Source organism: Enterobacter chengduensis (genome assembly GCF_001984825.2).
Taxonomy (GTDB): Bacteria; Pseudomonadota; Gammaproteobacteria; order Enterobacterales; family Enterobacteriaceae; genus Enterobacter; species Enterobacter chengduensis.
Window position 1 is genome coordinate 1,993,543 of the sequence record NZ_CP043318.1, and the last position, 112,275, is coordinate 2,105,817.

Below are 112,275 nucleotides of genomic sequence, written 5' to 3' on the forward strand. Positions count from 1 at the left end.
GACGCGTTTTCTGCGCAGGAGCGTCATTCGTTTCGCGAGGCTGTACAGCGCTTACCGGCTTCAGGGCTGATGTACGATCAATGCTCATAGTGTTGTCCTCATCGAGGGTTCGCGGCGTTTGCGCCTGACATCATCATTAATGGAATATTTATCGGCACGCGCCGCGAAATCTTTAAAAAGATTATAGGTTAATCAGAATATTCCCATCAGAATCGACGGTTCCGCTCACCACCTGGCCTGAGGACATTCTGACGCGGGCGTTTTGCGCCACCGCGGCATTGTTTAACGCTTTCCCTTCACTGTTGATGCTAAAGCCCTCTCCGTTGGCCACCACCATCACCTGTTGACCCGCTTTTACCCGCCAGGCCTGGCGCAGCATCGAGAGCTGTATCGGCTGGCCGGGTGCGACATCGCGCAGGCTCACGGCGTCCTGGGCCTGGTTCATTTCCAGCATGGTGCGGGGCGGGAGCTGATCCAGACGGCCACGCTTCAGCATCACGCTGTTCGGCTGCAGCACGCTGCCGCGCGCAATGGGCACGGCGGCAACAACATAATTGCCCGTCGCCTGAACGGCAACCTGTAAATAGCGTTTTTCACCGGCGCAGCGTGCCAGCACGTTCACATTCCCCCACAGCCGGGTGGTCCCCGTCACGCTGAATGACGGCTGGTCGCAGGTCGGGTAGAGATTCGGCGGCGTGCGCACGGTAACGTTAACCTCATCGCTAAAGCCCGCCAGCTTTTCCGCAAAGAAAGCCGTTAACCGATCCTGCAAGCCTTCAGCCCGCACCAGCGGGCTAAACAGCAAGAAAGTTGCCATCAGGCCACGTTTTAACGTTTGCATCGCAAGTTCCACCGTTTCCAGAGTTGAATGAATTCTACCTGCAGCGGTTTTGCATCAACGGAATAAATAGCGACGCATTTTGCGCTTATTCCGTCGATAGGGGAGACCGGGTGAGATTTAAGCTGTGAACTGAAATTTTGCCATCAGCGGAGGAGACATGCTCGATAAACTCGACGCCGCGTTACGTTTTCAGCAGGAAGCGCTCAATTTACGCGCCCAGCGGCAGGAGATTTTAGCCGCCAACATCGCTAACGCCGATACCCCGGGGTTTCAGGCGCGCGATATTGATTTTTCCAGTGAACTCAAAAAGGTGATGGAGCGTGGACGTGCCGAAGGAACGGGTGTTGCACTTGCCATCACATCCTCTCGCCATATTCCTGCTCAGGCGATGACCGCGCCAGCGACCGATTTACTTTACCGCATTCCCGATCAGCCCTCACTCGACGGTAACACCGTGGATATGGACCGGGAGCGTACGCAGTTTGCCGATAACAGCCTGAAATACCAGACGGGCCTGACCGTACTCGGCGGACAAATCAAAGGCATGATGAACGTCCTGCAGGGGGGGAACTGATAGATGGCCTTGTTGAATATTTTTGATATTGCCGGTTCGGCGTTAACCGCCCAGTCCAAACGTCTGAACGTGGCGGCCAGTAACCTGGCGAACGCCGACAGCGTAACCGGACCCGACGGTCAGCCCTATCGTGCCAAACAGGTTGTCTTTCAGGTCGACGCTGCGCCAGGCGTGGCGACGGGCGGCGTGAAGGTCTCTGATGTGGTTGAGAGCCAGGCGCCGGACAGGCTGGTGTATGAGCCGGGTAACCCGCTCGCGGATGCCAGCGGATACGTGAAAATGCCGAACGTAGATGTGGTGGGGGAGATGGTGAACTCCATGTCGGCATCCCGCAGCTACCAGGCCAACGTCGAAGTGCTTAATACCGTGAAGAGCATGATGCTCAAAACACTCACTCTCGGCCAGTAAAGGAGACACGCATGTCCATTGCCGTCAATGTGAACGATCCCACGAACACGGGTGTTAACAACACAAAGAGTTCGACAGGGTCTAACTCCCTGACCGGGAGTAATGCCGCCGATCTGCAGGGCAGCTTTCTGACGCTGCTAGTGGCGCAGCTGAAGAATCAGGATCCAACCAACCCAATGCAGAACAACGAACTGACCACGCAGCTTGCGCAGATCAGTACCGTCAGCGGCATTGAGAAGCTCAACACCACCCTCGGTTCCGTCTCCGGCCAGATCGACAGCGCCCAGTCTCTGCAGGCAGCCAGCCTGATTGGCCACGGGGTGATGATCCCGGGCACCACGATTCTGGCGGGTACCAGCACCACCGAAGGCAACACCACAACGACCACCACGCCGTTTGGCGTTGAACTGCAGCAGGCCGCTGACAAAGTGACCGCGACGATCACCGACTCGACCGGCGCCGTGGTTCGCACCATCGACATCGGCGAGCTGAAGGCGGGCGTTCATACCTTTACCTGGGATGGCAGCCTGACCGACGGCACGAAAGCACCAAACGGTTCCTACAAGGTGGCCATCAGCGCCAGCAATGGGACAACCCAGCTGGTGGCGCAGCCGCTGCAGTTCGCGCTGGTTCAGGGCGTAATCAAAGGAAGCGACGGCAACAAACTGGATTTGGGAACCTCGGGTTCCACCACGCTCGACGAAGTTCGGCAGATTATCTAAGCCTTAACACTTATCAGGAGTAAGTCATGGCCTTTTCTCAAGCGGTCAGCGGCCTGAATGCTGCGGCCACCAACCTGGACGTCATTGGCAACAACATCGCCAACTCCGCGACCTATGGTTTTAAATCCGGTTCTGCTTCCTTTGCAGACATGTTTGCCGGTTCCAAAGTGGGCCTGGGCGTGAAGGTTGCGGGCATCACTCAGGACTTTACCGACGGCACCACCACCAACACCGGGCGCGGCCTGGACGTTGCCATCAGCCAGAACGGTTTCTTCCGTATGGTCGATGCAAACGGCTCGGTGTTTTACAGCCGTAACGGCCAGTTCAAGCTGGACGAAAACCGTAACCTGGTAAACATGCAGGGGATGCAATTAACCGGTTATCCGGTGGCCGGGACGCCGTCAACGGTTCAGACCGGTGCGAACCCGCAGGCGATCAATATCCCGACCACGCTGATGGCGGCGAAGTCCACCACCACGGCATCCCAGCAGATTAACCTCAACTCCACCGATACCGCACCGACCACCGCCTTTGATCCGGCTAACCCGGATACCTACAACAAAAAAGGCACCGTCACCGTCTTTGACAGCCAGGGTAATGCGCACAACATGAACCTGTTTTACGTCAAGGATGCGACCCCGGCCAACTCCTGGAAAGTCTATGCCCAGGACGGCAGCGTGGCAGGCAGCACTGCGGCACTGGCCACCACGCTGACCTTTGATAATAACGGTACGTTGACCGGCGGTGGAAACATCAACATCACTACCGGGACCATCCCGGGTGCGACGCCAGCAACCTTCGCCATGAGTTTTGCTAACTCCATGCAGCAGAACACCGGTGCGAACAATATCGTGGCGACCAGCCAGAACGGCTTCAAGCCGGGCGACCTGGTGAGCTATCAGATTAACGATGACGGCACCGTAGTCGGGAACTATTCCAACGAACAGACTCAGGTGCTGGGTCAGATCGTGCTGGCAAACTTCGCCAACAACGAAGGCCTGAAGTCGGAAGGCGATAACGTCTGGTCGGCTACCCAGTCCTCCGGCGTGGCGCTGCTGGGCACGGCGGGAAGCGGCAACTTCGGTACGCTGACCAACGGCGCGCTGGAAGCCTCGAACGTGGATCTGAGTAAAGAACTGGTGAACATGATTGTCGCGCAGCGTAACTATCAGTCGAACGCGCAGACCATCAAAACCCAGGACCAGATCCTCAACACGCTGGTTAACCTGCGTTAAGCGGCTAACGGGAAAGCGCAATGGATCACGCTATATATACCGCGATGGGCGCGGCAAGTCAGACGCTCAACCAGCAGGCCGTTACCGCCAGCAACCTGGCAAACGCCTCGACGCCGGGCTTTCGCGCTCAGCTTAATGCGCTGCGCGCGGTGCCGGTGGAAGGGCTTTCCCTGCCGACCCGTACGCTGGTGACGGCATCGACCCCAGGCGCAGATATGACGCCTGGGCAGATGGACTACACCTCACGCCCGCTGGACGTTGCCCTGCAGCAGGACGGCTGGCTGGCGGTGCAAACGGCGGACGGTAGCGAAGGCTATACCCGTAACGGGAATATTCAGGTGAGCGCGACGGGCCAGCTGACGATTCAGGGGCATCCGGTAATGGGGGAAGCGGGTCCGCTGACCGTGCCGGAAGGCTCTGAGCTGACCATCGCCGCGGACGGCACTATCTCGGCGCTGAACCCGGGCGATCCGGCCAATACCGTTGCGCCAGTTGGCCGTCTGAAGCTGGTTAAAGCGGAAGCCAAAGACGTGCAGCGTGGCGACGACGGCATGTTCCGCCTGACCCAGGCGGCTCAGGCGACGCGGGGCGCCACGTTACAGCCCGACCCGAGCATCCGCGTGATGTCCGGCGTTCTCGAAGGCAGTAACGTCAAGCCGGTCGAAGCCATGACCGACATGATCGCCAGCGCCCGCCGTTTTGAAATGCAGATGAAGATCATCAGCAGCGTGGATGAAAACGCGGGCAAGGCTAACCAACTTCTGGCTATGAGTTAACAGGACTCCTTATGATCAGTTCTTTATGGATCGCGAAAACTGGCCTGGACGCCCAGCAAACCAATATGGACGTGATTGCCAACAACCTGGCAAACGTGAGCACCAATGGTTTCAAGCGTCAGCGTGCCGTTTTCGAAGATTTGCTTTATCAAACCATCCGCCAGCCGGGCGCACAGTCTTCTGAACAGACGACGCTGCCTTCCGGCCTGCAGATCGGTACCGGCGTTCGCCCGGTGGCGACCGAGCGTCTGCACAGCCAGGGCAACCTGTCTCAGACCAACAACAGCAAAGACGTGGCAATCAAAGGCCAGGGTTTCTTCCAGGTGCAGCTGCCTGACGGAACCTCTGCCTATACCCGCGACGGCTCGTTCCAGGTCGATCAGAACGGCCAGCTGGTCACCGCGGGCGGTTTCCAGGTGCAGCCTGCGATCACCATCCCGGCGAACGCCCTGAGCATCACCATCGGACGTGACGGCGTGGTGAGCGTAACCCAGCAGGGGCAGGCCGCGCCGGTTCAGGTTGGACAGCTTAACCTGACGACCTTCATGAACGATACCGGTCTGGAAAGCATTGGTGAGAACCTCTATACCGAAACGCAATCCTCCGGTACGCCAAATGAGAGCACCCCGGGCCTGAACGGCGCGGGCCTGCTGTACCAGGGCTATGTAGAAACCTCCAACGTGAACGTGGCGGAAGAGCTGGTGAATATGATCCAGGTCCAGCGCGCGTATGAAATTAACAGTAAAGCAGTGTCGACGACCGACCAGATGCTGCAGAAGCTGACGCAACTCTAAGGTGCAGTCCGGTGCGGTAAACGCCGCGCCGGCTCCCTGTTTTCGAAGATGAAGGCAATGCAAAAAAACGCGGCGTTTCGTTATCCGATACTGACTGTTCTGGCCGTCACCCTCAGCGGGTGTGCTTTGATTCCGTCTAAACCATTGGTCCAGGGTGCGACGACTGCCCAACCCGTTCCTGGCCCCGCGCCAGTGGTAAACGGCTCCATTTTCCAGACCGCGCAGCCGATTAATTACGGCTATCAGCCGCTGTTTGAAGATCGCCGCCCGCGTAATGTCGGCGATACATTGACCATTGTGCTGCAGGAAAACGTCAGCGCGAGCAAGAGCTCGTCGGCGAACGCCAGCCGCGATGGCAAAACGAATTTTGGCTTCGATACCGTCCCGCGCTACCTGCAGGGACTGTTCGGCAACGCGCGAGCAGATGTCGATGCCTCTGGCGGCAATACCTTTAACGGTAAAGGCGGTGCGAACGCCAGCAACACCTTCAGCGGCACGCTGACGGTGACGGTTGACCAGGTGCTGGTTAACGGCAACCTGCACGTTGTGGGTGAAAAACAGATCGCCATTAACCAGGGCACTGAGTTCATTCGCTTCTCGGGCGTGGTTAACCCTCGCACCATCAGCGGCACCAACACCGTTCCGTCCACCCAGGTGGCGGATGCGCGCATTGAGTACGTCGGTAACGGCTATATCAATGAAGCGCAAAATATGGGTTGGCTGCAGCGCTTCTTCCTTAACTTATCGCCGATGTAAGCGAGGTGACCCATGTTTAAATCGATCTTCGCCGTGGCGCTCGCGCTGGTGGCAACGTTTGCCCAGGCTGACCGTATTCGCGATCTCACCAGCGTTCAGGGCGTGCGCGAAAACTCCCTGATTGGCTACGGCCTGGTGGTAGGGCTGGACGGTACGGGTGACCAGACAACCCAGACGCCATTCACCACCCAAAGCCTGAACAACATGCTTTCCCAGCTCGGCATTACCGTGCCGGCGGGAACCAACATGCAGCTGAAAAACGTGGCGGCGGTCATGGTTACCGCGTCCTACCCGGCGTTTGCGCGTCAGGGGCAGACCATTGACGTGGTGGTCTCTTCAATGGGTAACGCCAAAAGCCTGCGCGGCGGTACGCTGCTGATGACCCCGCTGAAGGGCGTCGACAGCCAGGTCTATGCCCTGGCGCAGGGGAATATTCTGGTCGGCGGTGCGGGGGCATCCGCAGGCGGAAGCAGCGTGCAGGTGAACCAGCTCAACGGTGGACGAATTACCAACGGAGCGATCATTGAGCGCGAACTGCCGACCCAGTTTGGTACGGGCAATACCATCAATCTCCAGCTGAATAATGAAGACTTCACGATGGCGCAGCAGATTGCCGATACCATCAACCGCAGCCGCGGCTACGGTAATGCGACGGCACTTGATGCGCGCACCGTGCAGATCCGCACCTCAACCGGCAGCAGCAATCAGGTGCGCATGCTGGCGGATATCCAGAATATGGAAGTGAACGTTCCGGTTCAGGATGCGAAGGTGATCATCAACTCCCGTACCGGCTCGGTGGTAATGAATCGGGAAGTGTCGCTCGACAGCTGCGCCGTGGCGCAGGGGAACCTCTCCGTGACGGTAAACCGCTCCGCGAACGTGAGCCAGCCGAATACCCCATTTGGTGGGGGGCAGACGGTGGTAACCCCACAAACGCAGATCGATCTGCGCCAGAGCGGCGGGTCACTGCAGAGCGTGCGCTCCAGCGCCAACCTGAACAGCGTGGTGCGTGCCCTGAACGCCCTGGGAGCAACGCCGATGGATCTGATGTCCATCCTGCAATCGATGCAAAGCGCGGGCTGCCTGCGCGCCAAACTGGAAATCATCTAATGCTGACCGATAGCAAACTGTTGACCAGTGCAGCCTGGGACGCCCAGTCGCTCAACGAACTGAAAACCAAAGCAGGAAAAGACCCGGCGGCGAATATCCGCCCGGTCGCCCGCCAGGTGGAAGGGATGTTTGTACAGATGATGCTGAAGAGCATGCGCGAAACCCTGCCGAAAGACGGGATGTTCAGCAGCGATTCAACGCGTCTCTACACCAGCATGTATGACCAGCAGATTGCGCAGCAGATGACCGCCGGTAAAGGCCTCGGTCTGGCTGACATGATTGTCAAACAGACCGAAGCGGCGCAGGGCATTCAGCCTCAGGAGCAGCCGCAGCAGGTGCCGATGAAGTTCGACCTGGAAACGGTGACCAGTTATCAGAACCAGGCCCTGACGCAGCTGGTGCGTAAAGCCATGCCAAAAGCCACGGGCAGCGGCGATGAGCCGCTCTCGGGTGACAGCAAAGACTTCCTGGCGCAGCTTTCTCTGCCTGCGCGCCTTGCCAGCGAACAGAGCGGCGTGCCCCATCACCTGATTCTGGCCCAGGCCGCGCTAGAGTCAGGCTGGGGGCAGCGCCAGATCCGCAAGGAAAACGGTGACCCGAGCTTCAACATCTTCGGCGTGAAGGCTACCTCCAGCTGGAAGGGGCCGACAACGGAGATCACCACCACCGAATACGAGAACGGCGCGGCGGTGAAGGTGAAAGCCAAATTCCGCGTCTACAGCTCGTATCTGGAAGCCTTGTCCGATTATGTTGGCCTGCTGAGCCGAAATCCGCGCTATACCGCCGTGACGCAGGCGGCGACGGCGGAGCAGGGCGCTCAGGCGCTGCAAAACGCGGGCTACGCAACTGACCCGAACTATGCCCGCAAGCTCACCAGCATGATCCAGCAGCTGAAATCGATGGGCGAGAAGGTCAGCAAAGCCTATAGCACAGATATTGAAAATCTGTTCTGAAAGTTCTCAAGTCCCGGTGGAGGTTGCCGATAACCTTCATCAGGACTCGTGTCTGAACGTATAAAAGGAACCCCCATGTCCAGTTTGATTAACAGCGCCATGAGTGGCCTCAGTGCTGCGCAGTCGGCACTCAATACCGTCAGTAATAATATTTCAAGCTATAACGTGGCAGGTTACACCCGCCAGACCACGGTGCTGGGCGCTTCTAACAGCACGCTGACCCGCGGTGGCTGGGTGGGTAACGGGGTGTATGTCTCCGGTGTCCAGCGTGAGTATGACGCCTTCATTACCAACCAGCTGCGCGCCGCGCAGACGCAGAGCAGCGGCCTGACGACGCGCTATCAGCAGATGTCAAAAATTGACGACGTGCTCTCCGATACCACCAACTCGCTCTCCACCACCCTGCAGGACTTCTTCAAAAGCCTGCAAACCCTGGTGAGCAACGCTGAAGATCCGGCTGCACGCCAGACGGTGCTGGGTAAAGCGGACGGCCTGGTCAATCAGTTCAAAACCAACGATCAGTATCTGCGTGACCAGGATTCGCAGGTGAATACCGCGATTTCTTCCAGCGTCGATCAGATCAATAACTATGCGAAGCAGATTGCCAATCTGAACGATCAGATTTCCCGTCTGACCGGCGTCGGTGCGGGCGCATCGCCGAACGATCTGCTCGATCAGCGCGATCAGCTTGTTACCGAGCTGAACAAAATCGTGGGTGTGGAAGTCTCCGTTCAGGATAGCGGTACGTACAACATCTCTTTCGGCAACGGTTACAGCCTGGTGCAGGGCAGCAAAGCTAACCAGCTGGCGGCCGTGAAGTCCAGCGCGGATCCGTCCCGTACCACTATCGCCTATGTTGATGACGTGGCGGGAAGTGTCGAGATCCCTGAGAAGATGGTCACTACCGGCTCGTTAGGTGGGTTAATGACGTTCCGCTCTGAAGATCTGGATAAGGCCCGTAATACCCTGAACCAGATGGCGCTGGCCTTTGCTGACGCGATGAACACGCAGCATGAAGCCGGCTTTGATGCGAACGGCGACGCGGGCGGTAAACTGTTCGACTTTGGTTCGCCGGCGGTGCTTTCCAACAGCAAGAACGGCGGTTCTGCCGTTGTCACGGCTTCCGTGGCGGACAGCAAACAGGTTCAGGCAACGGACTATAAGCTGCAGTTTAACGGTACCGACTGGACCATCACCCGTTCCTCGGACAAGACCAGCTTTACGATGAGCCCGGATGCCAGCGGCAATCTGTCGTTTGATGGCCTCAGCGTCAACGTAAGCGGTTCGGCAAACGCCAAAGACAGCTTTATCGTGAAGCCGGTTTCCGATGTCATCATGAACATGGATTTGGCGATCAGCGACGAGTCTAAACTGGCCATGGCCTCTGTGCAGAACGACGGCGAAAGTGATAACCGTAACGGCCAAAAACTGCTTGATCTGCAAAACGCGAAAGTAGTGGGTGGGAATAAAACCTTCAATGATGCGTATGCCTCGCTGGTCAGTACCGTCGGAAGCACAACCGCCTCATTGAAAGTAAGCAGTGAAACCAAAGCCAACGTGGAAACGCAGTTAACCAAGCAACAGCAGTCCATCTCAGGGGTAAACCTTGACGAAGAGTATGGCAATTTGCAGCGTTATCAGCAGTATTACCTTGCGAACGCGCAGGTGTTACAAACTGCTAGCACGCTCTTCGACGCAATTATCAATATTCGCTAAGGTTGAGGTGAACAATGCGTATTAGCACCCAGATGATGTACGACCAGAATATGCGGGGGATCACCGATTCCCAGAGCAAATGGCTGAGTTACGGTGAGCAGATGACTACCGGTAAGCGCGTCAATCGTCCGTCGGACGATCCTATCGCCGCGTCGCAGGCCATTGTTCTGTCTCAGGCTCAGGCGCAGAATAGTCAATTCGATCTTGCTCGCACCTTTGCCACGCAGAAAGTATCGCTTGAGGAGAGTGTCCTTTCACAGGTTACGACGGCCATTCAGAGCGCTCAGGAAAAAGTCGTCTATGCGAGGAATGGGACATTAAGTGACAGCGATCGGGCATCTCTGGCGACGGACCTGCAAGGCATCCGGGATCAGCTGATGAACCTCGCCAACAGCACTGACGGTAATGGACGATATATCTTCGCAGGCTATAAGACGGAGAATGCCCCTTTTGACCAAACCAGCGGCAATTATATCGGTGGTTCTACTCCGGTTAATCAACAGGTGGATTCTGCGCGAAATATGCAGATCAGCCACACTGGCACAGAGGTTTTCGCCACGTTTACCAGCAATGCAACGCCGGAGCCGGGTGGTGGAACACCGGAAAAGAATTTGTTCAAGATACTGGATAACGCTATCACCTCGTTGAATACGCCCGTCGGAGACGATCAAGCAAAGGTCGATCAGGAGAATGCTGCTATTGATGCTGCGAACCGGGGGTTGCGTAACTCGCTTGATAATGTATTAACCGTACGGGCAGACTTGGGTACGAAGCTGAACGAGCTGGATAAACTGAACACGTTGAGTAGCGACCGGTCACTCTCTCAGACCAAACAAATGAGCGACCTTGTGGACGTTGACTGGAATGCGGCAATTTCCTCTTACACCATGCAGCAGGCGGCCTTGCAGGCGTCTTATAAAGCGTTTAGCGATATGCAGGGCATGTCTCTGTTCCAGCTGAACAAATAACATCTTGACCTCTTAGAGCATGTCTTGAAACTGGGCATGTTTTACTGCCCAATCCGTCTGGATTGGGCATTTTTTTATGCAACGTCTGCTGATGCGGAAGCGACACGGGCGCTTTCAATCAGACGGATTGCCAGCGCAATGGCACCGCAGACGGTCGCCAGCGCGACCACACCCGTCCAGCCCGCCAGCGAGTAGATATGGCTGCCCAACGCGGAACCCAGCGCCATTCCGATAAAGACCACCGTAAAGAGCAGGGCGTTGAGACGTCCACGCGCCTGCGGTTCAAGGCTGTACACCAGGTTCTGGTGGGCGACCAGGCTGGACTGCAGGCCCAGGTCGAACCCGACGGCGGAGAGGGCGATCAGCATCAGCTGTCCATGAACGCTCAGCGCGGGCATCAGGAACATCAGGGCGAAAGAGACGGTTACCAGGACTGCACCAAGCTGCGTGACTTTTCCTGCGCCCAGCCTGTCTGCTAACCCGCCTGCCAGCGGCGCGGCTAGCGCACCGGCGGCACCGGCAATCCCAAAACCTCCCGCGACGGCACTGCCAAGGTGATAGCGTTCCAGCAGCATGACCGCAAGCGTTGACCAGAAGGCGCTAAAGGCAATCGACAGGAAACCCTGGGCCAGCGCCGCGCGGCGCAGCGCCGGATAACGACGCCACAGATGTTCCATGGAGCGCATCAGCGCGGGGTAGCTCAGCGTGGAGTGAATCGCAAAACGGGGAAGTACGAACCACATCACCACGCCGATGAACGCAATGCTTGCCGCCGCCAGTTGGTACATGACGCGCCAGCCAAACGCTTCGCCCACCACGCCGCTCACGGTTCTTGATAATAAGATCCCCATCAGCAGACCGGTCATTACCGTGCCCACGGTTTTGCCCTGTTTACCTTCCGGCGCAAGAATGGCCGCCGCAGGGACGATATCCTGTGCCATGGTGGCGGCCATGCCGATGAGCAGGCTTGCCAGCAGCAGAGAGTGGATCTGTCCGGTCAGGCTACAGCCAAGAAGGAACAGCGCCAGCGCCGCGCTCTTTATCAGAATTAACGTTCTGCGGTCGTGGCGATCGCCAAGCGGCAGCAGGAACAGGATGCCCAGGGCATATCCCGCCTGGGTGAGCGTTGGGACCATGCCCATGCCTTCGATACTCAGGTGAAGGTCTGCGCCCATCAGCGGCAGCAGAGGCTGGGCATAATAGATAGATGCCACGCTGAAGCCAGCCCCGATTGCCAGCATGAAGATGACCCAGCGGCTCACGGCATGGGCGGCGGTTGTTGTGTTCATAAGATGTTCCTCATTCGTCGTGTGAGGCTATTTTTTATCAGGACGCCTTGCGACGGTAGCGGGCCCGGTGGTAAAACGCTTATACGTTGAGCGTATAGATGAAAATGCGATGAAAAGAGTTGAGCGTATAGACAGGGTTGAGTTAATGCGGACGTTTGTCCGTATTGTCGAGGCCGGTTCCCTCTCTGCGGCGGCACGGCAGCTGGCCACAACCCAGGCAACGGTAAGCAGACGGTTGCAGTCGCTGGAGACCATGCTGGGCGTGCGCCTGATGTTGCGCACCACCCACACGACGCGGCTGACGGATGACGGCGAGCGCTGCTATCAGCACGCCCGTCGGGTGATTGACAGCTGGCTGGCGCTGGAAGATGAGGTGGGGCAGACGGAGGATGAGCCTGTAGGCGTGCTGCGGGTGCGGGCACCCCACGCGTTTGGTCAGGATCAGCTGCTGAAACCCGTAACCGAATTTTTGCAACGCTATCCGCAGCTTTCGATTGAGTGGATGCTCAACGATCGGTCGGCGGATTTCCTGGGGGATAACCTCGACTGCGCCATTCGGGTGGGCATGGAAGTCGATCCGGCAACCGTGTCCGTGCTGCTGGCCGAAGTGCCGCGCTCGGTGGTGGCGTCTCCGGCACTGCTGGCCCGCTTCCCGGCGGTGAATACGCCGGAAGATTTGCAACAGCTTCCCTGGATTGCGATCAGCTCATTCTACCAGCGCCACGTAGAGCTTTTTCACGATGCAACTCCTGACGCCGCGCGAGTGGCGATTACCCCACGCCTCAGCACCGACAGCCTGTATGTTGCACGCAATACGGCGCTCACCGGCCTTGGCGTGGCGGTAGTCTCCAGCTGGACGGTACAGGAGGATATTCGGGAAGGGCGGCTGGTACATTTGCTGCCGGAGTGGCAGCCGGCGGCGCTACCGGTGCACCTGGTGTATCCCTGGTCACGCTATTATCCGGCACGCTTGCGGCGTTTTCTTGAGCTGATGCGGCAGGTCATGCCGGAGGTCACCGGGATGAGAACGCCCGTGCAGCAGCCATAAAAAAAGCCGACCCGAAGGTCGGCTTTTTACTTTCAGCGTCGTTATTCGACGGACTGCGGACGGGTTGCCGGTGCAGTTGCCTGATGCGTTGCACTGTGGCCGCCTGCAGCGCCTTTACCGTCGAAGGTGAAGGCCGGGCGCACCCAGTCGCTGTGACGCGGGGCTTCAGGCACGTAATCCGGCGCCGGAGCGCGCGTCATTGGCGCTGTCGCCACGTGGGCAGCGGCCGGTGCAGAAACAACCGGTTCAGGCTTCACTTCTGGCGCTTTCGGTTCTTCAACAACCGGTTCAACCTCAATCTCAACGTCCTGAGCGACTTCTTCAGGTACCGCTTCGACGACGGTTTCAGCGGCCTCTTCCACTGCGGCAACAGGTTCAGCCTCTGCAGCAATTTCTTCAGCTACCGCGACATCTTCTTCAGCGATAAGCTGCGGAGCGGCTTCAACCGGCGCGGCAATCACTTCCGGATGAGCGGTTTCGACATCCACCGGCTGCGGTGCTTCAGCTTCAACAACCTGAGGTTCAACCACGGTTGCCGCTTCTGCCACCACTTCTTCAACCGCGGCGACAGGGGCAATCACCTCTTCGGCTACAGGCTGTTCATCTACAACCTGCTCCGGGCGCGCTACCGGGTAGCGGATCCAGACTTTACCGGAGGCCATCTCTGGCGAAGCACAGGCGATGGTCAGCGGCATTGGAGACTGAGTCGGGTAACGCTCGTCACGATAGCGACGACGGCGCTGGCCGCTGACGCGCAGATGACGTGGGGAACGGCGTGAACGGCGCGGCATGCCGGCGTTATCACGGTTTTCACCGTTGTCATCCTGCTCTGCGCTGTTTTCAACGACCGCAGGCAGGTCAACTTTCGCCACCTGCGTACCGGTTGTGCTCTCGCTGGATTCAACCGCGACAAGGGTTGACTCTTCGGCTGCTTCTGAGGCGAAGCGAACTTTCTGAGCAAGCTGGCGCTGCTTGCGGCGCGGCATAACCTGAGTACGTTCTTCCTGCTCGCCGTCCTGCTGTTCAACAGGCTCTTCGCGGTTCAGGTTTTTGACTTCCTGCTGTGCCTGACGCTTCTCGTCGTTACGGCGACGGTTGCGTTCACGGCGCGGCTGCTGGTCGTCACGCTGTTTGCTCTTCTCAGACTCATCGCCCGCCTGCTGGCGAATTTCACGATCTTCAACATTCTGCTGCTGTTTCTCGCGACGGTTGCGACGGTTGTCTTCGCGCTGCTCGCGGCCTTCGCCATTCTCAGAGCGATTGTCACGGTTGTCACGACGGTCATTGCGCTCATTACGGTCGCTGCGGTCGTTACGATCGCGGCGGTTGTTCTGACGCTTACGACGGTCCTGCTGACGCTCTGGCTTGGCCGCTTTTGGCTCTTCTTTCGGCTGCTCTGGCTGAACCTCTTCTTCGCCAGCAAACATCTTCTTCAGCGCGCCAAAGAAGCGGCTCAGCAGACCCGGCTGTTCTGTCGGCTGGGCTTTTGCCACTGCGGCTTCTGGTTTTTGTGCCGCAGGCTTGGCCGCAGGTTTTTCCAGTGCCGCTTCCGGCGGTGCTTCAGGCATGATGAAGGTCGCTAACGCAGGCTGCTCTGGCAGTTTGCGCTCGGCTGGCTCTTCATCGGAAGGCAGGGCCATCTCTTCTTCATGCAGCTTCGGCAGCAGGTAGCTGAGCGTGGACGTCTCTTCGCCTTTACGGACGCGCAGCACGTGATAGTGCGGGGTTTCCATCTGATCGTTTGGCACGATGATGCAGCGAACGCCGCCCTGACGTGCCTCAATGGCGCTGACCGCTGCACGTTTTTCGTTCAGCAGGTAGGAGGCAATCGGCACAGGAACAATCGCGTGAACCTCTTTGGTATTCTCCTTCAGCGCTTCTTCTTCAATCAGACGCAGGATGGAGAGAGACAGAGATTCGTTATCGCGCACGGTACCGGTGCCGGAACAGCGCGGACAAACGTGATGGCTGGACTCACCCAGCGACGGGCTCAGACGCTGACGGGACATTTCCAGCAGGCCAAAGCGGGAGATATGGCTAATCTGGATACGCGCGCGATCCTGACGCACCGCTTCACGCAGGCGGTTTTCAACCGCACGCTGGTGGCGAACAGGGGTCATGTCGATGAAGTCGATAACAATCAGACCACCCAGATCGCGCAGGCGGAGCTGGCGGGCGATTTCATCAGCGGCTTCGAGGTTGGTATTGAAGGCCGTCTCTTCGATGTCACCGCCGCGTGTGGCGCGAGCGGAGTTGATGTCGATAGCGGTCAGTGCTTCAGTGGAGTCGATAACGATAGAGCCGCCGGAAGGCAGGCGCACTTCACGCTGGAAGGCGGACTCAATCTGGGATTCGATCTGGTAGTGGCTGAACAGCGGGATTTCACCGGTGTACAGTTTAATTTTGCTGGTGAAATCCGGACGACCCAGCGCGGCAATGTGCTGGCGAGCCAGCTCAAGCACTTTCGGGTTGTCGATCAGAATCTCGCCGATGTCCTGACGCAGGTAGTCACGGAAGGCACGCACGATCACGTTGCTTTCCTGGTGGATCAGGAACGGAGCAGGGCGGCTTTCTGCAGCTTTCTGGATAGCTTCCCAGTGCTTCAGACGGAAGCTCAGGTCCCACTGCAGCGCTTCGGCTGATTTGCCAACGCCTGCGGTACGCACGATAAGCCCCATGCCGTCCGGCAGCTCAAGGCTTGCCAGCGCTTCCTTCAGCTCGGTACGGTCATCCCCTTCGATACGGCGAGATATGCCACCCGCACGCGGGTTGTTAGGCATCAGCACCAGATAGCTCCCTGCCAGGCTGATAAAGGTAGTCAGTGCGGCACCTTTGTTGCCACGCTCTTCTTTATCAATCTGAACGATAACTTCCTGACCTTCGCGCAGCACATCTTTGATGTTTGGGCGGCCATGGGCGTTGTAGTTTGCAGGGAAATATTCGCGGGAGATTTCTTTCAGAGGGAGGAAACCATGACGCTCAGCACCGTAATCGACAAATGCAGCTTCAAGGCTTGGTTCAATGCGGGTGATTTTACCTTTGTAAATGTTCGCTTTTTTCTGTTCGTGTCCAGGACTTTCGATATCCAGATCGTACAGGCGCTGCCCATCCACAAGGGCGACACGCAACTCTTCTTGCTGAGTTGCGTTGATTAACATTCTTTTCATCGTAACTTACTCGTTATTCTTACATTGACGACAAAGCTGCGGGCAAGGTGACGCTTTCCGGGGTATGAACCGATGGCCTCGTGTCTGTTCACGTCGCCAACCTCACGGTTGTCGCTCGCTTAAGAGGCGCAGAGTGTCGGTTGCCTGTATTTCATACGGAAACACAGCGCAATTATCAGGGGAATTGCCTGGGTAGAACTCTCCAGAGAACAATCCTTATACCGGGAAGTACTGCAACCCGCAGCCCGCTAACTGCCTGAAAGATCAATACGTCTTACGCCATTGCTGCGTGGATGATCGGTCAGGCAAAATTGGTCATTCCGTCGACATCCTTACGTAACCAGGATTTAACACGGAAAACGGCTTCATTATTCCACTGCTCGCCGGGTTATAGCAAGATGACTTTTACCAATTATCACCCGGTTACTCACAGTTTCTTCACTTCAAGGTGGTGATTGGTTTAATAACCACCAAATCGATTGCGCAAAACGGAAGAGTGCCCGGATAAAAGTAAATATAAGCATAGAAAAATGAGTGGCGCTAATGGCTGACGATATTTAGAATCGCCAACCATGAAAACAGAGACTCCAGCCGTAAAAATGGTTGCTATCGCCGAAGATGACGCGGGGCAACGTATCGACAACTTTTTGCGTACCCAACTGAAAGGGGTACCGAAGAGCATGATTTACCGCATCCTGCGTAAGGGCGAGGTGCGGGTTAACAAAAAACGCGTGAAGCCCGAGTACAAACTCGAGGCGGGCGATGAAGTGCGTATTCCGCCGGTGCGCGTTGCGGAGCGTGAAGAAGAGACCGTTTCGCCGAAGCTACAGAAAGTCGCCGCCCTGAGCGATGTCATCCTCTATGAGGATGACCACATTCTGGTGCTGAATAAACCGTCAGGAACGGCTGTTCATGGCGGTAGCGGTCTGAGCTTCGGCGTGATTGAAGGGCTGCGAGCCCTGCGCCCGGAAGCGCGTTTCCTCGAACTGGTTCACCGTCTCGATCGCGATACCTCCGGCGTGCTGCTGGTGGCGAAAAAGCGTTCCGCGCTGCGCTCTCTGCATGAACAGCTGCGCGAGAAAGGCATGCAGAAAGACTACCTGGCGCTGGTGCGCGGCCAGTGGCAGTCTCATGTAAAAGTGGTACAGGCGCCGCTGCTGAAGAACATTCTGCAAAGCGGTGAGCGTATCGTCCGGGTGAGCCAGGAAGGGAAACCGTCTGAGACGCGTTTCAAAGTTGAAGAACGCTACGAGTTTGCCACGCTGGTGCGCTGCAGCCCGGTGACCGGCCGTACCCACCAGATCCGCGTGCATACGCAGTTTGCAGGGCACCCCATCGCCTTTGATGACCGCTATGGCGACCGCGAGTTTGATAAGCAGCTGGCGGGAACGGGCCTGTCGCGTCTGTTCCTGCATGCGGCAGCGCTGAAGTTTACCCATCCTAATACGGGCGAAGTCATCCGTATTGAAGCGCCGCTGGATGAGCAACTGAAACGCTGTCTGAAGGTTTTGCGCGGCTGATTTTGCCCGGCGGCGCTGCGCTTGCATGGGCCTACGGTTTTGTAGGCCGGGTAAGCGCAGCGCCACCCGGCGAAGGTCACACCGTCAGCGGATTACACTCTTCTCTGCGCAACATCTGGCAGAGTGCAATCAGCGGTAACCCCACCAGCGTATTCGGATCGCGACCGTCCAGCTTGTCGAACAGCGCAATTCCCAATCCTTCACTTTTAAAGCTCCCCGCGCAGTTCAGCGGCCGCTCCCGGCGCACGTAATCCATAATCTCTTGCTCGCTGAGGTGGCGGAAGTGTACGTCGAACGGCTCACATTCGGTTTGCAGATGGCCTGAGGCGGAGTTATAGAGGGCAAGGCCGGTATAAAAGGTCACGATAGTGCCTCGCGCACGCATCAGCTGCTGGCAGGCGTTCTCCTCCGTATGGGGCTTGCCGGTGATTTCGCCGTCCAGCACGCAAACCTGATCGGAGCCTATAATCAAATGTGAAGGATAGCGTGTGGCCAGCGACTGCGCTTTCTCCTTTGCAAGACGCGTCACCAGATGACGCGGTGATTCACCCGGCTGTGGCGTCTCATCCACCTCTGGCGCGGCGCATTCAAACGGGATCCCAAGCTTTTCCAGCAGCATTCGGCGGTAGGGAGACGTGGAAGCAAGGACGAGATTTGGCATATTTTTATCACCAGATATAGCGTATCGATGCCAGCCATTTTAAACTACAGGCCGCAATGTGTGCGAATAATTGGCAAAAGGCAGCTCTGGTTGCCTTTTTCTTTGACTCTATGACGTTACAAAGTTAATATGCGCGCCCTATGCAAAAGGTAAAATTACCCCTGACTCTTGATCCGGTTCGTACGGCTCAAAAACGCCTCGATTACGAAGGTATCTATACTTCCGATCAGGCCGAGCGTATTGCCGAATCCGTAGTCAGTGTGGACAGTGATGTAGAATGCTCCATGTCGTTCGCTATCGACAACCAGCGTCTCGCCGTTTTAACCGGTGATGCAAAGGTGACGGTAACGCTCGAGTGTCAGCGTTGCGGGAAACCGTTTGTACAGCATGTTCACACAACGTATTGTTTTAGTCCGGTTCGTTCTGACGAACAGGCTGAAGCACTCCCGGAAGCGTATGAGCCGATTGAGGTTAACGAATTCGGTGAAATCGATCTTCTGGCTCTGGTTGAAGATGAAATCATCCTCACCTTGCCAGTGGTTCCGGTGCATGATTCTGAACACTGTGAAGTGTCCGAGGCGGACATGGTCTTTGGGGAACTGCCTGATGAAGCGCAAAAACCAAACCCATTTGCCGTATTAGCCAGCTTAAAGCGTAAGTAATTGAGGAGTAAGGTCCATGGCCGTACAACAGAATAAACCAACCCGTTCCAAACGTGGCATGCGTCGTTCCCATGACGCGCTGACTGCAGTTACCAGCCTGTCTGTAGACAAGACTTCTGGTGAGAAACACCTGCGTCACCACATCACCGCTGACGGTTTCTACCGCGGCCGCAAGGTTATCACTAAGTAATCACGCGCAAGCGTGATTAGGCTTAGTGAGGATTTCCCCGTGCAAGCGGGGAATTTACCGAACCAGGCTGCGACGATACCTTGACACGTCTAACCCTGGCGTTAGATGTCATGGGGGGAGATTTTGGCCCTTCCGTGACAGTGCCTGCAGCATTGCAGGCACTGAATTCTAATTCGCAACTCACACTTCTTTTAGTCGGCAATCCCGACACAATCACGCCATTACTCGCAAAAGCTGACTTTGAACAACGTTCACGTCTGCAGATTATTCCTGCGCAGTCAGTTATTGCCAGTGATGCCCGACCCTCGCAGGCGATTCGCAATAGTCGTGGCAGCTCGATGCGGATAGCGCTGGAGCTGGTGAAAGAAGGGCGAGCTCAGGCTTGCGTCAGCGCAGGGAATACCGGCGCGCTGATGGGGCTGTCGAAATTGCTGCTCAAACCGATTGACGGTATTGAGCGCCCGGCGCTGGTGACGGTGTTACCGCATCAGCAGAAGGGCAAGACGGTAGTGCTCGATTTGGGCGCTAACGTCGACTGTGATAGTACTATGCTGGCCCAGTTTGCCGTGATGGGATCGGTGCTGGCAGAAGAGGTGGTCGGGATCAACACTCCCCGTGTTGCGTTACTGAACATTGGTGAAGAAGAGACCAAAGGCCTGGACAGCATTCGCGAAGCGGCTGAATTGCTCAAACAGGTTCCCTCCATCAACTATATTGGTTATCTCGAAGCCAATGAGTTGTTGACGGGGAAAACGGATGTTCTGGTGTGCGATGGCTTCACCGGAAACGTCACGTTGAAGACCATGGAAGGGGTCGTGCGCATGTTTCTTTCTCTGCTGAAATCTCAGGGAGAAGGCAAAAAAAGCGCCTGGTGGCTAATTTTATTGAAGCGTTGGTTACAAAAAAGCCTGACGCGGCGATTCAGTCACCTCAACCCCGACCAGTATAATGGCGCCTGTCTGTTAGGATTGCGCGGCATCGTGATTAAGAGTCATGGCGCCGCCAATCAGCGAGCATTTGCTGTCGCGATTGAACAGGCAGTGCAGGCGGTGCAGCGACAAGTCCCTCAGCGGATTGCCGCTCGCCTGGAATCTGTATTAGCTAAAAGTGACTGAGCGTACATGTATACGAAGATTTTAGGTACCGGCAGCTACCTGCCAAAACAAGTGCGTACCAACGCCGATCTGGAAAAAATGGTAGATACGTCTGACGAGTGGATTGTCACGCGCACAGGTATCCGTGAACGTCGTATTGCCGCGCCAGACGAAACCGTGTCGACCATGGGTTACGAAGCCGCACAGCGTGCTATCGAAATGGCGGGTATTGATAAAGAACAGATTGGCCTGATCGTGGTTGCCACGACGTCTGCCACGCATGCTTTCCCAAGCGCAGCGTGCCAGGTGCAAAACATGCTCGGCATTAAAGGCTGCCCGGCGTTTGACGTCGCTGCCGCGTGTGCAGGCTTCACCTATGCGCTGAGCGTTGCCGATCAGTACGTGAAATCCGGTGCCGTTAAATATGCGCTGGTGATCGGTGCTGACGTGCTGGCGCGCACCTGCGATCCTACCGATCGTGGAACGATCATTATTTTTGGTGATGGTGCGGGCGCGGTGCTGCTGGGGCAGTCCGAAGAGCCGGGTATCATCTCTACGCATCTGCATGCTGATGGCAGCTATGGCGAACTGTTGACTCTGCCTAACGCCGATCGCGTGAATCCGGACAACTCAATCTACCTGACCATGGCAGGGAACGAGGTGTTCAAGGTGGCAGTGACTGAGCTTGCGCACATCGTTGATGAAACGCTGGAAGCGAATAACCTTGAGCGCTCCGCGCTTGACTGGCTGGTTCCGCATCAGGCGAACCTGCGCATCATCAGCGCGACCGCGAAAAAGCTGGGCATGTCGATGGATAACGTTGTGGTGACGCTGGATCGTCACGGCAACACCTCTGCGGCGTCGGTACCGTGCGCATTTGATGAAGCGGTACGCGATGGACGAATCAAACGGGGCCAGCTGGTCTTGCTTGAAGCCTTCGGTGGCGGGTTCACCTGGGGTTCCGCGCTGGTTCGTTTCTAGTATAAGGAATAAAAAATGACGCAATTTGCTTTTGTGTTCCCGGGCCAGGGCTCTCAGACCGTTGGGATGTTGTCTGAAATGGCAGCTCACTATCCGGTCATTGAAGAGACTTTCCGTGAAGCTTCTGATGCACTGGGTTATGATTTATGGGCGCTGACCCAGCAGGGTCCGGCCGAAGAACTGAACAAAACCTGGCAGACGCAGCCCGCGCTGCTGACCGCCTCCGTTGCGCTGTGGCGCGTCTGGCAGCAGCAGGGCGGTAAAGCGCCAGCCCTGCTCGCCGGTCATAGCTTGGGTGAATACTCTGCCCTGGTCTGTGCCGGTGTGATCGCGTTCGCTGACGCGGTACGCCTGGTGGAACTGCGCGGTAAATTTATGCAGGAAGCGGTGCCGGAAGGCACGGGCGGCATGTCTGCCATTATCGGTCTGGATGATGCGTCCATTGCAAAAGCGTGTGAAGAGTCTGCTGAAGGTCAGGTTGTCTCTCCGGTAAACTTCAACTCGCCGGGCCAGGTGGTTATTGCCGGTCATAAAGAGGCGGTTGAACGTGCGGGTGCGGCCTGTAAAGCAGCCGGTGCTAAACGTGCGCTGCCGCTGCCGGTCAGCGTACCGTCCCACTGTGCACTGATGAAGCCTGCTGCCGAGAAGCTGGCGGTTGAGCTGGAAAAAATGACGTTTAACGCACCGACGATTTCCGTTGTGAACAACGTCGATGTGAAATGCGAAACCGCGCCGGAAGCGATCCGCGATGCGCTGGTTCGCCAGCTCTACAGCCCGGTACAGTGGACCAAAACCGTTGAGTTTATGGCCGCGGAAGGCGTTGAGCATCTGTATGAAGTCGGCCCAGGTAAAGTCCTCACCGGTCTGACAAAACGTATTGTTGACACCCTGACAGCCTCGGCGATTAACGAGCCGGAAGCCATGTCAGCGGCACTCTCGCAATAAAAGAGGAATACCATGAGTTTTGAAGGAAAAATCGCCCTGGTCACTGGCGCAAGCCGCGGTATCGGGCGTGCAATTGCTGAAACACTGGTAGCGCGCGGCGCGAAGGTGATTGGTACAGCAACCAGCGAGAATGGCGCACAGGCCATCAGCGAGTATCTGGGTGCAAACGGTAAAGGTCTGGTACTGAATGTGACTGAACCTGCATCTATCGAATCTGTTCTGGAAAATATTCGCGCAGAGTTTGGCGAAGTGGACATTCTGGTAAACAATGCCGGGATCACTCGCGATAACCTGTTAATGCGAATGAAAGACGACGAGTGGAACGATATCATCGAAACCAACCTGTCATCTGTATTCCGTCTGTCAAAAGCGGTAATGCGCGCTATGATGAAAAAGCGTCATGGTCGTATTATCACTGTCGGTTCTGTGGTTGGTACCATGGGAAATGCTGGTCAGGCCAACTACGCTGCGGCGAAAGCGGGTTTGATCGGTTTCAGTAAGTCGCTGGCGCGTGAAGTTGCGTCCCGCGGTATTACGGTAAACGTTGTTGCTCCGGGCTTTATTGAAACGGACATGACGCGTGCGCTGACGGATGATCAGCGTGCGGGTACGCTGGCGGCAGTTCCGGCGGGTCGTCTTGGCGACCCTAAAGAAATCGCCAGTGCGGTTGCATTTTTAGCCTCTGACGAAGCGGGTTACATCACTGGTGAGACCCTCCACGTCAACGGCGGGATGTACATGGTTTAATCACGATGAAAAATATTTGCGTTATTAGGGCGAATGGCCTCAAAATAACGTAAAATCGTGGTAAGAACTGCCGGGATTTAGTTGCAAATTTTTCAACATTTTATACACTACGAAAACCATCGCGAAAGCGAGTTTTGATAGGAAATTTAAGAGTATGAGCACTATCGAAGAACGCGTTAAGAAAATTATCGGCGAACAGCTGGGCGTTAAGCAGGAAGAAGTTGTGAACTCCGCTTCCTTCGTTGAAGACCTGGGCGCAGATTCTCTTGACACCGTTGAGCTGGTAATGGCTCTGGAAGAAGAGTTTGATACTGAGATTCCGGACGAAGAAGCTGAGAAGATCACCACCGTTCAGGCTGCCATTGATTACATCAACGGTCACCAGGCGTAAGTGAACATCTCCAGGCGGTCATTCGACCGCCTGAGTTTTATCTTTTTTAGTCCCACGAATCTCTTTTTTTATCCCTCCCTGGAGGACAAACGTGTCTAAGCGTCGTGTAGTTGTGACCGGACTTGGCATGTTGTCTCCTGTCGGCAATACCGTAGAGTCCACCTGGAAAGCTCTCCTTGCCGGTCAGAGCGGCATCAGCCTAATCGACCATTTCGATACTAGCGCCTATGCAACGAAATTTGCTGGCTTAGTAAAGGATTTTAACTGTGAAGAGATCATCTCGCGCAAAGAACAGCGCAAGATGGATGCCTTCATTCAATATGGAATTGTCGCTGGCGTTCAGGCCATGCAGGATTCTGGCCTTGAGATTACGGAAGAGAACGCAACCCGTATCGGCGCCGCTATCGGCTCCGGGATTGGCGGTCTTGGCCTGATCGAGGAAAACCATACATCTCTGATGAATGGCGGCCCGCGTAAGATCAGCCCGTTCTTCGTTCCGTCCACGATTGTTAACATGGTGGCGGGTCACCTGACCATTATGTTCGGCCTGCGTGGGCCAAGCATTTCTATCGCGACCGCCTGTACGTCTGGCGTACATAACATCGGCCAGGCCGCGCGCATTATCGCGTACGGCGATGCAGATGCTATGGTTGCGGGCGGTGCTGAAAAAGCCAGTACCCCACTGGGCGTCGGCGGTTTTGGTGCGGCGCGTGCGCTGTCTACCCGCAATGATAACCCGCAGGCGGCCAGCCGTCCGTGGGATAAAGACCGTGACGGCTTCGTGCTGGGCGACGGGGCGGGCATGATCGTACTGGAAGAGTACGAACACGCGAAAAAACGCGGTGCGAAAATTTATGCTGAAGTCGTTGGCTTTGGTATGAGCAGCGATGCGTATCACATGACGTCTCCTCCGGAGAATGGTGCGGGTGCCGCGCTGGCAATGGAAAACGCGATTCGTGATGCGGGTATTACCCCAGCACAAATTGGCTACGTGAACGCACACGGCACCTCTACGCCTGCAGGCGATAAGGCTGAAGCTCAGGCGGTTAAGTCTATCTTCGGCGAATCTGCCAGCCGCGTTCTGGTGAGCTCGACGAAGTCCATGACCGGTCACCTGTTGGGTGCGGCGGGTGCGGTAGAGTCAATCTACTCTATCCTTGCGCTGCGCGATCAGGCTGTTCCGCCAACCATCAACCTGGATAACCCGGATGAAGGTTGCGATCTGGACTTCGTGCCTCACGAGGCGCGTCAGGTTAGCGGTATGGAGTACACCCTGTGTAACTCCTTCGGCTTCGGCGGCACCAACGGTTCTCTGATCTTCAAAAAGATCTGATCCTGACGTCCCGATAGCATTTAAAAAGGTCCGCTTGCCGGGCCTTTTTTATTAAGCCTAATCTTCTTGTCGGCTGCATGACATCCTGCCAGACTAAACGCCCACGCATAAGGAGCCACCATGTTTTTAATCAATGGCCTTGAGCAGGACACGCTGCCTGCCAGCGACAGGGCGATACAGTTCGGTGATGGTTGCTTTACGACGGCGCGCATTCTGGACGGCGAGGTCTGCCTGCTTGAGGCGCACATTCGACGCCTGCAGCATGGCTGTGAAAAGCTAATGATCCCCTTTACGCTTTGGGACGCACTGCGCCAGGAAATGTGCCAGCTCGCATCCGGGAAGCCCAGCGGCGTACTCAAGGTTATCATCAGCCGCGGCAGCGGTGGCCGGGGTTACAGCGCCGCATCGTGTCTTAGCCCCACGCGTATCCTCTCCGTATCTGCTTATCCTTCACATTACTCGCGCTGGCGAGAAGACGGCGTCACGCTGACGCTGAGCCCGATACGGCTGGGACGAAATCCGATGCTGGCCGGGCTTAAGCATCTCAATCGCCTTGAGCAGGTGCTTATTCGTACTCATCTTGAACAGACGGACGCCGATGAGGCGCTGGTTCTTGACAGCGAAGGGCTCATTACGGAATGCTGTGCGGCTAATTTATTCTGGCGACAGGGGGGAGAGGTGTTTACGCCGTCGCTGGAACAGGCTGGCGTAAATGGGTTGATGCGTCAGTTTTGTCTGGCTCAGCTGGCACGCTCTGGTTTTCGCGTTGTCGAAGTTAGCGCAGGAGAAGCCGCCCTACAGACCGCAGATGAAGTCATCATCTGCAATGCGCTGATGCCTGTTGTACCGGTCCGTGCGTATGGCCAACAACGCTGGTCTTCGCGCGAGCTGTTTCAGTTTTTAGCCCCGATATGTGAGCAAACCAGATAGTCATGAAAAAAATGTTGCGCTTTGTCCTTATCCTCATCGTTGTGCTGGGCGTCGCTGGCGGAGCAGGCGTATGGAAAGTTCGCCAGCTGGCGGACAGCAAGATCCTGATTAAAGACGAAACGATCTTCACCCTGAAAGCGGGAACCGGCCGTCAGGCGCTTGGGGAACAGCTTTATGGCGACAGGATTATTAATCGTCCACGGGTATTCCAGTGGCTATTGCGCGTTGAACCGGAGCTGTCACATTTCAAGGCCGGGACCTATCGCTTTACGCCGGGAATGACCGTCAGAGAGATGCTTCAGCTGCTGGAAAGCGGCAAAGAGGCCCAGTTCCCCCTGCGGTTTGTGGAAGGGATGCGCCTGAGCGATTACCTCAAACAGCTGCGCGATGCGCCGTATATCAAGCATACGCTAAAAGACGATAGCTATCAGACGGTGGCTGAAGCGCTGAAGCTTGAGCATCCGGAATGGGTTGAAGGCTGGTTCTGGCCTGACACCTGGATGTACACGGCCGGCACGACCGATGTGGCGATCCTGAAGCGGGCGCACAAAAAAATGGTCGCCGCCGTGGATGCCGCCTGGGAAGGCCGAATGGAAGGATTGCCTTACAGCGATCGGAACCAGTTCGTGACCATGGCTTCGATCATCGAGAAAGAGACGGCCGTGGCTGCCGAGCGCGATCGCGTGGCGTCAGTATTTATCAACCGTCTGCGCATCGGCATGCGCCTGCAAACCGATCCTACCGTTATTTACGGCATGGGCGAGAGCTACAGCGGAAAGATTTCGAGGAAAGATCTCGAGACGCCAACGGCGTATAATACCTACGTCATTAACGGCCTGCCGCCAGGCCCGATTGCCACGCCGAGCGAAGCGTCACTCAAAGCCGCCGCGCATCCGGCGAAAACACCGTATCTCTATTTTGTGGCTGATGGAAAAGGGGGGCATACCTTTAACACCAACCTTGCCAGCCACAATCGCTCTGTTCAGGATTATCTGAAGGCACTTAAGGAAAAAAATGCGCAGTAAATATATCGTCATTGAGGGACTCGAAGGGGCGGGTAAAACCACCGCCCGCAACGTGGTGGTGGATACGCTCAACGCGCTTGGCGTGGCGGACATGGTATTTACCCGCGAGCCGGGCGGCACGCAGCTGGCTGAAAAGCTGCGCAGCCTGGTGCTGGATATTAAATCCGTCGGCGACGAGATTATCACTGACAAAGCCGAAGTGCTGATGTTTTACGCGGCACGCGTTCAGCTGGTTGAGACGGTGATCAAGCCTGCCCTGGCCGACGGCAAGTGGGTGATCGGCGATCGTCACGATCTGTCCACTCAGGCGTATCAGGGCGGAGGTCGCGGTATTGACCAGACCATGCTGGCAACGCTGCGCAATGCCGTATTAGGTGATTTTCGCCCCGACCTGACGCTCTATCTGGATGTGACTCCGGAAGTGGGTCTCAAACGCGCCCGCGCGCGCGGCGAGCTCGACCGCATTGAGCAAGAGTCGTTTGATTTCTTTAACCGCACCCGCGCGCGCTATCTTGAGCTGGCCGCGCAGGACAGCTCCATTCGTACCATCGATGCAACGCAATCCCTGGCCGACGTCACGCGTGACATTCAGCAAACCGTGACGCAGTGGGTGCAGGAGCAGCAGGCATGAAATGGTATCCATGGTTGCGCCCGCACTTTGAACAGCTGATCGGCAGCTATCAGGCGGGACGGGGGCATCATGCGTTACTGATTCAGGCCCTGCCGGGAATGGGCGACGATGCGCTGATTTACGCCATCACCCGTTTTCTAATGTGTCAGCAGCCGGAAGGGCACAAGAGCTGTGGCAAATGCCGCGGCTGCCAGCTAATGCAGGCGGGCACGCATCCTGACTACTACACGCTCGAGCCTGAGAAGGGTAAAAGCGCGCTCGGTATTGATGCCGTGCGTGAAGTCAGTGAAAAACTGTATGAACACGCGCGGCTGGGCGGCGCTAAAGTGGTCTGGCTTAAAGACGCTACGCTGCTCACCGAGGCGGCGGCTAACGCCCTGCTTAAAACGCTGGAAGAGCCGCCGGTAAAAACGTGGTTCTTCCTCTCATGCCGCGATCCGGGACGATTACTGGCGACGTTGCGCAGTCGTTGTCGTCTTCATCACCTGGCGGTGCCTCAAGAATCGTGGGCGCTGAGCTGGCTTGCGCGAGAGGTGACAACGTCACCAGAAAGCGCGCTGTCCGCGTTACGCCTGAGCAGCGGTGCGCCCGCGGCGGCGCTGGCACTGCTACAAGCTGACGTCTGGTCAGAGCGTGAGGCGCTTTGTCGGGCCGTTGAAGCAGCGCTGGATAACCATGACTGGCTCAGTTTACTGCCTGCGCTTAACAGCGATCGGGTGGTGGAGCGTCTGCACTGGCTGGCCTCCCTGCTGTTGGATGCGCTTAAAACCCAGCAGGGGGCTACGCTTCTGACCAACCCGGACGCGTGGCCGCTGGTGAATACGCTGGCGAACCGCCTCTCAGGGGCGATTCTGCGCGCGATGCTTCATGAAGTTTGCCACAGTCGTGAACAGCTTTTAACCGTGACGGGTCTTAATCGCGAGCTTTTACTGACCGACCAGTTACTGCGTATTGAACACTACCTGCAACCCGGCGTTACGCCGCCGGTTTCCCATCTCTGAGAGAGACATTATGTTTTTAGTCGACTCACACTGCCATCTTGATGGCCTGGATTATCAATCTCTGCATAAAAACTTGGATGACGTGCTGGAAAAAGCCGCCGCCCGCGATGTGAAATTCTGCCTTGCGGTGGCGACGACGCTGCCGGGTTATCGCACGATGCGCGAGCTGGTGGGCGTGCGCGATAACGTGGTGTTCTCCTGCGGCGTGCACCCGTTAAATCAGGACGAGGCGTACGACGTTGAGGATCTGCGCCGACTGGCAGCGGAAGAGGGCGTGGTGGCAATGGGCGAGACCGGGCTGGACTATTTTTACACGCCGGAAACCAAACCGCGCCAGCAGGAGTCTTTCCGCAACCATATTCGCATTGGCCGCGAGCTGAACAAGCCGGTTATCGTCCACACTCGCGATGCGCGTGCGGATACCCTGGCGATCCTCCGGGAAGAAAACGTGACGGATTGCGGTGGCGTACTACACTGTTTCACAGAAGACAGAGAAACGGCGGGTAAGCTGCTTGATTTGGGCTTTTATATCTCGTTTTCGGGGATCGTGACGTTCCGTAACGCTGAGCAGCTGCGTGATGCTGCACGTTATGTTCCACTCGATCGCATCCTGGTGGAGACAGATTCTCCGTATCTGGCGCCGGTTCCGCATCGCGGTAAAGAGAATCAGCCCGCGATGACGCGAGACGTGGCGGAGTACATGGCCGTACTGAAGGGCGTCAGCATCGAAGAGCTGGCCCGCGTCACGACGGAAAACTTCTCCACGCTGTTCCATATTGACCCCGCCCGCCTGCAATCTGTCTGATACACCTGTTTTTTTTAGGCTCGTAATTAATAAACAAAGCGAGTAAAGTTCACCGCCTCATTTGGGGCGGTGAGGGTGTGTTTAGACACATCCAGACATGCTTTTTGTAAATAATTGCAAGTTTTTCGACCGCCTTAAGCTGAAACGTGATAGCCGTCAAACAAACTCAGAGGGAATTATTTTACTCTGTGTAATAAATAAAGGGCGCTTAGATGTCCTGTCCACGGCACGGTACTCCCCCCGGGCCAATGCGTGAAAGCGTAAAAAAGCACAAATACTCAGGAGCACTCTCAATTATGTTTAAGAATGCATTTGCTAACCTGCAAAAGGTCGGTAAATCGCTGATGCTGCCAGTATCCGTACTGCCTATCGCAGGTATCCTGCTGGGTGTCGGTTCTGCAAACTTCAGCTGGCTGCCAGCCGTAGTGTCCCACGTGATGGCCGAAGCAGGCGGTTCTGTCTTTGCTAACATGCCACTGATCTTCGCGATCGGTGTGGCTCTGGGCTTCACCAATAACGACGGCGTATCTGCGCTGGCTGCAGTGGTAGCTTACGGCATCATGGTGAAAACCATGGCTGTGGTTGCGCCGCTGGTTCTGCATTTACCGGCAGAAGAGATTGCCGCGAAACACCTGGCAGACACCGGTGTTCTGGGCGGTATCATCTCCGGTGCGATTGCAGCGTACATGTTCAACCGCTTCTATCGCATCAAGCTGCCTGAGTATCTGGGCTTCTTCGCGGGCAAGCGTTTCGTTCCGATCATCTCTGGTCTGGCAGCGATTTTCACTGGCGTGATCCTGTCCTTCATCTGGCCACCAATCGGTTCCGCTATCCAGACCTTCTCTCAGTGGGCTGCTTACCAGAACCCGGTTGTGGCGTTTGGTATCTACGGCTTCATCGAGCGTTGCCTGGTGCCATTCGGTCTGCACCATATCTGGAACGTTCCATTCCAGATGCAGATTGGTGAATTCACCAACGCGGCAGGCCAGGTATTCCACGGCGATATCCCACGTTACATGGCGGGCGACCCAACTGCAGGTAAACTGTCCGGTGGCTTCCTGTTCAAAATGTACGGTCTGCCGGCTGCTGCGATTGCAATCTGGCACTCTGCTAAACCAGAGAACCGTGCAAAAGTGGGCGGTATCATGATCTCCGCAGCGTTGACCTCGTTCCTGACCGGTATCACCGAGCCGATCGAGTTCTCCTTCATGTTCGTTGCGCCGATCCTGTACGTTATCCACGCGATTCTGGCGGGTCTGGCGTTCCCAATCTGTATCCTGCTGGGTATGCGTGACGGTACGTCCTTCTCTCACGGCCTGATCGACTTTATCGTTCTGTCTGGTAACAGCAGCAAACTGTGGCTGTTCCCAATCGTCGGTGCGTGCTATGCCGTTGTTTACTACACCATCTTCCGCGTGCTGATCAAAGCACTGGACCTGAAAACCCCAGGCCGTGAAGATGCAACAGAAGACAGCAAAGCAGGTGCGACCAGCGAAATGGCGCCAGCACTGGTTGCCGCGTTCGGTGGTAAAGAGAACATCACTAACCTGGACGCGTGTATCACTCGTCTGCGTGTGAGCGTTGCCGACGTAGCCAAAGTAGACCAGCCGGGTCTGAAAAAACTGGGCGCAGCGGGCGTGGTTGTTGCAGGTTCTGGTGTTCAGGCAATCTTCGGTACCAAATCCGATAACCTGAAAACCGAAATGGATGAGTACATCCGCAACAGCTAAGCTGTGACCTGGGGAGACTAAGGCAGCCGAATGGCTGCCTTTTTTATTAGTGCGGTTTGTTGTGCCGGGTGGCGGCTACGCCTTACCCGGCCTACGTGATGAGTAGGCCCGGTAAGCGTAGCGCCACCTGGCTTCTGTCACTCAAAAATCGTAACTCGCGCTCACTGAGACGTTCAGCGGCGCGCCATATACCACATAAGAGCCGACGTAATCGTAGTACTCTTTGTCGAACAGGTTGTTGACGTTCGCCTGAACGGCAAAATCTTTGGTAACCTGATAGCGGCTGAACAGGTTAACCAGCCCGTAGCTGCCTTGCTCTGCGCGGGATTGTCCCGCCGGGCCGCCATCCACATCCGTCCACACTTTGTTCTGCCAGTTTACGCCACCACCCACGGTCAGCGCGGGCAGCATCGGCAGTTGATAACGGGTGAACAGCTTCATGGTGGTGCGCGGCTGATCGGAACTTACCGCGTTGCCGTTCTTATCTTCAGCAATGTAGCGGGTCGCGCCGAAGGTCAGCTGCCAGTTATCGGTTAACGCGCCGTTCAGCTCGAACTCAATTCCTTTACTCACCACGCCGTCCAGCGATTCATAAATAGATTCGCCGCTCGGCATGTAGGTATAGGTATTGCTCGCCACGTTATCCTGTTCAATGCGGAATATGGCCAGCGAGGTGGTCAGGCGGGTATTGAACCAGTCTGCCTTCACACCGGCTTCGTAGCTTTTTCCCGTGGTGGGGTCGAGATAGCGTCCGCTGGCTTCACGCTTGTCCTGGGGCTGGAAGATGGAGGTGTAGCTGACGTAGGTCGACCAGTCTTCATTAATGTCGTAGACCAGGCCCGCGTAAGGCGTCACGTCATCTTTGGTGCTTTCCAGACGGGTGTCCGGGGAGCCAGCCGGATTATAGCGAATGTTATAATTGGTATAGCGCGCGCCGAGGATCAGATGCAGCGGATCGGCCAGCGAGAAGCGGGCGGAGGTATACGCTGAGGACTGGCGGATGTCGTCCTGGCTGTAGAGCTTCCACGGCGTCCACTGCGGGTCGGCAATGTTACCGTTCCAGTTCTTAAAGTTACCCACGTCAACCATGCCGTACAGCGCATCCGGCATCGTATTGTCATAATGGTTGCGCTGGCGGCTAAAGCTGCCGCCGAACATCATTTCGTGCAGGCGGCCAAAGAGATCGAAATCGCCGCGCAGGAAAGCGTCAACGGCATCCTGTTTACGTTCGCCACGGTTCCAGCCGCCGTATCCCACCATGCCCGCGCCGGTCTCTTTATCCGGATAGCCGGACATATACATCAGCTTGCTGTCAAAGTTGGTCTCCGCGTGCATGCCGTTTACGTGCGCTTCCCAGCCGTTGTCGAAACGCTGGGTCAGGTTAGCGAAGATGCGGGTGCTGTCCTTGTCCGAATAGGCCCAGTCAGGTGCGACGGTCTGGCTACGATCGTAATGGGTTTTGCTCCCGTCGCTGTACCAGGTCGGCAGTCCACCCCAGGTCGGACTGTCGGTGTTGCTTTCCTGATACTCATATCCCACAGAGAGGGTCGTGCTGTCGGTGACGTCCGCATCCATCACGCCGTAGAGGAATTTCTTCCGGTAGTGATAGTTATCCACGAAGCTGTCGTTATCCTGATACCCGGTAATCAGGCGGCCCCGCACCTTACCGGACTCCACCAGCGGCGCCTGGAGATCCAGCACGTAGCGCTGCTTGTCCCAGCTGCCGTAGCTGGCCGAGACATTCCCTTTGAATTCATTGCTGTCCGCATGCTTACGCACCATGTTGACGTACGCCGCCGGGTTGCCCGTGCCGGACATCAGGCCGGTTGCGCCGCGCACCACTTCGATACGGTCGTAAATCGCGGTATCGGCAGCGGTATCACCAAAGTTCCACACCTCGCTGATGGAGGTGGGAAGGTCGTCATAGGCGTAGTTACTGACGAAAAATCCGCGCGAGTAAAATACGGTTCGGTCGCTGTCCTGGACCTGCGCCGTTACGCCCGTGGTATTGGTTAACACCTGACCGATGGACTGCAGGTTCTGATCGGCCATGCGCTGCTGGCTAATCACGCTGACGGACTGCGGAATATCGCGGGGAACCAGCAGCAGTTTGGTGCCGGTGGTGGTGGTTTTTACGCTGTAATCTTGCTCCTGGCTTGCGGAAGGATCCTGCGTGTTGTCAAAACCGCCGTCTACGACAACAGTATCTTCGGTTGTTGAATCAGCGAAAGCGGCGGCTGGCATCAATGCCATAGCAATGCAGGCTGCCAGCAACGAAGGCGTTGCGACAGGCTGATGTTGCCCATCCCTGGTGTGATTAATAAAAGACATGATCAAACCCTTATGAACGGTGAAGGGGGTATGCGTCAGTCCCGCGGTGACGGGCTGGCGTCGTTTTCTATGTTAAAAATGCGCATGAAAATGCAAATGCGAAATATACGCATTGCTATTAATGCTGTAAACAGATGTGTCGACCCGATCTGAAATAATGTTTCAGCCCGTTTAGCTCCGCGAGCGGTCACTCTTCAGTCAGCTGATGGCTATTCAGGAAAGAAATCGAGGGAGGAGGTTGAAAGGACAGGAGAAACTCGCTCATACTCTTGAATTGTGTCACACGCTCATTCAGAGAGTGTGTTTACAGCGGACGCATTGCGCCAGATTAAACAAAAAAGGAAAAGGTCATGGCTGAAGAAACGATTTTCAGTAAAATTATCCGCCGCGAAATTCCGTCGGATATCGTCTATCAGGATGAACTGGTAACGGCTTTCCGGGACATTTCACCTCAGGCCCCGACGCACATCCTTATCATTCCCAATATTCTGATTCCGACTGTAAACGACGTAAAAACCGAGCACGAAGTGGCGTTAGGACGTATGCTGACGGTGGCCGCGAAAATTGCTGAGCAGGAAGGGATTGCAGAAGACGGTTACCGTCTCATCATGAACTGCAACCGTCATGGCGGCCAGGAAGTTTATCATATTCACATGCATCTGCTGGGTGGACGTCCTCTGGGGCCGATGCTGGCACATAAAGGTCTTTGATATGCGTAAAGGGCGTATTGCAGCGCTGCTAATGGCGATGATGATTGTGGGATGCAGCTCGCGTCCGGCGATCCCCGTGAATGATGAACAGACGCTGGTCATGGAATCCTCCGTGCTTGCCGCGGGCATCACGGCGCAACAGCCCGCGTTGACCATCAGTGAAATTAACTCGTCTGCCTCCTCTACGCTCTTTAATGAAAGACACGAACCCGTGACGGTCCACTACCGTTTTTTCTGGTATGACGTAAGAGGTCTCGAAATGCATCCGCTGGAGGCGCCGCGCAGCGTCACCATTCCGGCCCGATCGTCGGTAACGCTCTATGGCAGCGCCAACTATCTGGGTGCGCATAAGGTGAGACTTTATCTTTATCTCTGAGGGGTGAACCTTGATTAAAAACTTGAGCCGCTATGCGCTCGTGACAGCTTTTGCTCTGTTTCTGGCAGGGTGTGTGACCCGAACTGAACAGCCTGCGCCTGTGGAAGAGGCGAAGCCGGGTACGGAACAGCCGACGCAACCCGCGCAGCCGCAGCCAACCGTGCCGTCCGTACCGTCCATTCCGGCACAGCCTGGCCCGATTGAGCACCCGGACCAGACGTCACAGCCCGCACCGCGCGTGCGCCATTATGACTGGAACGGCGCAATGCAGCCGATGGTCGGTAAAATGCTGCAGGCACAGGGCGTGACGGCGGGCAGCGTGCTGCTGGTCGATAGCGTGAACAACCGTACCAACGGTTCGCTGAACGCGGGTGAAGCGACAGAAACGCTGCGCAACGCGCTGGCTAACAACGGCAAATTTACGCTGGTTTCGGCTCAGCAGCTCGCGGTAGCCAAACAGCAGCTGGGCCTGTCGCCGCAGGATAGCCTGGGTACGCGCAGCAAGGCGATCGGCATCGCCCGTAACGTTGGCGCCCAGTATGTGCTTTACTCTAACGCCACCGGTAACGTGAATACACCAGCCCTGCAGATGCAGCTGATGCTGGTTCAGACAGGCGAAATTATCTGGTCAGGTAAAGGTGCGGTTACGCAACAATGACAGCACGCGTGACGAGATTCTGACGCGCTATTTTCCTCAGTACCGTCTTATCGCGCCGCAGGCCCACTCCGGGCTTGGCGGCGCGAGCTGCATTATCGCGCAGGGCGAGCGTCGCCTGGTCTTGCGGCAACATCACGATCCCGACGCGCCAGCCTCCCACTTCCGCCGTCAGTTTCGCGCCCTCAAACGTCTTCCGTCAGATCTCGTGCCTGCCCCGCGTTTTTTCAATCAGGGCTGGATGGCCGTCGACTATCTGGACGGCGACGTTAAAAGCGCGCTGCCGGACACGTCAGAGCTTGCGGCGATGCTGTATCATCTGCACCGGCAGCCGCGTCTGGGATGGCGAATCACGTTATCTCCGCTGCTTGAACGCTACTGGCAGCAGGCTTCGCCTGACAGACGCACGCCAGCGTGGCTGGCTCATCTCAGGCGGTTGCGTAAAACCGGCGAGCCGCAGCCGATTCGGCTCGCGCCGCTGCATATGGATGTTCATGCCGGAAATATTGTCCATACGTCCGCGGGCATCAGGCTTATCGACTGGGAGTATGCCGGAGATGGCGATGTGGCGCTGGAGCTGGCGGCCGTCTGGTCGGAGAGTGACGCCGCGCGGCAGACGCTTATCAGGAATTACGCCGAGGTGGCACACATTAACGTCGACGCGCTGAGGCGTCAGGTCAAACGCTGGCGACCCTGGGTCGTCATGTTAATGGCGGGCTGGTTTGAAATGCGCTATCGGCAGTCCAGAGACAAACAATTTATTGCGCTGGCAGACGATGCCTGGCGTCAGTTACAAACGAAAGGATAAGAGAGGTGGATGTGGGTCCAGTCATGTTGGATGTAGAAGGGTTTGAGCTGGATGCGGAGGAGCGTGAAATTCTGGCGCATCCGCTGGTGGGTGGCCTGATCCTGTTTACCCGCAACTATCACGATCCGGCGCAGCTGCGCGAGCTGGTGCGTCAGATCCGCACCGCGTCGCGCAATCATCTGGTGGTCGCCGTCGATCAGGAAGGCGGGCGCGTGCAGCGTTTTCGCGACGGTTTTACCCGCCTGCCCGCAGCCCAGTCTTTTGCCGCGCTGCTCGGAACGGAGGAGGGGGGCACGCTGGCACAGGAGGCCGGCTGGCTGATGGCCAGCGAAATGATTGCCATGGATATCGACATCAGCTTCGCCCCGGTGCTGGATGTAGGGCATATCAGCGCTGCCATCGGCGAGCGCTCATACCATGACGATCCGCGTATTGCGCTCGCCATGGCGACCCGGTTCATTGACGGCATGCACGATGCCGGGATGAAAACCACCGGGAAACACTTCCCGGGGCACGGAGCGGTGACGGCGGATTCCCATAAAGAGACCCCGCGCGATCCGCGCCCGGAAGCGGAAATTCGCGCCAAGGATATGTCTGTGTTCAGGTCGCTTATCACCGACAACAGGCTGGATGCCATTATGCCCGCGCACGTGATTTACAGCGACGTTGACCCGCGCCCAGCCAGCGGCTCTCCGCACTGGCTGAAAACCGTTCTGCGTCAGGAGCTGGGCTTCAATGGGGTGATCTTCTCTGACGATTTATCGATGGAAGGCGCCGCGATCATGGGCAGCTACGCTGAACGCGGTCAGGCGTCGCTGGATGCGGGTTGCGATATGATCCTGGTCTGCAATAATCGTAAAGGGGCCGCTAGCGTGCTGGATAACCTGTCACCGATCAATGCAGAGCGTGTTACGCAATTGTATCATAAAGGTTCATTTAGCCGTCAGGAGCTGATGGATTCGGCGCGCTGGAAGACGGTCAACGCCCGGCTTGAAGACCTGAATGAGCGCTGGCAGGCCCATAAAGCCAGCCTGTAAACCCTCCCGGAAGGCGTAGCGTGGTGAGAAGACGATGATCATCTATTTACACGGTTTTGACTCAAACAGTCCTGGTAATCATGAGAAGGTGCTGCAGCTGCAGTTTATCGATCCGGATGTACGGTTGATCAGCTACAGCACGCGCCATCCGAAGCATGATATGCAGCATCTGCTCAAAGAGGTGGACAAGATGCTGCAGCTCAACGTCGACGATCGCCCGCTGATTTGCGGCGTGGGGCTGGGCGGCTACTGGGCGGAGCGGATTGGCTTCCTGTGCGACATTCGCCAGGTGGTATTCAACCCCAACCTTTTCCCGAACGAAAACATGGAAGGCAAAATCGACCGCCCGGAAGAGTATGTCGATATTGCGACCAAGTGCGTCAGCAATTTTCGTGAGAAAAACCGTGACCGCTGCCTGGCGATCCTGTCGCGTAATGATGAGGCGCTCAACAGCCATCGGTCAGCAGAACTGCTGCATCATTACTATGAGATCGTCTGGGACGAAGAACAGACCCACAAGTTCAAAAACATCTCCCCGCACCTGCAGCGTATCAAAGCGTTTAAAACGCTGGGATAACCCCATGCCCACAGGCGTCTAAGCCCGGCCGCGAAAGCGTGCCGGGCTTTCTTTTTGTCCAGAATTGTCTACTTTTAAGCCATCAAAACTTGATGCATATCAATTTTGGTATGACCAATGCGCCTGACGTGGTATTCTCAATGCACCTGAATGGTTTCAGTGCTGTAACCTGTTGTTAATTAAGGGTTATTTTTATAACTTTTAATTAACAATTGGTTAATAATTTGAGGGGGTCACGTTGACTACGCCATTGAAAAAGATAGTGATTGTAGGCGGTGGTGCTGGCGGGCTGGAGCTGGCTACGCAGCTGGGTAAGAAGCTGGGTCGCGGTAAAAAAGCCAAAATCACGCTGGTGGATCGTAACCACAGCCACCTGTGGAAACCGCTGCTGCACGAAGTGGCGACCGGCTCTCTGGATGAGGGCGTGGACGCGCTCAGCTATCTGGCGCACGCGCGTAACCATCATTTCCAGTTCCAGCTGGGCTCGGTGGTGGACATCAACCGTGAAAGCAAAACCATTACCCTGGCAGAGCTGCGCGATGAAAAAGGGGAGCTGCTGGTTCCAGAGCGTAAGCTGGCGTATGACACGCTGGTCATGGCGCTGGGCAGTACCTCCAACGATTTCAACACGCCGGGCGTAAAAGAGCACTGTATCTTCCTCGATAACCCGCACCAGGCGCGTCGTTTCCATCAGGAAATGCTGAACCTGTTCCTGAAGTACACCAGCAATATGGGTGCAAACGGTAAGGTGAATATCGCTATTGTCGGCGGCGGGGCAACGGGCGTTGAGCTGTCTGCGGAGCTGCACAATGCGGTGAAGCAGCTGCACAGCTACGGTTACAAAGGGTTAACGAATGACGCGCTGAACGTCACGCTGGTTGAAGCAGGTGAACGCATTCTGCCCGCGCTGCCTCCGCGTATTTCCGGCGCGGCGCACAACGAACTCACCAAGCTGGGCGTGCGGGTGCTGACGCAAACCATGGTGACCAGCGCCGACGAAGGCGGCCTGCACACCAAAGACGGCGAGTACATCAAAGCGGATCTGATGGTCTGGGCGGCGGGCATCAAAGCTCCTGACTTTATGAAAGATATCGGCGGCCTGGAAACCAACCGCATTAATCAGCTGGTGACGGAGCCTACGCTGCAAACCACGCGCGATCCTGAGATCTTTGCCATCGGCGACTGCGCCTCCTGCGCCCGTCCTGAGGGGGGATTCGTGCCGCCGCGCGCGCAGGCCGCTCACCAGATGGCAAGCCTGGTGCTGCACAACATTCTGGCGCAGTACAAAGGCAAGCCGATGAAAGCCTATGTCTATAAAGACCACGGTTCACTGGTGTCACTGTCCAACTTCTCCACCGTCGGCAGCCTGATGGGCAACCTGATGCGCGGCTCGATGATGGTAGAAGGGCGCATTGCCCGCTTCGTGTATATCTCCCTGTACCGTATGCACCAGATTGCGCTGCACGGCTACTTCAAAACCGGTCTGATGATGCTGGTGGGCAGAATCAACCGCGTGATCCGCCCGCGTCTGAAGCTGCACTAATCTTTCACTCCCTCCGGGCCCTCCGGAGGGAGTTATTAGCATTTCATGCTGTAGATCACAGATTGAGTGCTTAAGAGTTCTCCTAAATAGAATATATCTCCTCTTAACGCCCGTATTTTGATCCTTTATCTGATTGGCGCAGCGTTGCTTCCATAGCAAAATTGTTACCAATAGCAACAAAGGAGGAAGTCCCGTGAATAAATCAATGTTGGCGGGTATAGGGATTGGCGTCGCGGCCGCGTTAGGTGTGGCTGCCGTTGCCAGTCTCAACGTATTAGATCGCGGCCCGCAGTATGCTCAGGTGGTTTCTGCAACACCGATTAAAGAAACCGTAAAAACCCCTCGCCAGGAGTGCCGTAACGTCTCCGTGACGCATCGTCGTCCGGTGCAGGACGAAAACCGCATCGCCGGTTCTGTTCTGGGGGCGGTAGCGGGTGGCGTAATTGGTCACCAGTTTGGCGGCGGTCGGGGTAAGGATGTCGCGACCGTGGTCGGCGCGCTGGGCGGTGGCTATGCCGGTAACCAGGTGCAGGGCGCGATGCAGGATAACGATACCTACACCACGACTCAGCAACGCTGTAAAACCGTCTATGACAAGTCGGAAAAAATGCTGGGCTATGACGTAACGTACAAAATTGGCGATCAGCAGGGCAAAATCCGCATGGATAAAGACCCGGGCACGCAAATTCCACTGGATGGAAACGGCCAGCTGGTTCTGAATAACAAAGTGTAAAAAAGATGTTCTCTGAATTTAGCTCCTCATGCGCTCAGGCTGAGGAGCTTTTTTTGCTTCAGATTTTCAGTAGCTCAGGCCACAGCCGAAGCGTGGTTTCACTGATATTCTGCAGTTTTTCCAGCGTGGCCCCTTCGCGGGCGCTGATGGACATACCCTGCAAAATGCAGCTCAGGTATTGCCCCAGACGCTGAGGATTGCACTGGGCTGGAATTTCACCGCGCTGCTGGCGCTGAGCCAGAAATGCGCAGAGCGTCTCCTCCTGCATGGCATGACGCGATTTCACCGTTTTGGCAATCTCTTTTGACGATGCCGCCAGGGTGGCAGAGGTGTTAATCATAAAGCAGCCCGCAGGCGTATCTTTACTGGTGAAGCAGGTGGCGACGGCGGTGAAATAGTCCCGTAGCGCCTGTTCCACGCTTTTCTCTTCACAAAAAAGCTGGGCTTCGTGTTTCGCCGCAAAGCGGGAAATGTACCTGTCCAGCACCGCCCTGAACAGCCCCTCTTTATTGGTGAATTCCGCATACAGCGTTGGCGCTTTGGCTCCGGTCGCTTCGACCAGATCGGAAAGCGAGGTCGCTTCATACCCGTATTGCCAGAAGAGCGTCATGGCCTTATCAAGCGCGGCATCCCTGTCAAACACTTTTGGTCGGCCACGGCTTTTCTTCGCACAACTCGTGACGTCGGTTGTCATTTGCCGTTGGTCCTCTGTTGGTTTGGTGAATGATCATTATAAAAATAAACGCAACCCACGACCAGTGCAGATTGCTTAAAAATAAATTAATCATATCTGTATGAAAAATAACATATTTAAAATTTAATTAATGCTCGTTATAAAATTATATTGACGCGTGACATAGATCACATTTATGATTTACCTATCGATCGTTAACTAAATGATTAACGACCTCCAAATTCATCTGCTATAGGTAAACATCATGAAAAACGTAAAAACTCTTATCGCTGCCGCTGTTCTGAGCTCACTCTCTTTCGCAAGCTTTGCTGCTGTACAGGTTCAATCCTCCCCTGCCGATCAGCATAAAGTAGGTACAATTTCCGCGTCTGCCGGGACTAACCTGGGTTCCCTGGAAGATCAGCTGGCACAAAAAGCGCAGGAGATGGGTGCAAAATCTTACCGCATCACCTCTGTGACCGGTCCTAACACCCTGCACGGTACCGCCGTCATTTACAAATAAGCCGGGCATAAACCCTCATTTATGCCACTGCAATAAAAAACGCCTTGTACATGTGCAGTAATGCCAATCGTTTAAGTACACTTGAGCGATCCTGCCAGTAAGAGACAATCCGGGTTCAGCCCCTCTGAGCCCGGTTTTTCTATTTCTGAACACGATATGGACTTCGTGGCGGATGCTTTCCCGTCCGCACTGGATACCTTTTCCCCCTCTTTGTATGCGTCCAGCCTGAGCCGTCTGGTCTTAATCTGATGCTTAGGAAAAGTGGTGCCCACCAAATAAGTGGCGTGTATCAAAGTGTTAGATATACGGAAAAATGTGCTCCCGGTAGGCGAAAAGGCTGCCCTGATTATTCTCTTGAGTTTAAGCAGCAGTTCTTTGCTGCCTCCTGCGAATACGGGATACCGGGACGGATTTTATCCCCATATACTGGCGGCAGATAAAATCCCCCTTACGGAAACTGCCGTATATTCTTATCAGACGGCGAACCAGTTTAATATTTATTGCTGTTCGCGAGGGAAGAGCGCGTCGTCCATATTGTTGTTAATGATTGAATTATTATATATGAGCCGGGTATTATCCCTGGTCTTTTTTTATTTATGGTATGAATATTTACTGTTTTATTTATTTTTAAATCGAATGATATGTATTTTGTAACATTCTGTGATGTGTTACGTAATGGCATGTTATTCAATGGCCTGGGGGTGTATTGTTACTTTAATAAATAGTCATTCTATATCAGGGATATTTGACGATGGCAGGACCGTCAGGCATTATTCAGCAACAGAATACGTTAAACCGTTATTTACTGTATTTTCCACGAAACAAATCTTTTTTACCGGATGTTCACTCTTTTACCGGGGAAGAAGAACTCAGTAAGCCCTATCGTTACACCATCCGCTTTACCAGCCCGGCATCACACATTGCAGTCAACGATGTCCTCAATCAGAGGGCGGAGTTTATTCTGCGTGCCCCAAATCCGAAGGCTGGCTGGCATAAACAGGAGCCCTGGCTGCCGGTGCGCCAGATTAATGGGGTGATCACGTCGTTTGCCCGTTTGAAGTCATCTGCCGATGAAGCCCTTTACGAGTGTGTGCTGGAGCATGATCTGGCGCTGCTGGACCGGAATTACCGTTCGGCCGTATACATGAATGCGACAGTGCCAGAGCTTGTCACGAAGCTGATGAAGGAGAGCGGGCATTTTCAAGGTTACAACATTGATTTTGACCAGTTGAGCCACAGCTACCCCAGCCGTGAAATGATTATTCAGTGGAAGGAAACCGATCTCCAGTTTATCCGCCGTCTGCTGGCCGAGGTAGGGATCTGGTTCCGCTTTGAAAACCATGACAAGGTACAAGGCGAAACGGTGGTTGTCTTTGGAGATGGTGGCCGCCGCTATGTCTTCAGCGATAAGAAGCTTCCGTACGTTCGCCATTCCGGCATGACCAGCCATGAAGAATACATTACCGAGCTCGAAGAACAATACGAACTCATTCCCGAAAGCGTGCTGGTGCGTACGTATAACTACCGCAATCCCTTTTCGCCACAGGCGGATAAAACCATTTTCGATAATGATATTCCCGACGGGATAACCCGCGGCAAACAGTATCACTATGCCAGATCATTATCTGGAAGACGGCGATTTTTACGGTGAAGAGGCGGAAACAGCCACGTTCTGCGCACGCCTGCGCTATGAGCGCCTGCTGAACAAACAGAGTGTGCTGGGAGGGACAACCAGTGACCCGGCACTGTTGCCGGGTGTGATGTTCCACCTGATAGGGGATATTCCTGACGGGTTTAAACACGGTTTTCTTGTCACCACAATGACGCTCTCCGGCAGTCGTGCACAGCACTACCGCGCCATCCTGAAAGGGATCCCTAATCTTAACAGCTACAGCTATCGTCCGGAATATCTGCCGCGACCGGTGATTGCCGGTACGGTGCCCGGGCGAGTGGCGGCCATCAATCAGGATCACACTTATGCCGGAGTCGATGCCCAGGGCCGATACCGCGTGAAGTTTGATTTTGACCTCGAAGAGAAACGTGACGGTTTTGAAAGTGCGCTGATGCGTCTGGGCAGACCGTACGGCGGGGATGTGTTTGGTTTTCATTTCCCGCTGCTGGACGGCACAGAAGTGGCTTTAGCCTTTGAAGGCGGCGATCCGGACAGGCCCTTTATTGCGCACGTCATGCATGACGGCAAGCACCCAGATCTGGTTACAAACCGCAACGACACCCGCAATGTGATCCGCACTGCTGCTTCGAACAAAATCCGCCTGGAGGACCGCCGCGGTCAGGAACACATCAAGATTTCCACGGAGTACGGCAAGAGTCAGGTTAGCGCTGGCCACCTCGTTGACGCGGAGGGAAAACAGCGCGGTGAAGGTGTGGAAGCGCGTACTGACAATCACATGGCGCTCCGTGCCGCGAAAGGAGTGATGATCACTACGGAGGCGCAGCCGCGTGCTGCGGGTAAGCAACTGGATATGACGGCCGCCATTGCGCAGCTGGAGAAAGCGTTGTCGCTGGCAATGACGCTGCAACAAAGCGCACTGACAGCCGGGGCCAGTAATGTGGAAACCGACCGGCAAAGTCAACTGAGCCAGACATTGGCTAACCTTACCGGCGCGGGCCTGCTGACCTATGCCGACAAAGGTCAGGCGCACGTCACGCCGGACAGTCTGCAACTGTCTGCCGGGAAAGATGTGATTATTACGGCAGGCCAGGATACCAGCGTAAACGTGGTGAAAAAGTTCTCGCTGGCCGTCGGGGAAAAATTCTCGCTGTTTGCCCGCAAGCTTGGCATTCAGATGATTGCCGGGGCCGGGGATATCACGACGCAGGCTCAGCGCGGTGCCATGCACATGCTCTCGCAGAATGATTTCACGATGGCGAGTACCGACGGGCAACTGAACGGCAGCGCCAGACAGGGCATACAGCTGGTCTGTGGTGGAGGCGGGATACGCATCAGTCCGAACGGACTGGTCACTATCTTCTCGCCAACGGGAATTGAACTGAAAGGACCCAGTCTGAAGTATGACGGCCCGGAAAGCGCACAGGTCACGGTCCCGCCGTTCAATAAGGGGGCATATAAGCTCCGCTACCAGCTGCACGCCGGAGACGACCCGGAGCAAATTCTCGCAAACAAAAAATTCCGGCTGACCAGCTCGGCCGGAAAAGTGGTGGAAGGCATAACGGACAGCAACGGTCATTCATCGTTGCTCGATGCCGATGACCTGGATACTTATAAAATGGAGTTAATGGAATGACGGAAGCCAGACAAAGCCCGTATGCCTCGCGGGTCATATCAGAAGGGGATATTCCGGTACACAAAGATTTGGGTGAGGTGGCCCAGACCCGTAGTGTTGGCGTGCCGCGTCCGATGCCGGGAATTGTGATTCTGGTCCATGGCGTAAACGACGTGGGTGAGGCGTACCAGAATCAGGAGAAGGGCATTCTTGCGGGCCTGAGTAAGCGTCTTAATCGTCAGGATTTTTACGCGCATGAGTGGGGGGAGTACCGCATTACCCGTCCTGGGCGCTCGCCCGTGATCCCGTTTTACTGGGGGTATAAGCCGGTCACCCATGCTGATTATGTTGCAGACCAGAAGCGATACCGGGAAGAGGTTTACAAGCAGGGAGACAATGCACACCTGCCGTTTGATGCTTATCAGGAGGATAACGAGAAGAACAAAGCGGCGCTGGGTAACGACGGCAAAGGTGCGTTTAAGTACCAGAACGATAATTTCAAAAACGCCCTCGATACGAATTTTGCCAAAGGTGGAGGGACGTTTGCCAATGCGACAACCAACATTCCCGATATGCTGGGTCCGGGGGCTGGTGGCGCTGCGCTGGCCGCCGCTGGTTTTGCCTCGCTGCACATGAACGGTGGCGATTACACACACCCCATTTTTCCGAATCCGCACCGCATCTATCAATTCTTTGCCGCGCAGCGGCTGGCAGATCTGATTCTGACGATCCGTCGTAATCCGGTGACGGCAAAGGATGTGATTAACGTGGTGGCACACAGTCAGGGCACGATTATCACCATGCTGGCTAATATGCTGGTTAAAAAAGAAATAATGGATCCAGTGAACTGCGTCATCCTGAATCATTCGCCGTATTCAATGGAGGGGCGTCTCAGTGAAGACGCTCAGCCCGGCCATCACCAGACGGCATTTGCCCGCCAGGAAACGTTTAAACACTTCTGCGCACTGATGGCGACCCAGTACAAAGGCGGAGAACTGTCAGACGCAGATATGCTGGCAATGGAAGCCAGTTGTGCTTCGCGCAAGTCTTCTGATAACCCGTTACGCGAGGACGCCAGATATCGTCGTGATAATAACGGGAAGGTTTATAACTACTGGTGTCCGCAGGATGGCACGGTATCCCTGCAAAATATCCAGGGATTCGGCTGGCGGGGCATTCCCGATAAGTTAGCTGCTGGCATTCCTAACCTGCGTCAGCGTGTATTCTGCCAGCACCGCTGGGTCGGCCGTCTGGAGACGGAGCCGTTTAAGATGACACCGGAGCGAAAGGGGGATTTCAGTACCACGCCGGTGATGAACGCAGGCTACTCGTACAGCGATGTGGTGATAAATGGCGAAGAGCTGCCGGAGCCGTTTATATTCAAACTCATGGGTCAGGATAACCATCCGGATAATGATCCAAAGACCAGTGATAAACCATACACGGCTTACATCGATCCGGACAGCCCGGATGCTTACATTTCCTATTCGGCTAAAGCCAGTGCCATTTCGCGCACGGCATCGGCTACCTATGCGCTTAGTAACTATCAGCGTATCAGCTGGCAACCGGGTCATGTATTAACGCCGAATGAACTGCAGGTGGAAAGTTTTGACCGGGGGCATGAAGTTATTCGCGGTGAAGTGACGGGAACGAGAGATTTTTCTCAACTGACGCTGACCTGGCTTAAATCCCGTGATGAACTTGAAAAGGAGTGGCAGAAAACTGATCCGGTAGGCTACAGCCAGCATTCTTCTATTGTCGCCAGTGAATTTGCACCGTCGCACGCGATGGCATTCGACCTGGCAATTGGTCAGTGCAAGTCGTTTGACTATCAGGCAGGGAAATTCTGGGAGGGATTGTTACACCGTGCGGACTGGCGTGATCCCCAAAATGGTTATCCTTTCGCTAAAGAATATTACCTAACCGGTAAGCTGGATAACGTGACGACAAAATTTTTCATGAACAAACCAGATGACATTCTGCCAAAAGGTGAGTTCGGTGTGGAAAATCAGTTTAACAACGCGACAACTGTCAAGCCGTCCCGTGACTTAGCTGCCGGGAATCAGGAGGTGACAAATCTACAATGGGATATGCCGAAGCCAAAATCTGACAGTGACCTGGGAATAGCGAAGCAAAAATCGTGGTGGGAATCATGACAGGGAGACAGATATGAGTCTGAAATATACAACGGGTATTGCCTTAGCTGCGGTACTGATAGGTTCCGGCTGTCAGGCGAAAGAACCGCCGACTCAGGTAGTTTACCGTTTTGATGACTATCGTTACCTGGAGTTAAAGGGCTGGGACTGTGAAGGTGAACTCTGGTACACCGATACACAACGGGGTATTCACTCTGAGCCTGTCAGTCAGTTTTACCGGATTTACACCAAAAAATTTATTCATCCCTCTGAACGTTATATTGCTATTCCTGCCTGGGATTCTCCTGGGGCTATGGTTTCGAAAGATTATGGACAAACCTGGTATCCTTCTTCGTTTGCTCCCAGAGAAAATGAATCTAATGGTGATTCATCACCTCCTTACGACGATATTATTTCTTTCACCGTCGTCAACGATCAGGGTTTTTTGCAGACCAAACATCGACTGTATATGTCGTCCAAACCGTTTGATGACCCGCGCATTCAGCCCGGTGGTCCTGGGATTGAATACACCGTGGATGATGGTATGGGAGGTAAGGTAAACGGCAAGCTGGAGCCAAGCAATGCTGGCCCAGCCTGGGGGCTGGACTACATAACTAAACAAGGTCTGAAAGAGGATACAGCCCAGTTTAAGGCTAACTATCAGGGCTTACCCGATAGAGTACCGGAAGTGAAAGATTATACCGGCTGGGACCATATGCAATGCAATATGGATGCAGGAAGATAGCCATGAAAGGACTTTTTTCAGTGCTGACCGCGCTGCTGCTGGTGGCCGGTTGCAAGGCTTCAGAGCCGCCGACGCAGGTGGTTTATCGGTTTGACGATCATCGCTACCTGGAGCTGAAGGGGTGGGACTGCGAAGGTGAACTCTGGTACACGGATACCCAGAAAGGGATTCATACCGAGCCGGTTAGCCAGTTTTACCGAATATTTACCCATAAATTTATTCACCCTTCAGAGCGCTATATTTCAATCCCCAACTGGGAGGTAGATGGATTCCTTGTTTCGAAAGATTATGGCGAAACATGGAGGTCAGTAGGATTTTCCCATCACCGAATGAACCTAATGGTGATAACAGAGCCCCCGCAGAAGATGCTGTGTCTTTCACCGTAGTTAACAATCAGGGTTTTTTGCAGACCAAACATCGACTGTATATGTCGTCCAAACCGTTTGACGACCCGCGCCTTGCCGCTGGTGGTCCTGGGATTGAATATACCGTTGACGACGGAACTGGGCAAAAGGTAAGCGGGAAAGTGGAACCTCGTTCACCTGGCTGGCCTTGGGGAATGGTGTATATGACCAAACAAGGTTTAGAAGGCTCTACTGAGCAACTTAAAACCAATTGGCACAATCAACCCGATAAGGTTCCGGAAGTAAAGGGATACACCGGCTGGGACTATATGCGCTGCGATATGGACGCAGGAAGGAAAGGATACTGATGAACGGCGTAATTCGACTGAATGACCCGCTGGTGAGCGGCGGGAAGGTAATTAAGGCGTCAGGCGCGCAGTTTATGGGCATGCCTGTCGCGCTGAAAGGGGATGAGGTGATGTGTCCCGAACACAAGGGGACGTTCCCCATTAAAGAGAGCCATCCGACATGGACGATGAACGGCCGGGGCGTGGTCGTGGATGGCTGTAAAGCGGCGTGCGGCTGTGTTATTCGCACCACACTGCCCACTGCGGGGGCTGTATGATGAACTGGTGGCTTTATCCTAAGCAGAACGAATTTAAACATGACTTTCCCACCATTGGTGTCTGTGTTGTCTATGTGCTCGTGGTGATTGTTTGTATTGGTATCCGGGCTGTCACCTGGCCGGGTAATAAACATGTTGATTCAGGTTTTCTTATTGATGCCGTGGTAATACCTGTCGCTGCAGTAACCTTTTTAGTACAGGCGTTCTGTATGGCGTATAACGCGAACAGACACTACATAGAAACGCGGTTATTAATCGCGGCACGGCAGGAATACAAGGTTGTCAGCTATGCCAGGAGTAACATCATCCTGGCTGGTTGGTCGATACTGACCCCGCCAAAGGCAACAAAGGAGTTGGCACTGAACATGTTGAAACTGGAGGGGGAGTTTCCGCTGGCCGCCAAAATGCCGTTGAAAATTGACCTGGATAAATCATTCGATTTCACGCGGGTCGGGCAGGCTATTATCTACGTCCTGGAGCCGATGATGGATACACTCTCCCGGTACAGGCAGATTGAAGCGCTTGTATGGGTGCGAGGTGGGAATGAATCCTGTAGCGACGAACTCCGGCGTGTGCTTGAACGTCTCGGGATCTCGACCAAAAAAATCACATTTTTGCCTGAATGCCCGGACTATACGTTAGTCACAGAGTGGATAAAACAAACGAACGGCTATGTCGTTGAACGCCTGCTTATCTTGTAGATTTGCATTCTGAAGAAGGGGAATGCAAGTGGATGGAGAATGCTACCGCACTTCTCCTGACGAATTACTACGTTAAAACGGAAGGAGAAAAACCTGTTTATCTTTATCAACCTATGACGGGAGTTATTGACGTAGAAGGAGCAATACCTGTTTATCTGCGTGCGGAGGCTGTCAGTAAACCCAAACAGCTCTGGTATACCGGTTTATCGCGCACAGAGAAGTATCCGTTGCTGGAAGTGCTGGACGAAAAAAAAGTCGTACCGGATCGACTGGAGCTTGAAACGTCGCTCGGTGAGCATTCTGCAGGGTATCCGTGGCTGGCACTGGCGCTGGCATCAGATGCAGTAACGTATGCACAGGGCGACCAGTTTGTGGCGGCATCCGAACAGAAAAAGTTTTCTATTACGGCGGTATCATCCAGATTAACCCATCAGCCCGATTATCCGGCGGAAAAAATGTACACTCCACCGTGGTCTTCCGCCGGACTATCCGGAATGATGTTATTTTTCGCTGTTATATTAACTCTGTGTAGTTTAAGCGGTAACGAGGGTAAAGATATTTCTGGCTGGTTCTTGGTTATTCTTTTTTTAATATGTACTGGATTGTTTACGGCTGCAGGGATATTTATTACCTGGCTGCAGGGTGATAAGGCTTACCAGCACATGGGGATGTAATGATGAATGAACTAATTGCTCTCATTTTACCTCATAAATCTGTATTTTATTATGATGGTCTTGCCCTCGGTGCACTGCTTGCGTTAATGGCAGCGTATATTGATTTGTCTTTTTATTTCAGGAATAAAAAGCATTGGTGTGCACATAATAAATTAGAATCATTGAAGGACTCTCCAGAAATCTACCACTTATATATGTCGATACGTATCCCTTCCAGACGGAAATACTATAGTAGTGTGCCACTGAAAGTTTTCACAGATTATAAGGTTTTTTTAATGATATTGATTATGTATCTGGGAGTGACTGTGTTAACTATGTCTTACGTTATATATCATTGATAGATGTAGCTGGCTTTGTGCCTGCTCTCATTGCATGTCTGAAAATGTTAAAGCCTTTATCCTGCCGGAAAAAAGAAAGCACTGACGATACGATCGTTCAGTGCTTTATGTGCCGCCTGAATATCCGTTCAGCTTTAAGACACGTGAGCCTTAAGTGAACGGCATTACTGCACACGTGCAGGGCGTTTTTCTTTCTTGTTCACATCGATTGCTGGATGACATCGTGATACTGGGTAACGTCGGTGGGCATGCCTGACCGGGCTTCCATGGCCCGCTCCATCACCACGCTGTTGGTATTCACATTGGTTTTGAAACTTACCATCGCAGCATTCAGGTTAATGGGCAGCGTCTGCGGATCGTCGCCGATATTTTTCGATAGCGGCTGGTGAATCTCAACCAGCCGCACGCCGCCCGGCTCCTCAGAAACCTTGATCGGCGTATTGATAATATTGACTTTGGTTCCCGGCGTAACGACGTTAAACAGCGTTTTGATATCGTCATCGCGTAGGCGAATGCAGCCGGAGCTGACGCGCATGCCGATGCCAAAGTCGGCATTCGTTCCGTGCAGCAGGTAAACGCCGCCGTAGGCTGCCAGGCGGATCGCGTGGTGCCCCATCGGGTTATCCGGGCCAGCCGGAACAACCGCGGGAAGATCGATGCCCTGAGCCTTATAGCGTGCACGAATGTTGGCCGTCGGGGTCCAGGTTGGATTCGCGCGTTTATCCGAGACGGTGGTGACCATCGTCGGCGTCAGCGTATCGCCGCCCAGCTGACCAATACCGATAGGGTAGACGGTCACTTCGTTTTTGCCCGGTGGGTAATAGTACAGACGCAGTTCGGCCAGGTTTATCACAATCCCCTCGCGCGGCGCGTCCGGCAGGATAGTCTGTAACGGGATGGTCAGTACGCTGCCCGCGCGCGGGACATACGGGTCGACGCCGGGGTTCGCCTGCAGCAGGGCCAGAAAACCGACGTTGTATTTTTTGGCTATCGCTTCCAGTGAGCCACCATTGTTTTCAACCACATGAAAGCGGTTTTCGCCCACGACCTTGCTGCCGGGCGGGGGAAGGGGCCAGGTATTTGCGCGAGCGGGTAGCGCCACCGCGACGGTGGCTACCAGCGCAACCAGTGTTAACCAGCGAGTAAAACGCGAAGAGGTCATCATCACCATAATCCATGCAAATGTTAAGGTTATTGTTTTATAAGGCGTTAACGTTAATTATGGCGAAGGGGTGTGTCGGGAAGATCGGGTGAAGTGCAAAGAGTTTGTAAATTGTCCCCCGTTAGCGTTGGCTAGCGGGGGAAGGGAATTTATGCGATCGCGTTCTCTTCCAGCTGCCGCATAAAGTTACGCACCCAGTCCATACGGGTTTTGCGCTCCGTCAGCTCCTGGGTAAATTTGAGACGGGTTGGGCCATCCAGACGGAAATGCTGCGGCTGTTTTTGCAGCAGGCCGATCAGCCACATCGGGTTGACGTGATTCTTCTCGGCGAATTCAATCACCCCGCCTTTTTCATTGCCTTCGAGCCTGCGGATCCCAAGCTTTTGCGCCTGCTGGCGCAGGCGCGCGATATCCAGCAAATTTCTTGCCGCATCAGGCAGCAGACCGAAGCGGTCGATCAGCTCCACCTTAATCTCTTCCAGCTCGTTCTCCTGCTTCGCGCTGGCGATGCGCTTGTAGAACGACAGTCGGGTATTCACGTCCGGAATGAAATCGTCCGGCAGCAGGGAAGGCATACGCAATTCGACCTCGGTCTGCTGGCTGGTGAGATCCTCCAGCGACGGCTCGCGTCCGGCCTTCAGGGCATCAACCGCGTTTTCCAGCAGCTCCATATAGAGCGAGAAGCCGATGGTCTCCATGGAGCCGCTCTGGTCTTCACCCAGCAGCTCGCCGGCCCCGCGGATCTCAAGATCGTGCGTGGCCAGCGCGAAGCCTGCGCCGAGGTCTTCCAGCGAGGCGATGGCCTCCAGGCGCTTTTGCGCGTCGGTGGTCATCGCTTTCGGATGCGGCGTCAGCAGCCAGGCGTAGGCCTGATGGTGCGAACGCCCGACGCGGCCGCGGAGCTGGTGAAGCTGCGCCAGACCAAAGTGATCCGCGCGTTCAATGATGATGGTGTTCGCCGTCGGAATGTCGATCCCGGTTTCGATGATGGTAGTGCACACCAGCACGTTAAAGCGCTGGTGGTGGAAGTCGTTCATTACCCGTTCCAGCTCGCGCTCGCGCATCTGCCCGTGGCCGATCGCAATGCGCGCTTCCGGCACCAGCTCCGCCAGCCTGTCGGCGGCTTTCTGGATGTTTTCCACGTCGTTGTAGAGGTAATAGACCTGACCCCCGCGCAGCACTTCACGCAGGATCGCCTCGCGCACTACCAGGTTATCGTACTCGCGGACAAAGGTTTTCACCGCCAGGCGGCGCGCCGGCGGCGTGGCAATAATCGACAGATCGCGCATGCCGCTCATCGCCATGTTCAGGGTTCGCGGGATTGGCGTGGCGGTCAGGGTCAGGATATCGACGTCGGCGCGCATCGCTTTGATGCGTTCTTTATGGCGTACCCCGAAGCGGTGCTCTTCATCGACGATCAGCAGCCCCAGATCTTTCCACTTCACGTCGCTTTGCAGCAGCTTATGGGTGCCGATCAGAATATCGATTTTGCCTTCGCTGGCCTGTTCGAGGATCTGCGTCTGCTCTTTGGCGCTGCGAAAACGCGACAGCATCTCGATGCGCACCGGCCAGTTGGCGAAGCGGTCGCGGAAGTTGTCGAAGTGCTGCTGGGCGAGCAGGGTAGTCGGCACCAGTACCGCCACCTGCTTGTTGTTTTCCACCGCCAGGAAGGCGGCGCGCATTGCCACTTCGGTCTTACCGAAGCCGACGTCGCCGCAGACTAAGCGGTCCATTGCCAGCGGCTGGCACATGTCGCTCAGCACGGCGTTAATAGCCTGAGCCTGGTCCGGCGTGGTTTCAAACGGGAAGCTGTCGCAGAACAGCTGGTACTGCTCTTTATCATGCTTAAAGGCGAAGCCCTCTTTGGCCGCGCGCTGGGCGTAGATATCCAGCAGTTCGGCCGCCACGTCGCGCACTTTTTCCGCGGCCTTCTGGCGCGCGCGCGCCCAGGCGTCGCCGCCCAGCTTGTGCAGCGGCGCGTTCTCTTCGGCACCGCCCGCGTAGCGGCTGATCAGATGCAGGGACGACACCGGGACATACAGTTTGGCGTCGTTGGCGTAGGTCAGCATCAGGTATTCACCCTTGATGCCGCCCGCTTCCAGCGTGGTCATTCCCTGATAGCGCCCAACGCCATGCTCCAGGTGAACAATCGGCTGGCCCGGATGCAGCTCGGCCAGGTTACGGATCAGCGTGTCCGGGTTGATGGTGCGACGGCTGTCCTGACGACGACGCGCGACGCGCTCGCCCAGCAGGTCGCTTTCGCAAATCAGCGCCAGGTTGTTGAGCGTATCAATAAACCCGTGTTCGGCGGCGCCAATCATCAGGTAACGACCGTTTCCGGTCGCTTCGCTCAGGCGCAGGATGCGCTTCGGCGCCACCTTAATGCGTCCCAGCAGCTCACCTAATGCTTCGCGGCGGCCTTCACTCTCAACCGAGAACACTACTGGCCCAGTAAATGACTCCAGGAACTTGCGCAGATTATCCAGCGGGGATTTCTGCTGCGCCTGAACGGCCAGGTCCGGCAGCGTCCGGAAGGCGAGGTTGGTATTGGCGGCCTTATCGGCGAGCGAATCGGTTTTCAGCTGCATGCGCGGCCAGCGCTTCAGCTCGGCGTTGAGCTCGTCGGTGCGCAGCCACAGCGCTTCCGGCGGCAGCAGTGGGCGCATCGGATCAACGCCCCGGTTTTCGAAGCGCGCGCGGGTTTCGCTTTCAAAGCGGCTGGCGCTGGCGTCGATGTCGCCGGTGTTCACAATCAGCGTGTTCGCCGGGAAGTAGCTGAACAGGGCGGGCAGCGGCTCGTTAAAGAACAGCGGCTGCCAGTATTCGATCCCGGCAGGAAGCGTCCCTTTGCTGACCTGCTGGTAAATATGTTCCGCGTCGCGCTTGACCTCGAACTTATCGCGCCACTGGCTGCGGAACAGTTCAATAGCGGTTTTGTCCGTAGGGAACTCATGCGCGGGCAGTAAGTTAATGGACTCTACTTCCTCCAGCGTGCGCTGCGTGTCGGCGTCGAATACGCGCAGGCTGTCGATTTCGTCATCGAAGAAGTCCAGACGATACGGCTGGTCGCTGCCCATCGGATAAAGGTCTAGCAGCGCGCCGCGGGTCGCGTATTCCCCGTGCTCCATCACCTGATCGACATGGCGATAGCCCGCACCGTCAAGCTGTGCGCGCAGGGCATCGCGGGACAGGCGCTGGCCTTTTTTCATCACCAGCGCGTGACCGTGCAGATAGCTGTGCGGACAGACGCGCTGCATCAGGGTGTTTACCGGCACAATCAACACGCCGCGCTGCATGGTCGGCAGCTGGTAAAGCGTCGACAGGCGCGAGGAGATGATCTCCTGGTGCGGCGAGAAGCTGTCATACGGCAGCGTTTCCCAGTCGGCCAGGCTGAACACCAGGCTATCGGTGAACTGGCGGATTTCGTCGTGCAGGCGCAGGGCGTTTTGCATATCCGGGGCAACCAGGATCACCGGGCCTGGATGACGCTCGGCGATTTCCGCCACCAGCGTGGCGCATGCCGCGCCGGTGAGTTCGCCCAGCTGGCGCTGGTCGCCCGCTTTGACAGGCAAGGAATAACGATAGTGTTCAGGCATGGCTATGTCAGAGTCTCTTATGGATATACCAACAGTATTGGGGCATATCACTGATACGCAATGTCTTTATTATCCTCGATCGTTTTACATAAGCAAATCGTAACCGCACGACGGGACGATATGCCCCCGAAACGGGGGCGGAGAGGGCATTAGCGCGTCGACGGTGACAGGGTGAGAGTCGAAGGAGGTGAGAAGAACACATCGCCAAACAGCGCGGTGGAGAGTTTACGCACCCCGAGCCCGGCAAGGGTGCAGATAAGCAGGCTGGCAAACGGGTAGACCAGAATTAAGCCCAGCTCTGCCCAGACCGGCCAGTACGCGGCATTCATCTCGCCAATCAGGAACAGGCTGAAGGCCTCAATGAGGATGCGGTGGGTGGTATAAATCGCAATGGTGTTTGAGCCAATCACGTTCAGCAGGTTGTTGGGATGTACGGTATAACGCTGCTCAAGGCTGTAGAACAGCTTCATGATCAACACGATCGACAGCAGAGAAAGCAGGAGAGGAACGTTAGCAAACCACAGCACCACGGAGACGGCCGCGAAAGCGCCAGTAGCCAGCCAAGTGCGGCGCAGGTTGAAGCTTTTCATCCACGCCATCAGCTCGGCGCCATACCACGCCCCCAGGCTGTAGTAGATCATGTTGCGTACCACGCTGTTCATTCCCCACCACGGCAGCGGCAGGAAGTTGATCGCGATGCTCGCCAGCGCAAGCAGTCCGAGTACCGGCAGCTTCCAGCGGCTCAGCAGTTTACACAGAGTGAAGTAGACCACCAGCGCATACAGATACCACAGGCTGGTGCTGGCGGTGAGCATACCGCGTACAAATCCCGAGAGCGAGTCGGCATAGGCCGCGTTCGACGCGGTGGCAAGCTCACGCTCGGGGGCCAGCCAGGCGTTCAGGTGTGTCAGCGCCTGCCATTGCAGAATCCCCCACAGCGCCAGGACCCAGACAATGCTCAGGACCCGTTTGTCGAGGCTGGATCGCCAGTCCACCTCGTCAATATAGCGACGGATCAGATAGCCGGAGATAAAGAAGAAGACCGGCATACGAAACGGTGCAAGATAGAGGTTAAAATAGACCCAGCATTTGGCGAGAAGGCCGGAGAGCGGGTGTTGCAGCCCGATCAGATGCGGGTAAAACGTGATAACCGAGTGATAGATAACCACCAGGCAGATACACAGCCCTTTTATCTGGTTAATCCATAATGCTTTTTGCTTCATTGTTCGCCACTACCTTATTGCCATAAACGAACGGGCAATTGTTGTAAAACGACGCCAGGATGTAATGGGTAACAGTCTGTATCAGGAGGTTTTTCGGAAAAGGTGGAGGTGGCGAGGCGAACATTCAGACAATAGCACCCTGATTTATCTGAATTTTTCGGAAAAATGATTACCAAAGCTTACGGTTTCAGTCATTTACGCTTAGCGGATTCGCTTATATACTCGTGGGTCTGCTATCAGCAAACAGACGGACTTCATGTATCAACCTGTCGCACTCTTTATAGGCTTACGTTACATGCGTGGGCGCGCCGCGGACCGCTTCGGTCGCTTTGTCTCCTGGCTTTCGACTATTGGCATTACGCTTGGCGTGATGGCTCTGGTGACGGTGCTTTCCGTCATGAATGGCTTCGAGCGCGAGCTGCAAAACAACATCCTGGGGCTAATGCCGCAGGCCGTTCTCTCATCCTCCAACGGGTCGGTTAACCCGCAACAGCTGCCGGAAAGCGCGGCGAAGTTACAGGGCGTCACGCGCGTAGCGCCGTTGACCACCGGCGATGTAGTGCTGCAAAGCGCCCGCAGCGTGGCGGTCGGCGTGATGCTGGGTATCGACCCGGCGCAAAAAGACCCGCTCACGCCCTACCTGGTGAACGTGAAGCAGACCGATCTGGAAGCCGGAAAATACAACGTGATTCTGGGCGAACAGCTTGCCGGACAGCTTGGCGTTAACCGCGGCGACCAGCTGCGCGTGATGGTGCCTTCAGCCAGCCAGTTTACCCCGATGGGGCGTTTGCCAAGCCAGCGCCTGTTTAACGTGATTGGTACCTTTGCTGCCAACAGCGAGGTCGACGGCTACCAGATGCTGGTTAACATCCAGGACGCTTCCCGCCTGATGCGCTACCCGGCAGGGAATATCACCGGCTGGCGCCTGTGGCTCGACGCGCCGCTGAAGGTCGATACCCTCAGCCAGCAAAAACTGCCGGACGGCACCAAATGGCAGGACTGGCGCGAGCGTAAAGGCGAGCTGTTCCAGGCCGTGCGGATGGAAAAAAACATGATGGGGCTGCTGCTGAGCCTGATCGTCGCCGTGGCCGCATTTAACATCATCACCTCGCTGGGCCTGATGGTGATGGAGAAGCAGGGCGAGGTCGCCATCCTGCAAACCCAGGGGCTGACGCCGCGCCAGATCATGGCCGTCTTTATGGTCCAGGGGGCCAGCGCCGGTATCATCGGCGCGCTGCTCGGTGCCGTGCTGGGGGCACTGCTTGCCAGCCAGCTCAACAACTTAATGCCGATTATCGGCGCGCTGCTTGACGGCGCGGCGCTGCCGGTGGCTATCGAGCCGCTGCAGGTGGTCGGTATTGCGCTGGCCGCGATGGCCATTGCGCTGCTTTCTACGCTTTATCCTTCCTGGCGCGCCGCCGCCACTCAACCCGCTGAGGCTTTACGTTATGAATAAGATCCTGTTGCAATGCGACAACCTGTCCAAACGCTATCAGGAAGGCACTGTGCAAACCGACGTGCTGCACAATGTGAGCTTTAGCGTGGGCGAAGGCGAGATGATGGCGATTGTCGGCAGCTCCGGCTCGGGCAAAAGTACGCTGCTGCATCTGCTGGGCGGCCTGGACACCCCAACCAACGGCGACGTGATTTTCTCAGGCCAGCCGATGAGCAAAATGTCCTCAGCGGCGAAGGCCGAGCTGCGCAACCGCGAGCTGGGCTTTATCTACCAGTTCCACCACCTGCTGCCGGATTTCACGGCGCTGGAAAACGTGGCGATGCCGCTGCTGATTGGCAAAAAGAAGCCGGCAGAAATAAACGCCCGCGCCAGCGACATGCTGAAAGCGGTAGGGCTGGGCCATCGCGGTAACCACCGTCCGTCGGAGCTGTCCGGCGGCGAGCGCCAGCGCGTGGCGATTGCCCGCGCGCTGGTCAACAACCCGCGTCTGGTGCTGGCGGATGAGCCTACCGGTAACCTGGATGCCCGCAACGCGGACAGTATTTTCCAGCTTCTCGGCGAGCTGAACGCCTCGCAGGGGACCGCGTTTCTGGTGGTGACCCACGATCTGCAGCTGGCAAAACGCATGGGGCGCCAGCTTGAGATGCGCGACGGCCATCTGAACGCGGAACTGACCCTGATGGGAGCAGAGTAATGGCGTCACCGTTATCGTTACTCATCGGTTTACGTTTTAGCCGCGGACGCCGTCGCGGCGGCATGGTGTCGCTGATCTCCGTAATCTCGACCATCGGTATTGCGCTGGGCGTGGCGGTGCTGATTGTCGGCTTAAGCGCCATGAACGGTTTCGAGCGCGAGCTGAACAACCGCATTCTGGCGGTCGTGCCGCACGGGGAGATTGAACCGGTTAACCAGCCGTGGACGAACTGGAGCGACGCGCTCGCCAAGGTCGAAAAAGTGCCGGGCATTGCCGCGGCCGCGCCCTATATCAACTTCACCGGGCTGGTGGAGAGCGGGGTTAACCTGCGCGCCATTCAGGTGAAAGGGGTGAATCCGGCCCAGGAGGCGCGTCTCAGCGCGCTGCCGAACTATGTGCAGAACGGCGCGTGGGCCAACTTCAGGGCGGGCGAGCAGCAGATCATCATGGGCAAAGGCGTCGCCGATGCCCTGAAGGTGAAGCAGGGCGACTGGGTGTCAATCATGATCCCGAACGCCAGCGCCGACCACAAGCTGCAGCAGCCTAAGCGCGTGCGCCTGCACGTCACCGGTATTCTCCAGCTGAGCGGACAGCTTGACCACAGCTTCGCGATGGTGCCGATGGAGGATGCGCGTCAGTATCTCGACATGGGCGACAGCGTGACGGGCATTGCCATTAAGGTGAACGACGTCTTTAACGCCAACAAACTGGTGCGCGACGCGGGCAGCGTCACCAATAACTATGTCTACATCAAAAGCTGGATCGGCACTTACGGGTATATGTACCGTGATATCCAGATGATCCGCGCCATTATGTATCTGGCGATGGTGCTGGTGATTGGCGTCGCGTGCTTTAATATCGTCTCGACGCTGGTGATGGCGGTCAAGGACAAGAGCGGCGACATCGCCGTCCTGCGAACGCTCGGAGCGAAAGACGGTCTTATTCGCGCCATCTTCGTCTGGTACGGTTTGCTGGCGGGCCTGTTCGGCAGCCTGTGCGGCGTGGCGATCGGCGTGGTGGTTTCCCTGCAGCTGACCCCCATTATCAACGGGATTGAAAAGCTTATTGGTCACCAGTTCCTGTCGGGTGATATCTATTTTATTGACTTCCTGCCGTCTGAGCTGCACTGGCTGGATGTTTTTTATGTGCTGGTCACAGCACTTTTACTGAGTCTGCTGGCAAGCTGGTATCCGGCGCGTCGCGCAAGCCGAATCGATCCGGCGAGGGTATTAAGTGGCCAGTAATTACGTCACGATCTAGCGGCTTTCGGGCCGCCAGGTCAAAAGAGGAATGCACTATGTATTATGGATTTGATATTGGCGGCACCAAGATTGCGCTCGGCGTGTTTGATAAAGACCTCAAGCTGCAGTGGGAAACTCGCGTTCCTACGCCGCGCGAAAGCTACGACGAATTTTTAACCGCCATTGCCGCGCTGGTGGCGCAGGCGGATGAACGCTTTGGCGTGAAAGGCAGCGTCGGCATCGGTGTTCCGGGCATGCCCGAAACCGACGACGGTACGCTGTACGCGGCCAACGTGCCTGCCGCCAGCGGCAAGCCGCTGCGCGCCGATCTTTCCGCCCTCCTTGAACGCGACGTGCGTTTAGATAACGATGCCAACTGCTTTGCGCTCTCCGAAGCCTGGGATGATGAATTCCGTCAGTATCCATTGGTGATGGGACTGATCCTCGGCACCGGCGTCGGCGGGGGGATTGCCATCAACGGCAAGCCGATTACCGGGCGCAGCTACATCACCGGCGAGTTTGGCCATATCCGCCTGCCGGTGGACGCCCTCGAGGTGGTAGGACGTGATTTCCCGCTGACCCGCTGCGGCTGCGGCCAGCACGGCTGTATTGAGAACTACCTCTCCGGCCGCGGGTTTGCATGGCTTTACGAACACTTCTATCATCAGAAACTTGAGGCCCCTCAAATCATTACCCTGTGGGAGCAGGGAGATGCGCAGGCGCGCGAGCACGTCGAGCGCTATCTGGATCTGCTGGCGGTGTGTCTGGGCAATATTCTCACCATCGTCGACCCGGATCTGCTGGCGATCGGGGGAGGGCTCTCAAACTTTACCGCGATTACGGAACGATTGTCCGGGCGTTTGCCCCGACATTTATTGCCGGTTGCCCGCGTGCCGCGTATTGAACGCGCGCGACACGGGGACGCAGGAGGCATGCGCGGAGCCGCATTCCTTCATCTCACCGATTAGTTTACGAGGTTTCTATGCTGTCGCGTCGCCAGGGTCGACTCAGCCGTTTTCGCAAAAACAAACGCCGCTTGCGCGAGCGTCTGCGCCAGCGGATCTTTTTCAGAGACAGAATCATGCCAGAAGCGATGGATAAACCCAGAGTGGTGGTGCTGACCGGGGCGGGGATCTCCGCCGAGTCAGGAATTCGAACCTTCCGCGCGGCGGACGGGCTGTGGGAAGAGCACCGCGTGGAGGATGTGGCCACGCCGGAAGGCTTTGCCCGCGACCCGGATCTCGTGCAGGCGTTTTACAACGCCCGCCGCCGCCAGCTGCTCCAGCCTGAGGTTGCGCCCAATGAGGCGCATCTGGCGCTGGCGAAGCTGGAAGAGGCGCTGGGGGATCGCTTCCTGCTGGTGACGCAGAATATTGACAACCTGCACGAGCGGGCCGGTAACAAGAACATCATCCACATGCACGGTGAATTGCTCAAGGTTCGCTGCGCCTGGAGCGGTCAGGTGCTGGACTGGAAAGAGGACGTGCTGCCAGAAGATAAGTGCCACTGCTGCCAGTTCCCGTCGCGCCTGCGTCCGCACGTGGTCTGGTTCGGCGAAATGCCGCTGGGCATGGATGAGATCTACAGCGCGCTGGCGATGGCGGACGTGTTTATCGCCATCGGCACATCCGGCCACGTTTACCCGGCGGCCGGGTTTGTCCATGAAGCGCGACTGCACGGCGCGCATACGGTAGAACTCAATCTTGAGCCAAGCCAGGTGGGCAGCGAGTTTGAAGAGAAACACTACGGGCTGGCAAGTACGGTCGTCCCGGCGTTTGTCGACAAGCTGCTGAAAGGGCTGTAGCGCCAATCGCGTGAAAAGGCACCCGTCCAGCGGGTGCCTGCTTATTTATGAATGGAAGAATGCCAGCGTCTTCTCCAGCGATTTAGCCTGCTCGTCCAGCAAGAGCGCTGCGGCAGAGATCTGCTGAACCAGAGAGGCGTTCTGCTGGGTGGTGCTGTCCATCTGGTTAACGGCGGTGCTGACCTGGCTAATCCCCCGATTCTGCTCGTCCAGCGCCTGAACGATGTCGTTAATGACCAGATGCACGTGCGACACGGCTTCAATGACCTGTTTCATCATCACGCCGGTTTCATTGACCAGCGCAACGCCTTTGCTTACGCGGCCTGAGGACTCGGCAATTAGCTGAGAGATCTCTTTTGCCGCGTTAGCGCTTCGCTGGGCAAGATTGCGCACTTCCCCTGCAACGACCGCGAAGCCGCGCCCCTGTTCGCCAGCCCGCGCGGCTTCAACGGCCGCATTCAGCGCCAGAATATTGGTCTGGAAGGCGATGCCGTCGACGATGCTATTAATCTCACCGATCTTGCGTGCGCTCTCGTCAATCTCCCCGATCACCACGATCACGTCGTTCACCAGCGTTTCGCCATGTCCGGCAAGGCTCGCGGCGCGATCGGTCAGCGTGGTCGCCTTGTGGGCGTTATCGGCATTGTTCTTCACCGTGACCGAAATCTCTTCCATGCTGGCTGCCGTTTCAACAATCGCCGCCGCCTGTTCTTCGGTACGCGAGGCGAGGTCAAGGTTACCCGCCGAAATTTCGCTGGTGCCGCCGTGCACGGAATGGCTGGCTTCGCTGATGTTGCCGACGATGCGCTTGAGCTGCGTCTGCATGGTGTGCAGGGCATAAAAAATGCTGCGGGTATCCCCGGAACGCACCGGGATAGTGTTGTTCAACTCTCCCCGCGCAACGGCCAGGGCGATACCGGCGGCTTCAGAAGGTTCACCCCCGACGGGGCGGTCAACTTTGCGGGTAAAGATCTGCGCCATCACCAGGCTAACCGCCACGATGCTTAACGCCATCAGGACGACGGCTTTCAGTAAAAATGCGCGCGCTTCGGCCATGACTTCGCTGACCGGCGTGACAATGGCGAGTTTCCACGGCGTCTGGCTATTCCCGACGGCGATATCCTGCCAGGTGATAAACGCCTCTTCCTTCAGGAGCGGATCGTCGACCCGAGTGACCTCATGACCGGTAATCTGACCGGCGTAAGGCCTGCCTGCGGCGCGCTTGTCCGGACTGGACACCACGCTATTGCCCGCCGAGAGGAGCAGAGCGTAGCCCGTGCCGTTCCACGGTTTAATCGCGCCGATCGTCGCTTGCAGCGTGGCGAGCGAGAAGTCAGAGGTGACCGAGCCCAGAAACTGACCGTCCCGCATGATGGGGGCGGCAATAGAGGTAAGCATCACGTCCACGCCGTTGTAGGGATAAATATAGGGCTCGATGATCACCTCTTTTTGCCGCTTTTTCGGCAGCAGATAGTAATCGCCGCTGCCGGGCGTTTCGAGGTCCGTCAGCAGGTGCAGGGCGGGTTTACCAGAGGCATCGCGGTCGACATAGCGGGCATAGCGTCCGGCAGGATCTTCACCGCTCTGACCGGCAAAGGCGGCATCTTTATCGTCAAACGCGTTGGGCTCAAAGGCCATCGACATAGATAGAAACTGAGGATGCGCCGACAGATAGTGGATGAGCAGCTGGTTCAGGCTCTGGCGATCGGCCACGCCCGCCTCGCGCAGCGCCAGGGCGCTATTGCCCATATCCCGGGCGGCGGTCAGGGCAGAGTCCAGCTGTTTGCTAACCTGCAACGATTGCATCTCGGCGATCTGGCGGATATGTTTTTTGGCCAGCACCTCCTGCTGCGCCATCCACTGCCACATCATAAACCCGATCGTTGCCGTAAAGCCCACCGTCACGGTGAGGAAAATGGACAATAGCATCAACGTCTTGACTCTTATTTTTGCTCTTCGGACCATGGCGTCTCTCATTCTCTTCTCCCGTAATATTGTGCCTGTCGGGCAGGCACCTATTCCTTATCGGATATTTTTTTCGCTTTCTGTAGATCGCCAGGTCTATTTAATTTAAATCCGGAACATATAAATCCTGTTAATTAGTGTGGATGTTTTTATTTTGTGCATTCAATCAAAATAGTGCTCGATAATACTCGTTATCGTCGTGTAGAAAGAGGATGCTAATAAATATAAAGTGGTAGAGGAGGATGGGATATGTACGGATTTATTGCGCGACAACCCATTTTTAACCCTGAGATGAAGACGGTGGCCTATGAGCTGCTCTTTCGCGATGGGATGACAAACCGATTTCCGGATGTGTCGGCGGAATACGCCACGTCCAGAATGATATCCGATCAGTTTTTATGCGTGCCGTCCCAGCGCATCGCCGGGACGCATACGTCGTTTATTAATTTCCCGTCGCGAATGGTCATTGACCGCAGTGGTGAAGCGCTGGACAAAGAGAGCGTGGTGATTGAGATCCTTGAAGACGCGGTGCCAGGGGCGGAACTGCTGCAGGCCGTCAGGGAGATGAATGCGCTCGGTTATCAATTTGCGCTTGATGATTTCACCCTTGCTCCAGAATGGGATGCTTTTTTACCCTTTATTTCGATACTGAAATTCGACGTCAGAAATTATACCTTAGCGCAAATTAAAGCGTATCTGAAAGAGCATAAACATCTGACCAGGCATATTAAATATCTCGCTGAAAAAATTGAGACTAAAGAGGAATTCAACCAGTACAGGGAAGAGGGATTCTCGCTGTTTCAGGGCTATTTTTTCTGCCGTCCAGAGGTCATTAAATATAAACGGCTATCGCAAAATCAGCTGGCGATTTTTCGGCTGCAAATGGAGGTCGGACGCAATAAGCCTGATTTCCGGATCGTCGAGTCGTTGATTAAAAGCGATCTTACGCTGTCATATAAAATCATGCGCTACATGAAACACACCGCTTTTAAACATATCGGTGCCTGCAATTTCAGCAAGTTAACCCTGAGTGAAGTGCTCCGATACCTCGGGGAAAATCAGCTGAGACGCTTTGTTGCCGTCGTGGTTCTCGCCAGCGCGGGCAACGACACCGTGAGCGAGCTTTACCCGTTGAGTATGATGCGCGGCAAGTTCTGCGAGCTGATCGCACAGACCATGAAAGAACCGGCGCTGGCTGAAAATGCCTTTATGTGCGGCCTGTTTTCACTGCTCGATACCCTTCTCGAGCTGCCGATGGCCGAGTTGATGAAGCAAATTGCGGTGCCGCAGAGCGTGAGCAACGCGCTGTGCCATCAGGAGGGGCGGCTAGCCGATTTGGTGAGCCTGTGCCGATACTATGAACAGCAGCAGTGGGACGACGCGACCCGGGTTCGTCAGGCGCTGGGCCTGTCGGATGAAGAGGTGGTTGAGGCGATGAGAAAGGCGACCATCTGGGCAGGGGAGAATGCGGTCAGCTGATCCTTCCCCACGCCGCGCGGGCGGCGTGGGGAAGAACGCGATACCGTTTATCGGCCCGCTTTTAATTTCTGGTAATACTCTTCGTAGAGGCGGCTGGCTTCACCGACATCGTTCTGCCATTCCCCTTTGCTGATGGTTTCGGCATCCGGGTAGAGCGTTTTATCGTTGGCTACTTCAGGCTTCAGCAGCTTGCGTGCGGCGAGGTTTGGCGTCGGGTAGCCAATCGTCTCGGCAACCTGTTTCGCCACGTCAGGGCGCAGCAGGAAGTTGATCAGCTTCAGGGCGCCATCCACGTTTTTCGCGTTGGCCGGAATCGACAGGCTATCCATCCAGAAGATCCCACCTTCCTTCGGCCAGACCACCTCAAGCGGCGTACCGGCCTGGCGGGCAACATACGCCGAGCCATTCCACACCATCCCCAGATTCACTTCGCCTTCCATGTACGGGTTTGCCGGGTTGTCCGAGTTGAAGGCCGCCACGTTAGGCATCAGCTTCTTCAGCTCGTTATACGCCGCTTCGATCTCTTTAGGATCCGTCGTGTTGCCCGAGTAGCCCAGCTTGCGCAGCGCCACCTGGAATACTTCACGCGCGTCGTCGGTCAACAGCAGGCTACTTTTATATTCGGGTTTCCACAGGTCGGCCCAGCCTGTCACCGATTTCGGATCGACAGCATCGCTATTGACGCCAATCGCGGTCGCACCCCAGATATACGGGATGGAGTAGTCGTTATTCGGGTCGAACGGCTTGTTGAGCATCTCCGGATCGAGGTTTGAAAAATTGCTCAGCTTCGTTTTGTCGATCTTCTGGATCATGCCCTCTTTGCGCATTTTGTCGACAAAGTAGGTAGAGGGAACGACCAGATCGTACGCGCCGTCCTTGTAGGTTTTTAGCTTGGCGTACATGGTTTCATTCGACTCGTAGGTCGAGTAGATCACCTTGATGCCCGTCTCCCTGGTGAACTGTTCCAGCAGGCCCGGCGGCACGTATTCGGTCCAGTTGTAGAAGTAGAGCGTTTTACCGTCATCAGCGTGCGCGGCACCCATGCCGAGCACCAGCGCCGCAGCGGCGAGCATTTTTTTCATTTCATTGTCCCCTGAGATTTTGTTTTATCACGAGCAATAACCTGGCTGGCGATCACCAGAACCAGCGACAGCATCAGCAGAATGGTCGCCAGCGCGTTCACCTCGGGTGAAACGCCGACTTTCACCATCGAATAGATTTTCAACGGCAGAATTTCATAACTCGGTCCGGTGACGAAGGAGGACACGACCACGTCGTCCATCGACAGGGTGAAGCTCAGCAGCCATCCGGCCGCCACGGCGGGCATCGCCAGCGGCAGGATGATTTTGCGCAGGATGGTCATCTCGCTGGCGCCCAGATCCTTCGCCGCCTCCAGCATGCGCACGTCGAACCCTTTCAGGCGCGCAAAGACGGTCACCACCACAAACGGCAGGCAGAAGGTGATATGGGAAAACAGCAGCGACCAGAAGCCCAGCTGAACGCCCAGCAGCATAAACAGCACCAGCAGCGAAATCGCCATCACGATGTCCGGTGACATCATCACCACAAACAGCATGCCGCTGACGAACGGTTTGCCGCGAAAGCGATAGCGGTACAGCGCTACGGCGGTGAGCGAGCCAATCAGCGTGGCGAAGGTGGCGGAGAAGATCGCCATCGTCAGCGAGTGCTGCGCCGCCTGCAGCAGGCTGTCATTGTTCATCAGCAGGCTGTACCAGTCGGTGGTAAAGCCCTGCCAGCTGATCCCGAACCGCGAGCTGTTAAACGAGTTCACGATCAAAATGATAATCGGAATATACAGATAGGCGTAAATGGCGGTCATAAAACCGCCGCGAAGCAGTCGACCGATCATTCGAGTTCCACCTTTTTGTTCAGCAAGCGTGAGGCGCGCCAGTAGACCAGCAGCATCATCCCCATGACCACCGTCAGCGTAATGCTGGTCGCGGACCCGAACGGCCAGTCGCGGATGTTGAGGAACTGACTCTTGATCACGTTACCGATCAGCAGGTTTTTCGCCCCACCCATCAGGTCAGAAACGTAGAACAGTCCCATCGCCGGGAGCATCACCAGCAGACAGCCCGCGATAATGCCCGGCATCGTCAGCGGAATAATGATGCGGATAAACGTCTGCAGCCTGCTGGCGCCCAGATCTTTTGCCGCTTCCAGCAGCGGTTTATCCAGCTTCTCAATGCTGGAGTAGAGCGGCATCACCATAAACGGCAGCAGGATATAGACCAGACCCACAATCACCGCGCTCGGGGTGAACATGATGCGGATCGGCGTATCAATTACCCCCAGCCACAGCAGAAACGCGTTGAGATAGCCCTTGGTGCTGAGGAAGATCTTCAGGCCATAAATACGGATGAGCGAGTTCGTCCAGAAGGGAACAATCAGTAAAAAGAGCAGCAGCGGCCGCACCTTTTGCGGCAGGCCCGCGAGGAACCAGGCGAAAGGGTAGCCGAGCACCAGGCAGGCAAGTGTGGCAATCAGCGCCATATTGAGCGAGTGCAGCAGCACGTCGAAATAGAGCGGATCGAGCAGGCGCGCGTAGTTGTCCAGCGTAAAGACCAGCGAAACGAAGTTTGCATCGTCGCGGGTCAGAAAGCTGGTGGCGATAATCATCAGGTTGGGTAAAAAGACGAACAGCACAAGCCAACCGACGATCGTGGCAATCACCACATTCTGGAACTTACTTGTGTTCTTCATCAGCCAGCACAACCTCCCAGCTTTCTACCCAGTTGATAACCATTTTCTGGTCGAGAGAGTGGTCGAAGTCCGGGTCGTCTTCGTTAAAGAATTCGCTGACCATCACCGTTTTGCCGTTCTCCAGCTCGACGACAGACTCCAGCGTCATCCCTTTATAGTTCCGCTCGCGGATATAGCCGATTAACCCTTCGGCCTCGGTACTGCCGTGGATTTCATCAACCCGCAGGTCTTCCGGACGCAGCAGAACGTTGAGCTTTTGCCCCTTTTCGACGGGGAAATTCACGGTGATATTGCACTCGCGTCCTTCGACGCTGGCGCGCACGCGCTGGTCGTCCAGACGTTCGAGCACCGTGGCGTCGAAGATATTGATCTCGCCAATGAAGCTGGCGACAAACAGGTTTTTTGGCTCTTCGTAGATTTCACGCGGCGTGCCGTCCTGCTCGATTTTGCCGTCGCGCATCACCACGATGCGGTCGGACATGGTCAGGGCTTCTTCCTGATCGTGGGTGACGAAGACAAAGGTAATGCCAAGCTTGCGCTGCAGGGCTTTGAGCTCGTTCTGCATCTGCTTGCGCAGCTTATAGTCGAGCGCGGAGAGGGATTCATCCAGCAGGAGCAGACGCGGCTTGTTGACCACGGCGCGGGCGATGGCCACGCGCTGCTGCTGGCCGCCGGAAAGCTGGTGGGGTTTTCGCTGGGCAAACGTCTCAAGCTGCACCATGCGCAGGGCTTCGGTAACGCGCGGCTCGATCTCGCTCGCCGGGGTTTTTTGCATCCGCAGGCCAAACGCCACGTTTTCAAACACGGTCATGTGCGGGAAGAGGGCATAGCTCTGAAAGACGGTATTGACGTGGCGATCTTCGGCAGGAACCTGGGTAATGTCCTGATTCTCAAGATGGATGTGGCCATTATCGACGCTTTCCAGCCCGGCGATAAGGCGCAGTACGGTTGTTTTGCCGCAGCCGGAGGGGCCAAGCAGCGTCAGAAACTCACCGTCATTGATGGTGAGAGTGAGGTCAGAAATAACGTCTTTACCATCAAAACGTTTACGAATTCGTTCCAGTTGCACCAGCGGCGAACGTGAACGGGATTGTGTATTCAATTTTTGCGCTGTCCCATATAGACGCCTCAGGCAGCAGACTGAAGCGGGGTTTGTGTGTAACCACCTTGGTGACTCGTAATGAGGGCGGACATTCTACGGCAATCCCCCGGAATCGCCAATCCTTGTCACTGATTCATAAGCTACATTTATTAACGCATAACGATATAAACGGAAAATATTCTCGTTTGCGGGATAAAAGTGACCTGACGCAATATTTGCGTTTTGATGCTTATTGATAATGTTGTCACGAAAAGTGAGGGTGACTGCATGGATAAATTACTTGAGCGTTTTTTACAGTACGTTTCGCTGGATACCCAATCTAAGCCGGGTGTTCGCCAGGTGCCGAGCACCGAAGGCCAGTGGAAGCTATTAAACCTGCTCAAAGAGCAGCTTGACGCCATGGGGCTGGTCAACGTCACGTTAAGCGAAAAAGGCACTGTGATGGCAACGCTGCCGGCGAATGTCCAGGGCGACATTCCGGCGATTGGCTTTATCTCCCATGTCGACACCTCTCCGGATTTTAGCGGTAAAAACGTGAACCCGCAGATTGTGGAAAACTACCGCGGCGGCGACATTGCGCTGGGCATTGGCGACGAAGTGCTTTCGCCGGTGATGTTCCCGGTGCTGCACCAGCTGCTCGGCCAGACGCTGATCACCACCGACGGGAAAACGCTGCTGGGGGCGGATGACAAGGCGGGCATCGCGGAGATCATGACGGCGCTGGCGGTGCTGAAAGAGAAAAATATCCCGCACGGGGATATCCGCGTGGCCTTTACGCCGGACGAAGAGGTCGGCAAGGGGGCGAAGCATTTCGACGTGGAAGCCTTTAACGCGCAGTGGGCCTACACCGTTGACGGTGGCGGCGTCGGTGAGCTGGAGTATGAAAACTTTAACGCGGCGTCGGTGACCATCAAAATTGTCGGCAACAACGTTCATCCCGGCTCGGCGAAAGGCGTGATGGTGAACGCGCTGTCGCTGGCATCCCGCATTCACGCGGAAGTCCCGGCGGAAGAGAGCCCCGAACAGACCGAGGGATATGAAGGTTTTTATCACCTGACCAGCATCAAGGGCACCGTGGACAGCGCGCAGATGCACTACATCATCCGCGATTTCGACCGTAAGGCCTTCGAGGCGCGCAAGCGTAAGATGATGGAGATCGCGAAGAAGGTGGGTAAAGGATTACACCCTGATTGCTATATTGAGCTGATCATTGAAGACAGCTATTACAATATGCGCGAGAAGGTGATGGCGCATCCGCATATTCTCGATATCGCCCAGCAGGCGATGCGCGACTGCGATATTGAACCGCAGCTGAAGCCGATTCGCGGCGGTACCGACGGTTCTCAGCTGTCGTTTATGGGATTGCCCTGCCCGAACCTGTTTACCGGTGGCTATAACTACCACGGCAAGCATGAGTTTGTGACGCTGGAAGGGATGGAAAAAGCGGTGAAGGTGGTTGTGCGGATCGCGGAGTTGACCGCGAAGCGGTAGCCGCTTTAAGCCGGGTGGCGGCTACGCCTTACCCGGCCTACGTTCGAACTGTAGGCCCGGTAAGCGAAGCGCCACCGGGCAAAAAGGCAAGGAGTGCCCATGTCAAACTACCGTCGCCATTACGTCCCCGGTGGAACCTGGTTCTTCACCGTCAACCTGCAAAACCGTCAGAGCGATTTGCTTACCCGTCATATCGATAGCCTCCGTACCGCGACTGCCGCGGTTAAACGTGCAAAGCCTTTTACGATAAACGCGTGGGTTATTTTGCCTGAACATATGCACTGTATCTGGACCCTACCGGAAGGCGACAGCGATTTTTCCGCCCGCTGGCGCGACATCAAAAAGACATTTAGCCGCAACATCGAAATGCGCCATATCTGGCAGCCACGCTTCTGGGAGCACACCGTCCGTAACGAAGAGGACTACTGGCGGCATATGGATTACGTCTACATCAATCCGGTGAAGCATGGCTATGTCAGCAAAGTCAGCGACTGGCCGTATTCAACGTTTCATCGCGATGTACGGGAGGGGTTGTATCCGGTGGATTGGGCGGGAGAGATCGGGGATTTTATGGCGGGTGAGCGGAAGTAAAAAGCCGGGTGGCGGCTACGCCTTACCGGGCCTACATTCGGATCGTAGGCCCGGTAAGCGGAGCGCCACCGGGCATTACAGAGACTCAGTCCTCAAAGAACCAGTACCCGCTGTTGACCAGCGCGGCCAGCATTGCGAGGAAGGACGGATCTTCCAGCGCATCGCCAAAGGTGTCGGCAGTCAACACCAGATGGCTGGCAATGGCCTCCAGCGCCGGACGGTGCGGAGAGTCAAGCTTCTCGCCGTTAACGAACACCTCCTCGCCGATGCGCAGCACGCGCAACCCGCCCAGACGCGTCAGCTTGTCGCCCTGCTGAAGGGCATCATAAATCTCGTCAGCCTGATAAGGCGGTTCCGGCGGCGCAACGTCCAGCTCATGACGAGACTGGCTGATAAACTCGCCAAACCACTGTTTGAAGTGCTCCGGCTCGTTGATTAGATCCAGCATCATGCCGCGCAGCTTGTCCAGCTCCGCTGGCAGAATATCGGCCGGATGCTCGCGGGCAGGCACGTCAGGATCGCTGTAACGGTAGCTGCCCAGCTCGCGTTGCAGAACATAGTCGGCAAATCCGCTGATCATCTCGCGGCCGCTTGGCGCACGGAACCCGACGGAGTAGTTAAGTGAGTTTTCCAGGGAGTAACCCTCGTGCGGGAACCCCGGCGGAATGTAGAGAATATCACCCGGCTCCAGCTCTTCGTCGATAATGCCTTCGAACGGATCGACCTGAAGCAGATCCGGATGCGGGCAGTGCTGCTTCATGGGCACTTTTTCGCCCACGCGCCAGCGGCGGCGGCCCGTTCCCTGAATAATAAACACGTCGTACTGGTCCAGGTGCGGACCCACGCCACCGCCCGGCACGGAGAAGGAGATCATCAGATCGTCCATCCGCCAGTCGGGCAGGGCGCGGAACGGGCGCATTAAGGCGGCCGTTGGCTCGTGCCAGTGGTTGACCGCCTGCACCAGCAGCGACCAGTTGTTTTCACCAAGGTGATCGTAGCTTTCGAAAGGACCGTGGCTAACCTGCCATTTCCCGTCCTGGTGGCTGACCAGGCGGCTGTCGACTTCGTTTTCCATGGCCAGACCGGCCAGTTCGTCAGGGGAGATGGGGTCGACAAAGTTGCTGAACCCGCGTTTCAGAACCACCGGGCGTTTTTGCCAGTAACGTTCAATAAACTCGGGCCAGTTAAGCGTTAAGTGATAATCCATATTTTTTTATTCCGCAGGTTCTTACTGACCTGGATTATAACGGAAGCTCGGCCCCCCGGCTGCGAGATCCTCGCATTTTTCACATAACGGGTTAACTATCGTTCGACGTGGGCTCCTGGCGACCAAAAATGACCTCCATCCGGGCGCCGCCCAGCAAGCTTTCGCTGGTTTCGATTTTTCCGTCGTACTGGTCAACAATCTCGCGGGCAACGGCTAAACCTACGCCCTGGCCTGGACGTAGCGTATCGGCGCGCTGACCGCGATCGAACACCACGTCACGCTTGTTGCGCGGGATCCCCGGACCATCATCCTCAACGATGATGTGCAGTTCATTTTCCGTCTGACGCGCGGACACTTCCACGAACTCCAGACAGTATTTGCAGGCGTTGTCCAGCATGTTGCCCATCACTTCCATGAAGTCATTTTTCTCCCCGACAAAGCTTATCTCGGGCGAGATATCGAGGCTAATGTTCACCCCTTTACGCTGATACACCTTGTTGAGGGCGGATGTGAGGTTATCCAGAAGCGGGGCGACCGGGTGCAGCTCGCGGCTCAGCAGGGCGCTGCCGGAACGCATGCTGGCGCGGTGCAGGTAATAGCCAATTTGCTGCGAAATGCGGCTGATCTGTTCCAGCATCACCGGCTCGGCATCATCGACGCTCAGCTTTGAACTGCGCATTGAACGCAGGGTGCTTTGCATGACGGCCAGCGGGGTTTTCAGGCTGTGGGTCAGGTCGGTAAGGGTGGTACGGTACTTATCATAGCGTTCGCGTTCGCTTTTCAGCAGGCGATTGAGGTTACGCACCAGGCTAGTGAGCTCGCGGGTCGTTTCCGGATTCAGCTTCTCGCGATGATGTTCTTCCAGCTCGCGAACCTCTTTCGCCAGTGATTCAATGGGGCGCAAGCTCCACCATGCCGCCACCCACAGCAGCGGGATCACCAGCAGGAGATTTGCAGCCAGAACGTAGATGAACCAGCTCCAGACCATATAAGAACGCTTGAGCTCGACCGGAATGGTGTCGATCACCACGATGGTTAGCTGAGGCATGTTCAGCGTCGCCGGGTAGAGGTTAACCGCAACGGAGTGCGTCATCTCCGTTTCGGCATCATCTGCGCGGATCTCGTTCAGCTTTTGCTGCAGGGAGCGATCTTCACGTATCAGCGAGCTGGTGGTGTTGAGGTCGGCCTCAATTTCATGAAATCCGTTGGTTTTAAGCCATTCCGGACGAATACTTTTAACCAGCCACGGGATGTCACGCTGCGCCCACAGTAACTTACCCTTCTCGTCATAGATCAGGGCCAGCGTGGGGCTTTGCTGGTTGAGGTTTTCCGGCATTTCGACGGTGATGCGGTTGTTTTCCCACTTCGCCAGGGTATAAAACAGATTGCTTTCGCCACGCAGCAGCCGAAATGTGGTTTTATCAAAGCTGACGCTGTAGCCTACGAGGGCGACCATGCCGTAGGAGAGCGACAGCACCAGCACGACGGCGGCCGTTGCCAGCAGAAAACGTACCCGCAGCGAAAGGGGCAGAATATGGCGCAGGATCCGTCTCATTTAGCGTAATTCGAACAGGTAGCCCTGGCCACGGACGGTGGTAATCACATCCTGGGGATACTGCGCCTGAATCTTCTTGCGCAAGCGGCCCATCAGCACGTCAATGGTATGGCTCTCGCGTAGCTCCGCATCGGGATAAAGCTGGAGCATTAAGGAATCTTTACTCACCACTTTGCCATTGTTACGGATCAGCGTCTCCATGATGGTGTATTCGAAGGCGGTGAGCTTGATCACTTCATCATTGATGGATAATTCCCGGCGGGAGAGGTCGACCTGGAAAGGCGGGATGGAAATAACCTGTGACGCCAGCCCGCTGTTGCGGCGTAATAGCGCCTGCATGCGTGCCGCCACCTCTTCAATATGAAACGGCTTGGTGACGTAATCATCTGCACCCGCGCTGAGCACCTCAACCTTATCCTGCCAGCCTTCACGGGCGGTCAGCACCAGTACCGGCAGGGAGACATCGTGGCTGCGCCAGCGGCGAATTAACGACAGACCGTCTTCGTCAGGCAACCCTAAATCGACAATGGCGATATCCGGCAGGTGTTCATTGAGATAATAATCGGCTTCTTTTGCATCTTCAGCATCGTCCACCTGATGTCCCATCTCCTGAAGCTGAACCTTCAGGTGATGGCGTAGCAATGCGTTATCCTCAACAACCAGTACGCGCATCATCTCTTCTCCCTAAATAATTGGTATGAATAGTTTAACGCTGATTATGTTGTTGTGGGGATAAACATTGAGTAAACCGGGAAAAAGCATCCCCCTTTTCGGGCGAAAAGGGGGAGAGGGGCGTTATTTCAGCTCGTCGACCATGGTAATGGCGCGGCCAATGTAGTTCGCCGGGGTCATTGCCTTCAGGCGGGTTTTCTCTTCTTCCGGCAGCGCCAGACCGTCGATAAACTGCTTCATGCCTTCGGCGTCAACGCGTTTGCCGCGGGTCAGCTCTTTCAGCTTTTCGTACGGTTTTTCGATGCCGTAACGGCGCATCACGGTCTGGATCGGCTCCGCCAGCACTTCCCAGTTGTGATCCAGCTCGTCCAGCAGACGGTCGCGGTTCACTTCCAGCTTGCTCACGCCTTTCAGGGTGGACTGGTACGCAATCAGCGCGTAGCCAATGCCCACGCCCAGGTTACGCAGTACGGTGGAGTCGGTCAGATCGCGCTGCCAGCGGGATACCGGCAGTTTGCTCGCCATATGCTGCAGCACGGCGTTCGCCAGGCCCAGGTTGCCTTCGGAGTTTTCGAAGTCGATGGGGTTCACCTTGTGCGGCATGGTGGAGGAGCCGATTTCACCGGCGATGGTTTTCTGCTTGAAGTGGTTCAGGGCGATGTAGCCCCACACGTCACGATCGAAGTCGATCAGGATGGTGTTGAAGCGCGCGATGCAGTCAAACAGCTCGGCGATATAGTCGTGCGGCTCGATCTGGGTGGTGTACGGGTTCCACTGAACGCCCAGCGAGGTCACGAACTCTTCGCTGAACTGGTGCCAGTCCACTTCCGGGTAAGCGGCGATGTGGGCGTTATAGTTACCGACCGCGCCGTTGATTTTGCCCAGAATTTCAACCTGCTCAAGCTGACGGTACTGGCGCTCCATGCGGTACGCGACGTTCGCCATCTCTTTCCCCATGGTGGAAGGGGTGGCTGGCTGGCCGTGAGTACGGGAAAGCAGCGGAATGTCGCGGTATTCCACGGACAGCGCTTTCACCGCGTCGATGATTTTACGCCAGTAAGGCAGCACCACCTCTTTGCGCGCGGTGGAGAGCATCAGCGCATGAGACAGGTTGTTGATGTCTTCAGAGGTACAGGCGAAGTGGATGAACTCAGACACGGCGTGCAGGGCAGGGACGCTTTCCACTTTCTCTTTCAGGAAATACTCAACCGCCTTCACGTCGTGGTTGGTGGTGCGTTCGATGGTCTTAATGCGCGCGGCGTCTTCTTCGCTAAACCCGGCAACGATTTTATCAAGGTAATCGTTTGCCTTTTCGTCAAAAGCAGGAACTTCCTTGATTGCTGCCTGGGCGGCCAGCTTCTGCAGCCAGCGTACTTCAACCTGAACACGGAACTTCAGCAAACCATATTCGCTGAAGATCCCGCGCAGCGCGCTGACTTTATCGCCGTAGCGTCCATCGACAGGGGATACGGCGGTCAGTGAGGATAATTCCATAATTCGCAACTCCGGGAGGTTAACAATGAGCAAGAATTTGTTTTGCCTGAGTGGTCAGGCGATTACGAGAAAACATTAGCTGCAGGCGGCCACCGCCAACCTGGTGCCACAGCACGGCGGCGCGGATCCCTGCCAGCAGGGACGCACGCACTTTTGCCTGCACCTGTGGACTTTGCAGCACGGCAGGGGAGCCTGTGACCTGAATGCGCGGCCCCAGCGGGCTGATGACGTCAACGTAAATACCGGCCATGGCGCTCAGCAGCGTGTCGGACTGCAGGTCAAAATGGTCAAGCTGGCGTTGTAGCCCGTCAATGCGATCGCCCAGGGTATTGAGCGCGCCCTTCGCGGCGCTCAGCTTGCGCTCCAGCACCATCAGGCTCAACGTGTAGCGGGTCAGCTCTGCGTTTAACCCCTGACGGCTGCTGGCGTTAAGCACGCCAAGCAGGGTTTCAAGACCGAGACGAAGATTGGTTTCACTGCCGCCGAACACGCCCAGGGTCGAGCCAGGGTTGAGATCGATAACGCTGTTCAGTGAAACGTGCAGGGCATCTGCGTCGCAATGACCCTGATGCGCCAGCTGTTGCACCAGACGGGCTGACTGGCAAATTCCCGCCAGCGCTAGGGTGATGTCATAGTAGTTCTTCGCCACACGGTCTCCTTTATGTGTGCAATCGTATCAAACAGCAGGCAGCGGCAGGCGCTGTTCAATGATCCCGCCGCCCAGGCAGATATCGCCGCTGTAGAAGACAGCAGACTGGCCCGGCGTGACGGCGGCAACCGGCTCGTCGAAGCGCACGTCAATGCGATCGTCATCAAGCGCGGTAATGGTGCAAGGAATATCGGTCTGACGGTAGCGAGTTTTCACCGTGCAGCGCAGCGTGCCTTTCAGCGGCTCGCGATCGACCCAGTGCAGCTGCTGCGCGATAAGGCCAACGGACATCAGACGCGGATGATCGTGACCCTGGGCAACAACCAGAATATTGTTTTCGACGTCTTTGTCGACCACGTACCACGGATCTTCGCTACCTTCTTTGGTGCCGCCGATGCCCAGGCCTTTACGCTGGCCTAAGGTGTGGTACATCAGCCCCTGGTGCTGGCCAATCTCGTCACCGTCGACGGTGACGATTTTACCCGGCTGTGCGGGCAGGTAGCGGCCGAGGAAATCGCGGAATTTGCGCTCGCCGATGAAGCAGATGCCGGTAGAGTCTTTTTTCTTCGCGGTGATCAGGTCCAGCTCTTCGGCGATTTTACGCACCTGCGGCTTTTCCAGCTCGCCGACCGGGAACAGGCTCTGGGCGATTTGCTCGTGGCTCAGCGTGTAGAGGAAGTAGCTCTGATCTTTATTGCCGTCCAGGCCGCGCAGCAGCTGGCTTTTGCCGTTCACGTCTGCGCGACGCACGTAGTGGCCGGTGGCAATGTAATCAGCGCCCAGGTCTTCCGCGGCGAACTCCAGGAAGGCCTTAAATTTGATCTCTTTGTTGCACAGAATATCCGGGTTCGGGGTGCGGCCCGCTTTGTACTCTTCAAGGAAGAGTTCAAACACGTTGTCCCAGTATTCTGCGGCAAAGTTAACGGTGTGCAGTTCAATGCCGAGCTTGTCGCACACGGCCTGCGCATCGGCGAGATCCGCAGCGGCAGTGCAGTATTCCTCGCCATCGTCTTCCTCCCAGTTCTTCATGAACAGGCCCTCCACCTTATAGCCCTGTTGCTGCAACAGGTAGGCGGAAACGGAGGAATCGACACCGCCGGACATGCCGACGATCACTTTTTTTGGGCTTTCTGACATTGGAATACTCACGACATTGAACTTCAAGGCGGCGTATTCTATCACGCCCCCCCACCATTGGCACCCTCTGTAAACGGCCAGTTAAATGCGCCGATGACATCCAGCGGCAGGCGTGCGCCTGACTGCCAGCAGCGAATGCTTTCCACAACCAGCGGCGAGCGCAGGTTTGGCGCGTTCAGGATCTCGTCGGCAGTGACCCACAGACAGCGGTCGATATCGTCATCCTGCGGCTCTGTGGCGCACGTTTCGCTAAGCTCGACGGCAAATAAGAAGCGCAGGAACGGAGTACTATCGGGGGCGATCCACTGGTGCATGCGGATGAAGTGCTGGGGCTCAGCGTGAATGCCGGTCTCCTCCCACAGCTCGCGTTTCGCGGCCTGCAGGAGCGTCTCGTTGGCTTCAAGGTGTCCGGCAGGCTGGTTCCACAGCGCTTTGCCGTTAATGCTCTCTTCAACAACAAGGAATTTACCCCGGGCGTGAACCACGCAGGCAACCGTGACATGAGGTTTAAACATAGTGACTCCTTAAAGGGTAACGTCTCGCCATTCACCGTTTGCCAGCGTTTCCAGGGTGTAGCTACCCATAGCGTAGCGAATCAGACGCAGGGTAGGGAAACCGACGTGGGCGGTCATGCGCCGGACCTGACGGTTGCGGCCTTCATACAGGGTGATTTTGAGCCAGCTGGTCGGAATGGATTTGCGTTCGCGAATCGGCGGATTGCGGGGCCACAGCCACGCCGGTTCATTCACGCGTTCAATACCTGCGGGCAGGGTGGGACCGTCGTTCAGCGTCACGCCGCTGCGCAATTTCTCCAGCGTTTCTTCGTCCGGCTCGCCTTCGACCTGGACGAAGTAAATTTTGCCCGTGCGTTTTCCCGGCTGCGTGAGCTTTGCCTGCAGAGCGCCGTCGTTGGTTAAAACCAAAAGTCCTTCGCTGTCGCGGTCCAGACGCCCGGCCGCGTAAACCCCCTGCACAGGGATGTAGTCCTTCAGCGTGCTGCGCCCGGCTTCATCGGTAAACTGCGGCAAAACATCGTAGGGTTTATTGAACAAAATAACCCGCTTCGGCTGGGTTTCCTGCGGTCGTCTGGCGGCTTGTCGGGAGCTGAATCGCTCAACCCGGTGTTTTGTAAAAGAAGTTTTCTTCATGGTATTTTCAGGCGTTATCAATTGCCGCATTATAGCCTAATAACGAAGACCTTTCATGGCGCAGGACAATCAGGTACTATCGAAGGGCTCATTACAATTTATTAACATAAGATCAGTAACAACCAGAAGCGCTCGAAGGAGAGGTTAATGGAAAGCAAAGTAGTTGTTCCGGCGGAAGGTAAAAAGATCACCCTGCAAAACGGCAAGATTAACGTTCCTCACAATCCGATTATCCCGTTCATCGAAGGTGACGGTATCGGTGTAGACGTTACCCCGGCAATGCTGAAAGTGGTTGATGCCGCTGTTGAGAAAGCCTACAAAGGCGAGCGTAAAATTTCCTGGATGGAAATTTACACCGGTGAGAAATCGACTCAAGTTTATGGCCAGGACGTCTGGCTGCCGGCCGAAACGCTGGACCTGATCCGCGACTACCGCGTTGCTATTAAAGGCCCACTGACCACCCCAGTCGGCGGCGGTATCCGTTCCCTGAACGTGGCGCTGCGCCAGGAGCTGGACCTGTACGTGTGTCTGCGTCCGGTTCGTTACTATCAGGGCACCCCAAGCCCGGTTAAGCACCCTGAACTGACCGATATGGTTATCTTCCGCGAAAACTCAGAAGACATCTACGCGGGTATCGAATGGAAAGCGGACTCTGCAGACGCAGAAAAAGTGATTAAATTCCTGCGCGAAGAGATGGGCGTGAAGAAAATTCGCTTCCCTGAGCATTGCGGTATCGGCATCAAGCCGTGCTCCGAAGAAGGGACCAAGCGTCTGGTGCGTGCGGCGATCGAATATGCGATCACCAACGACCGCGACTCAGTGACCCTGGTGCACAAAGGCAACATCATGAAGTTCACCGAAGGCGCGTTCAAAGACTGGGGCTACCAGTTGGCGACCGAAGAGTTCGGCGGCGAGCCGATCGACGGCGGCCCGTGGCAGAAGATTAAGAACCCGAACACCGGCAAAGAGATCGTCATTAAAGACGTGATCGCCGATGCGTTCCTGCAGCAGATCCTGCTGCGTCCTGCCGAATACGACGTGATTGCCTGTATGAACCTGAACGGGGACTACATCTCCGACGCCCTGGCCGCTCAGGTTGGCGGTATCGGTATTGCCCCTGGCGCGAACATCGGCGACGAGTGCGCCCTTTTCGAAGCAACCCACGGTACTGCACCAAAATACGCAGGCCAGGACAAGGTGAACCCAGGCTCTATCATCCTCTCCGCAGAGATGATGCTGCGCCATATGGAATGGTTTGAAGCCGCAGACCTGATCGTTAAGGGTATGGAAGGCGCGATCAACGCGAAAACCGTAACGTACGATTTCGAACGTCTGATGGAAGGCGCTAAGCTGCTGAAATGCTCAGAGTTTGGCGACGCGATTATCGCGAATATGTAATCCAGACTCTGGGTTAAACAAGAGCGGGGGCCTGAGGGTTCCCGTTTTTTTTGCCTCTGCCTGCGGGAGACAACACGATGCTAGCCACCGTCCTTATCGCTGCCGTTGCACTCATCCATCTCTACATTCTCGTGCTGGAAATGTTCCTCTGGAATACCAAAACGGGACACAAGGCTTTTAATCTGCGTCCCGACTTTGCGCGCGACACCCGCGTGCTGGCAGCGAATCAGGGGCTGTATAACGGCTTTCTGGCGGCGGGCCTGCTCTGGAGCCTCTGGCTCGGCGACAAGGGGGTTAAGGTGGCCATCTTCTTCCTGACCTGCGTGCTGGTCGCCGGGCTCTTTGGCGCAGCCACCGCCAGCCGGAAAATTTTGTATGTGCAGGCTTTACCCGCGCTCGCGGCGCTGCTTGCGTTACTTATCTGAAGCAACGCTTTGGTTGATGTAACGCGTCCGATATACTCGTGACGTTACCCTTCCTGGCTAGAGACGAGACTGTTATGCACAACGATATCCCACTGAAATACTATGACATTGCCGATGAATACGCGACGGAAGCCGCAGAGCAGGTAGCGGAGTCAGAGCGCGACGCGCTGGCACACTATTTCCAGCTGCTGCTCACCCGCTTAGCGAATAATGAGGAGATCAGCGAGGAAGCCCAGCAGGAGATGGCCGCAGAAGCCGGGATCCGTGCGGGTCGCATTGATGATGTTGCGAATTTCCTCAATCAGTGGGGAAATGAATAGCCTGCCTCAAAAACCGTTATGCTGATGCTTTGCGATACAGCTCAGCATCACGCTATCGGACCACATGCATTTTTTTCGCAGAATATGCGAAGCAGGCTGGTCGATAAACAGCACGTAAATGACGGCCAGAAAAAAGAGAGCCATTGGGAAAAGTAAGGATAATTTCACATTTTTAACCAAAGTAAGCGTGTATTTCCAGGTAATCTACCGTCTGATTGTGACGACTATATGATTTTGCGTAAAAAATGGAAACGCCAAATTTAAAAAAGATCGCGCCGGGCTTCTGGTTATCGTGCGACACCGGTGAGCCGCTTCGCCAGCTCGCTTCGGGTAAGGGCTTTTGAGAAATACCATCCCTGGATCAGGGCATCGGGATATCTGTCAGCAATAAAGCGATATTGAATTTCATTTTCCACGCCCTCGAAAACAAGCGTTTTGTTTAGCTTCGCGAGGGCATCGCTGAAGATAACAAAGATATTTTGCTTATAATGCTCGCTGATGCCATCCACCAGCGACTTATCAATTTTTATCTCATCATATTCAAGCAGCGACAGGCGGGCGAGGTTTGAATTTTGCACGCCAAAATCATCAATTGATATTTTAACGCCGAGCGACGTCAGCTCCTGACAGAATCCCTCAAGGATATCCGCCGCGGAAACGGCTTTCTCGGAAAGCTCCACTTTCATCAGGGAGAGGGGGAGCTGGTTGGCTAAACACTCGCGACGCAAACGCTGAATAAACTGAACGTCTTCGATTTCCTTGCGCCCAACGTTGAGGGAAACGATCAGCTGATGCTTTATTGCCAGCGGGGCAATTTCTGAAAGCGATTTCCCGATAATATTGCTGTAGTATTTTTTATACAGACCAATTTTCTTAATTAATGGGATAAACAGCTCCGGCGAGACGTCTCCGTGCTTCTGGTCCCGCCATCGCGACAGAACTTCAACGCCCACGATTTTTTGATCGCGAATGCGAATAATGGGCTGGTAATTAACGCTAAGGGTGTTGGTTAACACGGCTTTGATCAGCGTGCGTTCCAGCGAAAAACGGTCTTCATAAATACGGAAGATAAATAGCGTTATTGCGAGCCAGATTAAATAAAGAATGACGGCAAGAAACGTAAAGATAAACGGGGGTAAGGAGGCCAGTCCAGCATCGTGATGTTTAACAATCACGCATAAATCCCACAAGGCGCTGCACTGTGTAATAGTCAGGGTGAACAGCGTCGAATGCAGCCAGCTTTGTGGTTGAAGCTCAGGGGCGGCGGCAAAAAAGGTCCGGCCAAAGTCCTTTGTGGTAGCACTCAGAGAATAGCTTGCGGTAACCGGCGTGAATTTATCGTAGGCATAGCGCGAGGTGAAGATAATAATATTATTATAAATGGCCGCATTGCCCGTGAAAAAATCTTTCCTCGAAAACTGCGCCAGAAGAAAGCCTCTCGGCGTTTTATGCAGCTCTTCAGGAAGCGCAACGGGCGTCGCGAGCTTACCCCAAAAAGCGGTACAAACTATTTTTCCCTTTTCGATAAAGCCGATATCGCCGAAATAGAGGCTGTTGAGCTTTATTTGTCTGTAGCTATCAAGACTGGCTTTATCACATCCCTGCGTCGTAATGCTTTTGAGGCCCAGCGCCACGCTTTCGGACAGGTCTTCTGAATAACGTAATAGGGTACGGGATATTTCGAGCTGTTTGGTTTTCTGCTGGCCGATGATTACCGCATTGACCACATACAGAGACAGGATGACCAGAAGCGTGGAAACGATCGCAACGGCAATGAGCTTTTTCATTTTCCAGTTATCCTGTCCGCTCCCTGATTCCACAAATCTTATCACAGCCAGGGCAGGGTACAAGCCTGATAGTCACAGCAGGTAATCACATTCTGGTGGGTGAACTCATGCGAAAGTATCAGTTTTTTAAGATAAATCTTAACTAAACTTTTTACATTACTGCTGCAATGCCGGGAGAGCCAAAGCCGCTTTTTCCAGATCTTCCATGCTTGTTTTTTCTATTAAGGAAAACATCGTGCGCAACGTGACGATCCCCCTTCTCAGCGCCCTGTTTCTTTTTCTGGGCGGCATGCTGATTATTAACTGGCAGCTATGGCACATGGCGAAAGCGAGTAATATCTACACCGCTACGGTGAGCATCCGAAAAATTGAAAACATTCTTACTGAAGCGGCCAGTGCGGCCAATACGGCGAGGCGCGTTGCGGCTCAAGGATGTACCCCCAGTAGACAGCTGGCGCTGGGGACAGAAGCCGCGCTAAAACCGCATCTGCGCGCCATCATGATCCAGCAGCAGGGTAAAATCATCTGTACTTCTCTTCCCGGGAACGGCGTGTTGATTATTCATCCGGAGACGTTACCTGAGGAAAAATTAATGCTGTTACCGGGTAATCGACAGGTGAACGGCATTCCGGTGCTTGTCTTCCAGATGCCCATTGCGGGAGGGCGCGTTATCGTCAGCGTCAGTGACGCGCATTTGCAGGACGTCATCGCGAACGCATCAAACAGCGTTGACCTGGGGCTGGTGGTTGGCGAAAAAGTGTTTACGCGCAACGGTGATGTGACCAGCTGGAAAGCGGCCTCTCAAGAGGGCTCACTTACCTCATCAACGCAATTCCCCTTTAGTCTGGTATGGCAATCACCGGCCTTTTTTAGCCTGACGCGGCTGCTGCAGCAGGGATGGAGCCTGATACTGCTTATTCTTACGCTATCGGTAGCGGTAGGCATTTTGATCCGCCGTTACGCGGGCAAAAGCACCTCATTTGAAGACGATTTGCGTAAGGCCATTACGCAGGGAGAGATCGAGCCTTATTACCAGCCGATCGTGAACGGGGACACAGGCGGGTTATACGGCGTCGAAGTGCTGGCAAGGTGGAAGCATCCAAGGTCAGGCTTTATTCCGCCGGACGTCTTTATTCCGATTGCTGAACGTAGCGGGTTGATTATTCCGCTGACCAAAGGGCTGATGGCGAAAGTTGTTACGCAGCTTAAGCCGCTTTTGCCTAAGCTACCGGACGGGTTTCATATCGGGGTGAACATCAGCGCCAGGCACATCAATGCGCCTTCTTTTATCGGTGACTGTCGCGTTTTCGGCAAGGGATTTCAGGGTAAAGAAGTCAAGCTGGTTCTTGAGGTGACCGAGCGTGAACCGCTGATCGATAATCCTCATCTGGTTGAAAATCTTAACAGGCTGCATAACGCCGGTTTTGTCATCGCCCTGGATGATTTTGGTACAGGCTATTCAGGGCTGTCATGCCTTAATGCGCTCGCCATTGATTATATTAAAATAGATAAAAGCTTTGTGAACCGGGTTTCGGATGAAAAGGACTCGACGATCCTGCTGGACTGCGTCATTGATCTGGCGAAAAAACTCTCATTACGCATTGTGGCTGAGGGCGTAGAAACAAAAGCGCAGCTGGAGTATCTCAACCGTAATGAAATTACGCTGTTGCAGGGTTATTATTTTGGTAAGCCTGTCTCCTATATCGATTTTATTAAAGTCATTTTATCTAAGCCTAGGGAGACCGTAAGTTTATAAAACGAATTTAAGACGAGCTTCTGTAGTATGCTTAAGTGCAATTCATTTTCCTCTTATCCTGAGCTTTGTTACAGTGACAAGAGTTGTCAGCCAGGGATGTCAGGCGTGATAAGGTGGAATAGCTCGTGCATGTGAAAAATACTTTTTACACAACAACCATTACCGTCATTATTGTCTCATTGATCATCTCGCTGTCGATTGCCGTCCAAATTGCCACGTCCAAACAGCAGTCAATCCAGCAAATAAATACCGGCGTCGCTAACCTGAGCCATACCCTCGATGTCTACACCGAGGGGATCATGCGCCAGAGTGAAATGGTAATTACTACCGTTTCCGACATAATCGAAATTTATGGTATGACCCCGCAGCAGGCGACCCATATTCAGCAGATGCTTAATAATCAGGATAATTTCCTTACCCAGATTAATAATGTGGTTGTTTACGATGCCAGGGGAGATATCTTTACCGCACTGCACGAAAGTTTTACCGGGCCACGCAAAGGTTCGGACAGAGAGTTTTTTATCTATCACAAGGAAAATAAAAGTCAGCAGATTTTTATTGGGGAGCCGGTGGTCAGCCGCACTAACGGTAAATGGGTTATCACCATCAGCCGACGCCTTGAAACCCCCGCCGGGGCATTTAACGGCGTCGTGGTCGTGACGCTGGGTATCGAAAATTTTCTGGCGCTCTACGGGCAGATTAATATCGGTCACTCGGGCGTCATTGGCTTAACGACGCAGTCAGGCGTGCTGCTGGTCCGTTATCCCTTTAAGAATACCTACATCGGCACGATTGTTTCTGATTCACCTCTCTTCAGGAAATACCTCAAGGTACAAAATACCGGGATAGCCCGTTCCGTTTCGCGGTTTGATAAAATCGAACGCATTTATGCCTATGAGAAAAACAGCCGCTACGGGCTGGTTACCACCGTGGCCGTCAGCATTGATGAAGCCCTTGAACCCTGGCGCAAGCAGGCGATTCAGCTGGCGGTACTCATTTTCGTGTTCACGGCGATACTCATCGTGGCGTCATACTTCCTGTATTCCGACCTGTCCCGAAAAGCAAGGGACAACAAGGCGCTAAAGATTATTGCCTCAGAAGATGCCTTGACCGGGCTTTACAACCGCCGCATTTTTGATGAAAAAATCCTCTCGGAAATCGCGCGTTGTGCCGCACATGAAGCACCGATTTCGATGCTGATCGTGGACGTGGACTACTTCAAAAAATATAACGATAACTACGGTCATCCGGAAGGGGACCGTTGCCTGGCGCTGCTGGGAAATAGCCTCAGGGAGAGCCTGACCCATGATAACCAGATTGTGGCGCGATACGGCGGAGAGGAATTTGCGCTGATATTGCCGGAAACGAATATTCAGGAGGCACTTCGCCTGGCGCAGACGATTATTCGCAGTGTGTTCTCGCTCGAGATCGCCCATGCTTTCAGCCCCTTCGGACGGGTGACGGTAAGCGTCGGAATTTCAACCGCGCGCGCCGTCGACATCGCGGGCAGCCAGCAGAATATCATTATTGCCGCGGACCAGGCGCTCTATCAGGCAAAACGGGCAGGGCGTAACCGCTACGCATTTGTTGGAGTCTGAGCAAAAAAAAAGCCCACTCTACGGTGGGCAAGAAATACTGGAAGCAATGTGAGCAATGTCGTACTGAATACCTGAGTAATTAACTCAACTATTCAGTGTTGAGAAAGATAATCCTTCTCAACAAAAGATGCAACCCCACATTTTATGTGCCACGTTATTTTTTAGTGATGAAGAATTGCACACTCTCTCATTGTGATGCCTATCACAAATTTCCTTTCTGAAATCCTGTGCTATTCTTTTTTGTGTCGTTGATTTAATGACAAAAACCATACAGAGAGGAAAGTTATGGGAATTTTATCCTGGATTATCTTTGGGCTTATTGCGGGTATTCTGGCTAAGTGGATCATGCCGGGCAAAGATGGCGGTGGGTTTATCGTCACCGTAATACTGGGTATTGTCGGCGCGGTAGTTGGTGGCTGGATCAGTACGCTGTTCGGTTTTGGCAAGGTCGATGGCTTTAACTTCGGCAGTTTCGCCGTGGCGGTGATCGGTGCGCTGGTTGTTCTGTTTATCTACAGAAAAATCAAAAGCTAAGGCTTACAGGCGTTGAAAAAGGCTGCCGAATGGCGGCCTTTTTACGTCCTGGCGTTTACCACCAGCCAAGCTGCGTGCCGGCAAATGCCGCAATGGCAACAATCAGCATAATGACGGTTGTTTTCCGCATTTATGCCCCCGGAGCCGCGTAACCGCCGACAAAAAACCATGCTAAAAAAACCACCGCCGTGATAAATATCACGACCGGGAAGAGGATCCCTATTCTCATACCATCACCTGTTTCGGTTCCAATAACGCCGTAGAGTGTACGGGGTTAATCCATAGTGAGAAAGCGTGTTTTGCTTTTTCCTTTCTTATCCTGATACATCGCGACATCCGCGGCGCGTAACGCGCTGTCTGGATCGGTTGCGGCGGGGTCCACTTCAATAACGCCGAGACTGGCTCCCGGATAAATAATATGAACGCTGCCCAGCCAGTATTCGCCAGCAATGCAGGCGCTGAGGCGCGTTTTGAGCAGCGTAATCCGCGCGTTATCCCCGTCCTCGTGGGGCTGGCTCAGCGACGCGACGAGAAACTCATCACCGCCCAGCCGGCCAATAATATCGTCCTGCTGTTTCTCTTCGGTCAAACGCTTGCCCACTTCAATCAGGAACTGGTCGCCAGCCTCGTGGCCGTAACGATCGTTAATCAGCTTGAAGTCATCCAGATCGATGAACGCAATGATGGCATTACGCTTAAGGTGCCGTGCCAGTGAAAAGAGGGTAGTCAGATCCTCAAAGATGGCGCGACGGTTGGGTAAACCGGTCAGGGCATCCGTGTAGGAGTGCGCGATGAGGGCCGCATTGGCTTCGCGAAGCTGGGTCACCAGCGACTCTTTCTGGATGGACTGGGCAATCAGCCCGGCGAAGAGCTTCAGCACCTGTTCACCGCGCTCGCTAAGCGGCTTTTTGGACGTGCTGGTGGCGCAGAGCGTTCCGTAGAGTGAACCATCCGCGAGATGGACAGGAATACTCATGTAGCTGGTAATGCCGAGCGCTTTCGCCGCTTCGCAGTCCGGCCAGCGCTCGGGAACGTCGTTGCTGAAAAGCGTATCGCTATCAAGCGCGCGCTTGCACAGCGTCTCATCCCATGGAACGCTCAGCCCCTCGGGAATTGTCATCTGCTTGCTGTTGCGGGCGTAGAGGATATGCTGCAGCCGCGCTTCGATATCCACCTTCGTCAGGTAGGTCGACTCCATGTCCGTGACAATCTCCAGCATCTCCAGCAGCTGGCGAACGAGGCTTTCAAGGGTTTGCTCGGTGGCAAGTGTTTCTGAAACGCGAGCGAGGATAATATCCGACATGACGTAGAATGACTCCCAGGCAGAAGACGTCTGCATCTGCATGTTATGCTGAGTTTTTAGGCTTCAGGCATAGTAAAACATGAATACAGGAAATTTAATATATGCCGGGAGGGGGCAGCTGCAGAGAAAAAAGCCCCGTTGTTGAGACCGGGGCAAAGACATCTTGATTACGGAATGATGTTCTCTGGTCATATCGAGAACACGCCACACTATAGTGCTGAAAAGTGCAGTTAAAATGGAGAAATCATGGAGAACGCGGCGATGACCCGTTACCCTTAGACTGTAACGATGTCAAAAGGATCAATAAGATGAGATTTCTGCTTCTGGCGCTTGCGCTTCCCCTGGCGGCCTGCACCGCGAAAACCACGCCACCCGATGCGCCGAAACCGCCGCACGCTATAGGTATGGCGAACCCGGCTTCCGTGTACTGTCTGGAGAAAGGCGGGGAACAGGTCCCGGTTCAAAGCCCGCAGGGCGTACGCACGGAGTGCAAATTACCGGGCGGCGAAACGATCGATGAATGGACGCTCTATCGTCGGGATCATCCGCAACCCACCAGGTGACAGACCTATAGCGCCTGCGATACACTTCTCTATAGGATTAATCTTAGCCAGTTTCTGGCGTTCGTTACCGCGAGAGAAGTATGTTTCAGCTAAAACCGGGCAGCATGGCAATGATCGTGGGTGCCCGCACGGCGTCTGGTCGTCGCAATATTGGTAAATCTGTTGAGCTGTTTGGCCTTTGCCAGCCTGGCCAGCGTTTCGTTAACCCGGTCAACGGCGTGATGACGCAATTACCGGCCACCGCCGACCGCGCGCTCTGGCTGGTGACGGGTGATGTTTACGCTTTTGACAACCAGCACGGCTTTGCGTTTGTCCGCGCCGAACATCTGATGCCGCTCACCCCGGATGACGCGCCGCAAATCCAGGATGAGCTGACCATCGGCTGATTACAGGCGGCGCAGCCAGTCGGCCAGGACCCGGGCGTGATTTTGCTCCGTGTTTTTGGCAGCAAAGAGCAGGGTGACGGTCTGCCCGTTCGCCAGCGTCGCCAGACGCCTTCCCTCATCAGCATGCTGCGCCAGCTCTTCCCGATAGGCCTGACTGAAGGTGGCGAAATCAAGGGTCTCGCTATGAAAGGCCTTGCGTAATTCATTCGAGGGAGTGAGCGTTTTACACCACTCATCATAGGCGAGGTCCGTTTTCTTAACCCCGCGCGGCCACAGCCTGTCCACCAGTACCCGATAGCCGTCGTCCGGGTCTGCCTGTTCGTATACCCGCTTGCACTGAATCATGATTCCGCCCTCCCAATTTAAGGTATTGTGATAATTGCAAAAGATCGGTAGTCTGAGGTTCCTTATGTTATCTGATAATACTCTGGCATAAGGAACCTTTCATGGAACACCTCCCGGTTAAAACGACGCTGCGCATTGCCCTGGTTGGCGATTACAATCCCGCCGTTATTGCGCATCAGGCGATCCCGTTGGCCATTGACGACGCCGCCGCCGTCCTTGACCTCACCGCCGATTACGACTGGCTTGCCACCACGGAGCTGACAAGCCCCGAAGACCTGGTGGGCTACGATGCCATCTGGCTGGTTCCAGCCAGCCCCTATAAAAACACCGGTGCCGCCTTTATCGCCGCGCGCTACGCCCGTGAAAACAGCATTCCGTTTCTTGGTACCTGCGGTGGGTTCCAGCATGCGCTGATTGAGTATGCCCGCAATGTGCTGGGCTGGGCTGATGCGGCACACGCCGAGACGGATACCGAAGGCACCATGGTGATTGCGCCGCTGACCTGCTCGCTGGTGGAAAAAACCGATGCGGTTGAGCTGCGCAAAAATACGCTGATTGCGAAAGCGTACGGCAAGCCGGAGATTGAAGAGGGGTATCACTGCAACTATGGCGTGTCGCCGGAATTTGCCCAGGCGCTGGAGAGCGGTGATATGCGCGTGACGGGCTGGGACGACCAGGGGGAAATTCGCGCCGCGGAACTGGTTACGCACCCGTTCTTCGTGATCACCTTGTTCCAGCACGAGCGTGCTGCGCTGGAAGGGCGTCCGGTGGTGCTGGTGCAGGCCATGCTGCGCGCGGCGCGCGATTCATAATGCCGTCGTTTTTTTGCCGGGTGGCGCTGCGCTTGCCCGGCCTATATTAGCGCGGCGCAATCTCCCGATCTCGCCCGGCCAGAACGCCGCAAAGAGCCATTATCACGGCGGCCAGGGCGCAGCCCAGAAGCGGGATTTGCCAGTCTCCCGCGCTGTCGTGAATTTTTCCCATCAGCGGCGGGCCGCAGGCGGCGAGCAGGTAGCCGATCGATTGTGCCATGCCGGACAGCGCCGCAGCCTGGTGCGCCGAGCTGGCGCGCAGGCCGATAAACGTCAGGCCGAGGATCATCGTTGCCCCGGAGCCAAAGCCAAACACCAGCGTCCACATTACCGCCAGATCGGGCATAAACCATAACCCCGCCGCGCTTACCGCGCACATCAGCGCCGCCGCGCCGGCAATGCCCCGCTGATCTTTCAGGCGGTGGAGGATCAGCGGCACGGCAAGCCCCGGCACCGCCGTGGCCAGCTGCAACAGCCCGTGCACCGAGCCTGCCTGCGCTTCACTGTAGCCGTGGCTAAGCAGTATCGCCGGCAGCCAGCCGATGATGACGTAGTAAATCAGCGAGTTAATTCCCAAAAAGAGCGTTACCTGCCAGGCGAGCGCCGAGCGCCAGATCGCGCGATTGTGCAGCGCGCCAGCGCCCGTTACCGTCGCAACGTGTTTTTGTCGCCACTGCGGCAGCCAGAGCAGCAGCGCGATCAGCGGGAACACCATCAGCATCAGCAGCGCGCCGTGCCAGCCCGAATTCCCCTGCGCCAGAGGAACAATCAGCGCCGAGCCAAACGCCGCCGAGACGCCCATCGTCAGGGAGTAGGCGCCGGTGAGCTTCGCCACATGGCCCGGAAAGTCGCGTTTAATTAATCCGGGTAACAGCACGTTCCCGAGCGCAATACCGCAGCCGATGACTGCCGTTCCGATGAAAAGCAATGCGGGGGATGGCAGGGAGCGAACGGCAATCCCGGCGCAAATCAGCAGCAGGGCGATAAACAGGCTGCGCTCCATGCCGATACGCCGGGCAACGCCTGCGGCGAGCGGCGAAACGAGGGCGAAAGCCAGCAGGGGAAGGGTGGTTAGCAAACCGGTTTGCGCCGTGCTTAAGCCATAATCAAGACGAATAGCGTCGAGCAGCGGGGCTGCCCCGGTAAAGGTGACGCGAAGCGTGGTGGCAATCATCAGGATGCCTGCAATCAACAGCGCGCCGTGTTTTCCTGAGGTGTGAATAGCAGTAGTCATTTTGTTCTCATACGTTCAAGCGAGCGCACACAATACCGAGTTTCCCGGCGGTTGAAATCAGGCTAAAATGACAGTTTATCGCTAATATCGGACAAACTGATGATTGGTCTGGGACTGGACGGCTACGATCCCGATAGCCAGCACGATGCGGCCGCCGCGTTTCGCATCCGCGTGGTGGCGGAGGAACAGTATATTCCCCGACACCATCACCGTAAGGGGCAGCTGATTCTGGCTCTCGGCGGCGCGATCACCTGCGAAGTGGAAAATGCCATGCTGATGGTTCCGCCCCAGTATGCCGTCTGGATCCCCGGTCAAATGCCGCACAGCAACCGGGCCACGCCGGGCGCGCAGCTCTGCTTTTTGTTCATTGAACCGGGGGCGACAGGCTTGCCCGACCGTTGCTGCACCCTGAAAATCTCTCCCCTGGTGCGGGAGCTGATTTTGTCCCTCGCGGAAAAAACGCGTGAGCAGCTCTCTCTTGCGGCCACATCGCGCCTGGTGGACGTCCTGTTTGACGAGCTGCCGCTCCAGCGTCAGGAGCATCTGCAGCTGCCCGTTTCACCTCATCCTAAAATCAGGCTGATGAGCGAGAAGATGGCGGACGATCCCGCCGCCTGGCAGACGCTGGCGCAGTGGGCAAGCCACTTTGCCATGAGCGAACGCAACCTGGCGCGGCTGGTGGTGAAAGAGACCGGTTTAAGCTTTCGCCGCTGGCGCCACCAGCTACAGCTCATTGTGGCCCTTCAGCATCTGATCGGCGGGAAATCGGTCCAGCAGGTGGCCCACTCGCTGGGCTATGACTCGACCACCGCGTTTATCACCATGTTCAAGAAGGGGCTGGGCCAGACGCCGGCGCGTTATATGGCCAGCCTGACTACGACTTCCCAATAAGCAGCGAGACAAGGCCAGCCGCAATCAGCGGGCCCACCGGCACCCCGCGAAAGAGCGCCACGCCCAGCACGGTGCCCACCAGCAGACCCGCCACCAGCGAGGGCTGGCTGCTCATCAGCGTGACGCCGCGACCGCCGAGCCACGAGACAAAAATTCCGACCGCGATCGCCACCAGCGATTTCCAGTTTACGAACGAGTGCAGCAGCGTTGAGGCAGGAAGCGTGCCGCTGGCGATGGGCGCCATCACCCCAATGGTTAAGATGATGATCCCGATGGTGAGGCCCTGTTTTTCTATCCACGGGAAAAAGGTGTTAAGCGGGGTCACGCGCACAATGATAAGCACCAGAATCGAGATGGCGACGGTGGTGTTATGGCTGACAAAGCCAAGCGCGGCGAGTGCCAGAAGAATAAGCAGAGTAGGGTCAAACATAGGGAATCCTTGCCAGAATAATTAACCTGTTTACTGTACGCGCAAACGCGGCGGAGAACAGTTTCAAAAAGATTTTATCGTTGTCATAACCTTGTCATTTACGCGGATTAAAACGAAAGCAGATATCGCAAAAGGGTCGCCATCATGAACGATCACATGTTTGTGGAAACGCTGATTATCTCCTCATCGTTTTTCGCTATTGCCGTTATTCTCGTCGCCTCCGTGCTGTTCCTGGAAAGAAACGGCTGACGGGGTGCCAGCCAATACGGTTACGCTTTATGGAAGGTCACCAGCTCAGGACGGGCAATGCGCAGGTAATCCTGAGTATCCATAATCACGGATTTCTCCAGCAGGCCGGCGTTAAACGCGATTTCGTCAAAACGCTCGAACAAAAGCGGGTCGGCAACCAGCGCCAGCTCAGGATGGAAGCTAAAGGGCGGGATAGCGCCGAAAACGCAGGCGGTCAGGGCATCGACTTCCGCCGGGCTGGCGAGGGAAGCCTTTAGCCCGCCAAAATGGCCGGCAAGCTGGCTCAGGTCAGCCTGTAAATCGGCGGCCAGGATCGCCAGAACGTGTTTTTTTACGCCGTTTCCCTTCACCTTGCAGACCAGCGCTTTGGCACCCTGGCGCAGGTCGGTTCCGCGAATTTCACTTACCGCTTCACATTTCCCGACCGCCTCGTGCTCCATAACGCGAAAGCGCGCGCCCTGCTCGGTGAGTAAGGCAATCAGCTGCTGGTGAGTGTCTGTTCCAATAACGTCGTCAGTCATAACGATTTTCCCGGTGATAATTCAGTACGCGACTGTCTACATTAGCACGGGATGAACGGGGTCGAAAGAAAACAGCCAGCGGGTTCGCTGGCTGTGGGGTTAGGCGTTGCTGGTCGCAGACTGCTTGTGGAACAGCTCCCTGAACACCGGATAAATGTCATCCTGATCGCGGATGTGCTGCATGGCAAAATTATCGAACATCGACTGCAGATGTTCATACTCCCGCCACAGGGTCTGGTGCGCGCGACGGGTGATTTCGATATAGCTGTAGTAACGCACCACCGGCAGAATTTTCTTCGCCAGAATCTCGTGGCACAGCGGCGAGTCGTCGGCCCAGTTATCGCCGTCCGAGGCCTGGGCAGCATAGATATTCCACTGTGACGGGTCGTAACGCTCTTTCACCACCTCATCCATCAGCCTCAGGGCGCTCGAGACGATGGTGCCCCCGGTCTCCTGCGAGTAGAAGAACTCATGCTCATCCACCTCCTTCGCCTGGGTGTGGTGACGGATATAGACCACCTCCACGTTCTTATAGGTTCTGCTCAGGAACAGATAGAGCAGAATATAAAAACGCTTCGCCATATCCTTGGTTGCCTGATCCATCGAGCCGGACACGTCCATCAGACAGAACATTACCGCCTGGCTGGAGGGCTCGGGACGTTTTTCGTAGTTCTTGTAGCGCAGGTCGAAGGTGTCGATAAACGGTACCCGTTCGATCTTCGCCCTCAGCTCGGCAATCTCTTTACGCAGGCGCTCCTCTTCCAGCAGTTGCGCCGGTTCCGTGTTTTCCACCACCTTCAGGCTGCTCTCCAGCTCACGCAGTTCGCGACGTTTGCCTGCCGTCATGGCCGTGCGTCGCGCCAGCGAATTCTGCAACGAACGCACGACGCTGATGTTGGCGGGCACGCCGTTGGCGGTATAGCCCGCGCGATGGGTTTTATACTCATTAAGCTGACGATGCTGATTCTTTTTCAGATTCGGTAGCGCCAGGTCTTCGAACAGCAGGTCGAGATATTCATCTTTTGAAATCTGGAAGACAAATTCGTCCTGACCTTCACCGTCCTGGCTGGCCTGTCCCTGACCGCTTCCTGAACCACCGCCGCCGCCCTGAGGGCGCTCAATTCTGTCGTTCTGAACGAAGTGGTCGTTACCTGGGTGTACGCGATGGCGCAGGCCGCCTCGCCCCTGATGAAACATCGGTTCGCTGATGTCATCGGTGGGGATGGAGACAGACTCGCCGCTGTCGACGTCGGTCACCGAGCGTTTGTTGATGGCCTCGGAGATAGACTGTTTAATTTGCGCTTTATAACGGCGCAAGAAGCGCTGGCGGTTTACCGTGCTCTTGTTTTTGCCGTTAAGACGCCGGTCAATAAACCAGGTCATATACCCCCCGTACTGCATTTGCCAACTCTATGCTGCGCGTGTAGTGCCGGATGCGCGGCGCGTATCCGGCCTACGGTTCGTTATTGCAGGCCCCGGCGTGGAGCCTTTTGTTTTAAGACGATTTACGCACGCGCAGGTACCATTCGCACAGCAGGCGGACCTGCTTGCGGGTATAGCCTTTTTCCATCATACGGTCGACAAAATCGTCGTGCTTTTTCTGCTCATCGGTTGAGGTTTTGGCATTAAACGAGATCACCGGCAGCAGCTCTTCGGTATTGGAGAACATTTTCTTCTCAATGACCGTGCGCAGCTTCTCGTAGCTGGTCCAGTTCGGATTGCGCCCGTTGTTATGCGCTCTGGCGCGCAGGACGAAGTTCACAATCTCGTTACGGAAGTCTTTCGGGTTGCTGATCCCGGCAGGCTTCTCGATTTTTTCCAGCTCCGCGTTCAGGGATTCACGGTCAAACAGCTGGCCGGTATCCGGGTCGCGGTACTCCTGATCCTGGATCCAGAAGTCAGCGTAGGTGACATAACGGTCGAAAATGTTCTGCCCGTATTCTGAATAGGATTCCAGGTAGGCCGTCTGGATCTCTTTGCCAATGAACTCGGCGTATTTCGGGATCAGGTAACCTTTCAGGAACTCAAGGTAGCGCTCAGCCTGCTCCTGCGGGAACTGTTCGCGCTCGATTTGCTGCTCCAGCACGTAGAACAGATGCACCGGGTTGGCCGCCACCTCCGCGTGGTCGAAGTTAAAGACGCGGGAGAGGATCTTAAACGCGAAGCGCGTGGACAGACCGTTCATCCCCTCATCAACCCCGGCGTAGTCGCGGTACTCCTGATACGACTTCGCTTTCGGGTCGGTATCTTTCAGGCTTTCACCGTCATAGACGCGCATTTTCGAATAGATGCTGGAGTTTTCCGGCTCTTTCAGACGCGAAAGGATGGAGAAGCGTGACAGCGTTTCCAGCGTGCCGGGCGCGCAGGGCGCGTGCACCAGCTCACTGTGGTTAAGCAGTTTCTCGTAAATTTTGATCTCTTCGGAGATCCGCAGGCAATAAGGCACCTTGACGATGTACACGCGGTCAAGGAAGGCCTCATTGTTTTTGTTGTTACGGAAGGTCACCCATTCAGATTCGTTCGAGTGGGCGAGAATAATCCCGTTAAACGGCAGGGCGGAAATTCCTTCCGTCCCGTTGTAGTTTCCTTCCTGCGTTGCCGTCAGCAGCGGGTGCAGCACCTTGATAGGCGCTTTAAACATCTCGACGAATTCCATAATCCCCTGGTTAGCGCGGCACAGCGCGCCCGAGTAACCGTAGGCATCCGGATCGTTTTGCGCGAAGTTTTCCAGCTTACGAATGTCGACTTTACCCACCAGCGCCGAGATGTCCTGGTTGTTCTCATCACCCGGTTCCGTTTTGGCAATTGCGATCTGTTCCAGGATAGACGGCCACACTTTCACCACGCGGAATTTGGTAATGTCGCCACCAAACTCGTGCAGACGTTTTGCCGCCCACGGCGACATGATGGTGCCGAGATAGCGACGCGGGATGCCGTACTCTTTATCCAGAATTTGTGCATCTTCCTGCGGATTGAACAGGCACAGCGGATGATCGTTGACCGGGCTGCGTTCGCCGTTGGCGCTCAGCACGTAGATAGGCACGCGCTGCATCAGCGACTTCAGGCGTTCCGCCAGCGAGGACTTACCGCCGCCCACGGGGCCGAGTAAATAGAGGATCTGTTTCTTCTCTTCCAGACCCTGAGCGGCATGCTTCAGATAGGAGACAATCTGTTCGATAGCGTCTTCCATTCCATAGAATTCTTCGAACGCCGGATATCGGGCGACCACCCGATTCGAAAAGAGACGGGAAAGCCGTGGCTCCAGGGCAGTGTCAACCATGTTTGGCTCACCAATAGCCATCAATAGCCGTTCTGCCGCATTGGCATAGGCACTGCGATCTTGCCGACAGATGGTAAGAAACTCCTGCAGTGTGAACTCTTCGTCCTTGGCAGCTTCATAGCGCTGGCGATAGTGATCGAATATATTCATGGCATGCCGTCCTTTCGTTTTTTAGCACAGGATAAGAGCCGTTCGTATGAGTAGTGGAGGCTCCCGGAAGAGAATCTCTCGCACCTCACTGCCAGAGCAGCAACCTGTGTGCCAGGTCGGATGCTAAGAACCGCAGGGTGTTCAGGAAAACTCTTCTTAAATTAAAGCGTAGATGGCATTTGCAAAACTTGCATGCCCATAAAATCTACTTTCAATGACATATCAATAACTCATCCAAAAATTTCCACCGTCGTTCTAAGCCAAAAGCACGTTTTTCATTCAGCGGTCATATAAATGAAAGCAGGCTGTCATCTGTAAAGTTAAAAATAACGGGTTAATCAGACTGATTAGCAGGCAAAAAATTTTGGGATGTACGGGATTGGCGGTTACACTTCACACGCTGATTATTTGACTACAGGAAAGAATGGATTGTGACCAAACTCAAACTTCTGGCATTGGGCATCCTTGCCGCGACCGCAGTAAGCACCGCGCAGGCGGAAAGTCAGTGGACGGTTGGCGCGGGTGTTGGCGTCATTAACAGCCCGTACAAACAGTATGACCGTGACGTTTACCCTGTTCCCGTTATCACCTATGAAGGGGATAACTTCTGGTTCCGCGGGCTGGGCGGCGGCTACTATCTCTGGAACGATACGGCCGATAAGCTCTCCATCATGGCCTACTACGATCCGACGCACTTCAAGCCGGGTGACAGCGACAGCAACGCGCTTCGCCGACTCGACAAGCGTAAAAGCTCGATGATGGCCGGGCTATCCTATGTACATAATACCGAATATGGCTTCCTGCGTACTGCCCTGGCGGGTGACACGCTGGATAACAGCAACGGCTTTATCTGGGACCTGGCGTGGCTGTATCGCTACACCAACGGTGGGTTTACCCTGACGCCGGGTATCGGTGTGCTGTACAGCAGCGAGAACTACAACGACTACTACTATGGCGTCTCTAAAAACGAGTCCCGTCGCAGCGGACTGAAGAGCTACAGCGCAGACGACGGCTGGGATCCGTACCTGGAGCTGACCGCGAGCTATAACTTCCTCGGCGACTGGAGCGTGTACGGCACCGGCCGTTATGAGCGCCTGAGCGACGAAGTGAAGGATAGCCCGATGGTCGATAAGTCCTGGGCTGGTATCTTCTCTGTGGGCGTGACCTACAAGTTCTGATTGTGCATTAATTCAGTGCAATCATTGCATCAAAACGGGGCGCTTGCGCCCCGTTTGCTTTTTTGTAGTGCGGGGCGATTAACGCTTCACAATGCGGATCGTCTGCCCTAAACGAGACGGCTTTTCTTCGCTCGCTTTCTGAGGGGCGGTCACGCAGGCCGTTTCCACGCAGACGAACGTTTTGTATCCGTCATCCGGAACGTCGGCCATGCTCACAGACAATGCCGGACCCGGGTTCCAGCCCACCACGTTGCTGTGATGATGATGAACCACCTCAATGCCGCGGTTTAGGGCACCGTCGTGGATCACGCTGCACGCTTCCGGGTGCAGATAGACGCGGTCGGTGCGGTCAGGGAACGCCTGAACGCCATCGCCCAGCCTGCCTTCCTTCGCGTTATCAACTTTGTCGATGAACGTATCGCCGAGGCCGCTCACCTTCACGGCGTTGATGTCGCCCACGTTGAAGTAGGTGTGCAGGGCAGAGGTGGTTTCGAACTCACCGTGGGCTTCCAGCTCAATTTCGCAGGTTTTACCCAGCTTGAAGCGGGCGTACAGCGTGAAATCATGCGGCCACAGGGCGCGGGTTTCATCGTTAGCCTGCAGCTCAAAGGTCAGCACGGCGCCGTTGTCGTCTTCGTTGTGCGCCTTCAGCGTCCACTGCTGGTTACGGGCAAAACCGTGAGAAGGCAAACCCGGCTGCGCAGACGGACCGAACCACGGCCAGCAGATCGGTACGCCACCGCGAATGGCGGCCCCTTTTTTGAAGGAGGTGGCATCGCTCAGCCACAAACCTTCGGCTTCGCCTTCCGGTTTCCAGGAGAGCAGGTGAGCGCCGTTCAGCGCTACGGAGGCTTTGACGCGCGGGTGGTCAACGACGATCACGTCGGCACCGTCAATCTGACGGCGGGAGAGCACAGGGGTAAGTTGTTCGACTACCGGAAGTGCAAAAATTTTATTAATCATTAAGCAATCCTCTGTCTAAAAAACAATAAAAAAGGCGACCGAAGTCGCCTTTTTGGATCAAACCCTCATCTCAACTTATTTGGAGATGTGAGCGATCAGGTCCAGTACTTTGTTAGAGTAGCCGGTTTCGTTGTCGTACCAGGATACCAGCTTAACGAAGTTGTCGTTCAGTGCGATACCAGCTTTAGCATCGAATACTGAAGTGCAGATTTCGCCGTTGAAATCGGTAGAAACAACGTCGTCTTCGGTGTAACCCAGAACGCCTTTCATTGCGCCTTCGGAAGCAGCTTTGATTGCTTTCTTAATTTCTTCATAAGAAGCAGCTTTTTCCAGACGAACGGTCAGGTCAACAACGGATACGTTAGGGGTTGGAACGCGGAACGCCATACCGGTCAGTTTGCCATTCAGTTCTGGCAGTACTTTACCTACAGCTTTAGCAGCACCGGTAGAAGATGGGATGATGTTCTGCGCTGCGCCACGGCCGCCGCGCCAGTCTTTGTGAGACGGGCCATCAACGGTTTTCTGAGTCGCGGTGGTCGCGTGAACGGTAGTCATCAGACCTTCGATGATGCCGAAGTTGTCGTTGATAACTTTAGCCAGCGGTGCCAGGCAGTTGGTGGTGCAGGATGCGTTAGACACGATATCCTGGCCAGCGTAAGTTTCGAAGTTTGCACCACGAACGAACATTGGGGTGTTGTCTTTGGAAGGACCGGTCAGAACAACTTTCTTCGCGCCTGCAGTGATGTGTTTACGTGCAGTTTCGTCGGTCAGGAAGATACCGGTAGCTTCAGCAACAACGTCAACACCGATTTCGTTCCACTTCAGGTTAGCTGGGTCTTTTTCAGCAGTAACGCGGATGGTTTTGCCATTAACAACCAGGTGGCCGTCTTTCACTTCAACGGTGCCGTCGAAACGACCGTGAGTTGAGTCGTACTTCAGCATGTACGCCATGTATTCAGCGTCCAGGAGATCGTTGATACCAACGATTTCGATGTCAGAACGTTTCTGAGCAGCACGGAAAACAATACGGCCGATACGGCCAAAACCGTTGATACCTACTTTGATAGTCATATATTCCACCAGCTATTTGTTAGTGAATAAAAGGTTGCCTGTAAAATTACAAAAACCTTACGCAGCGTCAAGCGGAATCGTGTCAATCATTGCGACAAATCAATCCTGTGACTAACGTTTGTGCGACTGACTCGCCTCACTTTCCCTTTGAGCTTGCAACCACATGGGGGCTGCGCTCGGGATTTTAAAGTCCTCGCAGGATAAAAATGTGAGCATGGTCACAATTGCCTGACTGCCTTTTCGCGACACATAAGTTTAGAACAAAAGTGCACGCAAGGGTGTTAATGTTTTGTTAGAATCCGGGTTAAAAGGTGTCTGTTTCTACAGCGAGATGTAAGCATATGTCGAACCAACGTAACCCTGATGATTTGAAAAAAAACCTCACAGAAATGCAGTTTTACGTGACGCAGAACCACGGCACGGAACCGCCGTTCACCGGGCGTTTACTGCACAACAAGCGAGACGGCGTCTACCACTGTCTGGTCTGCGATGCCCCGCTGTTTAACTCACAAACGAAGTTTGATTCCGGCTGCGGCTGGCCGAGCTTTTACGAGCCGGTGAGCGATGAGGCCATCCGCTATCTGACCGACTCGTCGCACGGCATGGTGCGCACGGAAATTCGCTGCGGCAACTGCGATGCGCACCTTGGCCACGTCTTCCCGGATGGCCCTCAGCCTACGGGCGAGCGTTACTGCGTCAACTCTGCCTCAATGAGCTTCACTGACGACGAAAACGGCGACCAGGTGAAGGGTTGAAAAAACGATTCAGCAAATTATTCCTTTAAAAGGGCGCGAGTGTGAATATTGATGACATGATTAGCGGTATGACGCCGGAGATTTATCAGCGTCTGGTCACCGCCGTAGAGCTGGGAAAATGGCCCGATGGCGTCGCGCTGACGCCGGAGCAAAAAGAGAACAGCCTGCAGCTGGTGATGCTGTGGCAGGCGCGCAACAACACCGACGCGCAGCACATGACGATCGACACCCAGGGCCAGATGGTGATGAAGAGCAAGCGCGAGCTGAAAGAGGACTTTGGCATCACGCCGAAGCCGATTGCGACGATGAAAATGCAATAACGGTGCGGGATGATGCCCTCACCCAACCCTCTCCCACGGGGAGAGGGCTTGATTGTCTTACTACTTATGCGGGATCCCGAGCGACGCCGCCAGCTGCTTCGCTAACTGGTTTTCGTCGTCCGCGCCGTACTCCCAGAACATGGCTCCGGCGAGCCCTTTCTCTTTGATGTAGTCCGCTTTGATCGCTACAGAACGCGGGTTCTCATACGAAATCGCAAACAGCGCGCTGCCATCGGCACCCTTCACCGAGAGCCACGGCACTTTCGCCTGGTCGTCCCAGTGCGCGGTAAAGCGTTTCTGCGGATCGTTCAGCAGCTTCTTCACGATATCGTTGTACTTCACGTAGGTATCTTTGGTCAGGTCATAGCCAAGAGACTTGAACAGCCCGATCTCCTGAGGGCCAAAGTAGGGCTGGGTCACCGGATTTTTTTGCGCTTCCGGTTTGGTCCAGTCGATCCCCGGTTCCACGGCGCGTTTCGGCACGCGGCCATAGAAACCTATCCCCAGGTTCATCTGCTGCGGCTTCAGCCCGGCGGCCAGATAGTTGTTGACCACAAAATCGACGCTGTATTTGTCAGCGGCAGCCACCGTCGGCCAGGCGCTGGAGTCATACAGGTTGGCATTGAAGTACTGCGTACCGTACGCCATGTCGTAGGTCATCAGGTTGATGTAGTCGAGCAGGGGGGCGATGGCGTTGATATCCACCCAGCTTTTCGGACTTTCCGCATTCGCGCCTACCGCAATGGTGACCAGCTTTTTATGTCCGAACGCGTCGCGCATCTCTTTCAGCAGGGCGGTAAAGTTATCCCGGTCGGCAGGCGTGCTGGCAACCAGGCCCCAGGCGCCGTTGACCGGATACTCCCAGTCGAGGTCGATCCCGTCCAGACCGTATTTATCGACAATCTCCTGCGCGGAGCGGATGAACACCGCGCGCGTCTCCTTAGTCGCCGCCGCACCCGAGAAGCCGCGAGCGCCCCAGCCGCCAACGGAGAGCAGCACCTTAAGGTTTGGATTTTGCTTACGCAGGATCGGGAGTAACGCGAGATCGGAGGCCACCTTCGGCGACAGCCAAATTTGATGCAGTTTCGCCGGATCTTTCAGCGCGGCGTTGGTTTCGTCTTTTTCGTCGTTATAGATCAGACCAAACGAGTAGTTCAGGTGGGTGATCTGGCGAACGTCCAGTTTGTTGATGTCGCCACCCGGCCCGGCGGTGACATCGCCGCCCCCGTTAAAGTAGCCCACGGACATCAGGGAACTGGCGGAGGCAACTGACGCGCAAAGCAGGGGTAATGCTGCCAGCAAGGGCAAACGTTTCATATAAGTTCCTCTTTGACTTAATAAAATTAACCACGCCACGGAAAAGGCGTGGCGAAAAAACAGCCTGGAGAGAATAGCATTGCCGCTTCGCTGAGGATGCGAGGGAGTTCACTTTATGGGAGAACGGAGTGGGTTGTTTTGCTACAAAACCAGAGAAAGTAGGCCGGGTAAGGCGAAGCCGCCACCCGGCTAAAAGGCTTACGCCTGCGTTTCCAGCCAGTCTTCAAGCGTATACAGCGTCGCGCCTTCCGCCGCTATATCCATAAACGCCTGAGCGCTGTCCTGCGGGTGAATGTTCACCCCGCGGCAGCCGTCGGTGATGACGCTGACGGTATAGCCCAACTGGAGCGCATCCAGCACGGTGAACTTCACGCAGTAGTCCGTTGCCAGGCCCAGCACGATCAGCTCCGTGATTTCGTGGTGACGTAACCACGCGTCCAGGGCCGTTTTCTGACGATGCCCGTTATCGAAAAACGCGCTGTAGCTGTCAATAGCCGGGTTTTCGCCTTTATGGAACACCGCGTCGATGGCCTTCTGATTCAGGAGCGGATGCAGCGCCGCGCCTTCCGTCTGCTGTACGCAGTGATCCGGCCAGAAGGTTTGCGCCAGCCCGTCGAGTTCACCCTGGGTGAAAGGCTCGACGTCGTGCTGGCTGGCAAAGCTGCCGTGGTTCGCCGGATGCCAGTCCTGGCTTGCGACAACCGCTTCACCGCGGGCTTTGCACCAGTCGATCAACGTGTTGGCCACGTCAACGGTGCTGTCACCCTCGGCGACGGCCAGCTCGCCGCCCGCGCAGAAATCATTTTGCAAATCGACCAGCAGCAGGGCGCGTTGCTTCATGAGGCCTCCTTATTCGTCAGGCGTCAGTTCGCCGCGCAGGTTTTGCATCATCGCGCTGCGAATGGACTGAATGTCCAGATCCTGACTCAGTAAATAGTGAAGTTTAGTCAGCGTTGCCTCAACGGTCATATCGAAGCCGCTGATCACCCCCGCATGCGCCAGCGCGTTACCGGTGGCATAGCCGCCCATATTCACTTTACCGGACATACACTGGGTCAGGTTCACCACCACAATTCCGCGCTCGCTGGCTTCCTGAAGCTCCTTCAGGAACTCGCCGTTCTGCGGCGCATTGCCCACGCCGTAGGAGCGCAGGATCAGCGCCTTCACCGGCTGGCGCAGGAAGTTACGCACCACGTCCGCAGAGATACCCGGGTAGATGGTAACCACGCCAATCGGCTGCGGGGTAATCGGATGCACAATCAGCTCGCCCGCGGTATTCGGTGCAGGAGGCGTTCCCAGACGACGGATATGGATCCCGGCCTCCAGCAGCGGCTGTAGGTTAGGGGAGGCGAAGGCGTCAAAACCGTCGGCGTGGGCTTTAGTGGTGCGGTTGCCGCGATACAGACGGTTGTTAAAGAACAGCGACACTTCGTTAATCGGGTAATTCGCCGCCACGTAGAGGGAGTTCAGCAGGTTGATCTGCCCGTCGGAGCGCAGCTCCGCCAGCGGGATTTGCGACCCGGTGACGATAACCGGCTTGCTCAGGTTCTCCAGCATGAAGGAGAGCGCCGAGGCGGTAAACGCCATGGTGTCGGTGCCGTGCAGGATCACGAAGCCGTCGTACTGGTCGTAATGGGCTTTAATATCATCCGCGATGTGCTGCCAGTCCTCCGGCGTCATGTCGGAGGAGTCCATCAGCGGCTCGTATTCGTGGATAGTAAAGTCAGGCATCTCCGGGCGGTGGAACTCAGGCATCAGCGCAAGCTGACGCTGAAGGTGCCCGGAGACGGGGATATAGCCGTTTTCGGAGCGCTGCATACCGATGGTACCGCCAGTGTAGGCTACATAAATCGATTTCTTCTGCATGGTAGTGAGTTCTTGTTCTTCAAAAGAAAAAAATCCCCTCTTCGCGGGAAGAGGGGACGGTTTTTAGCGGACGTTCGCGCAGGTCAGGCAAAACGCGTAACGACTCTGTGGATCGTTAAAGGCCGCAAGCTTGTCGCTCTCTGCCTTCATCGCTTTTGCCGCCGTGGCGACCGGCGCAGGCAGGTAAGCCTGCAGCGCTTCCGGCAGCATGGCGCGTACCGAGCCGGACATGCTGTTCATGACCATATCGAAGAACGACGGTTCGTCCTGGTAATACTCGATATGCCACTGCTTCAGCTTCGCCAGTTCGGCGGCTTTCTTCACCGCGTCATCGAAGTCGCCCAGGCTGTCCACCAGACCGTTGCTCTTCGCATCCTGACCGGTCCAGACGTGGCCCTGCGCAATCTGGTCGATCTGCTCAGGCGTCTTTTTACGCGAGTCGGCTACCAGGGTGATAAAGCGTTTATAGCCGTTCTCAATGCTGAGCTGCATCATCTCAGAGACTTCCGGCGGCAGGGACTTGGTCACCGACACATCCGCCAGCGGAGAGGTCGCTACGCCATCGGTATGCACGCCCAGATAATCCAGGCTGTTCTCTACGGTGTTGATCACCCCGAAGATGCCAATCGAGCCGGTCAGCGTGCTTGGGTTAGCCACGATGTAGTTGGCTGGCGTGGAGATCCAGTAACCTCCGGAAGCGGCCATTCCGCCCATCGACACCACCACCGGCTTGCCGGCGGCGCGCGCTGCGGCCAGCTCAGCACGGATCACCTCGGAGGCGCTGACGCTGCCGCCAGGGCTGTTGACCCGCAGGACAATCGCCTTCACTTTCGGATCCAGGCGCGCATCGCGAATTTGTGACGCGGTCGTATCGCCGCCCACGTTCCCCGGAGTCTCCTGACCGTCCATGATGGCGCCGTTGGCAAAGACCACCGCGACGCTGTCACCGCGGTCGTCCGGTTTTTTCGCAGCGTAATCATACATGCTGATGGCGCTGTAATTTTTGTCCTCTTTGCTCCAGCCAAACTGTTTGCTCAGGGATTTTTCAATCTCGGCGCTGGTGCCCAGGGCATCAACCAGTTTGTTATCGAGGGCATATTTCGCGGTGTCGCCGTCAACTTTACGCAGGCCTTCCAGCACGCCCTGCGCGCCCGGGAACACCTGTTCGGGCGTCATCTGGCGGTTCGCGGCAACGGTGCCCAGATAGTTCTGCCACAGCTCGCCAATCCAGCGGCTGTCCGCTTCGCGGGCGGCAGGGGACATGTCGTCGCGGATAAACGGCTCGACGGCAGACTTATACGTGCCGACGCGGAAGACGTGGGTGGTGACCTTCAGCTTGTCGAGGAGCGATTTGTAGTACAGGCCGTTGGTGGCAAAGCCGTGCAGATCCACCGTACCCTGCGGGGAGAGCCAGATTTTATTGGCGAAGCTCGCCAGATAATATTGCCCCTGGCTGTAGCTGTCGCCCACGGCAATCACCGGCTTGCCGCTGTCGCGGAATTCGCGCAGCGCTTTACCGATATACTGCATAGAAGGCTGATCGCCGCCGGCAAAATCTTTCAGATCCAGCACGATGCCGGTGATGTTGCGGTCGTCTTTGGCCTGGCGGATGGTGTCCACGATATCGAACAGGGAGTTTTCCTGCAGACGGTCTGACGTGGCGCCAAACAGCTGACGGCTGATGACGCCCAGACGGTTGCTGGCTGACGGTTTATCCACGATTACGCCGGTGATATCCAGTAACAGCGCCCCGCGAGTGGAGTGCTGCGCCTGATTCGCGTTGCTGATGTGCATCCAGATGCCCGCGCACACCAGAACCAGCAGGATGAAGAAGATGTTCATCACCAGGTTGCGGACGAAGTTGAGCAGTCGCCACGTCCATTTAAAGAAACCGGCAATAATTCGCCAAAGGGTTCGCATGTATTCTCCCTAACCAGAAAATGACTGTTTCCGTCGCCACTGGACGGTAATGTTGGGTTATCGTAATGACCCAACCGCCACTTGTCAGCAGGAATCGCCTGCCAGGCTGTAACAAAATCTGCCGTCGTGTTAATTTTGTGAGTAAATTTCAAGAAAGGAGTTAATCAATGGATGCACTCGAACTGCTTGTTAACCGCCGTAGCGCTTCCCGTCTGGCTGAACCTGCCCCGGCAGGCGAGCAGCTGGAGAACATTCTGCGTGCCGGCATGCGTGCCCCCGATCACGGCACGCTGCAGCCGTGGCACTTCTTTGTGATTGAAGGCGAAGGCCGCGATCGTTTCAGCCAGCTGCTGGAGCAGGGCGCGATTGTCGCCGGGCAGGATGAGAAAGGCATCGACAAGGCGCGCAATGCCCCGTTCCGCGCGCCGATGATTATCGCCGTCGTGGCGAAATGCCATGCGGACCATAAGGTGCCGGTCTGGGAGCAGGAAATGTCCGCAGGCTGTGCGGTGATGGCAATGCAGATGGCCGCCGTCGCGCAAGGGTTTAACGGCATCTGGCGCACCGGTGCGCTGACCGAAAGCCCGGCGGTTCGCGACGGTTTTGGCTGCGGCGAGCATGACAAAATTGTCGGTTTCCTCTACCTCGGTACCCCGCAGCTTAAAGCCTCCAGCACCATCAGCGTGCCGGACACCACGCCTTTCGTCAGCCGCTTCTGATAACCCGCGCTAAACTGTCTGGATTCTGAGCATCCGCCGCAGAATTCAGACAGTCATACTTACCTCTTTATGGAATGAGCGCTACCATAGCGCGATTGAGATGACAGGAGACGTCCATGAGCGAGCAAACCATTCGTTTAACGCAGTACAGCCACGGAGCCGGTTGCGGTTGTAAAATTTCCCCTAAAGTGCTGGAAACCATCCTGCACAGCGAACAGGCGAAGTTTGTCGACCCGAACCTGCTTGTCGGCAATGAAACGCGTGACGATGCTGCAGTTTATGACTTAGGTAACGGCACCAGCATTATCAGCACCACCGACTTTTTTATGCCGATTGTCGATAACCCGTTCGACTTCGGGCGCATTGCGGCCACCAACGCCATCAGCGATATCTTCGCCATGGGCGGTAAGCCGATCATGGCGATTGCCATTCTGGGCTGGCCGATCAACACCATCCCGCCGGAAGTCGCCCGCGAGGTGATTGATGGCGGGCGTTTCGCCTGCCAGCAGGCGGGAATTGCGCTGGCCGGCGGTCACTCGATTGATGCTCCAGAACCTATCTTCGGCCTGGCCGTTACCGGAGTGGTGCCGACCGAGCGCGTGAAGCGCAACAGCACCGCGCAGGCGGGCTGCAGGCTGTTCCTCACCAAGCCGCTGGGCATTGGCGTGCTGACCACCGCCGAGAAAAAATCCCTGCTGAAGCCGGAGCACAAAGGGCTGGCAACGGAAGTGATGTGCCAGATGAACCTTGCCGGTGCGGCATTCGCCAATATCGACGGCGTGAAGGCGATGACCGACGTCACCGGTTTTGGTCTGCTGGGGCACCTCTCGGAAGTGTGTCAGGGCGCGGGCGTGCAGGCGCAGGTCTGGTATCAGGACGTGCCGAAGCTGCCGGGCGTGGAAGCGTACATTGCTCAGGGCGCCGTTCCTGGTGGTACCCAGCGCAACTTCGCCAGCTACGGTCATCTTATGGGCGAAATGCCAGAAGAATGGCGCAACCTGCTGTGCGATCCGCAAACCTCCGGCGGCCTGCTGCTGGCGGTCACGCCGGAATCCGAAGCCGAGGTTCAGGCGACCGCTGCGGAGTTCGGCATCACCCTGACGGCGATCGGCGAGCTGGTGACCGCGCGCGGTGGCCGACCGATGATTGAGATCCGTTAATTCGATGCGGTTGTTTATTGCCGAAAAGCCGAGCCTGGCCCGCGCCATTGCCGACGTGCTGCCTAAGCCGCACCGCAAGGGCGACGGCTTTATCGAATGCGGTAACGGGCAGGTGGTCACCTGGTGTATTGGTCACCTGCTTGAGCAGGCGCAGCCGGACGTCTACGACAGCCGCTACGCCCGCTGGAATTTGAACGATCTGCCCATCGTGCCGGAAAAATGGCGCCTGCAGCCCCGTCCCTCCGTCACCAAACAGCTCAACGTGATCAAGCGCTTCCTGCATGAAGCCGATGAAATCGTGCACGCGGGTGACCCGGACAGGGAAGGTCAGCTGCTGGTGGATGAGGTGCTGGACTACCTTGAGCTGGCGGCGGAAAAGCGCCAGCAGGTGCAGCGCTGCCTGATTAACGACCTTAACCCGCAGGCGGTAGAGCGAGCCATTTCGCGCCTGCGCGCCAACAGCGAGTTTATCCCGCTCTGCGTCTCGGCGCTTGCACGCGCTCGCGCCGACTGGCTGTACGGTATCAACATGACCCGCGCCTACACCATTCTTGGGCGTAACGCGGGCTATCAGGGCGTACTCTCCGTGGGCCGCGTGCAGACGCCGGTGCTGGGGCTGGTCGTGCGTCGCGACGAAGAGATCGAGAACTTCGTCGCCAAAGACTTCTTTGAAGTGAAGGCGCATATCGTCACGCCGAAAGACGAGCGCTTTACCGCCGTCTGGCAGCCGAGCGACGCCTGCGAGTCTTACCAGGATGAAGAGGGGCGGTTGCTGCATCGTCCGCTGGCGGAGCATGTGGTTAATCGCATCACCGGTCAGCCCGCTATCGTGACCAGCTATAACGATAAACGGGAATCAGAACCTGCGCCGCTGCCGTTTTCGCTGTCGGCTCTGCAGATTGAGGCCGCGAAGCGCTTTGGCCTCAGCGCGCAGAACGTGCTGGACATCTGCCAGAAGCTCTATGAAACCCACAAGCTCATCACCTACCCGCGTTCGGACAGCCGCTATCTGCCGGAAGAGCATTTTGCCGGTCGCCATTCGGTGATGAACGCCATTAGCGTGCACGCGCCGGACCTGCTGCCGCAGCCGGCGGTGAACCCGGACACCCATAACCGCTGCTGGGACGATAAAAAGGTGGATGCCCACCACGCGATTATCCCGACGGCGCGCGCCAGCGGCGTTAACCTGACGGATAACGAAGCGAAGGTCTATAACCTGATCGCCCGACAGTACCTGATGCAGTTCTGCCCGGACGCCGTATTCCGTAAGTGCGTGATTGAGCTGGAGATTGCTAAAGGCAAATTCATTGCCAAAGCGCGCTTCCTCGCGGAAGCCGGCTGGCGCACGCTGCTGGGGAATAAAGAGCGTGACGAAGAGAACGACGGCACGCCGCTGCCGGTGGTCGCCAAAGACGATGAACTGCTGTGCGAAAAGGGCGAAGTGGTTGAACGTCAGACCCAGCCGCCGCGCCATTTCACCGATGCGACGCTGCTGTCGGCGATGACCGGGATCGCCCGCTTTGTGCAGGATAAAGATCTGAAGAAGATCCTCCGCGCCACCGACGGTCTGGGGACGGAAGCAACCCGCGCGGGGATCATCGAGCTGCTCTTTAAGCGCGGTTTTCTCGAGAAAAAAGGGCGCTATATCCATTCGACAGAGCCGGGCCGCGCGCTGATTCACTCGCTGCCGGAGCTGGCCGCCAGGCCGGACATGACGGCGCACTGGGAATCGGTGCTGACGCAGATCAGCGAGAAGCAGTGCCGCTATCAGGACTTTATGCAGCCGCTGGTCGGGACGCTTTATCAGCTGATCGATCAGGCGCGCAGCACGCCGGTGAAAACGTTCAGAGGAATGGTTGCACCCGGTGGCGGCGCGAAGAAACCGTTTAAAAAGAAGAAAAGCGCGGCCTGATACGCCCGGTTTTCTCCCTCTCCCTGTGGGAGAGGGCGCCCGGCCGCACGATATAAACTTTAAATCACGCCCTGCCCAATCATCGCGTCCGCCACCTTCACGAACCCGGCGATATTCGCCCCGCGCACGTAGTTGGTTTGCGACGCTTCACCGCCGTACTCCACGCAGGCGTGATGAATATCGAGCATGATGTGGTGCAGGCGCGCATCCACCTTTTCCGCCTTCCAGCCGAGACGCGCGGCGTTTTGCGCCATCTCGAGCCCGGAGGTCGCCACGCCGCCTGCGTTAGCGGCCTTGCCCGGTGCAAACAGCACGCCCGCTTCCAGGAACAGATCCGTCGCGTCGATGGTGGTCGGCATATTCGCCCCTTCGGCCACCGCTTTTACGCCGTTGCTAATCAACGTACGCGCGGCCTCCACGTCCAGCTCGTTCTGCGTGGCGCACGGCAGGGCGATATCCACCGGCACGCCCCACGGCTGTTTCCCTTCCAGGTAGGTCAGGCCAAACTCGCGGGCATAATCCGCCACCCGGCCGTCGCGGCTGGCTTTGATGTCACACAGGCGCGCCAGTTTTTCCGCCGTGAAGCCCGCTTCATCCACCACCGTGCCGCTGGAGTCAGAGGCGGTCACCACGCGAGCGCCAAACTGCATCGCTTTCTCAATGGCGTACTGCGCCACGTTACCGGAGCCGGACACCGCGACGCGCATCCCTTCAAAGCCTAAACCGTGACGCTTGAGCATGGCCTCGGTGAAGTAGACCAGCCCATAGCCCGTGGCTTCCGGGCGGATCAGGCTCCCGCCAAACGACAGCCCCTTGCCGGTAAAGACGCAGGCGCTGTTGTTCGAGAGCTTTTTCATCATCCCGGCCATAAAGCCCACTTCGCGTCCGCCCACGCCGATATCACCGGCAGGCACGTCGGTATCCGGGCCGAGATGGCGCCAGAGTTCGGTCATCAGCGCCTGGCAGAAACGCATGACTTCACCTTCGCTTTTGCCCTTTGGGTCGAAATCGCTGCCGCCTTTCCCGCCGCCCATCGGCAGCGTGGTGAGGGCGTTTTTAAAGGTCTGCTCGAAGCCGAGGAATTTCAGGATCGACAGGTTGACGGAGGGATGAAAACGCATGCCCCCCTTAAACGGACCAATGGCCGAGTTAAACTGCACGCGCCACGCGCGGTTGACCTGCACCTGGTTGCGATCGTCCACCCAGGCCACGCGGAACTGGATCACCCGCTCGGGCTCGACAAGGCGTTCAAGCAGCGACATCTGGCGATAACGCGGGTTTTGTTCAAGGAAGGGCCACAGGGTGGTCATCACTTCACGCACGGCCTGCGCGAACTCGCTTTGGTGCGGGTCGCGCTGCTGAACGTGGGCAAGGAAACTTTCCAGAGAGCGTGTCTGATCCATAGATATAAGAACCTCTTATAATAATGTTTGCCTATGACTTATGCGATTTGTGTTGTTTTTTTGACTATACCACCCGTACTGCTTTGTGAGGCAAGCATAAATTTATAACGAAAGGGAAATTAATGACCCGAGTCGGGTCATAACAAAAAGCGATGGTGCGTTAAATTAAAGGTTCTGCGCGATTTACCGTTATAGTCATTATCAGGACATAACAGGAAGGTAAGTCTATGAACCGTTACGTAATGGGCGCGTTAGCCTTAATGCTGACCGCAGGCGCGCAGGCTGACCGCCTTCGCCCGGATGTGGAAGTGAATGTACCGCCGGAAGTGTTTAGCGCCAGCGGCCAGAATCAAACGGTGCAGCCCTGCAATCAGTGCTGCATCTATCAGAATCAGAACTACTCTGAAGGGGCGGTGGTGAAAGCGGAGGGCGTGCTGCTGCAGTGCCAGCGCGACGAGCGCACTGTCAGCACGAACCCGCTCGTCTGGCGTCGCGTAAAGCAATAAACGCTTCCAGCAGCGGAATATCCGCGGGGGCTAAGGCGTAGCTAAACGCCTCTTCCGGCGTACACCACGCGAGCGCGCTGTGGTAGTGCGCCGTGAGCTCGCCGCGAAAAGCAGGAACGTGCCAGGCGTGCAGGTTGATTACGCGCTGCGAGACTTCCCGCTGGTGGCTTGCCACGTATTGTCCCGGCAGGGCGTCAATGCCCAGCTCTTCACGCAGTTCGCGGACAAGCGCCTCGGGCTGGGTTTCACCCGCCTCGACTTTGCCGCCGGCAAATTCCCACATTCCGGGCTGGTCAGCGTGGGCAGGGCGCTGCGCCAGTAAAATGTTGTCGTCTTTTTCGATGATGGCGGCAACGACATCGAGTGTTTTCAGCATGGTCGTCAATAATTGATGGCAAAAAAAGACATATTATCGTGCCCTTTCTCAGAGTCCAGCTATCAGGAGAATCAGGTGAAAGAGACGAACGCTTGGGTTGACCCCCTCGAATCCCTTCCCGCCAGCCTTAAGCCAATTGCCGCCATGCAGAAAAAGCATTTTGGCGCGGTGCTGAATCCCACCCGCTGGTGGGGGCGCATGCCGCGTCTGTTCTGGCTGGTGGCGCTGTTCGTCGGCTTTCTCGAACGTCGCCGTGCGCGCCTGACGCCCGCGCTTCGTTCGCTGCTCATGACGCGGGTGTCCCAGCTCTGCCACTGCGCCTTCTGTATTGATGCCAACAGCCTGCGGCTGGCCGAGCGCTGCGGCGCGCTGGATAAGGTGCAGGCCGTGGCCGACTGGCGAAATTCCGCCTTGTTTACGGAGCAGGAGCGCGCGGCGCTGGCCTACGCCGAGGCGGTGACCTCCACGCCGCCCCATGTGGACGAGGCCATCAAAACGGCGCTGAAGCGCCACTTTACGGATGACGCCATCACCGAGATGACGGCGCTCATTGCCTTTCAGAATCTCTCCGCCCGCTTTAACGCCGCGCTGGATATGCCGGCGCAGGGGCTGTGCGCCACGTTTAAAGGGAAGCCTGATGCTTGACCGTCACCTCCACCCG

Annotated in this window: 112 protein-coding genes and 1 pseudogene (2 of these 113 cut by a window edge); 73 read left to right on the forward strand and 40 right to left on the reverse strand. The window is 55.9% G+C overall.

Features of this window, described 5'->3' with window-relative positions:
- Both flgM and flgA read right to left on the reverse strand, forming a co-directional pair.
- Positions 1-88, reverse strand: the beginning of a protein-coding gene (flgM, locus tag FY206_RS09810; RefSeq protein ID WP_032639635.1) for a flagellar biosynthesis anti-sigma factor FlgM. Its footprint begins 206 nt before the window's first position; only the first 88 of its 294 coding nucleotides appear in the window; its start codon is at positions 86-88; the stop codon falls past the left edge of the window.
- Positions 89-181: 93 nt separating this feature from the next.
- Entirely contained in the window at positions 182-841 is a 660-nt protein-coding gene (gene flgA / locus FY206_RS09815) for a flagellar basal body P-ring formation chaperone FlgA (protein ID WP_032639638.1), read from the reverse strand.
- A gap of 157 nt (positions 842-998) precedes the next feature.
- On the opposite strand from flgA, the gene flgB reads away from it, so the two are divergent.
- The 11 genes from flgB (at position 999) to flgL (ending at position 10,853) form a co-directional block, all read left to right on the forward strand.
- Positions 999-1,415 carry a flagellar basal body rod protein FlgB gene (gene flgB, locus FY206_RS09820; protein WP_032639641.1) on the forward strand — a complete coding sequence of 139 codons (417 nt, stop codon included), beginning with the start codon at positions 999-1,001 and terminating at the stop codon, positions 1,413-1,415.
- Between the two features lie 3 nt (positions 1,416-1,418).
- Positions 1,419-1,823, forward strand: a complete 405-nt coding sequence (flgC, locus tag FY206_RS09825; protein WP_032639643.1) for a flagellar basal body rod protein FlgC — start codon at positions 1,419-1,421, stop codon at positions 1,821-1,823.
- A gap of 11 nt (positions 1,824-1,834) precedes the next feature.
- Positions 1,835-2,545 (forward strand): flagellar hook assembly protein FlgD, encoded by a 711-nt coding sequence (gene flgD, locus FY206_RS09830; RefSeq protein ID WP_032639645.1) that lies wholly within the window; start codon positions 1,835-1,837, stop codon positions 2,543-2,545.
- 26 nt (positions 2,546-2,571) lie between these two features.
- Positions 2,572-3,780, forward strand: coding sequence for a flagellar hook protein FlgE (gene flgE / locus FY206_RS09835; RefSeq protein ID WP_032639648.1), 1,209 nt, complete (start codon positions 2,572-2,574; stop codon positions 3,778-3,780).
- A 20-nt stretch (positions 3,781-3,800) separates the two neighbouring features.
- Positions 3,801-4,556 (forward strand): flagellar basal body rod protein FlgF, encoded by a 756-nt coding sequence (locus tag FY206_RS09840; protein WP_032639650.1) that lies wholly within the window; start codon positions 3,801-3,803, stop codon positions 4,554-4,556.
- A gap of 11 nt (positions 4,557-4,567) precedes the next feature.
- Positions 4,568-5,350, forward strand: a complete 783-nt coding sequence (flgG, locus tag FY206_RS09845; protein WP_008500810.1) for a flagellar basal-body rod protein FlgG — start codon at positions 4,568-4,570, stop codon at positions 5,348-5,350.
- A 57-nt stretch (positions 5,351-5,407) separates the two neighbouring features.
- Positions 5,408-6,106, forward strand: a complete 699-nt coding sequence (gene flgH, locus FY206_RS09850) for a flagellar basal body L-ring protein FlgH (RefSeq protein ID WP_023335267.1) — start codon at positions 5,408-5,410, stop codon at positions 6,104-6,106.
- Positions 6,107-6,118: 12 nt separating this feature from the next.
- The gene (locus FY206_RS09855; RefSeq protein WP_032639652.1) at positions 6,119-7,216 is read left to right on the forward strand and encodes a flagellar basal body P-ring protein FlgI; all 1,098 of its coding nucleotides are present in this window, start codon (positions 6,119-6,121) and stop codon (positions 7,214-7,216) included.
- The gene (gene flgJ, locus FY206_RS09860) at positions 7,216-8,169 is read left to right on the forward strand and encodes a flagellar assembly peptidoglycan hydrolase FlgJ (protein ID WP_077064080.1); all 954 of its coding nucleotides are present in this window, start codon (positions 7,216-7,218) and stop codon (positions 8,167-8,169) included. The genes FY206_RS09855 and flgJ overlap by 1 nt, the downstream gene beginning before the upstream one ends.
- Before the next feature lie 75 nt (positions 8,170-8,244).
- Positions 8,245-9,885: a flagellar hook-associated protein FlgK gene (gene flgK / locus FY206_RS09865; RefSeq protein WP_032639656.1), complete on the forward strand. Its 1,641-nt coding sequence runs from the start codon at positions 8,245-8,247 to the stop codon at positions 9,883-9,885.
- 14 nt (positions 9,886-9,899) lie between these two features.
- On the forward strand, positions 9,900-10,853 hold the full coding sequence (flgL, locus tag FY206_RS09870; RefSeq protein WP_045890455.1) for a flagellar hook-associated protein FlgL: 954 nt from the start codon (positions 9,900-9,902) through the stop codon (positions 10,851-10,853).
- 74 nt (positions 10,854-10,927) lie between these two features.
- Here the strand turns inward: flgL and FY206_RS09875 are convergent, their stop codons facing one another.
- Positions 10,928-12,142, reverse strand: a complete 1,215-nt coding sequence (locus FY206_RS09875; RefSeq protein WP_032639659.1) for an MFS transporter — start codon at positions 12,140-12,142, stop codon at positions 10,928-10,930.
- 145 nt (positions 12,143-12,287) lie between these two features.
- On the opposite strand from FY206_RS09875, the gene FY206_RS09880 reads away from it, so the two are divergent.
- Positions 12,288-13,190, forward strand: a complete 903-nt coding sequence (locus FY206_RS09880) for a LysR family transcriptional regulator (protein ID WP_077064081.1) — start codon at positions 12,288-12,290, stop codon at positions 13,188-13,190.
- A gap of 41 nt (positions 13,191-13,231) precedes the next feature.
- Here FY206_RS09880 and rne read toward each other — a convergent pair whose 3' ends face one another.
- On the reverse strand, positions 13,232-16,357 hold the full coding sequence (gene rne, locus FY206_RS09885) for a ribonuclease E (protein WP_032639663.1): 3,126 nt from the start codon (positions 16,355-16,357) through the stop codon (positions 13,232-13,234).
- Between the two features lie 572 nt (positions 16,358-16,929).
- Between rne and rluC the strand changes: the two genes are divergently transcribed.
- Positions 16,930-17,877, forward strand: a complete 948-nt coding sequence (gene rluC, locus FY206_RS09890) for a 23S rRNA pseudouridine(955/2504/2580) synthase RluC (protein ID WP_024909023.1) — start codon at positions 16,930-16,932, stop codon at positions 17,875-17,877.
- 76 nt (positions 17,878-17,953) lie between these two features.
- On the opposite strand, the gene FY206_RS09900 is transcribed toward rluC, so the two are convergent.
- A complete protein-coding gene (locus FY206_RS09900) occupies positions 17,954-18,538 on the reverse strand; it encodes a Maf family protein (protein ID WP_032639666.1) in 585 nt (194 codons plus the stop codon).
- Between the two features lie 140 nt (positions 18,539-18,678).
- On the opposite strand from FY206_RS09900, the gene yceD reads away from it, so the two are divergent.
- The 14 genes from yceD to ptsG all read left to right on the forward strand — a co-directional run bounded on the left by yceD (position 18,679) and on the right by ptsG (position 31,003).
- Positions 18,679-19,200: a 23S rRNA accumulation protein YceD gene (gene yceD / locus FY206_RS09905; protein WP_014883375.1), complete on the forward strand. Its 522-nt coding sequence runs from the start codon at positions 18,679-18,681 to the stop codon at positions 19,198-19,200.
- A 16-nt stretch (positions 19,201-19,216) separates the two neighbouring features.
- Positions 19,217-19,390, forward strand: coding sequence for a 50S ribosomal protein L32 (gene rpmF / locus FY206_RS09910; RefSeq protein ID WP_003857964.1), 174 nt, complete (start codon positions 19,217-19,219; stop codon positions 19,388-19,390).
- Positions 19,391-19,470: 80 nt separating this feature from the next.
- Positions 19,471-20,505 carry a phosphate acyltransferase PlsX gene (plsX, locus tag FY206_RS09915; RefSeq protein ID WP_065365884.1) on the forward strand — a complete coding sequence of 345 codons (1,035 nt, stop codon included), beginning with the start codon at positions 19,471-19,473 and terminating at the stop codon, positions 20,503-20,505.
- Between the two features lie 6 nt (positions 20,506-20,511).
- The gene (locus FY206_RS09920; protein ID WP_008500797.1) at positions 20,512-21,465 is read left to right on the forward strand and encodes a beta-ketoacyl-ACP synthase III; all 954 of its coding nucleotides are present in this window, start codon (positions 20,512-20,514) and stop codon (positions 21,463-21,465) included.
- A 15-nt stretch (positions 21,466-21,480) separates the two neighbouring features.
- Positions 21,481-22,410, forward strand: a complete 930-nt coding sequence (gene fabD / locus FY206_RS09925; protein WP_032639669.1) for an ACP S-malonyltransferase — start codon at positions 21,481-21,483, stop codon at positions 22,408-22,410.
- Positions 22,411-22,422: 12 nt separating this feature from the next.
- Entirely contained in the window at positions 22,423-23,157 is a 735-nt protein-coding gene (gene fabG / locus FY206_RS09930; RefSeq protein WP_010429699.1) for a 3-oxoacyl-ACP reductase FabG, read from the forward strand.
- Positions 23,158-23,311: 154 nt separating this feature from the next.
- Entirely contained in the window at positions 23,312-23,548 is a 237-nt protein-coding gene (gene acpP / locus FY206_RS09935) for an acyl carrier protein (RefSeq protein WP_003857954.1), read from the forward strand.
- A gap of 91 nt (positions 23,549-23,639) precedes the next feature.
- Positions 23,640-24,881, forward strand: a complete 1,242-nt coding sequence (gene fabF / locus FY206_RS09940) for a beta-ketoacyl-ACP synthase II (protein WP_032639670.1) — start codon at positions 23,640-23,642, stop codon at positions 24,879-24,881.
- A gap of 120 nt (positions 24,882-25,001) precedes the next feature.
- Complete coding sequence (gene pabC, locus FY206_RS09945; protein ID WP_032639672.1) at positions 25,002-25,811, forward strand: aminodeoxychorismate lyase; 810 nt, start codon at positions 25,002-25,004, stop codon at positions 25,809-25,811.
- Positions 25,812-25,813: 2 nt separating this feature from the next.
- Positions 25,814-26,836, forward strand: a complete 1,023-nt coding sequence (gene yceG / locus FY206_RS09950) for a cell division protein YceG (RefSeq protein WP_032639674.1) — start codon at positions 25,814-25,816, stop codon at positions 26,834-26,836.
- On the forward strand, positions 26,826-27,467 hold the full coding sequence (tmk, locus tag FY206_RS09955; RefSeq protein WP_032639676.1) for a dTMP kinase: 642 nt from the start codon (positions 26,826-26,828) through the stop codon (positions 27,465-27,467). Before yceG ends, tmk begins: the two co-directional genes overlap by 11 nt.
- Positions 27,464-28,468 (forward strand): DNA polymerase III subunit delta', encoded by a 1,005-nt coding sequence (gene holB, locus FY206_RS09960; RefSeq protein WP_032639678.1) that lies wholly within the window; start codon positions 27,464-27,466, stop codon positions 28,466-28,468. Before tmk ends, holB begins: the two co-directional genes overlap by 4 nt.
- A 10-nt stretch (positions 28,469-28,478) precedes the next feature.
- Positions 28,479-29,273: a metal-dependent hydrolase gene (locus FY206_RS09965; RefSeq protein WP_032639679.1), complete on the forward strand. Its 795-nt coding sequence runs from the start codon at positions 28,479-28,481 to the stop codon at positions 29,271-29,273.
- 296 nt (positions 29,274-29,569) lie between these two features.
- Positions 29,570-31,003 carry a PTS glucose transporter subunit IIBC gene (gene ptsG, locus FY206_RS09970; RefSeq protein ID WP_014831454.1) on the forward strand — a complete coding sequence of 478 codons (1,434 nt, stop codon included), beginning with the start codon at positions 29,570-29,572 and terminating at the stop codon, positions 31,001-31,003.
- 141 nt (positions 31,004-31,144) lie between these two features.
- Here the strand turns inward: ptsG and fhuE are convergent, their stop codons facing one another.
- Positions 31,145-33,334, reverse strand: coding sequence for a ferric-rhodotorulic acid/ferric-coprogen receptor FhuE (gene fhuE / locus FY206_RS09980; RefSeq protein ID WP_077064082.1), 2,190 nt, complete (start codon positions 33,332-33,334; stop codon positions 31,145-31,147).
- 350 nt (positions 33,335-33,684) lie between these two features.
- Between fhuE and hinT the strand changes: the two genes are divergently transcribed.
- From hinT to FY206_RS10020, 8 genes are all read left to right on the forward strand, one after another.
- Complete coding sequence (gene hinT, locus FY206_RS09985) at positions 33,685-34,044, forward strand: purine nucleoside phosphoramidase (RefSeq protein ID WP_006809243.1); 360 nt, start codon at positions 33,685-33,687, stop codon at positions 34,042-34,044.
- A 1-nt stretch (position 34,045) separates the two neighbouring features.
- Positions 34,046-34,420, forward strand: a complete 375-nt coding sequence (locus FY206_RS09990; protein ID WP_032639681.1) for a YcfL family putative periplasmic lipoprotein — start codon at positions 34,046-34,048, stop codon at positions 34,418-34,420.
- A gap of 10 nt (positions 34,421-34,430) precedes the next feature.
- Entirely contained in the window at positions 34,431-35,078 is a 648-nt protein-coding gene (gene lpoB, locus FY206_RS09995) for a penicillin-binding protein activator LpoB (RefSeq protein WP_032639683.1), read from the forward strand.
- Positions 35,059-35,883 (forward strand): thiamine kinase, encoded by an 825-nt coding sequence (gene thiK / locus FY206_RS10000; protein WP_032639684.1) that lies wholly within the window; start codon positions 35,059-35,061, stop codon positions 35,881-35,883. Before lpoB ends, thiK begins: the two co-directional genes overlap by 20 nt.
- 11 nt (positions 35,884-35,894) lie before the next feature.
- Entirely contained in the window at positions 35,895-36,920 is a 1,026-nt protein-coding gene (nagZ, locus tag FY206_RS10005; RefSeq protein ID WP_032642532.1) for a beta-N-acetylhexosaminidase, read from the forward strand.
- Positions 36,921-36,954: 34 nt separating this feature from the next.
- Positions 36,955-37,497, forward strand: a complete 543-nt coding sequence (ycfP, locus tag FY206_RS10010) for an alpha/beta hydrolase YcfP (RefSeq protein ID WP_032639685.1) — start codon at positions 36,955-36,957, stop codon at positions 37,495-37,497.
- A 238-nt stretch (positions 37,498-37,735) separates the two neighbouring features.
- The gene (locus FY206_RS10015) at positions 37,736-39,040 is read left to right on the forward strand and encodes an NAD(P)/FAD-dependent oxidoreductase (protein WP_032639686.1); all 1,305 of its coding nucleotides are present in this window, start codon (positions 37,736-37,738) and stop codon (positions 39,038-39,040) included.
- Positions 39,041-39,233: 193 nt separating this feature from the next.
- Entirely contained in the window at positions 39,234-39,773 is a 540-nt protein-coding gene (locus FY206_RS10020; RefSeq protein WP_008500779.1) for a glycine zipper 2TM domain-containing protein, read from the forward strand.
- A gap of 58 nt (positions 39,774-39,831) precedes the next feature.
- Here the strand turns inward: FY206_RS10020 and FY206_RS10025 are convergent, their stop codons facing one another.
- Positions 39,832-40,467 carry a TetR/AcrR family transcriptional regulator gene (locus FY206_RS10025; protein WP_032639690.1) on the reverse strand — a complete coding sequence of 212 codons (636 nt, stop codon included), beginning with the start codon at positions 40,465-40,467 and terminating at the stop codon, positions 39,832-39,834.
- A gap of 244 nt (positions 40,468-40,711) precedes the next feature.
- Here FY206_RS10025 and bhsA point away from each other — a divergent pair, with 244 nt between their 5' ends.
- The 10 genes and pseudogenes from bhsA to FY206_RS25460 all read left to right on the forward strand — a co-directional run bounded on the left by bhsA (position 40,712) and on the right by FY206_RS25460 (position 49,776).
- Positions 40,712-40,969 carry a multiple stress resistance protein BhsA gene (gene bhsA, locus FY206_RS10035; RefSeq protein ID WP_032639692.1) on the forward strand — a complete coding sequence of 86 codons (258 nt, stop codon included), beginning with the start codon at positions 40,712-40,714 and terminating at the stop codon, positions 40,967-40,969.
- 751 nt (positions 40,970-41,720) lie between these two features.
- Positions 41,721-42,620, forward strand: a complete 900-nt coding sequence (locus FY206_RS25705) for a type VI secretion system Vgr family protein (protein WP_032639693.1) — start codon at positions 41,721-41,723, stop codon at positions 42,618-42,620.
- Positions 42,580-44,235 carry a DUF2345 domain-containing protein gene (locus tag FY206_RS25710; RefSeq protein WP_250898156.1) on the forward strand — a complete coding sequence of 552 codons (1,656 nt, stop codon included), beginning with the start codon at positions 42,580-42,582 and terminating at the stop codon, positions 44,233-44,235. The genes FY206_RS25705 and FY206_RS25710 overlap by 41 nt, the downstream gene beginning before the upstream one ends.
- On the forward strand, positions 44,232-46,370 hold the full coding sequence (locus FY206_RS10045; RefSeq protein ID WP_032639695.1) for a T6SS effector phospholipase Tle3 domain-containing protein: 2,139 nt from the start codon (positions 44,232-44,234) through the stop codon (positions 46,368-46,370). Before FY206_RS25710 ends, FY206_RS10045 begins: the two co-directional genes overlap by 4 nt.
- A gap of 13 nt (positions 46,371-46,383) precedes the next feature.
- Positions 46,384-47,094 (forward strand): T6SS immunity protein Tli3 family protein, encoded by a 711-nt coding sequence (locus FY206_RS10050; RefSeq protein ID WP_045890457.1) that lies wholly within the window; start codon positions 46,384-46,386, stop codon positions 47,092-47,094.
- A 2-nt stretch (positions 47,095-47,096) separates the two neighbouring features.
- A pseudogene (locus FY206_RS10055) lies at positions 47,097-47,806 on the forward strand (T6SS immunity protein Tli3 family protein).
- On the forward strand, positions 47,806-48,063 hold the full coding sequence (locus tag FY206_RS10060; RefSeq protein WP_032639699.1) for a PAAR domain-containing protein: 258 nt from the start codon (positions 47,806-47,808) through the stop codon (positions 48,061-48,063). Before FY206_RS10055 ends, FY206_RS10060 begins: the two are co-directional and overlap by 1 nt.
- Complete coding sequence (locus FY206_RS10065) at positions 48,060-48,764, forward strand: hypothetical protein (protein ID WP_050488791.1); 705 nt, start codon at positions 48,060-48,062, stop codon at positions 48,762-48,764. The genes FY206_RS10060 and FY206_RS10065 overlap by 4 nt, the downstream gene beginning before the upstream one ends.
- 32 nt (positions 48,765-48,796) lie before the next feature.
- Positions 48,797-49,438, forward strand: coding sequence for a hypothetical protein (locus tag FY206_RS10070; RefSeq protein ID WP_050488792.1), 642 nt, complete (start codon positions 48,797-48,799; stop codon positions 49,436-49,438).
- The gene (locus tag FY206_RS25460; protein ID WP_032639701.1) at positions 49,438-49,776 is read left to right on the forward strand and encodes a hypothetical protein; all 339 of its coding nucleotides are present in this window, start codon (positions 49,438-49,440) and stop codon (positions 49,774-49,776) included. The genes FY206_RS10070 and FY206_RS25460 overlap by 1 nt, the downstream gene beginning before the upstream one ends.
- A gap of 199 nt (positions 49,777-49,975) precedes the next feature.
- On the opposite strand, the gene ldtC is transcribed toward FY206_RS25460, so the two are convergent.
- From ldtC to FY206_RS10085, 3 genes are all read right to left on the reverse strand, one after another.
- Positions 49,976-50,941: a L,D-transpeptidase LdtC gene (ldtC, locus tag FY206_RS10075; protein ID WP_032639703.1), complete on the reverse strand. Its 966-nt coding sequence runs from the start codon at positions 50,939-50,941 to the stop codon at positions 49,976-49,978.
- A 146-nt stretch (positions 50,942-51,087) separates the two neighbouring features.
- The gene (mfd, locus tag FY206_RS10080; protein WP_032639705.1) at positions 51,088-54,534 is read right to left on the reverse strand and encodes a transcription-repair coupling factor; all 3,447 of its coding nucleotides are present in this window, start codon (positions 54,532-54,534) and stop codon (positions 51,088-51,090) included.
- Between the two features lie 149 nt (positions 54,535-54,683).
- Positions 54,684-55,757 (reverse strand): acyltransferase family protein, encoded by a 1,074-nt coding sequence (locus FY206_RS10085; RefSeq protein ID WP_032639708.1) that lies wholly within the window; start codon positions 55,755-55,757, stop codon positions 54,684-54,686.
- Positions 55,758-56,013: 256 nt separating this feature from the next.
- On the opposite strand from FY206_RS10085, the gene lolC reads away from it, so the two are divergent.
- The 5 genes from lolC to cobB are packed head-to-tail and all read left to right on the forward strand — an operon-like array spanning position 56,014 to position 60,952.
- Positions 56,014-57,213: a lipoprotein-releasing ABC transporter permease subunit LolC gene (gene lolC / locus FY206_RS10090; protein WP_032639710.1), complete on the forward strand. Its 1,200-nt coding sequence runs from the start codon at positions 56,014-56,016 to the stop codon at positions 57,211-57,213.
- Positions 57,206-57,907, forward strand: coding sequence for a lipoprotein-releasing ABC transporter ATP-binding protein LolD (gene lolD, locus FY206_RS10095; RefSeq protein ID WP_008500772.1), 702 nt, complete (start codon positions 57,206-57,208; stop codon positions 57,905-57,907). Before lolC ends, lolD begins: the two co-directional genes overlap by 8 nt.
- A complete protein-coding gene (gene lolE, locus FY206_RS10100) occupies positions 57,907-59,151 on the forward strand; it encodes a lipoprotein-releasing ABC transporter permease subunit LolE (RefSeq protein ID WP_032639712.1) in 1,245 nt (414 codons plus the stop codon). The genes lolD and lolE overlap by 1 nt, the downstream gene beginning before the upstream one ends.
- Positions 59,152-59,204: 53 nt before the next feature.
- Complete coding sequence (gene nagK, locus FY206_RS10105; RefSeq protein WP_077064084.1) at positions 59,205-60,116, forward strand: N-acetylglucosamine kinase; 912 nt, start codon at positions 59,205-59,207, stop codon at positions 60,114-60,116.
- 14 nt (positions 60,117-60,130) lie between these two features.
- The gene (gene cobB / locus FY206_RS10110; RefSeq protein WP_032639715.1) at positions 60,131-60,952 is read left to right on the forward strand and encodes a Sir2 family NAD+-dependent deacetylase; all 822 of its coding nucleotides are present in this window, start codon (positions 60,131-60,133) and stop codon (positions 60,950-60,952) included.
- A 45-nt stretch (positions 60,953-60,997) separates the two neighbouring features.
- On the opposite strand, the gene FY206_RS10115 is transcribed toward cobB, so the two are convergent.
- Positions 60,998-62,929, reverse strand: coding sequence for a methyl-accepting chemotaxis protein (locus FY206_RS10115; protein ID WP_032639717.1), 1,932 nt, complete (start codon positions 62,927-62,929; stop codon positions 60,998-61,000).
- Positions 62,930-63,166: 237 nt separating this feature from the next.
- Here FY206_RS10115 and FY206_RS10120 point away from each other — a divergent pair, with 237 nt between their 5' ends.
- The gene (locus tag FY206_RS10120; protein ID WP_032639719.1) at positions 63,167-64,396 is read left to right on the forward strand and encodes an EAL and HDOD domain-containing protein; all 1,230 of its coding nucleotides are present in this window, start codon (positions 63,167-63,169) and stop codon (positions 64,394-64,396) included.
- Positions 64,397-64,443: 47 nt separating this feature from the next.
- Here FY206_RS10120 and potD read toward each other — a convergent pair whose 3' ends face one another.
- The 4 genes from potD to potA are packed head-to-tail and all read right to left on the reverse strand — an operon-like array spanning position 64,444 to position 68,252.
- On the reverse strand, positions 64,444-65,478 hold the full coding sequence (gene potD, locus FY206_RS10125) for a spermidine/putrescine ABC transporter substrate-binding protein PotD (RefSeq protein ID WP_032639721.1): 1,035 nt from the start codon (positions 65,476-65,478) through the stop codon (positions 64,444-64,446).
- A complete protein-coding gene (potC, locus tag FY206_RS10130) occupies positions 65,475-66,266 on the reverse strand; it encodes a spermidine/putrescine ABC transporter permease PotC (protein WP_032639724.1) in 792 nt (263 codons plus the stop codon). The genes potD and potC overlap by 4 nt, the downstream gene beginning before the upstream one ends.
- A complete protein-coding gene (gene potB, locus FY206_RS10135) occupies positions 66,263-67,120 on the reverse strand; it encodes a spermidine/putrescine ABC transporter permease PotB (protein ID WP_032639726.1) in 858 nt (285 codons plus the stop codon). Before potB ends, potC begins: the two co-directional genes overlap by 4 nt.
- Positions 67,104-68,252 carry a spermidine/putrescine ABC transporter ATP-binding protein PotA gene (potA, locus tag FY206_RS10140; RefSeq protein ID WP_167513859.1) on the reverse strand — a complete coding sequence of 383 codons (1,149 nt, stop codon included), beginning with the start codon at positions 68,250-68,252 and terminating at the stop codon, positions 67,104-67,106. Before potA ends, potB begins: the two co-directional genes overlap by 17 nt.
- A 237-nt stretch (positions 68,253-68,489) precedes the next feature.
- Between potA and pepT the strand changes: the two genes are divergently transcribed.
- Together pepT and FY206_RS10150 are read left to right on the forward strand one after the other, a co-directional pair.
- Positions 68,490-69,713: a peptidase T gene (pepT, locus tag FY206_RS10145; protein ID WP_032639730.1), complete on the forward strand. Its 1,224-nt coding sequence runs from the start codon at positions 68,490-68,492 to the stop codon at positions 69,711-69,713.
- A gap of 99 nt (positions 69,714-69,812) precedes the next feature.
- Positions 69,813-70,304 (forward strand): REP-associated tyrosine transposase, encoded by a 492-nt coding sequence (locus FY206_RS10150; RefSeq protein WP_032639733.1) that lies wholly within the window; start codon positions 69,813-69,815, stop codon positions 70,302-70,304.
- 85 nt (positions 70,305-70,389) lie between these two features.
- Here FY206_RS10150 and FY206_RS10155 read toward each other — a convergent pair whose 3' ends face one another.
- The 8 genes from FY206_RS10155 to rluE form a co-directional block, all read right to left on the reverse strand.
- Positions 70,390-71,511, reverse strand: coding sequence for a ribosomal protein uL16 3-hydroxylase (locus FY206_RS10155; protein WP_032639735.1), 1,122 nt, complete (start codon positions 71,509-71,511; stop codon positions 70,390-70,392).
- A 91-nt stretch (positions 71,512-71,602) separates the two neighbouring features.
- Positions 71,603-73,066, reverse strand: coding sequence for a two-component system sensor histidine kinase PhoQ (gene phoQ / locus FY206_RS10160; protein WP_032639737.1), 1,464 nt, complete (start codon positions 73,064-73,066; stop codon positions 71,603-71,605).
- On the reverse strand, positions 73,067-73,738 hold the full coding sequence (gene phoP, locus FY206_RS10165) for a two-component system response regulator PhoP (RefSeq protein ID WP_024908594.1): 672 nt from the start codon (positions 73,736-73,738) through the stop codon (positions 73,067-73,069).
- A 123-nt stretch (positions 73,739-73,861) separates the two neighbouring features.
- A complete protein-coding gene (purB, locus tag FY206_RS10170) occupies positions 73,862-75,232 on the reverse strand; it encodes an adenylosuccinate lyase (protein ID WP_032639739.1) in 1,371 nt (456 codons plus the stop codon).
- Between the two features lie 19 nt (positions 75,233-75,251).
- Positions 75,252-75,881 carry a high frequency lysogenization protein HflD gene (gene hflD, locus FY206_RS10175; RefSeq protein WP_032639741.1) on the reverse strand — a complete coding sequence of 210 codons (630 nt, stop codon included), beginning with the start codon at positions 75,879-75,881 and terminating at the stop codon, positions 75,252-75,254.
- Positions 75,882-75,908: 27 nt separating this feature from the next.
- Positions 75,909-77,018, reverse strand: coding sequence for a tRNA 2-thiouridine(34) synthase MnmA (gene mnmA, locus FY206_RS10180; RefSeq protein WP_032639743.1), 1,110 nt, complete (start codon positions 77,016-77,018; stop codon positions 75,909-75,911).
- Positions 77,019-77,059: 41 nt separating this feature from the next.
- Positions 77,060-77,533, reverse strand: a complete 474-nt coding sequence (locus FY206_RS10185; protein ID WP_032639745.1) for an NUDIX hydrolase — start codon at positions 77,531-77,533, stop codon at positions 77,060-77,062.
- A 9-nt stretch (positions 77,534-77,542) separates the two neighbouring features.
- Positions 77,543-78,196 carry a 23S rRNA pseudouridine(2457) synthase RluE gene (gene rluE, locus FY206_RS10190; RefSeq protein ID WP_032639747.1) on the reverse strand — a complete coding sequence of 218 codons (654 nt, stop codon included), beginning with the start codon at positions 78,194-78,196 and terminating at the stop codon, positions 77,543-77,545.
- A gap of 117 nt (positions 78,197-78,313) precedes the next feature.
- Between rluE and icd the strand changes: the two genes are divergently transcribed.
- From icd to FY206_RS10205, 3 genes are all read left to right on the forward strand, one after another.
- Positions 78,314-79,564: an NADP-dependent isocitrate dehydrogenase gene (gene icd, locus FY206_RS10195; RefSeq protein WP_032639749.1), complete on the forward strand. Its 1,251-nt coding sequence runs from the start codon at positions 78,314-78,316 to the stop codon at positions 79,562-79,564.
- A 77-nt stretch (positions 79,565-79,641) separates the two neighbouring features.
- Entirely contained in the window at positions 79,642-79,989 is a 348-nt protein-coding gene (locus FY206_RS10200) for a DUF1304 domain-containing protein (protein WP_032639751.1), read from the forward strand.
- A 74-nt stretch (positions 79,990-80,063) separates the two neighbouring features.
- Positions 80,064-80,309, forward strand: a complete 246-nt coding sequence (locus FY206_RS10205) for a DUF2543 family protein (RefSeq protein WP_032639754.1) — start codon at positions 80,064-80,066, stop codon at positions 80,307-80,309.
- Positions 80,310-80,596: 287 nt separating this feature from the next.
- Here the strand turns inward: FY206_RS10205 and FY206_RS10210 are convergent, their stop codons facing one another.
- Positions 80,597-82,096, reverse strand: coding sequence for an EAL domain-containing protein (locus FY206_RS10210; protein WP_032639756.1), 1,500 nt, complete (start codon positions 82,094-82,096; stop codon positions 80,597-80,599).
- Between the two features lie 235 nt (positions 82,097-82,331).
- Here FY206_RS10210 and FY206_RS10215 point away from each other — a divergent pair, with 235 nt between their 5' ends.
- The 3 genes from FY206_RS10215 (at position 82,332) to FY206_RS10225 (ending at position 85,984) form a co-directional block, all read left to right on the forward strand.
- A complete protein-coding gene (locus FY206_RS10215; RefSeq protein ID WP_080500331.1) occupies positions 82,332-83,852 on the forward strand; it encodes an EAL domain-containing protein in 1,521 nt (506 codons plus the stop codon).
- Between the two features lie 125 nt (positions 83,853-83,977).
- Complete coding sequence (locus tag FY206_RS10220; RefSeq protein WP_032639758.1) at positions 83,978-85,450, forward strand: sensor domain-containing diguanylate cyclase; 1,473 nt, start codon at positions 83,978-83,980, stop codon at positions 85,448-85,450.
- Positions 85,451-85,735: 285 nt separating this feature from the next.
- Entirely contained in the window at positions 85,736-85,984 is a 249-nt protein-coding gene (locus FY206_RS10225) for a GlsB/YeaQ/YmgE family stress response membrane protein (RefSeq protein ID WP_008500746.1), read from the forward strand.
- A gap of 130 nt (positions 85,985-86,114) precedes the next feature.
- Here FY206_RS10225 and FY206_RS10230 read toward each other — a convergent pair whose 3' ends face one another.
- The gene (locus FY206_RS10230; RefSeq protein WP_014883431.1) at positions 86,115-86,213 is read right to left on the reverse strand and encodes a YoaK family small membrane protein; all 99 of its coding nucleotides are present in this window, start codon (positions 86,211-86,213) and stop codon (positions 86,115-86,117) included.
- Between the two features lie 45 nt (positions 86,214-86,258).
- Complete coding sequence (locus tag FY206_RS10235) at positions 86,259-87,287, reverse strand: sensor domain-containing diguanylate cyclase (protein ID WP_032642540.1); 1,029 nt, start codon at positions 87,285-87,287, stop codon at positions 86,259-86,261.
- A 308-nt stretch (positions 87,288-87,595) separates the two neighbouring features.
- Here FY206_RS10235 and FY206_RS10240 point away from each other — a divergent pair, with 308 nt between their 5' ends.
- Positions 87,596-87,850, forward strand: a complete 255-nt coding sequence (locus tag FY206_RS10240) for a putative hemolysin (protein WP_032639760.1) — start codon at positions 87,596-87,598, stop codon at positions 87,848-87,850.
- Positions 87,851-87,930: 80 nt separating this feature from the next.
- Complete coding sequence (locus FY206_RS10245) at positions 87,931-88,236, forward strand: nuclear transport factor 2 family protein (RefSeq protein ID WP_032639762.1); 306 nt, start codon at positions 87,931-87,933, stop codon at positions 88,234-88,236.
- On the opposite strand, the gene FY206_RS10250 is transcribed toward FY206_RS10245, so the two are convergent.
- The gene (locus FY206_RS10250) at positions 88,237-88,581 is read right to left on the reverse strand and encodes a DUF488 domain-containing protein (protein WP_032639764.1); all 345 of its coding nucleotides are present in this window, start codon (positions 88,579-88,581) and stop codon (positions 88,237-88,239) included.
- A 101-nt stretch (positions 88,582-88,682) separates the two neighbouring features.
- Between FY206_RS10250 and FY206_RS10255 the strand changes: the two genes are divergently transcribed.
- Positions 88,683-89,393: a CTP synthase C-terminal region-related (seleno)protein gene (locus FY206_RS10255; protein ID WP_032639767.1), complete on the forward strand. Its 711-nt coding sequence runs from the start codon at positions 88,683-88,685 to the stop codon at positions 89,391-89,393.
- A gap of 46 nt (positions 89,394-89,439) precedes the next feature.
- On the opposite strand, the gene FY206_RS10260 is transcribed toward FY206_RS10255, so the two are convergent.
- Complete coding sequence (locus FY206_RS10260; RefSeq protein ID WP_032639769.1) at positions 89,440-90,627, reverse strand: CynX/NimT family MFS transporter; 1,188 nt, start codon at positions 90,625-90,627, stop codon at positions 89,440-89,442.
- 99 nt (positions 90,628-90,726) lie between these two features.
- Here FY206_RS10260 and FY206_RS10265 point away from each other — a divergent pair, with 99 nt between their 5' ends.
- Positions 90,727-91,518 (forward strand): AraC family transcriptional regulator, encoded by a 792-nt coding sequence (locus tag FY206_RS10265; RefSeq protein WP_032639772.1) that lies wholly within the window; start codon positions 90,727-90,729, stop codon positions 91,516-91,518.
- Here FY206_RS10265 and FY206_RS10270 read toward each other — a convergent pair.
- Positions 91,502-91,948: a DUF441 domain-containing protein gene (locus FY206_RS10270; RefSeq protein WP_032639773.1), complete on the reverse strand. Its 447-nt coding sequence runs from the start codon at positions 91,946-91,948 to the stop codon at positions 91,502-91,504. The two genes, FY206_RS10265 and FY206_RS10270, sit on opposite strands and share 17 nt — an antisense overlap.
- A 144-nt stretch (positions 91,949-92,092) precedes the next feature.
- On the opposite strand from FY206_RS10270, the gene yoaI reads away from it, so the two are divergent.
- A complete protein-coding gene (gene yoaI, locus FY206_RS10275) occupies positions 92,093-92,197 on the forward strand; it encodes a small membrane protein YoaI (RefSeq protein ID WP_086379903.1) in 105 nt (34 codons plus the stop codon).
- 20 nt (positions 92,198-92,217) lie between these two features.
- Here the strand turns inward: yoaI and FY206_RS10280 are convergent, their stop codons facing one another.
- From FY206_RS10280 to yeaG, 3 genes are all read right to left on the reverse strand, one after another.
- Positions 92,218-92,718: a YbaK/prolyl-tRNA synthetase associated domain-containing protein gene (locus tag FY206_RS10280; RefSeq protein ID WP_032639775.1), complete on the reverse strand. Its 501-nt coding sequence runs from the start codon at positions 92,716-92,718 to the stop codon at positions 92,218-92,220.
- A gap of 99 nt (positions 92,719-92,817) precedes the next feature.
- Positions 92,818-94,101: a YeaH/YhbH family protein gene (locus FY206_RS10285; protein WP_032639778.1), complete on the reverse strand. Its 1,284-nt coding sequence runs from the start codon at positions 94,099-94,101 to the stop codon at positions 92,818-92,820.
- Positions 94,102-94,213: 112 nt separating this feature from the next.
- Complete coding sequence (gene yeaG, locus FY206_RS10290) at positions 94,214-96,148, reverse strand: protein kinase YeaG (RefSeq protein WP_008500713.1); 1,935 nt, start codon at positions 96,146-96,148, stop codon at positions 94,214-94,216.
- 431 nt (positions 96,149-96,579) lie between these two features.
- On the opposite strand from yeaG, the gene FY206_RS10295 reads away from it, so the two are divergent.
- Positions 96,580-97,326: a MipA/OmpV family protein gene (locus FY206_RS10295; protein WP_032639792.1), complete on the forward strand. Its 747-nt coding sequence runs from the start codon at positions 96,580-96,582 to the stop codon at positions 97,324-97,326.
- A gap of 78 nt (positions 97,327-97,404) precedes the next feature.
- On the opposite strand, the gene FY206_RS10300 is transcribed toward FY206_RS10295, so the two are convergent.
- Together FY206_RS10300 and gapA are read right to left on the reverse strand one after the other, a co-directional pair.
- The gene (locus FY206_RS10300) at positions 97,405-98,289 is read right to left on the reverse strand and encodes a D-hexose-6-phosphate mutarotase (RefSeq protein ID WP_032639793.1); all 885 of its coding nucleotides are present in this window, start codon (positions 98,287-98,289) and stop codon (positions 97,405-97,407) included.
- Between the two features lie 75 nt (positions 98,290-98,364).
- Complete coding sequence (gene gapA / locus FY206_RS10305) at positions 98,365-99,360, reverse strand: glyceraldehyde-3-phosphate dehydrogenase (RefSeq protein ID WP_023311257.1); 996 nt, start codon at positions 99,358-99,360, stop codon at positions 98,365-98,367.
- Between the two features lie 341 nt (positions 99,361-99,701).
- Here gapA and msrB point away from each other — a divergent pair, with 341 nt between their 5' ends.
- Complete coding sequence (gene msrB, locus FY206_RS10310) at positions 99,702-100,115, forward strand: peptide-methionine (R)-S-oxide reductase MsrB (RefSeq protein ID WP_032639794.1); 414 nt, start codon at positions 99,702-99,704, stop codon at positions 100,113-100,115.
- A gap of 56 nt (positions 100,116-100,171) precedes the next feature.
- The gene (locus FY206_RS10315) at positions 100,172-100,435 is read left to right on the forward strand and encodes a YeaC family protein (RefSeq protein ID WP_196239757.1); all 264 of its coding nucleotides are present in this window, start codon (positions 100,172-100,174) and stop codon (positions 100,433-100,435) included.
- Between the two features lie 60 nt (positions 100,436-100,495).
- On the opposite strand, the gene chiD is transcribed toward FY206_RS10315, so the two are convergent.
- The 4 genes from chiD to sppA all read right to left on the reverse strand — a co-directional run bounded on the left by chiD (position 100,496) and on the right by sppA (position 105,538).
- Positions 100,496-101,752: a chitinase ChiD gene (chiD, locus tag FY206_RS10320; protein WP_032639795.1), complete on the reverse strand. Its 1,257-nt coding sequence runs from the start codon at positions 101,750-101,752 to the stop codon at positions 100,496-100,498.
- Between the two features lie 198 nt (positions 101,753-101,950).
- Entirely contained in the window at positions 101,951-102,592 is a 642-nt protein-coding gene (pncA, locus tag FY206_RS10325) for a bifunctional nicotinamidase/pyrazinamidase (protein ID WP_032639797.1), read from the reverse strand.
- A gap of 9 nt (positions 102,593-102,601) precedes the next feature.
- Positions 102,602-103,618, reverse strand: a complete 1,017-nt coding sequence (gene ansA, locus FY206_RS10330; protein WP_008500705.1) for an asparaginase — start codon at positions 103,616-103,618, stop codon at positions 102,602-102,604.
- A gap of 63 nt (positions 103,619-103,681) precedes the next feature.
- Positions 103,682-105,538 (reverse strand): signal peptide peptidase SppA, encoded by a 1,857-nt coding sequence (gene sppA / locus FY206_RS10335; protein WP_032639799.1) that lies wholly within the window; start codon positions 105,536-105,538, stop codon positions 103,682-103,684.
- A 167-nt stretch (positions 105,539-105,705) separates the two neighbouring features.
- Here sppA and FY206_RS10340 point away from each other — a divergent pair, with 167 nt between their 5' ends.
- The 3 genes from FY206_RS10340 to FY206_RS10350 all read left to right on the forward strand — a co-directional run bounded on the left by FY206_RS10340 (position 105,706) and on the right by FY206_RS10350 (position 109,329).
- Entirely contained in the window at positions 105,706-106,257 is a 552-nt protein-coding gene (locus FY206_RS10340; protein ID WP_032639801.1) for an NAD(P)H nitroreductase, read from the forward strand.
- Between the two features lie 116 nt (positions 106,258-106,373).
- The gene (gene selD, locus FY206_RS10345) at positions 106,374-107,417 is read left to right on the forward strand and encodes a selenide, water dikinase SelD (RefSeq protein ID WP_032639803.1); all 1,044 of its coding nucleotides are present in this window, start codon (positions 106,374-106,376) and stop codon (positions 107,415-107,417) included.
- Between the two features lie 4 nt (positions 107,418-107,421).
- On the forward strand, positions 107,422-109,329 hold the full coding sequence (locus FY206_RS10350; protein ID WP_032639806.1) for a DNA topoisomerase III: 1,908 nt from the start codon (positions 107,422-107,424) through the stop codon (positions 109,327-109,329).
- A gap of 59 nt (positions 109,330-109,388) precedes the next feature.
- Here FY206_RS10350 and gdhA read toward each other — a convergent pair whose 3' ends face one another.
- Complete coding sequence (gdhA, locus tag FY206_RS10355) at positions 109,389-110,732, reverse strand: NADP-specific glutamate dehydrogenase (RefSeq protein ID WP_032639807.1); 1,344 nt, start codon at positions 110,730-110,732, stop codon at positions 109,389-109,391.
- A 227-nt stretch (positions 110,733-110,959) separates the two neighbouring features.
- Here gdhA and FY206_RS10360 point away from each other — a divergent pair, with 227 nt between their 5' ends.
- Entirely contained in the window at positions 110,960-111,238 is a 279-nt protein-coding gene (locus tag FY206_RS10360; protein WP_032639809.1) for a YnjH family protein, read from the forward strand.
- Here FY206_RS10360 and FY206_RS10365 read toward each other — a convergent pair.
- Positions 111,198-111,614: a pyrimidine (deoxy)nucleoside triphosphate diphosphatase gene (locus FY206_RS10365; protein ID WP_032639811.1), complete on the reverse strand. Its 417-nt coding sequence runs from the start codon at positions 111,612-111,614 to the stop codon at positions 111,198-111,200. The genes FY206_RS10360 and FY206_RS10365 overlap by 41 nt on opposite strands.
- 75 nt (positions 111,615-111,689) lie before the next feature.
- On the opposite strand from FY206_RS10365, the gene FY206_RS10370 reads away from it, so the two are divergent.
- Positions 111,690-112,259 (forward strand): carboxymuconolactone decarboxylase family protein, encoded by a 570-nt coding sequence (locus FY206_RS10370; protein ID WP_032639813.1) that lies wholly within the window; start codon positions 111,690-111,692, stop codon positions 112,257-112,259.
- Positions 112,252-112,275, forward strand: partial view of a CDP-alcohol phosphatidyltransferase family protein gene (locus tag FY206_RS10375; RefSeq protein ID WP_032639815.1) — the start only. Its footprint extends 594 nt past the window's final position; only the first 24 of its 618 coding nucleotides appear in the window; the start codon lies at positions 112,252-112,254; its stop codon lies beyond the right edge, outside the window. The genes FY206_RS10370 and FY206_RS10375 overlap by 8 nt, the downstream gene beginning before the upstream one ends.

What these genes read in the sequence shown, in the direction of transcription:
- FY206_RS09880 (WP_077064081.1), top strand. Translation starts at nt 12,288, where the DNA reads ATGCGGACGTTTGTCCGTATTGTCGAGGCCGGTTCCCTCTCTGCGGCG.
- flgJ (WP_077064080.1), top strand. Translation starts at nt 7,216, where the DNA reads ATGCTGACCGATAGCAAACTGTTGACCAGTGCAGCCTGGGACGCCCAG.
- ldtC (WP_032639703.1), bottom strand. Translation starts at nt 50,941, where the DNA reads ATGATGACCTCTTCGCGTTTTACTCGCTGGTTAACACTGGTTGCGCTG.
- hinT (WP_006809243.1), top strand. Translation starts at nt 33,685, where the DNA reads ATGGCTGAAGAAACGATTTTCAGTAAAATTATCCGCCGCGAAATTCCG.
- cobB (WP_032639715.1), top strand. Translation starts at nt 60,131, where the DNA reads ATGCTGTCGCGTCGCCAGGGTCGACTCAGCCGTTTTCGCAAAAACAAA.
- FY206_RS10065 (WP_050488791.1), top strand. Translation starts at nt 48,060, where the DNA reads ATGATGAACTGGTGGCTTTATCCTAAGCAGAACGAATTTAAACATGAC.
- rluE (WP_032639747.1), bottom strand. Translation starts at nt 78,196, where the DNA reads ATGCGGCAATTGATAACGCCTGAAAATACCATGAAGAAAACTTCTTTT.
- FY206_RS09920 (WP_008500797.1), top strand. Translation starts at nt 20,512, where the DNA reads ATGTATACGAAGATTTTAGGTACCGGCAGCTACCTGCCAAAACAAGTG.
- FY206_RS10070 (WP_050488792.1), top strand. Translation starts at nt 48,797, where the DNA reads ATGGAGAATGCTACCGCACTTCTCCTGACGAATTACTACGTTAAAACG.
- pabC (WP_032639672.1), top strand. Translation starts at nt 25,002, where the DNA reads ATGTTTTTAATCAATGGCCTTGAGCAGGACACGCTGCCTGCCAGCGAC.
- FY206_RS10225 (WP_008500746.1), top strand. Translation starts at nt 85,736, where the DNA reads ATGGGAATTTTATCCTGGATTATCTTTGGGCTTATTGCGGGTATTCTG.
- FY206_RS10060 (WP_032639699.1), top strand. Translation starts at nt 47,806, where the DNA reads ATGAACGGCGTAATTCGACTGAATGACCCGCTGGTGAGCGGCGGGAAG.
- fabG (WP_010429699.1), top strand. Translation starts at nt 22,423, where the DNA reads ATGAGTTTTGAAGGAAAAATCGCCCTGGTCACTGGCGCAAGCCGCGGT.
- FY206_RS10270 (WP_032639773.1), bottom strand. Translation starts at nt 91,948, where the DNA reads ATGTTTGACCCTACTCTGCTTATTCTTCTGGCACTCGCCGCGCTTGGC.
- FY206_RS10265 (WP_032639772.1), top strand. Translation starts at nt 90,727, where the DNA reads ATGATTGGTCTGGGACTGGACGGCTACGATCCCGATAGCCAGCACGAT.
- FY206_RS10085 (WP_032639708.1), bottom strand. Translation starts at nt 55,757, where the DNA reads ATGAAGCAAAAAGCATTATGGATTAACCAGATAAAAGGGCTGTGTATC.
- FY206_RS10350 (WP_032639806.1), top strand. Translation starts at nt 107,422, where the DNA reads ATGCGGTTGTTTATTGCCGAAAAGCCGAGCCTGGCCCGCGCCATTGCC.
- FY206_RS10050 (WP_045890457.1), top strand. Translation starts at nt 46,384, where the DNA reads ATGAGTCTGAAATATACAACGGGTATTGCCTTAGCTGCGGTACTGATA.
- FY206_RS10185 (WP_032639745.1), bottom strand. Translation starts at nt 77,533, where the DNA reads ATGTTTAAACCTCATGTCACGGTTGCCTGCGTGGTTCACGCCCGGGGT.
- FY206_RS10045 (WP_032639695.1), top strand. Translation starts at nt 44,232, where the DNA reads ATGACGGAAGCCAGACAAAGCCCGTATGCCTCGCGGGTCATATCAGAA.
- FY206_RS10280 (WP_032639775.1), bottom strand. Translation starts at nt 92,718, where the DNA reads ATGACTGACGACGTTATTGGAACAGACACTCACCAGCAGCTGATTGCC.
- FY206_RS10260 (WP_032639769.1), bottom strand. Translation starts at nt 90,627, where the DNA reads ATGACTACTGCTATTCACACCTCAGGAAAACACGGCGCGCTGTTGATT.
- fhuE (WP_077064082.1), bottom strand. Translation starts at nt 33,334, where the DNA reads ATGTCTTTTATTAATCACACCAGGGATGGGCAACATCAGCCTGTCGCA.
- fabD (WP_032639669.1), top strand. Translation starts at nt 21,481, where the DNA reads ATGACGCAATTTGCTTTTGTGTTCCCGGGCCAGGGCTCTCAGACCGTT.
- FY206_RS25705 (WP_032639693.1), top strand. Translation starts at nt 41,721, where the DNA reads ATGGCAGGACCGTCAGGCATTATTCAGCAACAGAATACGTTAAACCGT.
- flgG (WP_008500810.1), top strand. Translation starts at nt 4,568, where the DNA reads ATGATCAGTTCTTTATGGATCGCGAAAACTGGCCTGGACGCCCAGCAA.
- lolE (WP_032639712.1), top strand. Translation starts at nt 57,907, where the DNA reads ATGGCGTCACCGTTATCGTTACTCATCGGTTTACGTTTTAGCCGCGGA.
- sppA (WP_032639799.1), bottom strand. Translation starts at nt 105,538, where the DNA reads ATGCGAACCCTTTGGCGAATTATTGCCGGTTTCTTTAAATGGACGTGG.
- FY206_RS10205 (WP_032639754.1), top strand. Translation starts at nt 80,064, where the DNA reads ATGCACAACGATATCCCACTGAAATACTATGACATTGCCGATGAATAC.
- nagK (WP_077064084.1), top strand. Translation starts at nt 59,205, where the DNA reads ATGTATTATGGATTTGATATTGGCGGCACCAAGATTGCGCTCGGCGTG.
- FY206_RS10210 (WP_032639756.1), bottom strand. Translation starts at nt 82,096, where the DNA reads ATGAAAAAGCTCATTGCCGTTGCGATCGTTTCCACGCTTCTGGTCATC.
- chiD (WP_032639795.1), bottom strand. Translation starts at nt 101,752, where the DNA reads ATGAAACGTTTGCCCTTGCTGGCAGCATTACCCCTGCTTTGCGCGTCA.
- FY206_RS10240 (WP_032639760.1), top strand. Translation starts at nt 87,596, where the DNA reads ATGAGATTTCTGCTTCTGGCGCTTGCGCTTCCCCTGGCGGCCTGCACC.
- phoQ (WP_032639737.1), bottom strand. Translation starts at nt 73,066, where the DNA reads ATGAGACGGATCCTGCGCCATATTCTGCCCCTTTCGCTGCGGGTACGT.
- FY206_RS10155 (WP_032639735.1), bottom strand. Translation starts at nt 71,511, where the DNA reads ATGGATTATCACTTAACGCTTAACTGGCCCGAGTTTATTGAACGTTAC.
- FY206_RS10365 (WP_032639811.1), bottom strand. Translation starts at nt 111,614, where the DNA reads ATGCTGAAAACACTCGATGTCGTTGCCGCCATCATCGAAAAAGACGAC.
- FY206_RS10150 (WP_032639733.1), top strand. Translation starts at nt 69,813, where the DNA reads ATGTCAAACTACCGTCGCCATTACGTCCCCGGTGGAACCTGGTTCTTC.
- FY206_RS10120 (WP_032639719.1), top strand. Translation starts at nt 63,167, where the DNA reads ATGTACGGATTTATTGCGCGACAACCCATTTTTAACCCTGAGATGAAG.
- flgA (WP_032639638.1), bottom strand. Translation starts at nt 841, where the DNA reads ATGCAAACGTTAAAACGTGGCCTGATGGCAACTTTCTTGCTGTTTAGC.
- FY206_RS10340 (WP_032639801.1), top strand. Translation starts at nt 105,706, where the DNA reads ATGGATGCACTCGAACTGCTTGTTAACCGCCGTAGCGCTTCCCGTCTG.
- mfd (WP_032639705.1), bottom strand. Translation starts at nt 54,534, where the DNA reads ATGCCTGAACACTATCGTTATTCCTTGCCTGTCAAAGCGGGCGACCAG.
- FY206_RS09840 (WP_032639650.1), top strand. Translation starts at nt 3,801, where the DNA reads ATGGATCACGCTATATATACCGCGATGGGCGCGGCAAGTCAGACGCTC.
- rluC (WP_024909023.1), top strand. Translation starts at nt 16,930, where the DNA reads ATGAAAACAGAGACTCCAGCCGTAAAAATGGTTGCTATCGCCGAAGAT.
- FY206_RS10025 (WP_032639690.1), bottom strand. Translation starts at nt 40,467, where the DNA reads ATGACAACCGACGTCACGAGTTGTGCGAAGAAAAGCCGTGGCCGACCA.
- yoaI (WP_086379903.1), top strand. Translation starts at nt 92,093, where the DNA reads ATGAACGATCACATGTTTGTGGAAACGCTGATTATCTCCTCATCGTTT.
- FY206_RS25460 (WP_032639701.1), top strand. Translation starts at nt 49,438, where the DNA reads ATGATGAATGAACTAATTGCTCTCATTTTACCTCATAAATCTGTATTT.
- FY206_RS10245 (WP_032639762.1), top strand. Translation starts at nt 87,931, where the DNA reads ATGTTTCAGCTAAAACCGGGCAGCATGGCAATGATCGTGGGTGCCCGC.
- yeaG (WP_008500713.1), bottom strand. Translation starts at nt 96,148, where the DNA reads ATGAATATATTCGATCACTATCGCCAGCGCTATGAAGCTGCCAAGGAC.
- yceD (WP_014883375.1), top strand. Translation starts at nt 18,679, where the DNA reads ATGCAAAAGGTAAAATTACCCCTGACTCTTGATCCGGTTCGTACGGCT.
- FY206_RS10360 (WP_032639809.1), top strand. Translation starts at nt 110,960, where the DNA reads ATGAACCGTTACGTAATGGGCGCGTTAGCCTTAATGCTGACCGCAGGC.
- FY206_RS10250 (WP_032639764.1), bottom strand. Translation starts at nt 88,581, where the DNA reads ATGATTCAGTGCAAGCGGGTATACGAACAGGCAGACCCGGACGACGGC.
- potC (WP_032639724.1), bottom strand. Translation starts at nt 66,266, where the DNA reads ATGATCGGTCGACTGCTTCGCGGCGGTTTTATGACCGCCATTTACGCC.
- icd (WP_032639749.1), top strand. Translation starts at nt 78,314, where the DNA reads ATGGAAAGCAAAGTAGTTGTTCCGGCGGAAGGTAAAAAGATCACCCTG.
- holB (WP_032639678.1), top strand. Translation starts at nt 27,464, where the DNA reads ATGAAATGGTATCCATGGTTGCGCCCGCACTTTGAACAGCTGATCGGC.
- FY206_RS10285 (WP_032639778.1), bottom strand. Translation starts at nt 94,101, where the DNA reads ATGACCTGGTTTATTGACCGGCGTCTTAACGGCAAAAACAAGAGCACG.
- FY206_RS10200 (WP_032639751.1), top strand. Translation starts at nt 79,642, where the DNA reads ATGCTAGCCACCGTCCTTATCGCTGCCGTTGCACTCATCCATCTCTAC.
- flgB (WP_032639641.1), top strand. Translation starts at nt 999, where the DNA reads ATGCTCGATAAACTCGACGCCGCGTTACGTTTTCAGCAGGAAGCGCTC.
- acpP (WP_003857954.1), top strand. Translation starts at nt 23,312, where the DNA reads ATGAGCACTATCGAAGAACGCGTTAAGAAAATTATCGGCGAACAGCTG.
- yceG (WP_032639674.1), top strand. Translation starts at nt 25,814, where the DNA reads ATGAAAAAAATGTTGCGCTTTGTCCTTATCCTCATCGTTGTGCTGGGC.
- FY206_RS09990 (WP_032639681.1), top strand. Translation starts at nt 34,046, where the DNA reads ATGCGTAAAGGGCGTATTGCAGCGCTGCTAATGGCGATGATGATTGTG.
- flgK (WP_032639656.1), top strand. Translation starts at nt 8,245, where the DNA reads ATGTCCAGTTTGATTAACAGCGCCATGAGTGGCCTCAGTGCTGCGCAG.
- FY206_RS10230 (WP_014883431.1), bottom strand. Translation starts at nt 86,213, where the DNA reads ATGAGAATAGGGATCCTCTTCCCGGTCGTGATATTTATCACGGCGGTG.
- gapA (WP_023311257.1), bottom strand. Translation starts at nt 99,360, where the DNA reads ATGACTATCAAAGTAGGTATCAACGGTTTTGGCCGTATCGGCCGTATT.
- FY206_RS09965 (WP_032639679.1), top strand. Translation starts at nt 28,479, where the DNA reads ATGTTTTTAGTCGACTCACACTGCCATCTTGATGGCCTGGATTATCAA.
- FY206_RS10315 (WP_196239757.1), top strand. Translation starts at nt 100,172, where the DNA reads ATGATTAGCGGTATGACGCCGGAGATTTATCAGCGTCTGGTCACCGCC.
- FY206_RS10115 (WP_032639717.1), bottom strand. Translation starts at nt 62,929, where the DNA reads ATGAGAGACGCCATGGTCCGAAGAGCAAAAATAAGAGTCAAGACGTTG.
- gdhA (WP_032639807.1), bottom strand. Translation starts at nt 110,732, where the DNA reads ATGGATCAGACACGCTCTCTGGAAAGTTTCCTTGCCCACGTTCAGCAG.
- flgH (WP_023335267.1), top strand. Translation starts at nt 5,408, where the DNA reads ATGCAAAAAAACGCGGCGTTTCGTTATCCGATACTGACTGTTCTGGCC.
- lolD (WP_008500772.1), top strand. Translation starts at nt 57,206, where the DNA reads ATGAATAAGATCCTGTTGCAATGCGACAACCTGTCCAAACGCTATCAG.
- FY206_RS09875 (WP_032639659.1), bottom strand. Translation starts at nt 12,142, where the DNA reads ATGAACACAACAACCGCCGCCCATGCCGTGAGCCGCTGGGTCATCTTC.
- flgL (WP_045890455.1), top strand. Translation starts at nt 9,900, where the DNA reads ATGCGTATTAGCACCCAGATGATGTACGACCAGAATATGCGGGGGATC.
- selD (WP_032639803.1), top strand. Translation starts at nt 106,374, where the DNA reads ATGAGCGAGCAAACCATTCGTTTAACGCAGTACAGCCACGGAGCCGGT.
- FY206_RS25710 (WP_250898156.1), top strand. Translation starts at nt 42,580, where the DNA reads ATGCCAGATCATTATCTGGAAGACGGCGATTTTTACGGTGAAGAGGCG.
- flgD (WP_032639645.1), top strand. Translation starts at nt 1,835, where the DNA reads ATGTCCATTGCCGTCAATGTGAACGATCCCACGAACACGGGTGTTAAC.
- flgE (WP_032639648.1), top strand. Translation starts at nt 2,572, where the DNA reads ATGGCCTTTTCTCAAGCGGTCAGCGGCCTGAATGCTGCGGCCACCAAC.
- rne (WP_032639663.1), bottom strand. Translation starts at nt 16,357, where the DNA reads ATGAAAAGAATGTTAATCAACGCAACTCAGCAAGAAGAGTTGCGTGTC.
- FY206_RS10235 (WP_032642540.1), bottom strand. Translation starts at nt 87,287, where the DNA reads ATGTCGGATATTATCCTCGCTCGCGTTTCAGAAACACTTGCCACCGAG.
- flgC (WP_032639643.1), top strand. Translation starts at nt 1,419, where the DNA reads ATGGCCTTGTTGAATATTTTTGATATTGCCGGTTCGGCGTTAACCGCC.
- FY206_RS09855 (WP_032639652.1), top strand. Translation starts at nt 6,119, where the DNA reads ATGTTTAAATCGATCTTCGCCGTGGCGCTCGCGCTGGTGGCAACGTTT.
- purB (WP_032639739.1), bottom strand. Translation starts at nt 75,232, where the DNA reads ATGGAATTATCCTCACTGACCGCCGTATCCCCTGTCGATGGACGCTAC.
- rpmF (WP_003857964.1), top strand. Translation starts at nt 19,217, where the DNA reads ATGGCCGTACAACAGAATAAACCAACCCGTTCCAAACGTGGCATGCGT.
- pepT (WP_032639730.1), top strand. Translation starts at nt 68,490, where the DNA reads ATGGATAAATTACTTGAGCGTTTTTTACAGTACGTTTCGCTGGATACC.
- potB (WP_032639726.1), bottom strand. Translation starts at nt 67,120, where the DNA reads ATGAAGAACACAAGTAAGTTCCAGAATGTGGTGATTGCCACGATCGTC.
- potD (WP_032639721.1), bottom strand. Translation starts at nt 65,478, where the DNA reads ATGAAAAAAATGCTCGCCGCTGCGGCGCTGGTGCTCGGCATGGGTGCC.
- ptsG (WP_014831454.1), top strand. Translation starts at nt 29,570, where the DNA reads ATGTTTAAGAATGCATTTGCTAACCTGCAAAAGGTCGGTAAATCGCTG.
- FY206_RS09900 (WP_032639666.1), bottom strand. Translation starts at nt 18,538, where the DNA reads ATGCCAAATCTCGTCCTTGCTTCCACGTCTCCCTACCGCCGAATGCTG.
- ycfP (WP_032639685.1), top strand. Translation starts at nt 36,955, where the DNA reads ATGATCATCTATTTACACGGTTTTGACTCAAACAGTCCTGGTAATCAT.
- msrB (WP_032639794.1), top strand. Translation starts at nt 99,702, where the DNA reads ATGTCGAACCAACGTAACCCTGATGATTTGAAAAAAAACCTCACAGAA.
- bhsA (WP_032639692.1), top strand. Translation starts at nt 40,712, where the DNA reads ATGAAAAACGTAAAAACTCTTATCGCTGCCGCTGTTCTGAGCTCACTC.
- pncA (WP_032639797.1), bottom strand. Translation starts at nt 102,592, where the DNA reads ATGAAGCAACGCGCCCTGCTGCTGGTCGATTTGCAAAATGATTTCTGC.
- FY206_RS10300 (WP_032639793.1), bottom strand. Translation starts at nt 98,289, where the DNA reads ATGATTAATAAAATTTTTGCACTTCCGGTAGTCGAACAACTTACCCCT.
- ansA (WP_008500705.1), bottom strand. Translation starts at nt 103,618, where the DNA reads ATGCAGAAGAAATCGATTTATGTAGCCTACACTGGCGGTACCATCGGT.
- mnmA (WP_032639743.1), bottom strand. Translation starts at nt 77,018, where the DNA reads ATGTCAGAAAGCCCAAAAAAAGTGATCGTCGGCATGTCCGGCGGTGTC.
- lolC (WP_032639710.1), top strand. Translation starts at nt 56,014, where the DNA reads ATGTATCAACCTGTCGCACTCTTTATAGGCTTACGTTACATGCGTGGG.
- FY206_RS10255 (WP_032639767.1), top strand. Translation starts at nt 88,683, where the DNA reads ATGGAACACCTCCCGGTTAAAACGACGCTGCGCATTGCCCTGGTTGGC.
- phoP (WP_024908594.1), bottom strand. Translation starts at nt 73,738, where the DNA reads ATGCGCGTACTGGTTGTTGAGGATAACGCATTGCTACGCCATCACCTG.
- tmk (WP_032639676.1), top strand. Translation starts at nt 26,826, where the DNA reads ATGCGCAGTAAATATATCGTCATTGAGGGACTCGAAGGGGCGGGTAAA.